The sequence below is a fragment of the Pseudodesulfovibrio pelocollis genome (assembly GCF_030282845.1).
GTDB lineage: Bacteria > Desulfobacterota > Desulfovibrionia > Desulfovibrionales > Desulfovibrionaceae > Pseudodesulfovibrio > Pseudodesulfovibrio pelocollis.
Map to the genome: position 1 here is coordinate 1 of NZ_JASTWE010000004.1, position 109930 is coordinate 109930.

Annotated in this window: 104 protein-coding genes; 49 read left to right on the forward strand and 55 right to left on the reverse strand. The window is 65.5% G+C overall.

Going from position 1 to position 109930, the window contains the following annotated elements:
* Positions 1-43 precede the first annotated feature (43 nt).
* Positions 44-1441, reverse strand: a complete 1398-nt coding sequence (rlmD, locus tag QQS14_RS02350; RefSeq protein ID WP_285905288.1) for a 23S rRNA (uracil(1939)-C(5))-methyltransferase RlmD — start codon at positions 1439-1441, stop codon at positions 44-46.
* 68 nt (positions 1442-1509) lie between these two features.
* Between rlmD and QQS14_RS02355 the strand changes: the two genes are divergently transcribed.
* Positions 1510-1815 carry a hypothetical protein gene (locus QQS14_RS02355; RefSeq protein ID WP_285905289.1) on the forward strand — a complete coding sequence of 102 codons (306 nt, stop codon included), beginning with the start codon at positions 1510-1512 and terminating at the stop codon, positions 1813-1815.
* Between the two features lie 165 nt (positions 1816-1980).
* Here QQS14_RS02355 and QQS14_RS02360 read toward each other — a convergent pair whose 3' ends face one another.
* Together QQS14_RS02360 and QQS14_RS02365 are read right to left on the reverse strand one after the other, a co-directional pair.
* The gene (locus QQS14_RS02360; protein WP_285905290.1) at positions 1981-2298 is read right to left on the reverse strand and encodes a helix-turn-helix domain-containing protein; all 318 of its coding nucleotides are present in this window, start codon (positions 2296-2298) and stop codon (positions 1981-1983) included.
* Between the two features lie 175 nt (positions 2299-2473).
* Positions 2474-3289, reverse strand: a complete 816-nt coding sequence (locus tag QQS14_RS02365; protein WP_285905291.1) for a DUF3108 domain-containing protein — start codon at positions 3287-3289, stop codon at positions 2474-2476.
* A gap of 141 nt (positions 3290-3430) precedes the next feature.
* Here QQS14_RS02365 and QQS14_RS02370 point away from each other — a divergent pair, with 141 nt between their 5' ends.
* Positions 3431-3919, forward strand: a complete 489-nt coding sequence (locus tag QQS14_RS02370) for a CBS domain-containing protein (RefSeq protein WP_285905292.1) — start codon at positions 3431-3433, stop codon at positions 3917-3919.
* A 77-nt stretch (positions 3920-3996) separates the two neighbouring features.
* On the opposite strand, the gene QQS14_RS02375 is transcribed toward QQS14_RS02370, so the two are convergent.
* Entirely contained in the window at positions 3997-5010 is a 1014-nt protein-coding gene (locus QQS14_RS02375) for an HD-GYP domain-containing protein (protein WP_285905294.1), read from the reverse strand.
* Positions 5007-6467 carry a pyruvate kinase gene (gene pyk / locus QQS14_RS02380; protein WP_285905295.1) on the reverse strand — a complete coding sequence of 487 codons (1461 nt, stop codon included), beginning with the start codon at positions 6465-6467 and terminating at the stop codon, positions 5007-5009. Before pyk ends, QQS14_RS02375 begins: the two co-directional genes overlap by 4 nt.
* A gap of 295 nt (positions 6468-6762) precedes the next feature.
* Between pyk and QQS14_RS02385 the strand changes: the two genes are divergently transcribed.
* The 18 genes from QQS14_RS02385 to QQS14_RS02470 all read left to right on the forward strand — a co-directional run bounded on the left by QQS14_RS02385 (position 6763) and on the right by QQS14_RS02470 (position 27398).
* A complete protein-coding gene (locus QQS14_RS02385; RefSeq protein ID WP_285905296.1) occupies positions 6763-7209 on the forward strand; it encodes a division/cell wall cluster transcriptional repressor MraZ in 447 nt (148 codons plus the stop codon).
* A 2-nt stretch (positions 7210-7211) separates the two neighbouring features.
* On the forward strand, positions 7212-8189 hold the full coding sequence (gene rsmH, locus QQS14_RS02390; RefSeq protein ID WP_285905297.1) for a 16S rRNA (cytosine(1402)-N(4))-methyltransferase RsmH: 978 nt from the start codon (positions 7212-7214) through the stop codon (positions 8187-8189).
* Positions 8186-8470, forward strand: a complete 285-nt coding sequence (locus QQS14_RS02395) for a hypothetical protein (protein WP_285905298.1) — start codon at positions 8186-8188, stop codon at positions 8468-8470. The genes rsmH and QQS14_RS02395 overlap by 4 nt, the downstream gene beginning before the upstream one ends.
* 49 nt (positions 8471-8519) lie before the next feature.
* Positions 8520-10478, forward strand: a complete 1959-nt coding sequence (locus tag QQS14_RS02400) for a penicillin-binding transpeptidase domain-containing protein (RefSeq protein ID WP_285905299.1) — start codon at positions 8520-8522, stop codon at positions 10476-10478.
* Positions 10453-11973 (forward strand): UDP-N-acetylmuramoyl-L-alanyl-D-glutamate--2,6-diaminopimelate ligase, encoded by a 1521-nt coding sequence (locus QQS14_RS02405; protein ID WP_285905391.1) that lies wholly within the window; start codon positions 10453-10455, stop codon positions 11971-11973. The genes QQS14_RS02400 and QQS14_RS02405 overlap by 26 nt, the downstream gene beginning before the upstream one ends.
* On the forward strand, positions 11970-13367 hold the full coding sequence (locus QQS14_RS02410; RefSeq protein WP_285905300.1) for a UDP-N-acetylmuramoyl-tripeptide--D-alanyl-D-alanine ligase: 1398 nt from the start codon (positions 11970-11972) through the stop codon (positions 13365-13367). Before QQS14_RS02405 ends, QQS14_RS02410 begins: the two co-directional genes overlap by 4 nt.
* Entirely contained in the window at positions 13364-14440 is a 1077-nt protein-coding gene (gene mraY / locus QQS14_RS02415; protein WP_285905301.1) for a phospho-N-acetylmuramoyl-pentapeptide-transferase, read from the forward strand. The genes QQS14_RS02410 and mraY overlap by 4 nt, the downstream gene beginning before the upstream one ends.
* Positions 14441-14443: 3 nt before the next feature.
* Positions 14444-15745 carry a UDP-N-acetylmuramoyl-L-alanine--D-glutamate ligase gene (gene murD / locus QQS14_RS02420; protein WP_285905302.1) on the forward strand — a complete coding sequence of 434 codons (1302 nt, stop codon included), beginning with the start codon at positions 14444-14446 and terminating at the stop codon, positions 15743-15745.
* Positions 15742-16857, forward strand: a complete 1116-nt coding sequence (gene ftsW / locus QQS14_RS02425) for a putative lipid II flippase FtsW (RefSeq protein ID WP_285905303.1) — start codon at positions 15742-15744, stop codon at positions 16855-16857. The genes murD and ftsW overlap by 4 nt, the downstream gene beginning before the upstream one ends.
* The gene (gene murG / locus QQS14_RS02430) at positions 16854-17942 is read left to right on the forward strand and encodes an undecaprenyldiphospho-muramoylpentapeptide beta-N-acetylglucosaminyltransferase (RefSeq protein WP_285905304.1); all 1089 of its coding nucleotides are present in this window, start codon (positions 16854-16856) and stop codon (positions 17940-17942) included. The genes ftsW and murG overlap by 4 nt, the downstream gene beginning before the upstream one ends.
* Before the next feature lie 29 nt (positions 17943-17971).
* On the forward strand, positions 17972-19447 hold the full coding sequence (murC, locus tag QQS14_RS02435) for a UDP-N-acetylmuramate--L-alanine ligase (RefSeq protein WP_285905305.1): 1476 nt from the start codon (positions 17972-17974) through the stop codon (positions 19445-19447).
* A gap of 4 nt (positions 19448-19451) precedes the next feature.
* Positions 19452-20333: a UDP-N-acetylmuramate dehydrogenase gene (murB, locus tag QQS14_RS02440; RefSeq protein ID WP_285905306.1), complete on the forward strand. Its 882-nt coding sequence runs from the start codon at positions 19452-19454 to the stop codon at positions 20331-20333.
* Positions 20330-21211, forward strand: a complete 882-nt coding sequence (locus QQS14_RS02445) for a cell division protein FtsQ/DivIB (RefSeq protein ID WP_285905307.1) — start codon at positions 20330-20332, stop codon at positions 21209-21211. Before murB ends, QQS14_RS02445 begins: the two co-directional genes overlap by 4 nt.
* An 81-nt stretch (positions 21212-21292) precedes the next feature.
* Positions 21293-22531: a cell division protein FtsA gene (gene ftsA / locus QQS14_RS02450; RefSeq protein ID WP_285905308.1), complete on the forward strand. Its 1239-nt coding sequence runs from the start codon at positions 21293-21295 to the stop codon at positions 22529-22531.
* Between the two features lie 56 nt (positions 22532-22587).
* Positions 22588-23835 (forward strand): cell division protein FtsZ, encoded by a 1248-nt coding sequence (gene ftsZ, locus QQS14_RS02455; RefSeq protein ID WP_285905309.1) that lies wholly within the window; start codon positions 22588-22590, stop codon positions 23833-23835.
* Positions 23836-23920: 85 nt separating this feature from the next.
* The gene (locus QQS14_RS02460; RefSeq protein WP_285905310.1) at positions 23921-25660 is read left to right on the forward strand and encodes a radical SAM protein; all 1740 of its coding nucleotides are present in this window, start codon (positions 23921-23923) and stop codon (positions 25658-25660) included.
* A gap of 73 nt (positions 25661-25733) precedes the next feature.
* The gene (locus QQS14_RS02465; protein ID WP_285905311.1) at positions 25734-26150 is read left to right on the forward strand and encodes a helix-turn-helix domain-containing protein; all 417 of its coding nucleotides are present in this window, start codon (positions 25734-25736) and stop codon (positions 26148-26150) included.
* A gap of 3 nt (positions 26151-26153) precedes the next feature.
* Entirely contained in the window at positions 26154-27398 is a 1245-nt protein-coding gene (locus QQS14_RS02470; protein WP_285905312.1) for a type II toxin-antitoxin system HipA family toxin, read from the forward strand.
* A gap of 81 nt (positions 27399-27479) precedes the next feature.
* Here the strand turns inward: QQS14_RS02470 and glyA are convergent, their stop codons facing one another.
* The 8 genes from glyA to QQS14_RS02510 form a co-directional block, all read right to left on the reverse strand.
* Positions 27480-28718, reverse strand: a complete 1239-nt coding sequence (glyA, locus tag QQS14_RS02475) for a serine hydroxymethyltransferase (RefSeq protein WP_285905313.1) — start codon at positions 28716-28718, stop codon at positions 27480-27482.
* A gap of 187 nt (positions 28719-28905) precedes the next feature.
* Complete coding sequence (gene fabF, locus QQS14_RS02480) at positions 28906-30144, reverse strand: beta-ketoacyl-ACP synthase II (RefSeq protein WP_285905314.1); 1239 nt, start codon at positions 30142-30144, stop codon at positions 28906-28908.
* A 105-nt stretch (positions 30145-30249) separates the two neighbouring features.
* Entirely contained in the window at positions 30250-30486 is a 237-nt protein-coding gene (locus QQS14_RS02485) for an acyl carrier protein (RefSeq protein WP_285905315.1), read from the reverse strand.
* 38 nt (positions 30487-30524) lie between these two features.
* Entirely contained in the window at positions 30525-31268 is a 744-nt protein-coding gene (fabG, locus tag QQS14_RS02490; protein WP_285905316.1) for a 3-oxoacyl-[acyl-carrier-protein] reductase, read from the reverse strand.
* 157 nt (positions 31269-31425) lie between these two features.
* On the reverse strand, positions 31426-32415 hold the full coding sequence (locus QQS14_RS02495) for a beta-ketoacyl-ACP synthase III (protein WP_285905317.1): 990 nt from the start codon (positions 32413-32415) through the stop codon (positions 31426-31428).
* 88 nt (positions 32416-32503) lie between these two features.
* Positions 32504-33562, reverse strand: a complete 1059-nt coding sequence (gene plsX / locus QQS14_RS02500) for a phosphate acyltransferase PlsX (RefSeq protein ID WP_285905318.1) — start codon at positions 33560-33562, stop codon at positions 32504-32506.
* Positions 33555-33734: a 50S ribosomal protein L32 gene (gene rpmF / locus QQS14_RS02505; protein WP_285905319.1), complete on the reverse strand. Its 180-nt coding sequence runs from the start codon at positions 33732-33734 to the stop codon at positions 33555-33557. Before rpmF ends, plsX begins: the two co-directional genes overlap by 8 nt.
* Before the next feature lie 80 nt (positions 33735-33814).
* Positions 33815-34336: a YceD family protein gene (locus QQS14_RS02510; RefSeq protein WP_285905320.1), complete on the reverse strand. Its 522-nt coding sequence runs from the start codon at positions 34334-34336 to the stop codon at positions 33815-33817.
* 209 nt (positions 34337-34545) lie between these two features.
* Between QQS14_RS02510 and rpmB the strand changes: the two genes are divergently transcribed.
* The 4 genes from rpmB (at position 34546) to QQS14_RS02530 (ending at position 39903) form a co-directional block, all read left to right on the forward strand.
* A complete protein-coding gene (gene rpmB, locus QQS14_RS02515; RefSeq protein ID WP_285905321.1) occupies positions 34546-34758 on the forward strand; it encodes a 50S ribosomal protein L28 in 213 nt (70 codons plus the stop codon).
* Positions 34759-35868: 1110 nt separating this feature from the next.
* Positions 35869-36093, forward strand: coding sequence for a hypothetical protein (locus QQS14_RS02520; protein WP_285905322.1), 225 nt, complete (start codon positions 35869-35871; stop codon positions 36091-36093).
* 26 nt (positions 36094-36119) lie between these two features.
* Positions 36120-39167: a formate dehydrogenase-N subunit alpha gene (gene fdnG / locus QQS14_RS02525; protein WP_285905323.1), complete on the forward strand. Its 3048-nt coding sequence runs from the start codon at positions 36120-36122 to the stop codon at positions 39165-39167.
* A 10-nt stretch (positions 39168-39177) separates the two neighbouring features.
* Positions 39178-39903: a 4Fe-4S dicluster domain-containing protein gene (locus QQS14_RS02530; protein WP_285905324.1), complete on the forward strand. Its 726-nt coding sequence runs from the start codon at positions 39178-39180 to the stop codon at positions 39901-39903.
* A 158-nt stretch (positions 39904-40061) separates the two neighbouring features.
* On the opposite strand, the gene gltX is transcribed toward QQS14_RS02530, so the two are convergent.
* The 6 genes from gltX to QQS14_RS02560 all read right to left on the reverse strand — a co-directional run bounded on the left by gltX (position 40062) and on the right by QQS14_RS02560 (position 46747).
* On the reverse strand, positions 40062-41459 hold the full coding sequence (gltX, locus tag QQS14_RS02535; RefSeq protein WP_285905325.1) for a glutamate--tRNA ligase: 1398 nt from the start codon (positions 41457-41459) through the stop codon (positions 40062-40064).
* A 78-nt stretch (positions 41460-41537) separates the two neighbouring features.
* Positions 41538-41762: a NifU family protein gene (locus QQS14_RS02540; protein WP_285905326.1), complete on the reverse strand. Its 225-nt coding sequence runs from the start codon at positions 41760-41762 to the stop codon at positions 41538-41540.
* A 210-nt stretch (positions 41763-41972) separates the two neighbouring features.
* Positions 41973-42626 carry an MBL fold metallo-hydrolase gene (locus QQS14_RS02545; RefSeq protein WP_285905327.1) on the reverse strand — a complete coding sequence of 218 codons (654 nt, stop codon included), beginning with the start codon at positions 42624-42626 and terminating at the stop codon, positions 41973-41975.
* Positions 42627-42642: 16 nt separating this feature from the next.
* Entirely contained in the window at positions 42643-44028 is a 1386-nt protein-coding gene (locus QQS14_RS02550) for a sigma-54-dependent transcriptional regulator (protein WP_285905328.1), read from the reverse strand.
* Positions 44025-45995: a two-component system sensor histidine kinase NtrB gene (locus tag QQS14_RS02555; protein ID WP_285905329.1), complete on the reverse strand. Its 1971-nt coding sequence runs from the start codon at positions 45993-45995 to the stop codon at positions 44025-44027. Before QQS14_RS02555 ends, QQS14_RS02550 begins: the two co-directional genes overlap by 4 nt.
* 251 nt (positions 45996-46246) lie before the next feature.
* Entirely contained in the window at positions 46247-46747 is a 501-nt protein-coding gene (locus tag QQS14_RS02560; protein WP_285905330.1) for a Spy/CpxP family protein refolding chaperone, read from the reverse strand.
* Positions 46748-47055: 308 nt separating this feature from the next.
* Here QQS14_RS02560 and QQS14_RS02565 point away from each other — a divergent pair, with 308 nt between their 5' ends.
* The 14 genes from QQS14_RS02565 (at position 47056) to lon (ending at position 61875) form a co-directional block, all read left to right on the forward strand.
* The gene (locus tag QQS14_RS02565) at positions 47056-47514 is read left to right on the forward strand and encodes a deoxycytidylate deaminase (RefSeq protein ID WP_285905331.1); all 459 of its coding nucleotides are present in this window, start codon (positions 47056-47058) and stop codon (positions 47512-47514) included.
* A complete protein-coding gene (gene ribD / locus QQS14_RS02570; protein WP_285905332.1) occupies positions 47486-48619 on the forward strand; it encodes a bifunctional diaminohydroxyphosphoribosylaminopyrimidine deaminase/5-amino-6-(5-phosphoribosylamino)uracil reductase RibD in 1134 nt (377 codons plus the stop codon). Before QQS14_RS02565 ends, ribD begins: the two co-directional genes overlap by 29 nt.
* A 77-nt stretch (positions 48620-48696) precedes the next feature.
* Positions 48697-49374, forward strand: coding sequence for a riboflavin synthase (locus QQS14_RS02575; protein ID WP_285905333.1), 678 nt, complete (start codon positions 48697-48699; stop codon positions 49372-49374).
* 171 nt (positions 49375-49545) lie between these two features.
* Positions 49546-50301 (forward strand): glycosyltransferase family protein, encoded by a 756-nt coding sequence (locus QQS14_RS02580; protein WP_285905335.1) that lies wholly within the window; start codon positions 49546-49548, stop codon positions 50299-50301.
* 163 nt (positions 50302-50464) lie between these two features.
* Positions 50465-51685 carry a bifunctional 3,4-dihydroxy-2-butanone-4-phosphate synthase/GTP cyclohydrolase II gene (locus tag QQS14_RS02585; RefSeq protein WP_285905336.1) on the forward strand — a complete coding sequence of 407 codons (1221 nt, stop codon included), beginning with the start codon at positions 50465-50467 and terminating at the stop codon, positions 51683-51685.
* Positions 51686-51880: 195 nt separating this feature from the next.
* On the forward strand, positions 51881-52351 hold the full coding sequence (ribH, locus tag QQS14_RS02590; protein WP_285905392.1) for a 6,7-dimethyl-8-ribityllumazine synthase: 471 nt from the start codon (positions 51881-51883) through the stop codon (positions 52349-52351).
* 3 nt (positions 52352-52354) lie between these two features.
* Positions 52355-52828 (forward strand): transcription antitermination factor NusB, encoded by a 474-nt coding sequence (gene nusB, locus QQS14_RS02595; protein ID WP_285905337.1) that lies wholly within the window; start codon positions 52355-52357, stop codon positions 52826-52828.
* 20 nt (positions 52829-52848) lie between these two features.
* Positions 52849-55350 (forward strand): leucine--tRNA ligase, encoded by a 2502-nt coding sequence (gene leuS / locus QQS14_RS02600; protein WP_285905338.1) that lies wholly within the window; start codon positions 52849-52851, stop codon positions 55348-55350.
* A gap of 161 nt (positions 55351-55511) precedes the next feature.
* Positions 55512-56576, forward strand: coding sequence for a type I restriction endonuclease (locus QQS14_RS02605; protein WP_285905339.1), 1065 nt, complete (start codon positions 55512-55514; stop codon positions 56574-56576).
* A 132-nt stretch (positions 56577-56708) separates the two neighbouring features.
* Positions 56709-57218 carry an LPS assembly lipoprotein LptE gene (lptE, locus tag QQS14_RS02610; protein ID WP_285905340.1) on the forward strand — a complete coding sequence of 170 codons (510 nt, stop codon included), beginning with the start codon at positions 56709-56711 and terminating at the stop codon, positions 57216-57218.
* 39 nt (positions 57219-57257) lie between these two features.
* Positions 57258-58250, forward strand: coding sequence for a DNA polymerase III subunit delta (locus QQS14_RS02615; protein WP_285905341.1), 993 nt, complete (start codon positions 57258-57260; stop codon positions 58248-58250).
* A 56-nt stretch (positions 58251-58306) separates the two neighbouring features.
* Entirely contained in the window at positions 58307-58990 is a 684-nt protein-coding gene (gene radC / locus QQS14_RS02620; protein WP_285905342.1) for a RadC family protein, read from the forward strand.
* Complete coding sequence (locus tag QQS14_RS02625; RefSeq protein ID WP_285905343.1) at positions 58991-59263, forward strand: acylphosphatase; 273 nt, start codon at positions 58991-58993, stop codon at positions 59261-59263.
* 95 nt (positions 59264-59358) lie between these two features.
* Entirely contained in the window at positions 59359-61875 is a 2517-nt protein-coding gene (gene lon, locus QQS14_RS02630; protein ID WP_285905344.1) for an endopeptidase La, read from the forward strand.
* A gap of 103 nt (positions 61876-61978) precedes the next feature.
* On the opposite strand, the gene QQS14_RS02635 is transcribed toward lon, so the two are convergent.
* From QQS14_RS02635 to QQS14_RS02650, 4 genes are read right to left on the reverse strand one after another with little or no spacing between them, the layout of a single operon-like run.
* The gene (locus QQS14_RS02635; RefSeq protein WP_285905345.1) at positions 61979-63010 is read right to left on the reverse strand and encodes a tetratricopeptide repeat protein; all 1032 of its coding nucleotides are present in this window, start codon (positions 63008-63010) and stop codon (positions 61979-61981) included.
* A 44-nt stretch (positions 63011-63054) separates the two neighbouring features.
* A complete protein-coding gene (locus QQS14_RS02640; RefSeq protein WP_285905346.1) occupies positions 63055-64146 on the reverse strand; it encodes a tetratricopeptide repeat protein in 1092 nt (363 codons plus the stop codon).
* A 21-nt stretch (positions 64147-64167) separates the two neighbouring features.
* Positions 64168-64782, reverse strand: coding sequence for a hypothetical protein (locus QQS14_RS02645; protein ID WP_285905347.1), 615 nt, complete (start codon positions 64780-64782; stop codon positions 64168-64170).
* Positions 64779-65762, reverse strand: coding sequence for a tetratricopeptide repeat protein (locus tag QQS14_RS02650; RefSeq protein WP_285905348.1), 984 nt, complete (start codon positions 65760-65762; stop codon positions 64779-64781). The genes QQS14_RS02645 and QQS14_RS02650 overlap by 4 nt, the downstream gene beginning before the upstream one ends.
* A gap of 315 nt (positions 65763-66077) precedes the next feature.
* Here QQS14_RS02650 and QQS14_RS02655 point away from each other — a divergent pair, with 315 nt between their 5' ends.
* From QQS14_RS02655 to QQS14_RS02665, 3 genes are all read left to right on the forward strand, one after another.
* Positions 66078-66320: an FmdB family zinc ribbon protein gene (locus QQS14_RS02655; protein ID WP_285905349.1), complete on the forward strand. Its 243-nt coding sequence runs from the start codon at positions 66078-66080 to the stop codon at positions 66318-66320.
* Between the two features lie 48 nt (positions 66321-66368).
* Positions 66369-67301: a hydroxymethylbilane synthase gene (gene hemC, locus QQS14_RS02660; RefSeq protein WP_285905350.1), complete on the forward strand. Its 933-nt coding sequence runs from the start codon at positions 66369-66371 to the stop codon at positions 67299-67301.
* A gap of 182 nt (positions 67302-67483) precedes the next feature.
* The gene (locus QQS14_RS02665; RefSeq protein ID WP_285905351.1) at positions 67484-67681 is read left to right on the forward strand and encodes a hypothetical protein; all 198 of its coding nucleotides are present in this window, start codon (positions 67484-67486) and stop codon (positions 67679-67681) included.
* 94 nt (positions 67682-67775) lie between these two features.
* Here the strand turns inward: QQS14_RS02665 and cobT are convergent, their stop codons facing one another.
* Positions 67776-68861: a nicotinate-nucleotide--dimethylbenzimidazole phosphoribosyltransferase gene (gene cobT / locus QQS14_RS02670; protein ID WP_285905393.1), complete on the reverse strand. Its 1086-nt coding sequence runs from the start codon at positions 68859-68861 to the stop codon at positions 67776-67778.
* A 176-nt stretch (positions 68862-69037) separates the two neighbouring features.
* Here cobT and QQS14_RS02675 point away from each other — a divergent pair, with 176 nt between their 5' ends.
* From QQS14_RS02675 to QQS14_RS02685, 3 genes are all read left to right on the forward strand, one after another.
* A complete protein-coding gene (locus QQS14_RS02675; protein WP_285905352.1) occupies positions 69038-69871 on the forward strand; it encodes a WcbI family polysaccharide biosynthesis putative acetyltransferase in 834 nt (277 codons plus the stop codon).
* Complete coding sequence (locus QQS14_RS02680; RefSeq protein WP_285905353.1) at positions 69861-70853, forward strand: glycosyltransferase family protein; 993 nt, start codon at positions 69861-69863, stop codon at positions 70851-70853. The genes QQS14_RS02675 and QQS14_RS02680 overlap by 11 nt, the downstream gene beginning before the upstream one ends.
* A 76-nt stretch (positions 70854-70929) precedes the next feature.
* Entirely contained in the window at positions 70930-71310 is a 381-nt protein-coding gene (locus QQS14_RS02685; protein ID WP_285905354.1) for a hypothetical protein, read from the forward strand.
* Positions 71311-71386: 76 nt separating this feature from the next.
* Here QQS14_RS02685 and QQS14_RS02690 read toward each other — a convergent pair whose 3' ends face one another.
* From QQS14_RS02690 to pyrR, 3 genes are read right to left on the reverse strand one after another with little or no spacing between them, the layout of a single operon-like run.
* Positions 71387-72004 carry a hypothetical protein gene (locus QQS14_RS02690; protein ID WP_285905355.1) on the reverse strand — a complete coding sequence of 206 codons (618 nt, stop codon included), beginning with the start codon at positions 72002-72004 and terminating at the stop codon, positions 71387-71389.
* Positions 72001-72537: a homoserine kinase gene (thrB, locus tag QQS14_RS02695; RefSeq protein ID WP_285905356.1), complete on the reverse strand. Its 537-nt coding sequence runs from the start codon at positions 72535-72537 to the stop codon at positions 72001-72003. The genes QQS14_RS02690 and thrB overlap by 4 nt, the downstream gene beginning before the upstream one ends.
* A gap of 6 nt (positions 72538-72543) precedes the next feature.
* Positions 72544-73083: a bifunctional pyr operon transcriptional regulator/uracil phosphoribosyltransferase PyrR gene (gene pyrR, locus QQS14_RS02700; RefSeq protein ID WP_285905357.1), complete on the reverse strand. Its 540-nt coding sequence runs from the start codon at positions 73081-73083 to the stop codon at positions 72544-72546.
* Positions 73084-73246: 163 nt separating this feature from the next.
* On the opposite strand from pyrR, the gene QQS14_RS02705 reads away from it, so the two are divergent.
* A complete protein-coding gene (locus QQS14_RS02705) occupies positions 73247-73570 on the forward strand; it encodes an IscA/HesB family protein (protein WP_285905358.1) in 324 nt (107 codons plus the stop codon).
* A 126-nt stretch (positions 73571-73696) separates the two neighbouring features.
* Complete coding sequence (locus QQS14_RS02710) at positions 73697-74026, forward strand: IscA/HesB family protein (protein WP_285905359.1); 330 nt, start codon at positions 73697-73699, stop codon at positions 74024-74026.
* A 177-nt stretch (positions 74027-74203) separates the two neighbouring features.
* Here the strand turns inward: QQS14_RS02710 and QQS14_RS02715 are convergent, their stop codons facing one another.
* The 15 genes from QQS14_RS02715 to QQS14_RS02785 all read right to left on the reverse strand — a co-directional run bounded on the left by QQS14_RS02715 (position 74204) and on the right by QQS14_RS02785 (position 92609).
* Entirely contained in the window at positions 74204-75442 is a 1239-nt protein-coding gene (locus tag QQS14_RS02715; protein ID WP_285905360.1) for a phenylacetate--CoA ligase family protein, read from the reverse strand.
* Positions 75443-75689: 247 nt separating this feature from the next.
* A complete protein-coding gene (locus tag QQS14_RS02720; RefSeq protein WP_285905361.1) occupies positions 75690-76505 on the reverse strand; it encodes an ABC transporter ATP-binding protein in 816 nt (271 codons plus the stop codon).
* A 66-nt stretch (positions 76506-76571) separates the two neighbouring features.
* A complete protein-coding gene (locus QQS14_RS02725) occupies positions 76572-77816 on the reverse strand; it encodes an ABC transporter substrate-binding protein (RefSeq protein ID WP_285905362.1) in 1245 nt (414 codons plus the stop codon).
* A gap of 90 nt (positions 77817-77906) precedes the next feature.
* On the reverse strand, positions 77907-78953 hold the full coding sequence (locus tag QQS14_RS02730; RefSeq protein WP_285905363.1) for a branched-chain amino acid ABC transporter permease: 1047 nt from the start codon (positions 78951-78953) through the stop codon (positions 77907-77909).
* A gap of 2 nt (positions 78954-78955) precedes the next feature.
* On the reverse strand, positions 78956-79843 hold the full coding sequence (locus QQS14_RS02735) for a branched-chain amino acid ABC transporter permease (protein ID WP_285905364.1): 888 nt from the start codon (positions 79841-79843) through the stop codon (positions 78956-78958).
* Positions 79844-81754 (reverse strand): AMP-binding protein, encoded by a 1911-nt coding sequence (locus tag QQS14_RS02740; protein WP_285905365.1) that lies wholly within the window; start codon positions 81752-81754, stop codon positions 79844-79846.
* Positions 81755-81811: 57 nt separating this feature from the next.
* Entirely contained in the window at positions 81812-82609 is a 798-nt protein-coding gene (locus tag QQS14_RS02745) for an ABC transporter ATP-binding protein (protein WP_285905366.1), read from the reverse strand.
* A gap of 114 nt (positions 82610-82723) precedes the next feature.
* Positions 82724-83380: a CBS domain-containing protein gene (locus QQS14_RS02750; protein WP_285905367.1), complete on the reverse strand. Its 657-nt coding sequence runs from the start codon at positions 83378-83380 to the stop codon at positions 82724-82726.
* A gap of 164 nt (positions 83381-83544) precedes the next feature.
* On the reverse strand, positions 83545-84588 hold the full coding sequence (locus QQS14_RS02755; RefSeq protein WP_285905368.1) for a GNAT family protein: 1044 nt from the start codon (positions 84586-84588) through the stop codon (positions 83545-83547).
* Positions 84585-85652, reverse strand: a complete 1068-nt coding sequence (locus tag QQS14_RS02760; RefSeq protein WP_285905369.1) for an SGNH/GDSL hydrolase family protein — start codon at positions 85650-85652, stop codon at positions 84585-84587. The genes QQS14_RS02755 and QQS14_RS02760 overlap by 4 nt, the downstream gene beginning before the upstream one ends.
* Positions 85653-85680: 28 nt before the next feature.
* The gene (locus QQS14_RS02765; protein ID WP_285905370.1) at positions 85681-86211 is read right to left on the reverse strand and encodes a nucleoside deaminase; all 531 of its coding nucleotides are present in this window, start codon (positions 86209-86211) and stop codon (positions 85681-85683) included.
* Positions 86212-86246: 35 nt separating this feature from the next.
* Positions 86247-87365, reverse strand: a complete 1119-nt coding sequence (locus tag QQS14_RS02770; protein ID WP_285905371.1) for a pyridoxal phosphate-dependent aminotransferase — start codon at positions 87363-87365, stop codon at positions 86247-86249.
* Positions 87358-88683 carry an ATP-binding protein gene (locus tag QQS14_RS02775; RefSeq protein WP_285905372.1) on the reverse strand — a complete coding sequence of 442 codons (1326 nt, stop codon included), beginning with the start codon at positions 88681-88683 and terminating at the stop codon, positions 87358-87360. The genes QQS14_RS02770 and QQS14_RS02775 overlap by 8 nt, the downstream gene beginning before the upstream one ends.
* Before the next feature lie 87 nt (positions 88684-88770).
* Positions 88771-90144, reverse strand: coding sequence for a sigma-54-dependent transcriptional regulator (locus QQS14_RS02780; RefSeq protein WP_285905373.1), 1374 nt, complete (start codon positions 90142-90144; stop codon positions 88771-88773).
* Positions 90144-92609, reverse strand: a complete 2466-nt coding sequence (locus QQS14_RS02785) for a c-type heme family protein (RefSeq protein WP_285905374.1) — start codon at positions 92607-92609, stop codon at positions 90144-90146. Before QQS14_RS02785 ends, QQS14_RS02780 begins: the two co-directional genes overlap by 1 nt.
* Positions 92610-92731: 122 nt before the next feature.
* Between QQS14_RS02785 and QQS14_RS02790 the strand changes: the two genes are divergently transcribed.
* Positions 92732-93082 (forward strand): hypothetical protein, encoded by a 351-nt coding sequence (locus QQS14_RS02790; RefSeq protein ID WP_285905375.1) that lies wholly within the window; start codon positions 92732-92734, stop codon positions 93080-93082.
* Between the two features lie 10 nt (positions 93083-93092).
* Here QQS14_RS02790 and QQS14_RS02795 read toward each other — a convergent pair whose 3' ends face one another.
* Positions 93093-93383: a hypothetical protein gene (locus QQS14_RS02795; protein WP_285905376.1), complete on the reverse strand. Its 291-nt coding sequence runs from the start codon at positions 93381-93383 to the stop codon at positions 93093-93095.
* Positions 93384-93513: 130 nt separating this feature from the next.
* On the reverse strand, positions 93514-95265 hold the full coding sequence (locus QQS14_RS02800; RefSeq protein WP_285905377.1) for a YeiH family protein: 1752 nt from the start codon (positions 95263-95265) through the stop codon (positions 93514-93516).
* Between the two features lie 346 nt (positions 95266-95611).
* Here QQS14_RS02800 and QQS14_RS02805 point away from each other — a divergent pair, with 346 nt between their 5' ends.
* On the forward strand, positions 95612-96145 hold the full coding sequence (locus QQS14_RS02805) for a ferritin-like domain-containing protein (RefSeq protein ID WP_285905378.1): 534 nt from the start codon (positions 95612-95614) through the stop codon (positions 96143-96145).
* A gap of 276 nt (positions 96146-96421) precedes the next feature.
* Here QQS14_RS02805 and QQS14_RS02810 read toward each other — a convergent pair whose 3' ends face one another.
* From QQS14_RS02810 to QQS14_RS02830, 5 genes are all read right to left on the reverse strand, one after another.
* Positions 96422-97765: a glutamine synthetase family protein gene (locus tag QQS14_RS02810; protein ID WP_285905379.1), complete on the reverse strand. Its 1344-nt coding sequence runs from the start codon at positions 97763-97765 to the stop codon at positions 96422-96424.
* Between the two features lie 180 nt (positions 97766-97945).
* Positions 97946-98860: a radical SAM protein gene (locus tag QQS14_RS02815; RefSeq protein ID WP_285905380.1), complete on the reverse strand. Its 915-nt coding sequence runs from the start codon at positions 98858-98860 to the stop codon at positions 97946-97948.
* 38 nt (positions 98861-98898) lie between these two features.
* Positions 98899-99321, reverse strand: a complete 423-nt coding sequence (locus tag QQS14_RS02820) for a universal stress protein (RefSeq protein WP_285905381.1) — start codon at positions 99319-99321, stop codon at positions 98899-98901.
* Complete coding sequence (locus QQS14_RS02825) at positions 99318-99938, reverse strand: sugar transferase (protein ID WP_285905382.1); 621 nt, start codon at positions 99936-99938, stop codon at positions 99318-99320. Before QQS14_RS02825 ends, QQS14_RS02820 begins: the two co-directional genes overlap by 4 nt.
* Entirely contained in the window at positions 99935-101113 is a 1179-nt protein-coding gene (locus QQS14_RS02830; RefSeq protein WP_285905383.1) for a glycosyltransferase family 4 protein, read from the reverse strand. Before QQS14_RS02830 ends, QQS14_RS02825 begins: the two co-directional genes overlap by 4 nt.
* A gap of 241 nt (positions 101114-101354) precedes the next feature.
* Here QQS14_RS02830 and ilvD point away from each other — a divergent pair, with 241 nt between their 5' ends.
* Positions 101355-103016, forward strand: a complete 1662-nt coding sequence (gene ilvD / locus QQS14_RS02835; protein WP_285905384.1) for a dihydroxy-acid dehydratase — start codon at positions 101355-101357, stop codon at positions 103014-103016.
* 59 nt (positions 103017-103075) lie between these two features.
* On the opposite strand, the gene QQS14_RS02840 is transcribed toward ilvD, so the two are convergent.
* The 6 genes from QQS14_RS02840 to QQS14_RS02865 all read right to left on the reverse strand — a co-directional run bounded on the left by QQS14_RS02840 (position 103076) and on the right by QQS14_RS02865 (position 109637).
* On the reverse strand, positions 103076-103765 hold the full coding sequence (locus QQS14_RS02840; RefSeq protein WP_285905385.1) for an HD-GYP domain-containing protein: 690 nt from the start codon (positions 103763-103765) through the stop codon (positions 103076-103078).
* 290 nt (positions 103766-104055) lie between these two features.
* Positions 104056-104730 (reverse strand): DUF47 domain-containing protein, encoded by a 675-nt coding sequence (locus QQS14_RS02845; protein ID WP_285905386.1) that lies wholly within the window; start codon positions 104728-104730, stop codon positions 104056-104058.
* 41 nt (positions 104731-104771) lie between these two features.
* Complete coding sequence (locus tag QQS14_RS02850; protein ID WP_285905387.1) at positions 104772-106010, reverse strand: inorganic phosphate transporter; 1239 nt, start codon at positions 106008-106010, stop codon at positions 104772-104774.
* A 28-nt stretch (positions 106011-106038) separates the two neighbouring features.
* Entirely contained in the window at positions 106039-107853 is a 1815-nt protein-coding gene (locus QQS14_RS02855; protein ID WP_285905388.1) for a HAMP domain-containing sensor histidine kinase, read from the reverse strand.
* Between the two features lie 273 nt (positions 107854-108126).
* A complete protein-coding gene (locus QQS14_RS02860; protein ID WP_285905389.1) occupies positions 108127-109218 on the reverse strand; it encodes a mechanosensitive ion channel family protein in 1092 nt (363 codons plus the stop codon).
* A 155-nt stretch (positions 109219-109373) separates the two neighbouring features.
* Complete coding sequence (locus tag QQS14_RS02865) at positions 109374-109637, reverse strand: RNA-binding regulator (protein ID WP_285905390.1); 264 nt, start codon at positions 109635-109637, stop codon at positions 109374-109376.
* Between the last annotated feature and the right edge of the window lie 293 nt (positions 109638-109930).

Consider the following 109930-nt stretch of genomic DNA (forward strand, 5'->3'; position numbering starts at 1 on the left):
CTTTGAAAAGGGCTTTCCCTCTCCCCTTCCCCCCGGCAGCCTGCTACGCTCGCAATTCCAGCAGGGCCACTGTCTCGATGTGGTGGGTGTGGGGGAACATGTCCACGGCCCGGGCGCGGGTGACATCGTACCTGTCGGCCAGCCGTTTGACGTCGCGTGCCAGGGTGGCGGGATCGCAGGACACGGCCACGATCCGGGGCGCGCCAAGGGTCAGCAGGGCCTGGGCCGTGTTCTCGTGCATGCCGGAGCGGGGCGGATCGACCACTACCACGTCGGGCACGGCCTCATCGCCCGAGCCGTCCATGCCCGGAATGCCCTGCTCCAGGGAACCCGCGATGAAGGTGCAGTTGGACAGGCCGTTGAGCCGGGCGCTTTCGCGCGCCTTGGTCACGGACTCCTCGCTCAGTTCAACGCCGATGACGCGGCCCGCCTCGCCAGCCAGATAGATGCCGATGGCTCCGGTGCCGCAATAGAGATCGAGCAGCACCTGGGTCTCGGACAGGGCGCAGAACTCGGCCACGGTGGCGAACAGTTCGCCCGCGCCGCCGGTGTTGGTCTGGAAAAAGGCGTTGGGCGAGAGGCGATAGCGCACCTGACGTTCGCCCCGGGCCAGCCGCTCTTCCACAAAACCGTTGCCCAGGGTCTGGACGATCTTCTCGCCACAGGCCACGGCAGTGCGCTTGACGCGGGTGGAGTGGACAAAGGAGGCCATCTCCGGGAACCGTTCGAGGAACAGCGCGGCCATGTCACCGATCAGGTTGTCCTTGCGCTCGTCCCGGGCGGTGATGAGGTGGGCCATGACCTCGCCCGCGCCGGTGTGGCGGATGACCAGATGCCGCCAGTAGCCGGTGTCGGCAGCCGGGTCGTGGGCGGGCACGCCAGAGGCGCGGCAGAACTCGCGCACCGCGGCCATGATCTCCACGTCCCAGGGGGCGCACAGGTGGCACTCGGTGATGTCGAGTACCGGACCGGGCCGGTTGGCTCCCTCGGGCGTGGGCTGGCGCAGGCCCAGATGCAGGCCGTCTGGACGCTGCTCAAAGGAAAATTCCATCTTGTTGCGATAGCCCCAGACCTCGGGCGATGCGGCGGGCGGGTCCATGACCAGTCCCTGCACTCCGCCAATGCGGGCCAGGGCAGCAGCCACCTGCGCGTTCTTCTGGGCCAGCTGCTCGGGATAGTCGAGGTGCTGGAGGGAGCAGCCGCCGCAGGTGCCGAAATGGACGCAGCGCGGCTCCACGCGATGGGACGAGGGCGTGGTCACGGCCTCGACCACCCCTTCGGCGAACCGCTTCTTGGACCGGACGATGCGGGCACAGACCGTATCGCCTGGCAGGCCGCCCGCCACGAAGACCGCCATGCCGTCCACATGGGCCACCCCCCGGCCGCCGTAGGCCAGGGATTCGATGTCGCAATTCACGAGGGAGTCTTTGGGCAGTGGCATGACGCGCTCCGGGTTGAGGTGAGAGGGTCGTTTGACACGGATCGAACCGGCTGTCTATGGTAATATGCATGATCGACAAGACCACGGCCATGGAAACCGTCATGCGCAGACTGGAAAAGCTGCCGGTGGGCCACGCCATCGACCTGCGCACCTACAAGCGCAACCGCTCAGTGGTCATCGCCCGCACCGGCCCCGACGCTTTTGACGTGGTGGAGAACGGCTTTGCCCAAGGCCGCTTCGAGGCCACGACCGGCTCCATGAAAAAGCTGCTCAAGACGCTCCTCAAGCGCGAATTCCCGCGCAGCACCAAGATCAGGCTCTACGACCTCGGCCCGGCCGAGGCGGATGTGGTCGTGGCCCGCAAAACCCTGTGAAGCAAGCCGCGCCCACCCGTCAGGCTGGTAAGGAAGCGTGTGCCGCGCAGGCCACGGGCATCATGGGTAATGTCGGGAGCGCAGCGCGGGAGGCGGCGAGGACACGCCGCAAGACAAGACCCGGCAAGGCACGCAAGGAAGGCCACCGCCACGGGGCGGGTGCCGCTATTCCCCGCTGCCGCCGTTTTTGATCTGGTTGAGAAGAGCGACCACGCGCTCGGGATCGTCGAAGACCGCCCGCCGGACCGCCTCGGACACCTTGCCGGTCATGGCCAGGAGCAACTCCGGATCGTCACCCAGCTCCTGGGCCAGGGCGATGATCCGTTTTTCGCACAGCGAGGCAGGCTCGCCCCGCTCGATCTTGCTCAGGTACGAGTGGTGGATTCCGATGCGCTTGGCCACCCGGCGGATGGAATACTCCGGATCGTGTTTGCGCTTGGATTCTCGTTTCGCTCTGATGTAATCGCCAAAAAGCTTGCTCACGCCTACCCCTGAGAGTATACTGACAGGTTTCCCACCATTCTTGCGTCTACTATACAGTAGCCAACAACCCATCGACAAGATTGAACAAGATCGGTTGGCGAACATTTCACACGCACAGCGACGGACCCCGCGCGCCAGGATGGCGGCGGCCCGTCGGGCACGATGCAATGGAGAATCAGTTGGCAGCGGCAGGGGTTGGCGGCTGATAATCGACCAATTCCAGGGTGAAATGGCCGACCACGACCTTGGAGCGGACCTTGACCGGGATGCGGCGGCTGTCGGCAGAGAACCAGACGATCAGCTCGGCCCCGGGGCTCTTGCGGAACACGCCGGAGAGGTTGCGCACATCAAGCCTGACCCTGAAGCAGGGAATGTCGCCCATGGGGGTCTTGATGGTTTCCGTGTCCTCCACATAGGCCTCGCCCACCACGCTGACCTTGCCGTCGGTCACATTGGCCCCGAAGCGCATGGTCTTGTAGAGAATCTCCTTGCGGAAGGCGAAGAGTACGGACATGGGGTCAAAGACGTATTCCGGTTGCTCCAGCTCGTGCCGCAGGTCGCCCTCAATGGAGCGGTAGGTGCGCCGGGCGGCCGGGTCGAAGACGATCTCCGCCTTCTTGCTGTACTTGCCCTCATTCTGGTCGCTGATGTAGCGCAGGGAGTGGGTCACGTCGCGATCGGTCCACGCCTCCATGACGTCGCGCACCTTGTAGAACTTGTCCACCCAGGGCACGGTGCTGGCAGTGCCGCGAAAGTAACGGGCCGGCACGCCGTCCACCTCGGTGTCGGGCATGACTTCGAGCACGGCGTTGCCCGCGTGGATGAAGGTCCAGTGGATTTCGTAGGTCAGTTTCTCGCCGGGGCCAAAGGGCAGCGGCTGCGCCTGGGCGGGCCGGGGCTGGACAAGGGCGAGGGTCAGAAGTACGGCCAGGGCGGCGGCCAGGACGAGACGGGAAGGAACCTGGGACGGGCTGGTCTTGAGTATCGGCATGGGGAATGTTTTCCCGGCTTTGCGCCCCGAGTCAAGACAAACCGGCCAAGAGACCGCCGGTTATGGACAAACCTGGCCCAAAAGGCTAGAAGTCCAGACAGACCCCATGGAAACGCCCGCCTGTGAAAGGAGAGAATGGACATGATGCTGAGAAAACGCGCCTGGGACATGATGCGCGACGAATTTCCCACCGTGCAGGAGGACGCGAGCCTGGCCGAGGCCATCCGCGTCATGCGCCTCGCCATGACCGACGCCCCGGACTGCCAGGTGGTGGTGGTTCAGAACAAGGGCGGCAAGCTCGTGGGCGCCATCAACCTGTGGAATCTCTTCAAGGCGGTCAAGCAGTCGGTGCTCAGGGACGACAATCTCAAGGCCGACGGCGAGGTGGACTGGGACCAGCAGTTCGCCAACGCCTGCCTGCTGTGCACCCAGCTGCGCCTTGACGACTACCTGATCACCAGCCCGCCCACACTGCGGCCCAACGAGCCCATCCTGCTCGTGCTCGACACCTTCATCAAGACCAAGCGCGACTGGGCCCTGGTGGTGGAAAACGACAAGGTCATGGGCGTGGTCTACGTCACCGACGTCTACCGCGAGATGACCCGCGACATGGTCCCGCTCTTCAAATAGCCAAGACGGAACAGGAAACGGAAAACGCCCCCCACATGCAGCGGGAGGCGTTTTTTTTGCGTCCGCCACGGGGAGCGTCACGCCTTCATCTTCAGGTCCACCATGAGCAGCAGTTGGAGCGCCTTGGTGATCTCCTTGTCATAGCGGGCGTCGCCAGCCAGATCGGCCGCAGCCTTGAGAAAGGGCAGGCCCGGCGAGTGGGGCCTGTCGCTGATCATGGCGCAGAAGGAATCGACCACCGCGCAGAGCCTGCCCGGAAACTCGATCTTCGAGGTCTTCATGGGATAGCCAGAGCCGTTGAGCCGCTCGTGATGCTCCATGACGCACTGCTCCACCTCGGGATACTTGAGGTTGAGCTTGCCGAGCATTTCGTAGCCCACCTTGGTGTGGGCGTTGATCTTGGTGCGCTCGTCGCCGGTCAGGGGCTTGTCCTTGGAGCGGATGAAGGCAGGCACCTTGGCCATGCCCAGATCGTGCAGGAAGAGCCCGGCCGCCAGCCTGTCAAAGGTCTTGCGCCGCGTGCTGTCGCGAAAGTTCTTTTCCTTGAGCTTGCCGAGCAGGGCCAGACCAAGAAAACCGCTGTTGACGCTATGGTTTTCCAGCGAGTGCTCCTTGTGCATGCGCCGGACCAGCGCCCGGGCCCTGCGGATGTCCTCGTAGAGGTATTCGGTGAGCACCATCAGGTCCACCCAGAGCTTGTCGAAGACCACGGGCACGGGCTGGTCGAAGAACTCCTTGAGCTTGCGCGTCAGGGCCTGGGTGAAGATGTCGGCGATCTCCTTTTCCTTGAGATTGCCGTCCACCAGCACCAGATCGAGCTGGTAGCTGATGTGCTTGACGTAGACCGGGTGATCCTCGCGCGAGACAAAGATCAGCCCGTCGTTTGTCAGGGACAGCAGTTCATCCACCTGCTCGTTGCTCAGCCGCCCGCCCACCTTGTAGTAGGGCATGATCCGGGCCACATCCTCCTTGAACAGAAAGATGTTCAGCGGTGGGCGGTACTTGTTGAAGCTGCCGAGAATGTCCGCGCTGATCTGGTAGTATTCCTCGTTCAGCCCGTCGGGGATGTCGTGCTTCTGCTTGGCGCTCATCGTTCCCCTTCTTGGTCTTTTGGGTCCCTGCCGAGCTTTTCGTAGAGCTTGACCACGTTGGTCTGGGTCATGGCCCTGCCCTTTTCCGGCTGACCCGCAGTGACGATGACGATGTCGCCTTCGTCAAAGGCTGGGCTCTGGCGCACGAAGACCTCGGCGCGCTCCTGGTGGTCGTCGATGACGTCCAGCGGTGCGGCCGGGATGACACCCCACGAGAAGTTGGTGAAATGCCTGACTATGTGGTCGCGGCTCAGGGCGTAGATGGACTGCTTGGGACGGCAGGAGGCCAGGATGCGCGCCGTGCCGCCCGAGGTGGAGTGGCAGACGATGGCCTTGGCCCCGGTCTTGCCCGCCAGCATGGCTGCGGCATAGGCCAGGAAGGTCGAGGGATTGTCCTGCTCGCCGCCCCGGTCCACCTCGGCCCGGCCCGACTCGAACATGAAGGCCTCGGTCTCGTAGGCGATCTTGCGCATGAAGCGCACCGTCTCGCCGGGATAGCGGCCAATGGCGGTCTCTTCCGAGAGCATCACGCAGTCAGCGCCGTCAAGGATGGCGTTGGCCACGTCCGTGGTCTCGGCCCGGGTGGCCATGGGCGAGTTGACCATGGAGAGCAGCATCTGGGTGGCCACGATGACCGGCTTGCCCGCCTCGTTGCATGCCTTGATGATGCGCTTCTGGGCCACGGGCAGCTCGGCCAGGTCCAACTCCAGGCCCAGGTCGCCCCGGGCCACCATGATGCCATCGGCCTCTTGCAGGATCTCGGTCAGGTTCTTGAGGGCTGCCGTGCGTTCGAGCTTGGCCACAATGGGCAGGCGGCGGTTGTACTTGACCATCTCCTGGCGCAGCCCGCGGATGTCCTCCGCCTTCTGGACAAAGCTCATGGCCACCGCGTCCACCCCAAGCTCCATGCCGATGGCCAGATCGGCCTTGTCCTTGTCGGTCAGCGCAGCCAGCGGCGTGGTCTTTCCGGGGAAGGTGATGCCCTTGCGCGGCGGGCACAAGCCCGAGTTGGTGGCGCGCAGGCGCAGCAGAAATTCCTCTTCCACCTTGACCACAGTGAAGCGGATCATGCCGTCGGACAGGGCCACGGAGTCGCCCTCCCTGACCCCGACGTAGAGGTCGGGGATGTCAAGGCAGATGAACGGGCCGTCCACCTTGGCCGCCTTGTCCGAGGTGCCGAGCATGACCTCGGTACCCTTCTCCACCTCGAAGACCGGCAGGCCGAGATCGCAGGTGCGGATCTTGGGACCTGACAGGTCCTGGAGGATGGTCAGGGTCAGCCCGGTCTCTGCCTCCAGCCGCCGGACGATACCCACCATCTGCTCGAAGAACTCGCGGCCGCCATGGGAGAAGTTGAGACGAAAAATCTTGGCCCCGGAATCCACCAGCTCCTTGACGGCCTCGTAGGAACCGGTCCCCGGCCCCAGCGTGGCAATGATCTTGATATGCCTGTCCATGACAACCCCGTGCGGGCGCCATGACGCGCCCTGTTACCAATCAAGGCGAAATGCCTTGGAATTATTTGCTTTTTCTGCTGACCGAAAGAGCGCCGCCCGATGTCGCCCACCCGTCATTTTGGCCGAAGTCTATGCGCCCGGCCCCGAAAAATCAATGATACTTGCGGTATTTTGCCTGTGTTTTTTCTCTTTGCGGTTGACTTTCTCTTTTTTTTCAAGCACCGGTGGAAAGAAGTGGAACTTAGTGTAAAACTAGGGTAAGAATGTGGGGCAAGCAACCACTCCGGGGGGAACGATGAAATTTCGAGGTCACGCACACAGAAGCCTGGACGACAAGGGTCGGCTCATCCTGCCGCCCGAGTTCCGGGACTTGATCCGCTCCGGCGTGCCGGAAGCGGTCATCGTGCTGACCATCTTCGACAAGCACGTCATTGGCATCACCCCCACCCAGTGGGCGCGGATGGAAGACGAGCTGGAGAAGGTCAAGGCCCCCAGCCGGGAGCTGCAAAACACCATCCGCATCCTCTACTCCGGCTACACCGAGACGCCGGTGGGCGCGCAGGGGCGCATCGCCATCCCCGCCCACCTGCGCAAGAGCGGCAAGCTGGACAAGGATGTGGTGGTCATGGGAGCCGGACGCAGATTCGAGATATGGCCCGCCGAGAGCTTCGAGCAACTGCTCGACGAGGACTACGACGTGTCCCGCGAGTTGGCCGAAAACAACGTCAGCCTGCCCTTCTAGCGATGGAAGGCCGCGTTGATCCCGCGTCCATCCACACGACGGTTCTTTTACATGAGGTGATCGAGTGGCTCCGGCCAGTGCCCGGAGGACGGTACCTGGACGGAACTCTTGGCATGGGCGGCCACAGCCTTGCGCTCATGGAGCGCGCCGGGGCCGGTGCCGAGCTTGCCGGACTTGATCGCGACGCGCGAGCCCTGACCCTGGCCGGGGAGCGGCTCGCAACGCTGGGCGACCGCGCCCATCTTTTCCACCTGCCGTTTTCGAGGTTTGAGGAAGCCTTGGACACACTGGGGTGGGACACGGTGGACGGGGCCGTCCTCGACCTGGGCGTCTCGTCACTCCAGCTCGATGAAGCCGAACGGGGATTCAGCTTCATCAGCGACGGGCCCCTGGACATGCGCATGGACCCGCAGAGCGGCCCCTCGGCCGCGGATCTGGTCAATACGCTCAAGCATGGTGATCTGGCGCGGATCATCAGGGCCTACGGGGAAGACCCCCTGGCTGGGAAAATCGCGTCGGCGATACTGAAGGCACGGGACAAGGGAGCGATCACCAGAACGCTCCAGCTGGCCGAGATAGTGCGGCTGGCCTATCCGCCCAAGATGCGGCACACGGCCCGCAACCATCCGGCGACCCGGACCTTTCAGGGACTGCGCATAGCAGTCAACAGGGAAACTGAGGAACTTGAACACTACCTTGAAACCATAGTCGGGCGGCTTGCGCCCGGTGCGAGGGTGGCCATCATCTCGTTTCACTCCCTGGAGGACAGGGCCGTGAAACGTGCCTTCCTGGCGGCAGCCAGGGGATGCCACTGCCCGTCGCACCAGCTGCACTGCACCTGCGACGGCGTGGCCGCGCTCAAGGTGCTCACCCGCAAGCCGCAGACGCCATCCGACGACGAGATGGCCCGAAACCCCCGCAGCCGCAGCGCCAAACTGCGCGTGGCCGAGCGGCTCGGGCCTGACGGAGAAGAGGCATGAGCACGACGGACAAAACACTTATCTGGATGATCCTCACCCTGCTGGGCGGGGCGCTCTCCCTCGGGCTCGGCGCGGTCTGGCTCAACATCGAACGCATGGATCTGGCCTACGACCTGCGCAAGATGGAGAAGAGCCTGAACCAGAAGGAGGCTCTGGCCGTGAAACTCTCGGTTGAGAGGAACAACCAGGTTTCACCCTATCAACTCAAGAGGCTCGCCGGGCATTTGGACCTGGGCGTGGCCGCGCCGGGACAGATACGGCGCATCACCGACACGCAATAGTCGGCGTCAGGCATACTACCGGCGCCTATACGGGAACACAGGGAACAGGATGGCTCAGGACGGCCAGGGGCGCAAGGATCACAGCAGGGTGAAGATAGGGCTCGTCGCGGCCCTTTTCGCGCTTGCTTTCGCCGGGCTTTGGGTCCGCGCGGGCTGGGTGCAGCTGCACCTGGGCGACGCGCTGCTGACCCAGGCCTCGCGTCAGAGCCTTGCCGCCGAGTTCGAATACGGCGAGCGCGGCCGCATCTTCGACCGCAATGGCGAGATGCTGGCCACCAGCGTTCAGGCCAACTCGGTCTACGCCAGCCCCTTCGAGATCGCCGACCTCGACGCGGCGGCCACTGCCGTTGCCAAGGCCCTGTCCCTGCCCCGCAAGGATATCCGGCAGAAGCTGGCCTCCAAGAAGCAGTTTGTCTGGATCAAGCGGCAGGTCAGCGATCGCGAGGCCGCCGCCCTGACCCGGGCCGACATCCCGGGCATCCGGCTGACCACCGAATATTCCCGCATCTACCCCAACGGCCATCTGGCCGGACAAACGCTGGGCCTCGTGGACATCGACGGCCACGGCCTCGAAGGCGTGGAGCGCCTCTATGACGCGCGCATGCAGCCGGGCAAGGCCAAGTTCGTGGTCCAACGCGACGCCAAGGGCAGCCGCCTCTATCTCGACGCCCTGGGCCGCGAGGTGAACATCAACGGCCTGGACGTGCGCCTGACGCTGGACACCCACATCCAGCACGCCGCCGAGCAGGCCCTGGCCAACGCCATCGCCCAGTACAAGGCCCGGGCCGGCATCGTCCTGGTGGTGGAGGTGGACAGCGGCGACATCCTGGCCATGGCCAACCAGCCCTTTTTCAATCCCAACGCGGTCAAGGGGTCAAACCCCGGCCAGCGCAGACTGCGCGCCGTGACCGACGTGTACGAGCCCGGCTCCACCCTCAAGCCCTTTCTCTTCGCCGCCGCCCTGGAGGAAGGTGCCATCGAGACCGACACGCTCATCAACTGCGAGAACGGCCGCTGGCGCGTGGCCAACAAGACCATCCGCGACACCCACCCCAGAGGCTGGCTGCCCGCCCATCAGGTTCTGCGCTACTCCTCCAACATCGGCTGCGCCAAGATCGGCCTGGACATGGGTGCGGACATCTACGCCAACTACCTGACCAAGCTCGGCTTCGGCGAGAAGACGGACCTCGGCCTGTCGGGCGAATCCGCCGGGCTGGTCATGCCTCCGGCCAAGTGGACCAGCGTGGATCTGGCGGCCATCAGCTTCGGCCAGGGCATCGGCGTCACCGCCGTGCAGCTGGCCAGGGCCTTTCTCTGCCTCGCCAACGAGGGTGTGACCCGCGAACTCAACCTGGTGCGGACCCCCGCGCCCAACCGCCCCAACGCGGCCGTGCGCGTCTTCAGCCCCGAGACCGCGGCCACGGTGCTCAAGATGATGCGCGACGTGGTCCACGAGGACGGCACCGGCCGCACCGCCCGCATCCCGGGCATCACCATGGCCGGCAAGACCGGCACGGCCCAGAAGGCGGCCAAGGGCGGCTACGGCGACCAGTACCTCTCGTCCTTCGTGGCCATGGTTCCGGCCGACGATCCGAAACTTCTGGTCATCACCATGATTGACGAACCGCAAACGGCCAACTACGGCTCCATGGTCGCGGCGCCGGTCTGCCGCGAGGTGACCGTACGCACCCTGGCCTACTACGGGAAAGTCTCCGAAACCCTGGAATCGGTGGTTGCCGAGAGAGTGTCCGTGGACCTGCTGGCGGACTCCCCGCTGGATCAGGCCATGGCCCTCCCGACCGAACACCCTGAGACCGACACCGTGCCCAACATCCAGGGCCTTTCGGTACGACGCGCGCTGGAACTCCTGGCCAGACGGGGCATCGTCCCGGTGCTCAAGGGCCAGGGCATGACGGTCAGGGACCAGAAACCCCGTGCCGGACAACCGTGGCCCACGGAACAACAAACGGAGGGAACGGATGATGTTTTTATTCTCTGGCTCTCATAGCGAAAAGAAGACCAAGCGAGGCGCTATGGAATTCGATGCCCTGCTCAAGGAGGCGGCCAAGGGCCTTGTGGTCCGCACCGACTCGCGCAAAATCCTGCCCGGCGAGTGCTTTGTGGCCATGCCCGGCACCTCGGTGCGAGGCATGGACTACATCCCCGGCGCGCTGGATCGCGGCGCGGCCTACATCGTGGCCCCGGCCTCGGCCCGCGACCTGGTGGCCCCGGTAGCCGAAAAGCGCGCCATGGTGGCCTACCACGAGAACCCGGCCGTGGCGCTGGGCGAACTGGCCCGCGCCCACTTCCACCTGCCCGACCGCGATCTCAAGCTGGTGGGCGTCACCGGCACCAACGGCAAAACGACCACCACCTACATCATCGAACATCTGCTGGCCGCCACCGGCCTCAAGGTGGGCGTGCTCGGCACGGTCAGCTACCGCTGGCCCGGCTTCTCCATGAACGCGCCCCTGACCACGCCCGACTGCTGGATGCTCCACGAGCTGCTCTTCAACATGAAGAAAGCGGACGTGGACGTGGCGGTCATGGAGGTCTCCTCCCACGCCCTGGACCAGTACCGCGTGGCCGGGCTCGACTTTGACGCGGGCGTGCTGACCAACGTCACCCAGGACCACCTGGACTACCACGGGGACATGGAAACGTATTTCAGGGCCAAGTCCCGGCTCTTCACCGGCTGCCTGCGCCAGGGCCGGTCAGGCATCATCAATTACAACGACCCCTATGGGCGCAGGCTGCTGGCAACCCTGGACGGCGGGGTGGGATACGGCATCGGCGACGCGTCCATCGTCACCCACGAGGTGGGCGACAAGCCCATGGTCCAGGGCCGCATCCTCTCCCTCACAGGCCAGGGCATGGAGATCGAGACCTCGTACAAGGGCAAGAGCTGGACCGTGCAGTCGCCGCTCATCGGCGCGTACAACGCCATGAACCTGCTGGCCGCCCAGGCCGTGGGCCTGCAACTGGGGCTCAACTGCAAGGACATGCGCGCCCTCAAGGACTTCGCTGGCGTGCCCGGCCGCCTGGAGCGCGTCATCAACGACCAGGGCCTGGACATCTTCGTGGACTACGCCCACACGCCCGATGCCCTGGAGAACGTCCAGCACACCCTGAAGAGCCTCGACTTCAAACGGCTGATCACCGTGTTCGGCTGCGGCGGCGACCGCGACCGGGCCAAGCGGCCGCTCATGGCCCGGGCCGTGGCCCGTTACGCCGACGTGGCCGTGCTCACCTCGGACAACCCCCGCAGCGAGCGGCCCGAGGCGATCATGGACGACGCCCGGCCCGGACTGGCCAGAGCCGCCCAGGTCATCGAGCACCCGGACCGCCAGACCGCCATCACCCTGGCCGTGGCCGAGATGGAACCCGGCGACGTGCTGCTCATCGCGGGCAAGGGGCACGAGGACTACCAGCAGATCGCCGGAACCACCATCCACTTCTCGGACAGGGAAGCGGCACTCAAGGCCATCGAGGAGACGCGATGAGGCTGACCCTGGGCGATGTCCAGCACTGCCTCACCGGGCTGACCGAGGCCTGCCGCGAGTGCGCCGTGATCAATGCGGTGCGCACCGACAGCCGCGCGGTGGAGCCTGGCGACCTCTTCATCTGCATCGAGGGCTGGAACTTCGACGGCCACGAGTTCGCGCCCCAGGCCGAGGCCCGGGGAGCCGTGGCCGTGGTCGCCTCGCGTCCGCTGGTCGGGCTCTCCATCCCGGTCATCGTGGTCCGCGACACGGTGCGTGCCCTGGGCCGGCTGGCCTCCTGCTGGCGCGACCTGTGCGGTGCCAAGCTGGTGGCCGTCACCGGCACGGCGGGCAAGACCACGGTCAAGGAAATGCTGGCCGCCGTGCTCTCCCGCAAGTTCCCCGTGGCCAGGAACTACCGCAACCTGAACAACCAGATAGGCCTGCCCCTGTCCATGCTCAAGGCCGACGACACCCAACCGGTGTGGGTCATGGAGCTTGGCATCTCGGTCAAGGGCGACATGGAGGAACTGGCCGTCATCGCCAGCCCGGACGTGGCCGTGATCACCAATGCTGGGCCCGGCCACCTGGAGGGACTGGGCGACGTGACCGGCGTGGCCAGGGCCAAGAGCAGCCTGCTCAAGTACCTGCGTCAGGACGGCACGGCCGTGATCAGCCAGGACTACCCCGAGCTGTGGGAGGCCGCCGCCGCGCTGGTGTCCGCCCCTGCGGGCTTTTCCACCCGGGACGAATCCGCCCCCTACTACGCCGTGGCCCTGGGCACGGACGACGATGGCCGGGGCCGCTTCCGGCTGCGCACCCCGGACGGCGACGGCGAGTTCACCGCCCCCTTCTGCGGCGAGCACTATGCCGAGAACGTGGCCTGCGTGGCCGCAGCCGCCAAGGCCCTGGGCCTGTCGCGCGACGACGTGGTGGCGGGTGTCCAGACCGTGGAGCCGGACTGCCAGAGATTTTGCTGCCGCACGAGCGGAAGCGCCCTGGTCATCGACGACACTTACAACGCCAACCCCCTGTCCATGGGCCGGTCCATCCGCACCGCAGCGACCATGACCAAGGGCCGCCCCCTGGTCCTGGTGCTGGGCGACATGCGCGAACTGGGCGGGCAGGCACAGGAGCGTCACGAGGAGCTTGGCCGCCTCATCAGGGAGGTCGCGCCCCTGGCCGTGTTCTACAAGGGCGGGCACCTGGACGACGTGGCCCGTGGTCTTGAAGACGGTGCTCCCCTGACCTCCATCGAGGAACCGGAAGCGTTCATGGCCGCGTGGCGGGCCCTGGAAGCCCCGGACGCCGTGGTGCTGGTCAAGGGATCGCGGTCGCTGAAAATGGAAGCCTTTGCCGCCGCCCTGTGCCGGGAGCTTCAGGACGGACCCGCAACAAAGGGAGGTGCCCGGTGATCTACAATCTTCTCGTCCCGCTCAGCAGCGATGTCGGCGTGTTCAACGTCTTCCGCTACATCACCTTCCGCTCGGTGTGGGCGCTGCTGACCGCGCTGATCATCTCCATCATCTTCGGCCCGGCCATGATCCGCTGGCTCCAGCGCATCAAGTGCGGCCAGTACATCCGCGAGGACGGCCCCAAGCATCAGGCCAAGCAGGGCACCCCGACCATGGGCGGGATCATGATCCTCTTCGCGGTCTGCGTCTCCACCCTGCTCTGGGCCGACCTGACCAACGTCTACGTCTGGCTGACGCTGCTGGTTTTCGCGGGCTTCGGCGCGGTGGGCTTTGCCGACGACTATCTCAAGGTGGTCAAGCGGCGCAACGAGGGGCTTTCGGCCAAGGCCAAGTTCGTGCTCCAGTGCGCGGTGGCGGCCGCTGCCATCGCCCTGCTCATCCAGGAGCCCGCCTACTCCACCCAGCTGGCCGTGCCCTTCTTCAAGAATTTCAACCCGGACCTCGGCTGGTTCTACCTGCCCTTCGCCCTGGTGGTCATGGTCGGGGCGAGCAACGCAGTCAACCTCACCGACGGCCTGGACGGCCTTGCCATAGGCCCCATGGTGGTGGCCATGGCCTGCTTCGCCATCTTCATCTATGTCTCCGGCCACGCCCAGATGGCCGAATACCTGGCCGTTCCCAAAGTGGTCGGCATCGGCGAGGTCACGGTCTTCTGCGGGGCCGTGGTGGGCGCGGGCCTCGGCTTCCTCTGGTTCAACGCCCATCCGGCCCAGGTCTTCATGGGCGATGTGGGCTCCCTGTCGCTGGGCGGGGCGCTGGGCTTCGTGGCCGTGCTGGCCAAGCAGGAGCTGCTGCTGGCCATCGTGGGCGGCGTGTTCGTCTTCGAGACCCTCTCGGTCATCCTCCAGGTGGGCTACTTCAAGCTCTCCGGTGGCAAGCGCATCTTCAAGATGGCCCCCCTGCACCATCATTTCGAGCTCAAGGGCATCCCGGAATCCAAGATCATCGTCCGGTTCTGGATTCTCTCCATACTCATGGCGCTCATGGCGCTCTCGACTCTCAAGCTGAGGTAGGCAGTGAACCGCATCGTCAGACAATTCATCGAGCAGCGCACCCTGGCGGGCAAGCTGGGCGTGGTGGTGGGCACAGGCCGCTCCGGTCTGGCCGCCGCGCGGCTGCTCGACAAGCTGGGATGCAAGGTGCGCGTGGCCGACAGCGATGAAACCGTGACCGCCGAGCGCCTCGGCCCCCTGGCCGGACGCGTGGAACTGATCACCGGCCCGCACAAGCCCGAACACTTCCGCGACGCGGACATGATCGTGCTCTCGCCGGGCGTGCCCGTGAAGCGGCTGGCCAGCGCCCTCGAGGGCGTCCCGGCCCGCACCATCGTGGCCGAACTGGAGTTGGCCTCCTGGTTCATCGAAGCCCCGGTGCTGGCCGTGACAGGCACCAACGGCAAGACCACGACCACCACCCTGATCAGCGAGATTTTCCGGCACGCGGGTGTCAGCGCCTTCACCGGCGGCAACATCGGCACGCCTTTGTGCGAGTACCTGCTCGACATGGAGCAGGCCGAGGTCATCGTGCTTGAGGTGTCGAGCTTCCAGCTCCAGAACTGCCACCTGTTCAAGCCCCGCGTGGCCCTCTTCCTCAACTTCGCGGCCAACCACCTCGACTACCACGAGGACATGGACGAATACCTGGACGCCAAGCTGCATCTCTTTGCCCGCATGACCGGCGACGACACCGCCCTGCTGCATGAATCCCTGCGCCCGGCCATAGGCGACAAAGGGTTCACCAACGCGCGCGTGGAATGGTTCGGCCCCACGGACCGGTTCGAGGCCCCGCACCTGCCCGGCGAGCACAACCGCTCCAATGTGGAGGGCGCGTGGCAGGCCGTGCGCCGCTTCGGCGTGACCGAGGCCCAGGCGGCCGAGGCCATCCGCGAGTTCCACCCCCTGGCCCACCGCATCGAGCGCGTGGCCGAGGTGGGCGGCGTGCTCTACGTGGACGACTCCAAGGCCACCACCCTGGACGCGGTCCTGGCGGCCGTGCGCAGCTGCAACACGCCGGTGCGCCTGCTCATGGGCGGGGTGTGGAAGGGTGGCGACGTGGCCGCCTTTGCCCGCGAGATCAGTGACTCGGTCATCCACATCGGCCTGTTCGGCGGCAGCCGCGAGGTGTTCGAGCCGGAACTCTCCAAGACCTTTCCCGTGACCTGGGATCAGACCCTGGAACAGGCCGTGCGACGGCAGGCGGCCATGGCCCGGCCCGGCGAGACCGTGCTGCTCTCCCCGGCCACGTCGAGCTTCGACCAGTACACGGGCTACGGCGCGCGCGGCGACGACTTCAAGCGCGTGGTGAGGGAGCTGTCATGAGCGGCACACTCAACGCCAAATCGACCGCGGGCCGCCCGGACCCCTGGCTGGTCACGGCCACCCTGTTCCTGGGCGGCTTCGGCCTGATCATGGTCCTCTCGTCGAGCGGCATCATGGCCGAGCGCGTGTACGGCGACACCTACTTCTTCTTCAAGCGCCAGCTACTCTACACCGGCGTGGGCCTGGTGGCCATGGCGGTGTGCATGCAGATGCCGCGCCGCCTGCTCTACGGCATGACCTATGTCTGGATCATGGCCGCCCTGGCTCTGCTCGCCCTGTGCCTGACTCCGGTCGGGTTCAGCGTCAACGGTGCCAGCCGCTGGATCAGGCTCGGCCCGGCCCACATCCAGCCGCTGGAGTTCGCCAAGGTCGCCCTGGTCCTGTATCTGGCCTACTTCTTCGCCCGCAAGCAGGAGCTGGTGCGCACCTTCTCAGTGGGCTTCCTGCCCCCCTTCATCGTCACCGGGGTCCTCTGCGTCCTGCTCCTGCTCCAGCCGGACTTCGGCGGGGCCGTGGTCCTGGCCGGACTCCTTTTCTTCATGTGCCTCGTGGGCGGCACCCGGTTCAGCTATCTCTTCCTCTCGCTCCTCTTCGCCGCAGGAGCGGGATGGCTGCTCATCTCGTCCTCGCCGTACCGCTTCAAGCGCTGGACCGCCTTCCTCGACCCCTTTGCCTCGGCCCAGAACGAGGGCTATCAGCTGGTCCAGTCCCTGTACGCCTTCGGCTCGGGGCGCATCTTCGGCACCGGGCTTGGCGCGGGCAAGCAGAAGCTCTTCTTCCTGCCCGAGGCGCACAACGACTTCATCATGGCCGTGGTGGGCGAGGAACTGGGCTTTGTGGGCATGTCGCTGTTCTTCATCGCCATCGGCTTCTTCCTGTGGCGGGCGCTTCGGATCTGCATCAAGCTCGAAGACCTCCAGGACCGGTTCACGGCCTTTGGCGTCACCTGCGTCCTGGCGCTGGGCATGCTCCTCAACCTGGCCGTGGTCCTGGGCACGGTACCGCCCAAGGGCGTGGCCATGCCCTTCATCAGCTACGGCGGCTCGTCCCTGACCGCGTCCTTCATCTGCGCGGGCATCCTGCTCAACCTCTCCCGGAGGGTGCCTTCATGACCCTTGAGCGGGTGCTCATCGCCACCGGCGGCACCGGGGGACACATCTTCCCGGCCCTGGCCGTGGCCGACGAACTGGCCGCCCGCAATCCGGGCGCGGCCATCCTCTTCGCGGGCGGCGCAGGCCCCGAGGGCGCCATGGCCCGTGACCACGGCCTCGACTTCCTGGAGCTTCCGGCCCGGGGCATCATGGGGCGCGGCCTGTCCGGGCTGCTGGGCGGGCTGTCCTGGCTCGGCCGAAGCCTGCCCATGGCCCTGCGCGAAGTCCGGCGCTTCCGGCCCGACGCGGCCATCGGCTTCGGCGGATATGCGGGATTCTGCCCGGTGCTGGCCGCCGCCCTCCTCGGCGTGCCCACGGCCGTGCATGAGCAGAACTCGGTGCCCGGCATCACCAACAAGGTCCTGGGCAAGATGGTCAAACGGATTTTCCTGAGCTTTCCCGACACCCGGGGCGTCTTCCCGGCCGGGAAAACGGCCCTCACGGGCAACCCGGTGCGCGCGGCCATCGTCGCGGCGGGCGATGTTCGCATGGCAGATGCCAGCCGCACGCCCGGCAAGGGGGTGCTCGTGCTGGGCGGCAGCCAGGGGGCGCGGCCCGTGAACGACGCGGTCATCGCCGCCCTGCCCCTGCTCATGGACCAGGGCGTGGCCCTGACCCATCAGGCGGGCCGGGCCGACGCCGAGCGGGTGCGCGCGGCCTATGCGTCGGCCGGGGCCGATCCGGCCCAGGTGCGCGATTTCATCGACGACATGGCGGGCGAGTATGCGCGCGCCGATCTGGCCCTGTGCCGGGCGGGCGCGACCACGGTGTTCGAGGTGGCGGCGGCCGGGGTTCCGGCCCTGTTCGTGCCCTTTCCCCAGGCCACCCACGACCACCAGACCATGAACGCGCGCGCCATGGCCGACATGGGCGCGGCCCGGCTGCTCCCCCAGGCCGGGCTGACCGGCGCGGCCCTGGCAGAGGCCATCCAGGCCCTGCTTGGCGACGCGCAGCAACTGAAGACAATGGAGCGCGCGGCCCGGGCCTTTGCCCGGCCGGACGCGGCATCGGAAATAGCCAAGGGCCTGGAGGCCCTGGCGGCCTAGCCCCCCGGGCAAGGCACAGGAGAAACGCCATGGCGGCAGCACAGGGACCATATCTGACCGTGGGCGGCGAAGCCTGCCCGGCAATGCGGGCGCGGGTCAACAACATCCACATGGTGGGCATCGGCGGGTCGGGCATGAACGGCATCGCCGAGGTGCTCATCAACATGGGCTTTTCGGTCACGGGCTCGGACCTGAGCGCCTCAGCCGCGGTGCGCCGCCTGGAAAAGCTCGGGGCCACCGTGTACATCGGCCACGGGGCGGCCAACGTGGGCGAGTCCGACGTGCTCATCAAGTCCACGGCCATCCCGGACAAGAACCCGGAACTGGTGGCGGCCCGCGAGCGCGGCATCCCCATCATCCCCCGCGCCGAAATGCTGGCCGAGCTGATGCGGCTGCGCACCGGCGTGGCCATCGCGGGCACCCACGGCAAGACCACCACCACCTCGCTTCTGGCCACCATCTTCACCGAGGCCGGGCTCGACCCCACGGTGATCATCGGCGGCAAGCTCAACACCTACGGGGCCAACGCCCGCCTGGGCGAGGGCGACTACCTCATCGCCGAGGCCGACGAGTCCGACGGCTCCTTTCTCCTGCTCTCGCCCATCATCAGCGTGGTCACCAACGTGGACAAGGACCACATGGACTTCTATGCCGACCAGGACGCCATTGACGACGCCTTCACCCGGTTCATGAACGCCATCCCCTTCTACGGCATGAACGTGGTCTGCGGCGACGACGAGGGCGTGCAGCGCCTCCTGCCCGCCATCAAGCGCCCCTGCCTGACCTACGGCCTGGGGCCGAAGAACCGGCTGCGCGGCGAGATCATCTCCTCGCACCTGCGCAGCCTCTTCCGGGTCTTTCTCGACGGCGAGCCCTGGGGCGAGGTGACCGTGGCCCAGCCCGGCATCCACAATGTGCAAAACGCCCTGGCCTGCATCGGCGTAGCCTTGGAAGCAGGGCTGGACAAAGAAGACATCGTCAACGGACTGGCCAACTTCGGCGGCGTGGGCCGCCGCTTCGAGCGCAAGGGCGAGCGCAAGGGCGTGCTGGTGGTGGACGACTACGGCCACCATCCGGCCGAGGTCCTGGCCAACCTGCGCACGGCAAAGGCCTGCTATCCCGACCGGCGGCTGGTGGTGGCCTTCCAGCCCCACCGCTTCACCCGGACCGAGGCCCTGTTCGGCGAATTCTGCAAGGCCTTCACCGATGCCGACCTGCTCCTGCTCACCGAGATCTATCCGGCCAGCGAATCGCCCATTCCGGGCGTCAACGGCCTGTCCCTGGCCCAGGGCATCCGGCAGGTGAGCGATACCAAGGTCCAGTTCTTCCCGGATTTCGAATCCCTGGAGAATCGGCTCAAGGACACCCTGCGGCCCGGCGACCTGTTCATGACCCAGGGCGCGGGCTCCATCTGGCGCGTGGGCGAAAACTGGCTCAATCAGGCAGACGAGCCGGAATCCCCGGCCACAACCGAGAGACCCGACCCCCTGGCGGAAGAGGCGTGAGCGCATGGCACTGCAACTGATCCCCGACCCGTCGCTGGCCGAGCGCACGACCCTTCGCCTGGGCGGCCATGCCGAGGTGGAGGCAGTGGTGCGCGACGCGGCAGACCTCGACGAGCTGGGGACATTCCTGACCCGCCAGACCCTGCGGCCCTTTGTCATCGGCCGGGGCAGCAACCTGCTGGCCCGCGACGGCCGGTGCGACCTCGCCCTGATCCGCGTGGCAGACACGCCCGGTCCGGTGCGCGTGGAGCGCACGGGCGAAAGGCTCACGGTGCGCTGTGGCGCGGCCCTGGGCCTGCCCGGCCTGCTCGGCTGGGCGCAGCGGGCCGGGATGACCGGCCTGGAAGGGCTCACCGGCATCCCCGGCACCGTGGGCGGGGCCGTGGCCATGAACGCGGGCTCCTACGGGGTGGAGTTCGGCCAGCGGGTGAGCCGGGTGCGGCTGTGGTCACCCGCGGGCGGCCTGACCTGGGTGGACGCGGACAGGTGCGTGTTCAGCTACCGCCATTTCTCGGCACCCGATCTCCCGGCCGGACGGCTGGTCTGGGAGGTGGAGCTGCTGCTCGACGAATCAAGCCCCAGCGCCGTGCGCAGGGCCATGCGCGAGGTCTATGACAAGAAGCGCGCCACTCAGCCGGTCACGGCCCGCAGCGCCGGTTGCGTCTTCAAGAACCCGGAGGGCGACAGCGCCGGGCGGCTCCTTGACCGGGCAGGCATGAAGGGCATGCGGCGCGGCCACATGGCCTTCTCGGACATGCACGCAAATTTTCTGATCAACCTGGGCGGCGGCACCAGCGCCCAGGCCCTGGAACTGATCGAACTGGGCCGCGAGGCGGTCAAGACCCGCTTCGGCGTCACTCTCGAAATGGAGGTCATCGTCCTATGAGCACCCTGACCATGAACAACCAGGGCCGTCTCGGCCTGGGCGGCAAACGCGGCAACTCGCTGCACAGGCGCAAGCCGAGCACGAGCCGGTCCCTGTCCCACAGCGGATTTTCCGGCTCCGTCTTTGCGGGCGCTGGCCGGATGGTGGTGCGGCTGGTCATGACCATGCTCGTCCTCTCGCTGGTGGCGGTGCTGGGCGTGGGCCTGCTCTACGGCTACCGGGTGCTCACCTCGCATCCCTATTTCGCCCTGGACGAAATCCACGTCACGGGCAACACCCGCGTCTCGCGCGGGGACATCCTCAAGGCGGCAGGCGTCGGCCTTGGTCTGAACAGCTTCGAGATGAAGGTTGACCTCGTGGAACGCAAAATCTCGGACAACCCGTGGGTCAAATCAGCCACGGTCCGGCGCGAGTTTCCCAACAGGCTGCGCATCGCGGTGGTGGAGAAGGTGCCCGCCTTCTGGCTGCGCCAGGGCGACGCCATGTACTTCGCCGATGCCGCAGGCCGAGTCATCGCGCCCATGCACCCGGGCGAGTTCGCCTCGCTGCCCGTGCTCAATGTGGCCGAGGGCGTGGACGACGGCGGGCCGGTGCTGGCCGGGCTGCTCCGGAAAATGGAGCAGCGCCAGACGCCGTTCACCCAGAGCCAGGTGGCCTGGGTGCGGCTGACCAGCGCCCACGACCTCGAAATCCACCTGGACGCTCAGGAGGGCGGGCTGACCCTGCGACTGTCCATGGATCGCTGGGAGGTCCAGCTTGACAGGCTCAAGGTGGTCTGGCGCGACCTGATGCGCCGGGGCGAGTTCGCGGACGCGGCCATCATCGCGGCCAGCGGCGACAAGGTATGGATAAAGAAGCGTCCCACCCAGGGCGCGTAGGAAATCATACGGCGACAACCGAATCAATTGCGGCGGGGAGCCGGGGCAGCGGCCCCGGGGAAGCTGCGGAGGAGACAGATCATGGCCAGAAATGAGCTTATTGTGGGCCTGGACGTGGGCACCACGAAAATATGTACCGTGGTGGGCGAGGCCACCGAAAACGGCGTGGACATCATCGGCATCGGCACGTCCCCGTCCACCGGCCTGCGCCGGGGCGTGGTGGTCAACATCGAGAAGACCGTCCAATGCATCAAGAAATCCCTCGAAGACGCCGAGCTGATGGCCGGATGCGACATCCGTACCGTGTACGCGGGCATCGCGGGCAGCCACATCCAGGGCTTCAACTCCCACGGCGTCATCGCGGTCAAGGGCGGCGAGGTCACCCAGCGCGACGTGGACCGCGTCATCGAGGCGGCCAAGGCCATCGCCATCCCCATGGACCGCGAGGTGCTGCACACCCTGCCCCAGGAATTCATCGTGGACGACCAGCGCGGCATAGCCGATCCGCTGGGCATGGCCGGGGTGCGCCTCGAGGTCAAGGTCCACATCGTCACCGGCGCCGTGACCTCGGCCCAGAACATCATCCGCTCCTGCAACCGCTCCGGCCTCGACGTCTCCAACATCGTGCTTGAATCACTGGCGTCGAGCAAGGCCGTGCTCTCGCCCGAGGAGCGCGAAATCGGCGTGGCCCTGGTGGACCTGGGCGGCGGGACCACGGACATCGCCATCTTCTCCAAGGACTCCATCAAGCACACCTCGGTGCTGGCCCTTGGCGGGCACAACCTGACCAACGACATAGCCTACGGCCTGCGCACGCCCATGATGAGCGCCGAGAAGATCAAGATGCAATACGGCTGCGCCATGGCCGACCTGGTCACCAGCGACGAGATCATCGAGGTGCCCAGCGTGGGCGGACGCGAGTCGCGCCGCATGAGCAAGCGGGTGCTGGCCGAGATATGCGAGCCGCGCTGCGAGGAGATTTTGGCCCTGGTGGACCAGGAGCTGATCAAATCAGGATTCAAGAACATGATCGCGGCGGGTGTGGTCCTCACGGGCGGCACCTGCCTGATCGACGGCATTCAGGAACTGGCCGAGCAGATATTCGATCTGCCAGTGCGCATCGGCGTGCCCGGCGAGGGCATCGGGGGACTGACAGAGGAAGTCAGGAGCCCGAAATACGCCACCGCCGTGGGCCTGCTGCTCCACGGGGCCGAGGAGCAGGGCCTGCACAACAAGGTGCGCCCCTTCAAGATTCGCGATGATTCCGGTTTCGACCGCATCCTCTCGCGCATGAAGAAGTGGTTCACCGACATCGCCTAGACATGAGGAATGACAGGGAACATCTAACAGGGAAGAGGATTTGAGGAGGAAGACACATGCAATACTTCGAGATCGAACACGAGAGCAACGCCAAGATCAAGGTCGTGGGTTGCGGCGGCGGCGGAGGCAACGCGGTCAACAACATGATCCTGTCCGCGCTCAAGGGCGTCAAATTCATCGTGGCCAACACCGACAGCCAGGACATCCAGAAATCCCTGGCCGAGCACAAGATCCAGATCGGCGAGAAGCTGACCAAGGGCCTTGGCGCGGGCGCAAACCCGGAGATCGGGCGCAGCGCGGCCATGGAGTCCGTGGACCAGATCCGCGCCGCCCTTGAGGGCTCGGACATGGTCTTCATCACCGCGGGCATGGGCGGCGGCACGGGCACCGGCTCCGCCCCCGTGGTGGCCGAGGTGGCCCGGGAGCTGGGCGCGCTGACCGTCGGCGTGGTCACCAAGCCCTTCTACTTCGAGGGCAAGCGCCGCCTGGAGCAGGCCGAGGCAGGCACCCGCGCCCTGGCCGACGTGGTGGACTCCATCATCACCATCCCCAACGACCGGTTGCTTCAGCTGGCCGCCAAGAAGGCGTCCTTCTCCGACATGCTCAAGAAGGCGGACGAGGTGCTCTACTACGCGGTCAAGGGCATCGCCGACCTGATCACGGTCCACGGTCTGATCAACCTCGACTTCGCGGACGTCAAGGCCGCCATGTCGCAGTCGGGCATGGCGCTGATGGGTACCGGCATCGCCAGGGGCGAAGGCAGAGCCAAGGAAGCGGCCATGAAGGCCATCACCAGCCCGCTGCTCGAAGACGTGTCCATCGAAGGTGCCAAGGGCGTGCTCATCAACATCACCTGCGGCCCGGACATGCTCATCGACGAGGTCTCTGAGGCGGCCGACATCATTTACAAAGAGGCCCACGACGACGCCGAGATATTCTTCGGCACCGTCTTTGACCCGGATGCGGGCGACGAGATGCGCATCACGGTCATCGCCACCGGCATCCAGGCCGCCATGGAAGAGCCCGAGCCCGCCATGAGCAAGGCCGAACAGCAGAAGCTGCTGCTCCTCGGACCCCGGGGCACGGACAAGGCCCCGGCGCGCCGCCCCGGCCACCAGAAGGTCATCGCCCAGGACCGGAACATCCCCGCCTACCTGCGCAAGGCCGGGGGCGACATGACCACCCCCGAAATCACCCAGACCCGCCGCAGCCAGCGCGCCGTGGCCGGGCCGGGCGAAGAGGAGTTCATCTTCGAAGAGGACAATTACGACGTGCCCGCCTTCATCCGCAAGAACGTGGACTAGGACCGGACGCATCAGACGAGAATACTGGTGATCCTCAGCGGCTCATGCGTCCGTCGATGTCGGCGGGCCGAGCGGTGTGCGCCCCATGCGGAGCGCCCGGCCCGGCCACGTCGGCCCTGGCGACGGTGCGCCGCCGAATGATCACAAGCGCGAAGCGGGGGCCATCATAGACACGCGAGTCCTGTATCACGGCACGTCCGAGCCATCGGCTCCGGACCTCGGCGGGCGGCTGCCCGTGGCCATCGCCATCCCTGGGGGCGAGGCTGCGGCCATCTCCACGCTGGGCTGGCAGGCCGTCTACAGGATGCTCGCCGAAGAGCCCGGACTTGCCGTCGAACGTGTCTTCCCGGACAAGCTCGGCCTCACCGAGGGCCACGAACCCGCAACGCGCGAATCACGAAGCCCACTATCCTCATTCCCTGTGATAGCCTGGAGCGTCATATTCGAGGAGGACTTCCTCAACCTCCCTCGAATGCTCCGGGCAGCGGGCGTTCCGCCACTGTCGGCGGAACGCCCGTTCCTTCCCCTGGTCATGGCCGGGGGACCGCCCGCCTTTCTCAACCCCGCGCCCATCGCGCCATTTGTCGATCTCTTCTGGGTGGGCGAGGCCGACGACCACTTCATCCCCTTTTTCCTCAAGCTGCGCCGCCTCTTCTTTGACGGCGCGGACAAGGCCGCCATCCTCGACGCCATCAAGGACGACCCTGCCATCTATGTGCCGGGCCGCACCAAAACCCCGGTCCGACGCGTGGTCACGGGCCGCTCGGGCGCGCCCCTGCCCGATCCCGCATTCTCCTGCTTCATCAGCGGCCAGGCCGCCTTTCGCGATACGCTGCTCCTGGAGGTCAACCGGGGGTGCCCCTACGGCTGCAGGTTCTGCGCCGCCGGGTTCATCTACCGCCCGCCCCGCCATGCCGATCTCGACGAGCTCAAGCGCATCGTCACCCTGACCGACCCGCCCAAGGTGGGGCTGGTGGGCACGGCCCTGACCGACTGGCCCGACCTGCTCCCTTTCCTCAAATGGCTGCACGGGCAGAAGAAAAAATTCGCCCTCTCGTCCATGCGCGCAGACGGAATCACCGAGGAGCTGCTCGTCTACCTGCGCGAGCGTGGCATCCGCACCGTGACCCTGGCCCTGGAAGGTGCCAGCGAGCGGCTGCGGCACATGATGAGCAAGAAGCTCAAGCCCGAGGATTTCCTCAATGCCGTCCGCTTGTGCGCCCGCTACGGGGTCAACCACCTCAAGCTCTACCTCATCGCGGGCTGGCCCGGCGAGACAGACGCGGACTACGACGAACTGCGCGAGTTCCTGGCCGGGATCATCCGCATCCGCGCCGAGGAGCCGGGAGGCCGCAAGAAGCAGTTCATGCGCATCACCATCGGCGTCAGCTCCCTGGTGCCCAAGCCCTTCACCCCGTTCCAGTGGGCGCCCATGGCCTCAGAGGGTGCCCTTGAGGCGCGCATGAAGCAGCTCACCGCCATGGTCAAGCCCTACAAGGGCGTGACCCTGCATCACGACGCCCCCTTTCAGGCCCGGCTGCAGGGATTGCTCGCCCGAGGCGGCGAGGAAATGGCCGAGTTCATCCTCCTGGCCGCTGACCACGGCGGCTGGAAAAAAGCCCTCAAGCTCTGGCCCGGCGACCAGTCCGCCATCATCGACCGCGAACGCGGCGAGCACGAGCCCTTCCCCTGGGAGGTCATTGATGTCGGCGTCACCCGCGAGCATTTGTGGAAGGAATGGCAACGCGCCAAGGAGGCGGTTGTCTCGGCAGGGTGCCCGCCCAAGGGGTGTGAGAAGTGCGTCGGGTGCGGGATGACGGAGTAGCCGTGTTTTACCGTACGGGAAGGCGGCTTGACTTTTTTCTCAAAGGCCGTATTTTCCCGTACGGGAGGTCGCCATGACGACACGATCACCAAATGCCTCTCAACCCGACACTGAGCCGACCGAGGCCGAACTCCAGGCAAAGGCGGCAGCGATAACAGGAAAACGGGCCCAAAAGGCTGACGATCCTGGAAAAACACTCCTCGCTTTGGGGGGGATCGCCCTTGGCGGGTGGGTCCTTAAATCCCTGCTCTCCACTCCGGGCAAACGATTCAGGGCCGATGCCGCCGGAACGGCCAAGGCCATCGGCGAGGCCATCAGACTGCGGCGGCTCGACCTGGGGATGACCCAGCAAGAACTGGCTACCCGCAGCGGCACGCGTGAGCGTTTCATCTCCGAGGTGGAACGAGGCAAGGAAACCGCCGAAGTCGGCAAGGTGCTTGATCTGCTGGACGCGCTGGACCTTGAGGCGCGCATCATCCCGAGGAGCTAGCCCATGAGCGAGCGCCTGTGCGTTTGGCTCGACAGCAACCATGTCGGCACCCTGACCCGCAAGGGGCGGACCGCGCTCTCCTTCGCCTATGACGCTGGCTGGATGTGCTCCGGGTTCCCGCTTTCCCTCAGCCTGCCTTTTCAGGAACACCCCTTTGACGATAGCCGCTCAAGGGCGTTCTTCGACAACCTGCTCCCGGAGCAGGCAGTGCGCGACAAGGTGTCCAAACGGCTCCATGTGTCACAAAAGAACGTGTTCGGCCTGCTGGCGGCCCTTGGCGGCGAGTGCGCGGGCGCATTGACGATTCTTCACGAAGGCGAAATCCCGGCTGCCAGGCCCGTATACGAGGAAATCAGCAGGGACCGGCTCGGCGAAATCATCTCGCTGCTGCCCCAGCGTCCGCTGCTGGCCGGGGAGGAAGGGCTGCGCCTGTCCCTGGCCGGGGCGCAGACCAAGCTGCCCATCGCCCGCCTGGGCAGCACCTATCTGCTGCCCACCCAGGGCGCGCCCAGCACGCATATTCTCAAGCCGCCCATCGACGACCTGCCTGGAAGCGTCGAAAACGAGGCATTTTGCATGGCCCTCGCCAAGCTCGTGGACCTCGATGCTCCAAAAGCCGAGATCACCGAGACATACCCGCGCGGCTATCTGGTCGAGCGGTACGACAGGGTTGTTCACCCGGACGGTATCAGGCGGATTCACCAGGAGGATTTCTGCCAAGCCATGGGGTTGCCCGCCGAGTTGAAATACCAGAACGAGGGCGGGCCGGGCACCAGGGAGTGTTTCGATCTGCTGGAACATTCCGCCACCCCGGTTGGGGACCGGACTCAGCTTTTCCGCCTCGTGGTCTTCAACCACCTGATCGGCAACACCGACGCCCACGCCAAGAACCTCTCACTGCTCTACGACGCGCCACCCCGGCCGCGGCTTGCGCCATTCTACGACCTCCTGTGCGTCGGCATGTTCGAGGCACAGGGCCTGGGGCAGAAGAACGCCATGAAGATCGGCGGGCAGTACGACCCGAAATTCATCATGAAACGCCACTGGCTCCGCCTCGCGGACGAGGCCGGGCTTGGCCACCCCGATGCCCTGACGATGATCACCGCCCTGGCGAAAACCCTGAGCACTGGCGCGGGATATGTTGCCGAGGCCTTCCGGGAACGATACGGGAAATCCCGCGCCGTCCCCCGCATCGTCGAGTTCATCCAGGAACGATGCCGGTTGACTCTGGAGAGGCTCGCACAATAGATGGGGGAATGGAGAGTGGGAGAAAAGAGAAGAGAGCGACCCTCAGGCCGCTCCCTTCATTCGAATCAATTCAGTCTCGATCTACCAAGCGTAGAGCGGGAACTCGCGGGCGAACTCCTCGACCTCTTCGCTGATCTCTTTCAGAATCTTGTCATCCCCGATATTCTCCAGCGCGGCGGTGATGGCCTCTGCCACCACGATCATGTCTTCCTCGATCATGCCACGGGTGGTCAATGCGGGAGTGCCCAGCCGGATGCCGGAGGTCTGGAACGGCGACTTGGTCTCGAACGGGATGGTGTTCTTGTTGACGGTAATGCCCGCCTTGTCCAGGGCGATCTGCGCGTCCTTGCCGGTGTAGTCCCTGTCGGACAGGTCGATGAGCATGAGGTGGTTGTCCGTGCCGCCGGACACCAGCTTGTAGCCCGCCTCCTGCATGCTGGCGGCCAGCACCTTGGCGTTCTTGACCACCTGCTGCTGATACTCGGTGAAGCCGGGCGACAGCGCCTCGCCAAAGGACACGGCCTTGGCCGCGATGACATGCATGAGCGGACCGCCCTGAATGCCGGGGAAGATATTGGAGTTGAGCTCCTGCTCCAGCTCCTCGCCGCCCAGGATCATGCCGCCGCGCGGGCCGCGCAGGGTCTTGTGGGTGGTGGTGGTGGTGTAGTGGGCGTGCTCGATGCAGGACGGGTGCTCGCCCGCGGCGATGAGGCCCGCGATGTGGGCCATGTCGACCATCAGCTTGGCGCCCACCTCGTCGGCGATGGCGCGGAAGCGGGCGAAATCGATGATGCGCGGGTAGGCCGAGGCCCCGGCGATAATCATCGTGGGCCGGTGTTCCTTGGCCAGGGCTTCCACCTGATCGTAGTCTATGGTCTGGGTCTCGCGGGAGACGCCGTAGTGCACCATGTTGAAGAGCTTGCCCGAGAAGTTGACCGGGCTGCCGTGGGTCAGGTGGCCGCCGTGGGAGAGGTCCATGCCGAGCACGGTATCGCCGGGCTTGCAGACCGCGAAGTAGACGGCCATGTTGGCCTGGGAGCCGGAGTGCGGCTGGACGTTGGCATAGCCAGCGCCGAACAGCTCGCAGGCGCGCTCGCGGGCCATGTCCTCGACCATGTCCACGAACTCGCAGCCGCCGTACCAGCGCTTGCCGGGGTAGCCCTCGGCGTACTTGTGGGTCAAGACGCTGCCCTGGGCCTGACGCACGGCCGTGGACACGAAATTTTCGCTGGCGATGAGCTCAAGCTTGCTGACCTGACGGTCGACCTCGTTGGCAATGGCCGCTGCGATCTCTGGGTCTTGTACGAACAACTCTTCCATGGTGTGAACCTCGTTTTGGGTGTGAATGCGAATGGCTTTCCCACCGCCTCATGCGGTGCGGCCGGTTTCTGGCGGCAGCCGTGCGCGGGGACATTCATCCCCGGGGCCACCGCGCCCGCCGTCCCATGCGGGGGTGGAGATCCGCGTTATATATCAAAAAAGGGAGGCCGTTCAGCCTCCCTTGTCGTTATCCCGTGAAGCGCTTGAACAGGACACAGGCGTTGGTGCCGCCGAAGCCGAAGGAGTTGCTCAGGGCGTACTCGGCCTGCTTTTGTCGCGGGCCGTCGGCACAGACGTCGAGGTCGCATTCGGGGTCTGGCGTGTCGCGGTTGATGGTGCCGGGGATGATGCCCTCGGCCAGGGTCTTGACCGCGAAGACAGCCTCCACGCCACCGGCCGCGCCGAGCAGGTGGCCCATCTGGGACTTGTTGGCGCAGATGGCGATGTTGTAGGCGTGGTCGCCGAAGACCTTCTTGATGGCCCGGGTCTCGCAGAGGTCATTGAGCTTGGTGGAGGTGCCGTGGGCGTTGATGTGGTCGATGGCCGACGGGTCCACCTTGGCCTCGCGGATGGCGGCGGCCATGGCCAGGGCCATGCCTGAGCCGTCCTCGGGCGGGGCGGTCATGTGGTAGGCATCGCCGGACGCGCCAAATCCGACCACCTCGGCCAGGATGGTGGCCCCGCGCGCCTGGGCGTGCTCCAGGGATTCGAGGAGCAGCAGGCCCGCGCCCTCGCCCATGATGAAGCCGGTGCGGTCCGCGTCGAACGGGCGCGACGCCTTCTCGGGCTCGTCGTTGCGCACCGAGAGCGCCTTCATGGCGTTGAACCCGGCCACGCCGAGCTCCGAGATGGTGGATTCCGCGCCGCCGCAGATCATGACGTCTGCCCGGCCAATGGCGATGTCGGTATAGGCCGCGCCGATGGCGTGGGTGCCCGAGGCGCAGGCCGTGGTGGTGCAGATGTTCGGCCCCATGGCCCCGGCCTCGATGGACACCTGCCCGGCGGCCATGTTGGCGATGAGGATGGGGATGAAGAAGGGCGAGATGCGGCTTGGTCCCTTTTCCAGCAGCTTGCTGTGCATCTCCTCGATGCTGTGCAGGCCGCCAAGGCCGACGCCGATGATGGTTCCGGCCCGGTCCTTCTCGGATTCGGGGATGGACCACCCGGCGTCGCGAAAGAGCATCTTGCAGGCGCAGACCGCGAACTGGGTGAAGGTTTCCATGCGCCGGGCTTCCTTCTTGTTGATGTAGATGGTGGGGTCGAAATCCTTGACTTCGCCAGCGATCTTCGTGTCGTACTCGGCGGTGTCGAATTTCGTGATCAGCCCCACGCCGGACTTGCCAGCCAGAAGATTCTGCCAACTGGTCTCAACGTCGTTGCCAAGCGGGGAAACGGCCGCGACGCTGGTGACGACAACCCTTTTCATAATGGATATCCGTGCTGTCTGCGTTTCAAAAAAGATAAGAGGAGCGCCTTACACCAATGTGTGCATAAGACGCTCTCGTGATTCGTCGCGTTTGGTCCGGGCCGGTTAGCCCACGGCCTTTTCAATGTGGGCGATGGCGTCCTGGACCTTGATGATCTTCTGCGCCTGCTCGTCGTCGATCTCCAGGTCGAATTCCTCTTCCATGGCCATGATCAGTTCGGTCAGGTCCAGGGAATCCGCGCCCAGATCCTCGACAAAGGCGGCGCCATCGACAACTTCATCGGCGCTCACGCCAAGCTGCTCCACAATGATCTCTTTGACTTTTGCGGCTACGTCGGACATGGTTTCCTCCAATACGATTGTTTTTTGTTTTATTTCAATTACATATACATGCCGCCGTTGACCCCGAGCACCTGACCGGTGATGTACCCGGCACCTGGCCCGGCGAGGAAGGAGACGGCGGCGGCGATGTCCTCGGACTGCCCGAGGGTATTGAGCGGAATCTGCGCGAGCATGGACTGGACCACGGCCTCGGGCAGTTGGTCGGTCATATCGGTCTGGATGAACCCCGGGGCCACGGCGTTGACCGTGATGCTGCGTCCGGCCAGTTCGCGGGCGGCGGACTTGGTCAGGCCGATGAGCCCGGCCTTGGCCGCACAGTAGTTGGCCTGGCCCGCGTTGCCCATCTGGCCCACGATGCTGGTGATGTTGATGATGCGGCCGAAGCGCTGCTTGCCCATGATCTTGGAGGCTTCCTTGAGAAAGGCGAAGCAGCCGGTGAGGTTGATGCGCAGGACCGTGTCCCAGTCCTCGTCCTTCATGCGCATCATCAGGCCGTCGCGGGTGATGCCCGCGTTGTTGACCAGCACCTCAAGGGTGGCCTTGCCCTTGATCTCGTCCCTGAAGAACCCGGCAATGGCGTCGCGGTCGCCGGAATCGAGCCGGAAGGCCCGGGCCTTTCCGCCGTCCGCCTCGATGGCGGCCACGACCTTGTCCGCCTCCTCGGGGCGGCTGACATAGGTCAGAAAAACCTCGAATCCGTCGCTGGCCAGCCGCTCGGCCACCTTGCGGCCGATACCGCGTGAACCGCCGGTAACCAGGGCGACTCTGGGAAGATCACTCATCGACATACCTCATGGTTGGCTCGTTGGTCAGCCCCCAATATACCAATCCCGACCGGACTGCAAACACTTGGGGGCGCAGGGTCCGGGGTATGCCACGACGCTTCCGCGCGGGCATGACCGGCAGATGACGATCACGCAACCGGCCGGTGACGCCTGCCTAGAACTGGACAAGCATGGCGCCCCAGGTGAAGCCGCCGCCAAAGGTGGGCACAAGCACCCGGTGGCCCGGCTTGATCACGCCCAGGTCCAGCGCCTCGGACAGGGCCACGGGCACCGAGGCGGCCGAGGTGTTGCCGTACCTGTCCACATTGGAGAAGACGCGCTCAAGGGGAATCCCGAGCTTGCGGCCCACGGCATCGATGATGCGCCAGTTGGCCTGATGGGGGATGAGCACATCCACATCGGCGCTGGTCATGCCGTGCCGGGTCAGCAGCGTCTCGCTGATGCTGGTCATATGGCGCACGGCGTGCTTGAACACCTCGCGCCCCTGGAACTCGACGAAATATTCCTCGCCCACGGACTGGCCCAGCTTGTAGGAGATGGCCGAGCCGCCGCCGCGCACGGTGAGCAGGTCGCCCAGGGCTCCGTCCGCGCCGAGCATGATGTCCACCACCCTCGGGGTCTCGTCCGCATCGCCGCTGGTGAGTACGGCCGCGCCAGCCGCATCGCCGAAGAGGACGCAGGTGGCTCGGTCCTCCCAGTTGACCCGGCTGGTGACCACCTCGGCGGCCACCACCAGCACCCTGGCCGAGGGATTCAGGGCCACATAGCCCCGCGCCGTCTCCATGGCGTAGAGAAACCCGGAGCAGGCGGCCTGCACGTCGAGGCACATCTGGCCCACGATGCCCAGCTTCTCCTGGAGCACGCAGGCGGCCGAGGGAATGGCGTAGTCCGGGGTGAAGGTGGCGAAGACGATGTGGGTCAACTCCGAGGGCTCCAGGCCCGCCGAGGCCAGCGCCTTGCGCGCAGCCACAAGGCCCAGGTCCGAGGAGGTTTCACCCTCGGCCACGATATGGCGCTGCTTGATGCCGGTGCGGGTGGTGATCCACTCGTCTGTGGTATCGACGATCTTTTCGAGGTCCGCGTTGGTCAGCACGCGCTCGGGCGCGTAGTGGCCGAAACCCCGGATGATGAAATTGGTGTGCATAGGTGGGTGGTGTAAGCGTTTGGTCTCCCCGGGTCAAGCGGCGCGACCCGGAGCCCTCGCCCCGGCCGCAGCCCGTCCGGGGTTTGCGTCAGGCCGCGTCCTTGGAAGTCTTCTCGAATTTCCCGGCCAGCCCGCTGTGGGCGGCCAGCCCCTCGGCCAGGTGTTCGTGCATCTTGTTGCGCACGCTGGTGGCGGCCATCCTGATGGCGTTGACAATGGCCAGCTCGTTGGACTTGCCGTGGCAGACCACCACAATGCCCTTGAGGCCGAGCAGCGGCGCGCCGCCGTACTCGGCGTAGTCGACCATCTTCTTGAACCGCCCGAAGGCGCGGATGGAAAGCAGGGTGCCCAGCCTGGAGAGCCAGCTCGACTTGAGCTGCTTCCTGAGGATGTTGCTCATGGACTTGGCCAGCCCCTCGGACAGCTTGAGGGCCACGTTGCCCACAAAGCCGTCGCAGACCACCACGTCCACATCGCCGGTGAAGATGTCGCGTCCCTCCACATTGCCGATGAAGCGCAGGTCGGACTGGCGCATCAGCTCGAAGGTGTCGCGCACGATGGCGTTGCCCTTGCCCTCCTCCTCGCCGATGGAGAGCAGCCCCACGGCCGGGTTGGCCACGCCGAGCACGCACCGGGAGAGCACGTCGGCCATCAGGCCGAACTGGAGCAGGTGCAGGGGCTTGGAGTCCACGTTGGCGCCCACGTCGATGAGCACCACCGGATTCTTCTCGGTGGGCATGATGCCCGCCAGGGCCGGGCGCATGACGCCCTTGATGCGGCCGAGCACGAACATGCCGCAGGCCACGGTGGCCCCGGAGTTGCCCGCGCTGACCACGCCGTCGGCCCCGCCCTCGGTCACGCAGCGGCAGGCCACCTGGATGGACGAGTCCTTCTTGCGCCGCAGCGCGTCCGAAGGCTTGTCATCCATCTCGACGACCTGCGATGCGGGCATGACGGTGATGTCCAGCCCGGCGGTGTTGAGCCCGGAAAGCTCGCTCTCGATGCGCGCCGCGTCGCCCACCAGGACGATGGCGATGCCGTCTCGCGCGGCCTCGACCGCAGCGGGCACGACAACCTGGGGGCCGAAATCGCCCCCCATGGCATCCACGGCGATGCGCGGAGCGATATTCGTCCCGGTGCTAGGCATCGTCGCCGCTGACGACCTGACGACCCTTGTAGTTGCCGCACACGGAACAGGCGCGGTGAGGAAGGTTGGGCTCGCCGCACTCGCAGTAGACGACGTTGGGAACGGCCACGTGATCGTGGGACCGGCGCATGCCCTTGCGGGAGCGGGAAGTCCGTTTCTTGGGAACTGCCATGATGTATACCTCGCTAAAAACTGGTTGTGGTCGTATTAGTGCAGGGCGTCCCGGCTGGCAAGGGCCAATTGCCCGGGTCGCTACTTTATCTTCAAGGAACGGAAGACCGCAAGACGTTCGTCGCCCTCGTCGTCGGCGCAGGCGCAGGCCTCGGCGTTGCGGTCCGCCCCGCAGCCGGGGCACACGCCCCGGCACGACTCGTCGCACAGGGGCTTGACCGGCAGGGCCAGAGCGAACTCCTCCCACAGCAGCGCGCCCATGTCGAGCTGCAATTCCCCGCCATGCTCGCGCACCCGGGGTTCCTCGCCCTCGCCGCCCTCCTCGCCGGGCAACTCCTCGAAGAGGTCGTAGCCGGTGTCGATGGCAAACTCGAAGTCGGCAGCACAACGGTCGCAGGGCAGGAAGACCGAGCCCTTGAGGGTCCCGCGCACCAGCGCTCCCCCAGCCTGGGGCTGGATCGTGTACACGGCCACGAGGTCGCGCCCGGGCTTCACGCGCAGGGAATACGTCTCGCACCCCTCACGCCAAAGCGTCTGGTCGTCGAAGACAAAATCCCTGCCGTGGGCGGGAATGTCGCTGATGGTAATCCAGTGTTCCTGCATTGTGTCCTCCGCCCGATGGCCGGAGATTCCGGCGCGGGCAACCGATGCTTCGTATATGGGAACTTTTTCCCTTGTCAAGAAAAAACCCCTTGCCATTTGGTCTTCAACTGGGTAAAGAATCTCTCCCGCTGCACGGAGGGTTCAGGCTCGGCGGCGGCGGTGAAGCAAAATTTTTCCAACGATTCATGCAGAGTACCCAGGAGGTCGCCATGTCCCAGGTTTGCGATATATGCGGTAAGGGCCCCCAGACCGGCCACAACGTCAGCCACTCCCACATCAAGACCAAGCGCCGCTTCATGCCCAACTTGCAGAAGGTGCGTCATCAGCTTGAGTCCGGCCAGGTGGTCAGCGTCAAGGCCTGCACCCGCTGCATCCGCAGCGGCGCCATCATCAAGCCCGTGGTCAAGAAGGCCGAAGCCTAACCCAAAAGCCACACAAATGCACCCAGCGCTGCCGCCGATTCCTCGGCGGCAGCTTTTTTGCGTTTCAGCACCCTGCCAAGACACAGCCTTGTGCAAAACTACGCAACCCGACCCGGCAACATGCTGCACTTTTGCACAATTCGCACCCAGGCAGAAAACACAATTCGCTGTTTTTGTTGGGTTAAAAACTTGGCACGCCTCCTGCTAACTTGAGAACAACAGGGCGAAACCGTTGTGACCGATGATTCCGAAGCAGCAAGGGATAAACCGGCACAAGCCCGGAATACGATTTTCTCTACAGCGTAGCAGCGCGACACCTCCCCCTTGTGAAGAGCCCCCTGCCGTCTCAGTCCCGGCAGGGGGCTCGCCGCTTGGGGGTCGGGCCGCCGCCCGCGTCTCAAGGTCCTCCCGACCAATCGCCCCCCTCGACTTGTGACATCGCCACCTCCAGACAATCATTGTGCCAAAACGAGCACAGTCGTGCAAAACCGTGTTACTGATGCGATTATTTGCATTCCTTTGGCAGGAGCCTATCGTGCAATCGAGTCAAAGGAGTGCGGACCACGATGCAATACGCGACAAACAGACGGGGAACGGCCGCCGGGGCCGGACCCGCCACCCCGATCCGGGCTGGTGGACCGTCTTGCCTCGCGTTGCGTCCCGGGCTGATCGTTGCCCGCCCACCTCTCCATCAAACACTCCTGTCGAGCCTGCCCTCCCCCCGGGCCACGAACCACGACAACCTGAGAAGCCAGTTCCTCGGGCCGCGCATCGCGGCCTGGCGACTCTGACTGACGCGCCATGGGAATCAGGTCTGGTCCCCTTCATACCCCGCCCCGCAGAGCAGCCACACGGCCCGTCAAGCCACGGCCCTCGCTCCGGGAGAGGACACCACACCCGGCAAAGCCTAGGCTTGCGCCCTTGCGTCCGGCCCGCTGGCCGGACCTTTCCCTGAATACGATCCCGACCCTTTTCCTGTCTGCCCCTGCACCAGCCCCGCGCCACGCGCGTGGCTGTCGGCCAGGGGCGGCTTTCATGCGCCCTTTTTCCAGACAACCCAGGATACGTCCCGCCCATGCGGGATGCTCAATACCGTCAGAGGAGGTGTGAGTGTTTTTGTCAACCGGCACAACAGACGCGTCATCTTTGCACACGGCCGCGCCGCCCCCGTTTTCCGGACTGGGGCACGCGCTGGAGGCAGCGGAGGTCATCGCCCTGGCCATGCGTCCCCACTGGGATGTCCATGACCAACCCGAGGCGATACCCATCCCGCCGCCCAAGGCGCACGGCTACGGCCTGCTGCTCGCCCTGAGCCGCGAGATCCGCGGAAGATGACACAACCGACAACCCGAGGAGTTCCAATGAAGATCAACAGGAGACGATTTCTCAAACTGACGGCCGCCACTGCGGTGGCCACGGCCTTTGGCGGGCTGGGCTTCGTGCCCGACGCCCAGGCGCTCGACAGGGTGGCCATGCTCGGCCCCAAGTGGAGCAGGCAGACCACCAGCATCTGCCCATACTGCGGCGTGGGCTGCGGCCTGATCGTCAACACCGACCTGAAGACCAGGCGGGCCATCAACACCGAGGGCGACCCCGACCACCCCATCAACGAAGGCTCCACCTGCGCCAAGGGCGCGTCCATCTGGCAACTGGCCGAGAATGACGAGCGCCCCCCGCGGCCCAGGTACCGCGCCCCCTACTCCACCGAATGGAAGGAGGTGTCCTGGGAATGGGCGCTGGGCGAGATCGCCAAGCGGGTCAAGAAAACGCGCGACGCCACCTTTACCTTGAAGAACGCCAAGGGGCAGGTGGTCAACCGGTGCAACGGCATCGCCTCGGTGGGCTCCGCAGCCATCGACAACGAGGAGTGCTGGGCCTATCAGTCCATCCTGCGCTCCCTCGGGCTGGTCTATGTCGAGCATCAGGCCCGCATCTGCCACAGCTCCACAGTGCCCGCCCTGGCCGAGAGCTTCGGCAGAGGGGCCATGACCAACCACTGGAACGACATCGCCAACAGCGACTGTGTCCTGGTCATGGGCAGCAACGCGGCCGAAAACCACCCCATCTCCTTCAAATGGGTGACCCGGGCCATGCACAAGGGGGCCAAGCTCATCAACCTCGACCCGCGCTTCACCCGCACCTCGTCCAGGGCGGACCTCCATTGCCATATCCGCGCGGGCACGGACATCGCCATCCTCGGCGGGCTCATCAAGTACATTCTGGACAACGACCTGATCCAGAAAGACTACGTGCTGACCCACACCAACGGTTCGACCCTGGTGGGCGAGAAGTTCGGCTTCAACGACGGCCTGTTCACCGGATACACCAAAAACGGCGACGACCAGGACTACGCCGGTTCCTACGACAAGTCCCAGTGGGCCTTCGACAAGGACTCGGATGGACTGCCGAAGAAAGACCCCTCCCTCAAGCACCCCCGATGCGTCATCAATCTGCTCAAGAAGCACTACGAGCGCTACGACATCGACACCGTTTCCTCGGTGTCCGGCGCAGACAAGCAGAAGCTGCTTGAATTCTACAGGCTCTACTCGGCCACCGGCAAGCCGGACAAGGCCGGGACCATCCTCTACGCCATGGGCTGGACCCAGCACACCGTGGGCGTGCAGTACATCCGCACCATGGCCATGGTCCAGCTGCTCCTTGGCAACATCGGCGTGGCCGGTGGCGGCGTCAACGCCATGCGCGGCGAATCCAACGTCCAGGGTTCCACGGACCACGCCCTGCTGTGGCACCTGCTGCCCGGCTACCTGGCTACCCCCAACGCGGGCCTTGCCGACTACAAGACCTACATCGACGCCAAGACCACGCCGCACCTTGAGGGAGCCAAGGACCCCATGAGCGCGGCCTGGTGGCAGAACACCCCCAAATACATGGCGAGCCTGCTCAAGGCCATGTACCCCAACGCCACGGCGGAGCAGGCCTACGCATGGCTGCCCAAGGCCGAGGACGGCAAGACCTATACCTGGCTCCAGCTCTTTGACGCCATGTCCAAGAGCGAGTTCAAGGGGTTCTTCGCCTGGGGCATGAACCCTGCCTGCGGCGGAGCCAATGCGGGCAAGAACAGGAAGGCCATGGCCAACCTCGACTGGATGGTCAACGTCAACATCTTCGACAACGAGACCGGCTCATTCTGGCGCGGTCCCGGCCAGGACCCCAAGAAGATCAAGACCGAGGTCTTCTTCCTGCCCTGCGCCGTGTCCATCGAGAAGGAAGGCTCCATCATCAACTCGGGCCGCTGGATGCAGTGGCGCTACGAGGGGCCGGTTCCTCGCGGCGAGTCCAAGTCCGACGGCCACATCATGACCGAGCTGTACGACGCCATCCGCTCCCTCTACGCCAAGGAGAGCGGCGCATTCCCCGAGCCCATCAAGAACCTGTCCGTGGACATGTGGAAGGGCGGCCACGGCTTTGACGCACACAAGGTGGCCAAGCTGATCAACGGCCACTTTACCCGCGACGTGACCATCGACGGCAAGACCTACAAGAAGGGAACCCAGGTGCCGAGCTTTGCCCTGCTCCAGGACGACGGCTCCACGGCCTCGGGTAACTGGCTCTATTGCAACTCCTACACCGAGAGCGGCAACATGGCCGCCCGCCGGAGCAAGGAGCAGACCCCGGAGCAGGCGAACATCGGCCTGTTCCCCAACTGGGCCTGGTGCTGGCCCGTGAACCGGCGCGTCCTCTATAACCGCGCCTCCTGCGACAACACCGGCAAGCCGTATGCCCCGCAAAAGGCCGTCGTCCGCTGGGACGGCGGCAAGTGGATCGGCGACGTGCCCGACGGCGGTTGGGCGCCCGGCACCAAGTACGCCTTCATCATGCAGGCGGCTGGCCTTGGCCAACTCTATGGCCCGGGCCGCCAGGACGGCCCCTTCCCTGAGCACTACGAACCCATGGAGACGCCCTTCAAGGCCCACAGCTTCTCCAAGCAACTGAACAACCCCGCTGTCCTGCGCTTTGCCCGCGAGGCCCTGGCCGTGGCCGATCCAAACTACCCCCTGGTGGCCACCACCTTCCGCGTCACCGAGCATTGGCAGACCGGCCACATGACCCGGCACACGCCGTGGCTGCTTGAGGCCATGCCCCAGATCTTCGTGGAGATGAGCGAGGAACTGGCCAGGGAAAGGGGCATCGAAAACGGCGAAAAGGTGATGGTCGAGAGCATCCGGGGCAGCGTCTGGGCCGTGGCCATGGTCACCAAGCGCCTGCGCCCGCTCACGGTCATGGGCAGGACAACCCACCAGATCGGCCTGCCCTGGCACTTCGGCTGGCAGATGCCCCACGACGGCAGCGGCGGCGATTCGGCCAACCTGCTGACCCCGTCGGTGGGCGATCCCAACACCGGCATCCCGGAAACCAAGGTCTTCGTGGCCAACGTCCGCAAGCTGTAAGGAGAACGCTATGAGTGGTAAGACCTTCTTTGTCGATCTGACCCTGTGCACGGCGTGCCGGGGATGCCAGGTCGCCTGCAAGCAATGGAAAAAACTCCCGGCCGAGAAGACGGTCAACTGGGGCTCCTACCAGAACCCCAGGGACCTCTCGTCCAAGACAATACGGCTGGTCCGTTTCTCCGAGGTGGAGGCGGGCGGCATGCTGCGCTGGCTGTTCTTCCCGGAACAGTGTCGGCACTGCATTGATCCGCCGTGCGCCGACGTCAATGCGAATCCGGCCTCCATCATCCACGACGAGGCCACCGGAGCGGTGGTCTACACGGACCAGACAGCCAAGGAAAAAGACGACTCCCTGCGCATGGGCTGCCCCTACGACATCCCGCGCACGGACCCGGAGACCGGGGTGGTGGTCAAGTGCGACATGTGCATCGACCGCGTCAGGGCGGGCATGCTCCCGGCCTGTGTCCAGTCCTGCCCCACCGGCACCATGAACTTCGGCGACAGGGACGACATGCTCGAACTGGCCGAGAAGCGGCTGGCCGAAGTCAGAAAGCAGTATCCTACGGCCATGCTCATCGATCCTGATATGGTCCGGGTGATCTATCTGGCGGCCTTCCCGCCCGAGAGCTACTACGAATACATGGAGGCCGACGCCTCGGGCGTGAAGCCCGGGCCGCTGACCAGGAAACAGTTCCTGGCCAAGCTCGGCTCGCCCTTCAAGCGCATGACCTCGTAACGCACCGTCCTGGCCGTGCCCGCCCGCGCGGAACACGGACCTATACCCTGCGGCCCGGGAGCGATCCCGGGCCGCCCTCCTTTGCCAGCCCGACGAGAAAACGCCCCTGCCGGAGAGATTCCGGCAGGGGCGATCCGATGTCTTTGCGGGTGGACGGACTAGAGGGCCAGGGCGCGTTCCAGGCGGGCCAGGGTCTGTTCGCGGCCCAGCACGGCCATGGTCTCGAAGAGGCCCGGAGACTGGGTCGTGCCCATGATGGCCACGCGAATGGGCTGGGCGATCTCCTTGAACTTGATGCCGCGTTCCTCGATGAACGCCTTGTGCATGGCCTCAAGGGAAGCCTCGCTGAATTCGGGCAGCGCCTGCATGCGCCGGGCAACGGCTTCGAGCAGGGGCTTGGTCTCGTCGGTGAGGAATTTCCTCACGGCCGCCTCGTCGTAGTGAAGGAAGCTGGCGTCCATGATGAAGGGCCGGGCCTGCTCAAGCATGTCCACCACGGACTTGGCCCGGGGCTGAAGCAGGGGTGCGATCTTGGCGAAGGTGGCCCGGTCCACTTTGGCGGCTTCCTCGGCCCCCACCTCGCGGGCCAGGAAATCGCAGAGCAGCCCGGCCAGCCGGTCAGGGTCGGCCTTTTGCATGTACTGGCCATTGACCCACTCGAACTTGGTCAGGTCAAAGACCGAGGGCGACGAGCCGAGATTGTCGGGATTGAAGAGGGCCTGCATCTCGTCCATGGTGAAGAGTTCCTGGTCGCCGTGGGACCAGCCCAGCCGGGCCAGGTAGTTGCACACGGCCTCGGGCAGGTAGCCCATCTTCTCGTATTCCATGACCGAGAGCGCGCCGTGGCGCTTGGAGAGCTTTTTCTTGTCCGGGCCGAGGATCATGGGCACATGGCCGAACTCGGGCACGTCCCAGCCCATGGCCTGATAGATGAGGATCTGGCGCGGGGTGTTGTTGACGTGGTCGTCGCCGCGCAGGACCGTGGTCACGCCCATGTCGTGGTCGTCCACCACCACGGCCAGGTTGTAGGTGGGCGTGCCGTCGCTGCGGCGCAGGATCATGTCGTCCATCTCGGCGTTCTCCACCACGATGGGTCCCTTGACCATGTCCCTGAAGGCCGTGGCTCCCTCAAGCGGCGCCTTGAGCCGGACCGCGCCCGAGGTCAGCCCGCGCTCGCGGCAGGTGGTGTCATACTTGGGCTTGCGGCCCTCGGCCATGGCCCTTTCGCGCATGGCGTCCACGTCTTCCTTGGAGCATTGACAGTAATAGGCGTGGCCCGAGGCGATCATCTGGTCGATGACCTCGTTGTGGCGGTCGGCCCTCTCGGACTGGTGGACGATCTCGCCGTCATGGTCCAGGCCGAGCCACTTCATGGAGTCGATGATGGCCCGGGTGGCCTCGTCTGTGGAGCGCTCGCGGTCGGTGTCCTCGATGCGCAGGCGGAACTCGCCGCCGCGGGAGCGGGCGATGAGCCAGGAAAAGAGCGCGGTGCGCGCGCCGCCGATATGCAGAAATCCCGTGGGGCTCGGGGCGAACCGGGATACGATCTTGCCCATGGGCATGGTCTCCTTGCAGGTGAACTCGTTTCAACAGGGCGCCCGGACAAGGGGCGCGGCCCAACGGCCAATCAAAGGCTAATCGACGGCCTCGACGGCCTTGACCTCTTTGATTTCCTTGAGAATGATCCGCTCGATGCCGTTTCGCAGCGTCATCTGGGACATGGGGCACCCCTTGCAGGCTCCGGTCATGCGCACCTGGACGATGCCGCCCTCCGTGATGTCCACCAGCTCCACGTCGCCGCCGTCAGCCTGGAGCGCGGGCCGGACCTTGTCGAGCACCTTCATGACTTTCTCGCGCATGGCGTTCCCTCCGTATGGGTTTATCAAGTTGTTGAAAAAGTCATTTTCTCAGGCTGTTCAAAAATGTTCGAGGGCAAGGCGCGAAAAAAGTTCAAGACCGAAGCGTACTTCCAGTACGTGAGGATTTGAACTTTTTGAAGCAACGCAGCTATCGGGCATTTTTCAACAGCCTGTTATGGGTGGCACAAGTACGGGGTTCAGCCCCCCCTGTCAATTGACCGGGCCGCCGCGCCCGGACTGGAAGATGAAGTGGGGGTTGTTTTCCTTTTCGTGGATCACGGTGGTCATGGGGCCGTGGCCCGGGTAGACGCGGGTGTCGTCGGGCAGGATGAAGATGCGCGAGCGGATGGAGCCGATGAGTTCCGGCCCGCTGCCGCGCGGCAGGTCGGTGCGGCCCACGGCGATCATGAAGAGCAGGTCGCCCACAAAGACGGACCCGGCGGCCGGAAAGAAGAAGGACAGGCTGCCCGGGGTGTGGCCCGGGGTATCGAGGACCACCATGGGCTGGCCGAGCACGGTGCGCCGCCCGGGCCCCAGCGGCTCGCAGGGGAAGTCCAGGAACTTTGCCAACTCGCGCACCCCGCCCGCCTCAAGGGAGATGTCCTTGAGGAAATCGTCGTGGGGGCTGGCGAAGACGGGCGCGCCAAACCGCCGGTGCAGTTCCCCGGCCCCGCCCGCGTGGTCGATGTGGAAATGGGTCAGGTACACCCCGCGCAGGGCCAGCTCCTGTGCCTCGATGCGCGCCACAAGCCGCGCGGGGTCCACGCCCGCGTCGATGACCACGGCCTCGCCGCCTGCCGAGAGCAGGTAGCAGTTGGTCTCGTCCGGGCCGAGTATGAAGGTCTCGACGGTCAGTGTGCTCACGCTTCCTGCCTTGGGATCAGCGGCGGGTCAGGCCGAATTTCTTGAGCTTGTATTGCAGGGTGCGGCGGCTGATGCCCAGGGCGTCGGCCGTGCGCTCGCGGTGGTTGCCGTTCTCCTCCAGGGCGCGCAAAATGGCGAGTTTTTCCGCCTCCTCCAGCGAGGCGGGGGAGGTCATGGCGTGGCCGTAGACAGGGGCCATGTCCACCACGGCCTCGCGCGCGCCAGCCACCTGGGGTGGCAGCAGATCCGGCCCCAGCGCGTCGGAGCGCGACAGGATCAGGGCGCGCTCCAGCACGTTCTCCAGCTCGCGCACGTTGCCGGGCCAGTCGTAGCCGGACAGGGCGTCGAGAAAGGCCGGGGTCACGGTGCGGATGATCTTGTTGTTCTTGTTGCCCAGCTTGCGCATGAGGAAGCTGACAAGGAGCGGCAGGTCCTCCTTGCGCTCGCACAGGGGCGGGATGCGGATCTCGAGGACCGCAAGCCGGTAGTAGAGGTCTTCGCGGAAGCGCCCGGCCTCCACCTCGCGCTTGAGGTCGCGGTTGGTGGCCGCGATGATCCGGGTGTCCACCTTGACGGTCTTGACCGAGCCCAGCGGCTCGATGGTCTTCTCCTGGAGCACGCGCAGCAGCTTGGCCTGGAGCGCGCCCGGCATCTCGCCGATCTCGTCGAGAAACAGCGTGCCGCCATCGGCCAGTTGGAAGCGGCCGGGCTTGTCCTTGACCGCGCCGGTAAAGGCGCCCTTTTCGTAGCCGAACAGCTCGCTCTCCAGCAGATCGTCGGGCAGGGCCGCGCAGTTGACCTTGATCAGGGGGCGCGAGGCGCGGTTGCTGGCCCGGTGCAGCCCCTCGGCCACCAACTCCTTGCCCGTGCCGGACTGGCCCAGGATGAGCACCGTGGCCTCGCTCGGCCCGGCCTGGGCGATGAGGTCGCGCACCCGCTCGACGCCGGGGCTGGCCCCGATGAACTTGAGGTCGCCGCCCACCTCGGCCTTGAGGCGCACGTTCTCCCGCACCAGCTTGTGGTACTCGAAGGCCTTGCCCAGGACCACGGTCAGCTCCTCGTTGTCCGCAGGCTTGGTCAGGTAGTCGAAGGCCCCGCGCTTCATGGCGTCCACGGCGCTGCCCACGCTGCCAAAGGCGGTCAGCAGGACCACGGGCATTCCCTGACGGCGCATCTGCAACTCCTTGAGCAGTTGCATGCCGTCCATGCCGGGCATCTTCATGTCCACCAGGGCCACATCGGGCAGGGTGCCGGATTCGGTGGCCTCGGCCAGCACGGTCAGGGCACGCTCGCCCGAGGAGGCGTCGAGCACGGTCCAGCCGTCGTCCTCAAGCACGGCCCGGACCATGAGCCGGTGTCCCGGCTCGTCGTCCACCACGAGTACCACGCGTTCTTCGGTCATGTATCCTCCCGACGGCCCGCCCCGGTCTGCCCGGGCACGAGGCCGTCATGTCCTTGTGATGCCGGGCCGTCGGCCCGGCCGGGCTCGGAATCGGACTCGCCATGGGGTTCGCCATGGGGCTCGCCGTCGGGCGGTCCGTCGGGGAAAAAGAGACGCACTGTCACGCCCAGGCCCGGCTGGGATTCCATCTCGGCCCGGCCCCGGTGGGCGCGCATGATGTTCTGGACGATGGCCAGCCCCAGGCCCGTGCCGGTCTTCTTGCCGGTGACAAAGGGCTTGAACACGTCGCCGGCAATGTCCGGGTCCATGCCCGGGCCGTCGTCAGCCACCAGGACGCACACCCCGCCCTCGACCCGCTCGCTGGTCAACCGGATGAGGCCGGGCCTGTCGCAGTCCTCGCAGTTGTCGATGGCGTCCAGGCTGTTGCTGATGAGATTGAGCAGCACCTGCCGCAGCGCGTCCTGATCGGCATAGACTACGGGCTGGGCAAAGTCGAACTCCGGCTCGACCCGCTTGCTCTTGAAGTCGAAACGCATGAGCTGGCGCAGGGACTCGCCCACGGCGATCAGGTCCGTTTCCTCGGGGTCGAGCCGCCGGGGCCGGGCCAGATAGAGCAGGTCAGTGACCACGCGATTGAGGCGGTCGGCCTCCTGGACCATGGTGGCCGCGTACTGATCCAGCGGGGGCTGGCCCTTGAGCTTGGTCGCGAAGAGCTGGGCAAAGCCGCGCAGGGAGCTCAAGGGATTGCGCACCTCGTGGGCCACGCCCGCAGCCAGGGAGCCGATGGCGGCCAGCCGCTTGGCCTCGTTCAGGTCCTCCTCCAGGGAGCGGACCTGGGTGCGGTCGCGGATGAGCACCAGCCGCTGGCCCAGCTCGGGCGCAGCGTCCTCGTCCAGGCCCTGGAAGGGAAGGGAAAGGATCTCCAGGCGACGGCCCTGGTAGTCGAACTGCTCCCAGTTGTAGGACGCGGACCCGGCCTTGCCGCCCGGCTCGCGGGCAAAGGGGAAGTCGGCCCAGTCCACGCCGAGGATCTCGGGCGCGCCATCCTCCCCGGCCGGGGCGAGCAGCCGCTTGGCCGAGTGGTTGGCGGCCATGATCTCGCCGGTCTCGGACAGGGTGACCAGCCCATCGGGCATGTTGTCGAGGAGTTTGCTCTGGAAGCGCTCCATGCGCACCAGCTTGCGCCCCTCGTCGCGCCGTCTCAGGTAGGCGAAGGCCAGGGACCACAGCCCCACCGCCGCCAGGAAGACATAGCCCGTCTGATAGGTGGCGGCTCTGCGATACTGGCGGAACTGGGCCAGATGCTTCTCGGCGTTGAGGCCCACCAGCAGGTAAACCGGGGCCACGTCGATGTCGAGGGGACCGTCAAGGCCCAGATCACGGCCCGTGCCCGGTCCCATCATGCCCTGCTCCATCATGCCTGGGGCCATGCCGCGCCCGCCGCTGCGGCCGGAGTCGCGCATTGGCACAGGCTCGCCCCGGCTGAGCAGGGCCGAGTCTGCCCGGACCCTGATGCCGGAGATGAGCACGGCCCGCTTGTTCATCTCGGCCATGGCGTGGAAGGCCCGGCCGGGCTCCAGGTCGCGGGTGACCATGTCGGGCAGGGAGATGATGGGGCTGCCCGTCTCCCTGTCGGAAGAGGCCAGGGGCATGCCGTCTGCGTCGCACAGGGCGATGAAGACGATGTCATCGGATTTGGAAAGCTCGGTGAACAGATCCTCGGCCATGGAGGGAAAGATGGGGGCCACTTGGGGATTGACGCGCAGGGAGCGGACGATGCGCGAGAGGTTGTTGTCCACCCCGCGCAGGATGGAGCCACCGGTCATGATGATGTGGCCCTCGACGATCTCGCGCTGATGCGCGATGGATCGCCACGTCAGATACAGGCTGCCCAGGCCCAGCACGATGAGGGCCAGGACCAGGGCCACCAGAGGGCCTTTCTCTTTGCCTGTGGTATTGATTTCCATGAACGCGCCTGTGTCCCCTTGGTGCCGCGACCGGGATGTCGCGGGGCGGAATCGGGCGGGGGGAGCCGTCCGGCCCGATCACGGATGTACCATTATTCCGCGCCGGAAGAAACCGCAAGCCGCCTGCGCAGGGCATCCCTGAAGGCGGCACGCCGGGCTCATGCCCCGACACACGGGAAACGGAGCGGCATTCCCGATGAATGACCGCCCCGCCCGTCCTGTTTTCCGCGGTGTTCGGAAATGTCTGTGCCTTAGGAGCGGCGCGGCTCACCGCAGGGGCCGCAGCCCTTGCCGTAGCCCTTGCCGAAGGCGGGGCAGCCGTCAGGCCCGAAGCCCGGACCGAAACCACGGCCCTTGCGGCCAAAGGGCGCCTCGATGCCGGTCTCCTTGGTCAACTCGTCGTTCATGTCGGCGCGCAGCTCGCCCATCTTCTCGCGCAGGGAGCGCAGTTCGGCCACCAGGGCACCGAGCTTCTTCTCGTCGGCCTTGCCGCCGTTGATCATGGCCTGCATGGTGGCGTGCTTGGTCCACAGGGAGTCGCGGAGCTGCTCCATCTGCGGGCGGTACTTGTCAAAGATGGCCTCCACGGCCGCCTGCTTCTCCGGGGTGAGCTGGGCGTAGGGATTCTGACCGCTGAAGCCGGGGCCGCCGCAGCCGCCGCGACCATAGCCTGGACCGGCCACGGCCCAGGACGCCAGGGCCAGGACAAGGATCGCCGCCAGGGCGGTGGTGGTGATGTTTCTCTTGGTCATGATGATTCCTCCAAAGAGATGGGGTGTGTTTATCGGGGGAAGCCGGGGTCGGCCTGCCTGCCCCTCATGTAGCACACCGCATGCCAATGACGTTTGTTGTTGTATTTCAAACTGATAAAAACTGTCTCCCCAGGTCAACCACGCCAATAGTGCACCATACTGCACATTCGGCACACTAAAACTTGCACACATCGGCGCCGCCTTCAAGCCCTGGGCGGTCCGTCGGACACATGATCATTTCCTTTCCGCAGGAGACATGATAGGGGGAGCTTGCCTCGCCTGACCAAGCAGCGAGCCGTGGAGGAACCATGCCCGAGAGACTGCCCTGGCCCGAATATTTCATGCGCATCGCCCATCTGGTGGCCCAGCGGTCCACCTGCACCCGCCGCGCCGTGGGGGCCATCGCCGTGCGCGGCAAGCGCATCCTGGCCACCGGCTACAACGGCGTGCCCACCAACATCGCCCATTGCGAAGAGGTGGGCTGCCTGCGCGACAAGCTGAACATCCCCTCGGGCGAGCGCCATGAGCTGTGCCGGGGCCTGCACGCCGAGCAGAACGTCATCATCCAGGCCGCCACCCACCACCTGGACCTGACCGGCTGCGACATCTACTGCACCACCAAGCCCTGCATCCTGTGCACCAAGATGCTCATCAACTGCGAGGTGAAGACCATCTACTTCGCCCAGAGCTATCCCGACGAGCTTTCCGAGCAGATGCTCGACGAAGCCGGAGTCAAGCATGTGTTCATGGAAGGCGACTTCAGCTAACGCCGCCTTCATGGCCCGGGCCGCGGAACTGGCCCGGCTGGGGCGCGGGGCCGCGGCCCCCAACCCCTGCGTGGGCGCGGTGCTGGTGCGCGACGAGCGCATCGTGGCCGAGGGCTGGCACATGCGCTACGGCGGCCTGCACGCCGAGCGCGAATGCCTGGTGGACGCCCGCAGCAGGGGAATCGACCCGCGCGGGGCCGACATGTACGTCACCCTGGAGCCCTGCAACCACCACGGCAAGACCCCGCCCTGCACCCAGGCCCTCATCGACGCGGGCGTGGCCCGGGTCGTGGTCGGCACCCGCGACCCCAATCCTGTGGCCGCCGGGGGCGTCGAGCGCCTCGCGGCCGCAGGTATCGAGATCGAGGTGGGCGTGCTCGAAGAGTTGTGCCGCGACCTCATCGCCGATTTCCTGGTCTGGCAGACCACCCACTCCACCTTCAACATCATCAAGATGGCCGCCACCCTGGACGGCAAGATCGCCTCGCGCCAGCGCAGGCCCGAGCCCGTGTCCTGCCCGGAATCCTTTGCCCGGGTTCACGAACTGCGCGCCCGGGTGGACGCGGTCATCGTGGGCGGGACCACCTTCCGGGCCGACGACCCGAGCCTGACCTGCCGCGCCCCGGACCTGCCCGAGGATTTTGTTCAGCCATACGGCGTGGTCATCACCTCGCGCCTGCCAGTCCATCCGGACGACCATGTCCTGACCCGGACCCGGCCGGAACGGGCCATCTTCATGACCACCAGGGAGAGCGCCCATGGAGCCGAGGCGGACAGGCTGCGCGGCCGGGGCACCAGTGTCTGGCCCCTGCCCGGCCCGCCGGGCGGGTTCAACCTCGCGGTGGGATTCGAGCGGCTGCGCTTCGACCTGGGCTGCCACACCACCCTGTGCGAGGGCGGCGGGCGGCTGGCCCTGCAATGCATCGACCAGGGGCTGGCCGACGAGATCGTCCACTTCGTGGCCCCGCGCATCCTGGGCGACGACTGCGCGCCCTCGGCCTACGGCGGACGCGGCGAGGTCTCCATGCAAGAGGCCACCAACTTCCGCATCATCGACGCGCGCCCCTCGGGCGACGATGTCATGCTCACCCTGCGGCCCAGGTAGACAGGCGGGCCGACGATTTACACTGCCCCGCCCGCCTGTTATAATGGCAGACGACAACGCATCAAGCAGGAGACGCCATGTTTACGGGACTGATCATGGGCATGGGCCGCGTGGAGGCGGCAGACGCGCGCGGCGCTGAGACCCGGCTGCGCATCCGCGCCCTCTTTCCCCTCGCCGACATCGAGGCGGGCGAATCCATCGCGGTCAACGGCACCTGCCTGACCGTGGAGACCTTTGGCGACGGCTGGTTCACGGCCTACGCCAGCCGCGAAACCCTGTCCGTCACCAGCCTGGGCGGTCTCAAGGTGGGGTCAAAGGCCAACCTGGAGCGGGCCATGGCCATGGGCGACCGCTTCGGCGGGCACATCGTGTCCGGCCATGTGGACTGCCTGGCCGAGGTGGCAGGGGTGCGCCCGGCCGGGGAGTCGCGCATCTTCCGGCTGACCTTCCCTGCCGACCAGGGGCGCTATGTCATCCCCAAGGGATCGGTGGCCCTGGACGGCATCAGCCTGACGGTCAACGACTGCGGCCCAGACTGGCTTGAGGTCAACATCATCCCCGAAACCCAGAAGGCCACCACCATCGCCGAGTGGACCCCGGGCCGGCGCGTGAACATGGAAACCGACATCATCGGCAAGTATGTGGAGCGCATGGTCGCCCCCTGGACCCACTCGCGGACCGACAGCCCGACCGGTGCGTCGGACAGCGGAAAATCCGCCATCACCATGGAATACCTGCGCCAGCACGGCTTCTGAGCACCGCGCCGCCAACCCCCTGCCGCCTTTTCCCTTTTTTCTCCCCCTGACCCTAAAGCCCGTGGAGCCGCGAGCCGATACGGCTAGATGAAAGGCCGTATATCCGGCCATTCGACAATTCAGGGCCCCACGGCCCATCAGCCCCGCATGGACGCGGGAAGGGAGCGGGACATGGCCAGGGACGGCGACATCCTCTTTTCGATCATCACGCCCACAGCGGGCAACCGGCCCAGGGCGCTGCGCAAGGCCGTGGAATCAGTGGAACGGGCCGCCCGCTTCGCCGGACTGGAAACGGGACAGGTGGAAATGCTTATCGGCTTTGACGGAGTCCGGGGCGAATGCCCGGCCTCGGCCTATGCCGTGCACGGGTTCAACCTGCCCGCCGACCGCAACGGCGGCAACGGCATCCGCGCCCTGCTCACCAACCTGGCCCAGGGCGACAAGCTCATCTACCTCGACGACGACAACGTCCTCAAGCCCCTGGCCCTGCGCCTGTACATGAAACACTTCAACACCGAGCTGATCATCGGCCGCATCGACACCCAGCTGACCCTTGACGCGCCACAGCTGCCCCGGCCAGGAGGCGACGTGGTCCGTCCGGGCAACGTGGACCCCCTGTGCGTCTGCGTCTCGCGCAGGCTGGTCACGGCCCGCTGCGGCGGCTGGCGCTATCGCGACCGCCACGACGCGGACTTCATGAACATCCTGGACTGGCACGTCAACGCCCACAGCGAGACCGTGGTCGAGGATGTGGTGGGCATGTTCGACGCCGGGCGCAGCCTCGACGCCTCGGCCCTGTCGCCCCGACAGGCCGCCCTGCTCGACAGGCTGGCCGGGGCGCGGGATTGTCCGGCAAGCCTGCCCGACACCCTCTGCCGCCTGACCGGGAATCAGCCTCGCCCCGCCACCAGCGCCACCCGGGCCTGACGGCCCGGGGCGGCCCCCCGGCTCCCACCGCATCGGCAAACCGCCTCATAGCCCTGATTTTTCATTAGAAATTTTCCCCTTCCCCAGCGGTGTCATTTGCGGTAAGTAGTGTGGTTCCGCGAGGCCGGGCGCGCCGGAAAATGAACAACGAGGTACTGTGAACATGGCACTGTGCAAGCTTGAAGAAGCCATCGAGGATATCCGCCAGGGCAAGATGGTCATCATGGTGGACGACGAGGACCGCGAGAACGAGGGCGATCTCGTCTGCGCGGCCGAAGCGGTCACCCCTGAGATCATCAATTTCATGGCCACCCACGGCCGCGGGCTCATCTGCCTGCCCCTGAGCAACGAGATGGCCGACAATCTCGGCCTGGAGCTGATGGCCAAGAAGAACGAGTCCGGTTTCGGCACCAACTTCACGGTCTCCATCGAGGCCCGCGAGGGCGTGACCACCGGCATCTCGGCCAAGGACCGCGCCACCACCGTGCTGGCCGCCGTGGCCGACGGGGCCGACGAGCACTCCATCGTCACGCCGGGGCACATCTTCCCCCTGCGGGCCAAGGACGGCGGCGTGCTGGTGCGCGCCGGGCAGACCGAGGGCGGCACGGACATCGCCCGGCTGGCCGGGTTCAAACCCGCTGCGGTCATCTGCGAGATCATGAACGAGGACGGGTCCATGGCCCGCATGCCCGAGCTTGAGATCTACGCCAAGAAGCACGGGCTCAAGATCTGCTCGGTGGCCGACCTCATCGCCTACCGCATGAAGTTCGGCGGCTTCTCGGTGACCAAGGTGGCCGAGGCCAACCTGCCCACCCGCTGGGGCGACTTCAAGAGCGCGGCCTTCTACTCCGAGACCGATGGCAAGACGCACATCGCCATCTACAAGGGCGACATCACCCCGGACGACCCGACCCTGGTGCGCGTCCACTCCGAATGCCTGACCGGCGACGTGTTCGGCTCCATGCGCTGCGACTGCGGCCCCCAGCTCCAGGACGCCATGTGCATGATCAACAACGCGGGCAAGGGCGTACTCGTCTACATGCGCCAGGAAGGCCGCGGCATCGGCCTTGGCAACAAGATCAGGGCCTACCACCTCCAGGACCAGGGGTATGACACCGTGGAGGCCAACGTGAAGCTCGGCTTCCCGCCGGACCTGCGCGAATACGGCACCGGGGCGCAGATCCTGCGCGCGCTGGGCGTCTCCAACATGCGGCTGATGACCAACAATCCCAAGAAGATGGTCGGCCTGGAAGGCTACGGACTCAAGGTGGTCGAGCGCGTGCCCATCGAGGTGGGCGCCTGCGAGATGAACAGGAGCTACCTCAAGACCAAGCGCGACAAGCTGCACCACATGCTCCACGTTGACGAAGACGACAAAGCGTAACTATAGTAGGGCTGACCATATTTCATCTTAACTGACCGTTGAAATGAGTCATAATATGGAGGCTGTTCAAAAATGGTGAGATGCTAGGCGCGAAAAAAGTTCAAGGCCGAAGCGTACTCCATGTACGCGAGGGTTTGAACTTTTGAAGCAACGACGCAGATCGCCGTTTTTCAACAGTCTCACACGGGAGATTCCATCATGCCCCTGAAGACCATCGAAGGACAGCTCAACGCCCAGGGCCTCAAGGTGGCCATCGTGGCCGCGCGCTTCAACGACTTCATCGTGGACCGGCTCATCTCCGGCGCGGTCGATTATCTGGTGCGCCACGGCGGCAGCGAGGAAAACCTGACCCTGGTGCGGCTGCCCGGCGCCTTTGAGCTGCCCCTGGCCGCCCAGAAACTGGCCCGCTCCGGCAACTACCACGGCGTGGTGGTGCTCGGCGCGGTCATCCGCGGGGCCACCCCCCACTTCGACTACGTCTGCAACGAGTGCGCCAAGGGCGTGGCCCAGGCCAGCATGGAGACCGGCGTGCCCATGGGCTTTGGCCTGCTCACCTGCGATTCGCTGGATCAGGCCATCGAGCGGGCCGGGAGCAAGGCGGGCAACAAGGGTGTCGAGGCCGCCTCGGCCATGCTCGAGACCATCCGGGTCCTGGAACAGCTCTAGCCCATGCACGGCAAGAAAAAGGGCAACAGGCCCGGCGTGCGCAGGGTCGGACGGACCCTGGCCTTTCAGGTGCTTTACGGCGTCCACTTCGACGACCCAAAGAACCCGGTGGACATCACGACCGCCTTTGACCGCAACCCCATGGTCGAGGAGCAGGAGTCCGATACCGCGCGCGAGTTCGCGCGCAGCCTCGTCATGGGCGTGGAGGCCAACCGCGCCCGCATCGACGCGGTCATCGGCGAGCACTCCCAGCACTGGAAGTTCGACCGCATCGCGGTCATCGAGCTGTCCATCCTGCGCCTCTCCCTCTACGAGATGCTGTTCACCGACATCCCGGTCAAGGCCGCCATCAACGAGGCCATCGAACTCTCCAAGCTCTTCGGCGACGAGAAATCGCGCGGGTTCGTCAACGGCATCCTCGACGGCGCGGCCCGCAGCGAGATGAAGGGACCGGCCCAAGACACGGGCAAAGAATAATTCCACAAGGAAAGACGATCATGGCCTTAGGCAAATACGATCCCCAGGCGATCGAGCGCAAGTGGCAGCGCATCTGGCAGGAATCCGGCTGTTTCGAGGTGGAGGTCGATCCGGCCAGGCCCAAGTACTATGTGCTTGAGATGTTCCCCTACCCCTCGGGCAAGATCCACATGGGCCACGTGCGCAACTACTCCATCGGCGATGTGGTGGCCCGGTTCAAGTCCATGCAGGGCTTCAACGTGCTCCACCCCATGGGCTGGGACGCCTTCGGCCTGCCCGCCGAAAACGCGGCCATCAAGAACAACACCCACCCCGCCACATGGACCTATCGGAACATCGCCGAAATGCGCGAGCAGCTCCAGCGGCTCGGCTACTCCTACGACTGGCGGCGCGAGATCGCGTCCTGCCGCCCGGAATACTACAAGTGGGAGCAGAAATTCTTCCTGAAATTTCTCGAAAAGGGGCTGGCCTACCGCAGGCACTCGCCCCAGAACTGGTGCCCGGACTGCAACACCGTGCTCGCCAACGAGCAGGTGGAGGATGGACGCTGCTGGCGGTGCGACTCCGAGGTGGAGCAGAAGGACATGGAGCAGTGGTTCCTGCGCATTACCGACTACGCGGACGAACTGCTGGCCGACCTGGACAGCCTCGAAGGCGGCTGGCCCGAGCGCGTGCTGACCATGCAGCGCAACTGGATCGGCCGCAGCTACGGCGCGGAGCTGACCTTCCGGGTCAAGGACACGGACCAGACCATCCCGGTCTTCACCACCCGGCCCGACACCCTGTTCGGGGCCACCTTCATGTCCCTGGCCGCCGAGCATCCCCTGGTGGACGTCCTGACCGCCGACGCCCCAAACAAGGGCGAAATCGACGCCTTTGTGGCCAGCATCCGCAACATGGACCGCATCAAGCGCGGCGCGGACGACCTGGAGAAGGAAGGCATCTTCACCGGCAAATACTGCGTCAACCCGGTCACCGGCGCGCTCATGCCCATCTATGTGGCCAATTTCGTGCTCATGGGCTACGGCACGGGCGCGGTCATGGCTGTCCCGGCCCACGACCAGCGCGATTTCGAGTTCGCCCGCAAGTACGGCCTGCCCCTCAAGGCGGTCATCAACCCGGCCGGTCTGCACGCCCGTGGCGAGGTGCTGGCCGAGGCGGACCTGACCGAGGCCTACACCGACCCCGGCTTCCTGGTGAACTCCGGCGAGTTCGACGGCATGGACAACGAATCGGCCAAAAAGGCCATCGTCGAGCACCTGGACGCCTCCGGCCTGGGCAAGATGGCCGTCAACTACCGGCTGCGCGATTGGAATGTCTCGCGCCAGCGGTTCTGGGGCGCGCCCATCCCGGTCATCTACTGCGACGCCTGCGGCGTGGTGCCCGTGCCCGAGGACCAGCTGCCCATCCTCCTGCCCGAGGACGCCCAGGTCAGGAGCGACGGCAAGTCGCCCCTGCCGGACATGGAGTCATTCGTCAACTGCGACTGTCCGACATGTGGCAAGCCCGCCCGGCGCGAGACCGATACCTTTGACACCTTTTTCGAGTCCTCCTGGTACTACCTGCGGTACTGCGACCCGCGCAACGAGGACACCCCCTTCAGCCAGGAGGCCACCGGCTACTGGATGAACGTGGACCAGTACATCGGCGGCATCGAGCACGCCATCCTGCACCTGCTCTATTCCCGCTTCTTCACCAAGGCCCTGCGCGACTTCGGCTTCGTCCAGGCCAGCGAGCCCTTCGCCAACCTGCTCACCCAGGGCATGGTGCTCAAGGATGGCGGCAAGATGTCGAAATCCAAGGGCAATGTAGTGGACCCCAACTCCATGATCGAGCGCTACGGCGCTGACGCCACCCGGCTGTTCATCCTCTTTGCCTCGCCCCCGATCAAGGAACTGGAGTGGTCGGACCAGGGCATCGAGGGCGCGTTCCGCTTCCTGAGCCGTCTGTGGCGGCTGGTGGAGGAGCTTGAGGACCGGCTCGACGCCGCCACCCCCACCTCCCACGCTGCGCCGCAGTCCGACGCCGCCCGTCAGCTGCGCTTCAAGGAGCACGACACCGTGCGCCGCGTCACCCGCGACATCGAGAACGAGTTCCAGTTCAACACGGCCATCGCCGCAGTCATGGAGCTGGTCAACGAGATGTATGCCCTCAAGGACGAACTGGCCGACAGCGAACCGGCCGCGCTTTCCTCGGCCATTGCCACGGCCGTGACCCTGCTCTCGCCCGTGGCCCCGCACCTGTGCGAGGAGCTGTGGCGCATCATGGGCCACGCCGAGCCCCTGGCCACCCGCCCCTGGCCGACCTTTGACGAGGCCGCCCTGATCAAGGACCAGGTGACCATGGTGGTCCAGGTCAACGGCAAGGTACGCGGCAAGTTCGAGGCCCCGAGCGACGCCCCGGCCGCCGAGGTGGAAAAGATCGCCCTCGAACTCGAAAACGTGGCCAAATTCCTCGAAAGCGCCACGGTGCGCAAGGTCATCGTCATCCCCAACAAGCTCGTCAACATCGTGGCCAACTAGGCCGCGCCACTCCTATCAGGTAGCAAGGCCGGGCGGATCGTGAGATCCGCCCGGCTGTTTTTTGCCTTGTGGTGAAGAATGTCCCATAAATTGGCATAAGGAGTTGCAACCGATGACACTGTAGTATAACAGGTTTTCAATAACCAGCAAAGAGGTGACATATGGATTTCGCCGAACGCCTCCACTCCTTGGCCGCCCGCATCCAAGAGCATTCGCATATGCTTTCCAATGAAGAGATGACCAAAAATGCCTTGGTGCTCCCCTTTCTACAGACCTTGGGTTACGACCCTTTCAATCCTCAAGAGGTTTTCCCCGAATACACTGCGGACATTGGCGTGAAGAAGGGGGAAAAGGTGGATTTCGCCGTCATGAAAAATGGCGACCCCATCATGCTGATTGAGTGCAAGTCGTGCAAATCGGATTTAAAAAAGGTCAACCCAACGCAATTATTGCGTTATTATCAAGTCACCCCCACTGCCAGAATCGGCATTCTCACCAACGGAGTCCAATACCAGTTTTTCACGGACCTCGACCGTGCCAACATTATGGACGACAAGCCCTACATGGTTTTTGACTTCAGTTCCCCCGAAGAGAGCTTGGTTACTGAACTTAAAAAACTGACAAAGTCCCAGTTTGACGTAGAAAAAACTCTCTCGGCCGCGAGCGAGCTCAAGTACACACGGGCCATAAAGCGTCTTTTCGCCGAGGAAATGCAGTCACCTTCTGATGAATTTGTTCGCATTTTCGCGTGCAAGGTTTACTCTGGGAAACTTATGCCCGCTGTGCGTCAAAAGTTTGCAGAACTGGTCAAGAAAGCCATTGGCATATACATCAACGATGTAATCAATGATCGTTTGAAGCATGCCATGATCACACAACCCGACGAGGACATCGAAGAAGTCGCTAACGTCGATGCACCAGATGAAAAATCGGAAATCATCACCACCGAGGATGAACTTGAGGCCTTTTACATCGTGAAGTCAATCTTGCGCGAAGTTGTTTCGCCTGACCGCGTGGTAATGCGGGACACAAAAAGCTATTGTGGAGTGCTACTGGATGACAACAACAGAAAACCCCTCTGCCGATTTCATTTCAACACATCGCAGTACTACCTTGGCCTGGTTGCCAATTCCGATAAAGATATGGAAAAATTTCCCATTAATGACCTCAACGATATATACACCTATGCGGATCGTCTGAAATCAACCCCTTCCTTCTACGAATAGGCGACGAACGAACCCGGAAGCCTTATCCGATGATGGTCAAAGATTCGAGCCTCCTCCTGCCCCGCAAGTGGACTCTTGCGCCGTTTCCCAGTAGTATCCGTCGTCATGACATCGAACCGCCGGGAGACTGCCATGCCCTTTGTCCGTACCTTGGCCCCGCTGCTGCTCGCGGCCGCCCTGCTCATGCTCGCCGCCTGCGGCTATTCCGTGGGCGGGGCCGGGGATCGCTCCGTGCTCGGGCCGGAGTTCCGCACCCTGGCCATCTCCGGGGTGGACAACCCCACCACCCTGCCCTGGCTTGAGCCGCGCATCCGCTCGCTGCTGCGCGACGAGCTGACCCGACGCGGGGCCATCACCTGGACCGACTCGCGAAACCGGGCCGACGCCCTCATCCACGTCACCATCCACAAATACTTCCGGCCCACGGCCGTTGAGGGAGCCAGGGACCAGACCCTGCGCTCCAGCGCCATCTTCCAGTTCTCGGTCGATATCACCTCGGCCACGGACAGCAGCGTGGTCTGGCGTTCCGGGCAGATATCCCAGGCGTGGCCTTTCTTCTCGGGCCAGGAGGACGAGGCCGACGCCGAAGTCACCAGCCTGGGCATCCGCAGGCTGGCCGATCTCATGGAACAGAACTACTAGCCCGGCCGCTGCGTGGCCGACACGCGCCAAAAACACACCATGAACCGCACCAGATACCTCATCCTCGTCTGCCCTGACCCGCAGCTGATCAAGACCCATATCGATCAGCGGCTGGCCGCGTCCGGCCGGGAGGGATGGGAGATCAAGCCGTTCTGGGGCGATGACGACGATCCGCTGCCCGCCGCCTTCTGGACCGACCTGACCATCAAGAGCCTTTTTCCCCAGCCCAAGGCGCTGGTGATCCGCCGCGCCCACGCCCTCAGGGCCGAGCATTGGGACAAGCTCGACGCCGGGGTCAGGGGGGTGTCGGGCGACATCCTTCCCATCTTCTGCCTGGAGGGCGAGTGGAAGGGCAAGAAGCCGTCGATTCCGGCCACCCTGTCGCGCCGGGCCATCTACAAGAAGGCCAGGGACGAGGGGTGGGTGTGGGAATCGGCCGGGCTGGACGCTTCGTCCCTTGGCGCGTTCGTCAAGGCATGGGCCAAGGAGCGCGGCATCACCTTCGAGCCCGGCGCGGACCGCGCCCTGATCGCGGCCCTGCCCCCGGACGCCGTGGCCGCGCGCCTGGAGCTGGACAAGCTCGACCTGGCCGCTGGCGATACGCGCACCGTGCGCCGCGAGCATGTGGAGCTGGTGGCCCCGGCGGGCGAGATGGAATTCTTCGAGCTGATGGACGCCCTGGGCAGGCCCGGCGCCGAGGTCGCTGTCTGGCGGCGGGTGCTGGGCGACCACCTCAAGAAATCCCAGGACCGGATGCTTTTCAACCTCATCGGCTATCTGGCCGGGCAGGCGCGCATGTACTGGATGCTCCAGGCAGGCGAGGAGGACAAGGTCAAGGCCCACCCCTACGTCAAGAAGCTCAAGACCCAGGTGGCCCGACGCCTCGGCCCCCGGGGCGTGGCCCGGATGATCGACCTGGCCCTGGAATCGGAGATGAGCGTCAAGACCGGCGCGCGCCATCACGAAGAGGTTCTCGACGTGCTGGTGGCCGGGCTCATCGACCTGTTCCAGCCGGGCCGGGCGACCCGATAAATCCCGCCGCGTTATAATCCGATTGAAATAATACCCCGACGCTTGACACGGAAGCTATGAAAGAGAAGGACAAACCGCACTATCTCGGCCACCGCCAGCGGCTCAGGGAAAAACTCCTGCGCGACGGGCGCTCCCTGGCCGACTACGAACTGCTGGAGCTGGCCCTGGCCGGAGTCCTTCCGCGCCGGGACACCAAGCCCCTGGCAAAGCTGATGATCGAGCGGTTCGGCTCCCTCAAGGACGCACTCATGGCCCGTCCCGACCAGCTGAAAGCGGTCAGCGGCATCGGCCCGGCGGCCGTGGCCCACTGGGGGCTGCTCCAGGAGCTGTTCGCCCGCATGGGCGAGGCCCGGGCGCGCAGCGGTGCGCCCCTGTCCGATGCGGCGGACGTGGCCCGCGCGGCCATGGCCCGCATCGGCTCCAAGGGGGTGGAGGAATTCTGGGTGGCGTTTCTTGACACCAAGAACCGGGTCATCGCCTGGGAGCAGGTGAGCAAGGGCACAGTGGACGCCACCCCGGTTTTTCCCCGAGAGATCATGGCCACGGCCCTGCGGCTGGAAGCGGCGGCGCTGATCCTGGCCCACAACCATCCCGGCGGCGACCCCGCCCCGTCCATGGAGGACCTGGCCCTGACCCAGCGCATCCGCGAGACGGCCCGGGGGCTGGATATCCGGGTGCTGGACCATGTCATCGTCACGGACCACGACTACTACAGCTTCAACGAGCACGGAAGATTGTAGATGAAAGAGGCGCGCTGCATCATACACGGCAAGGTCCAGGGGGTCTGGTTCCGGGCCTGGACGGCAGACATGGCCCGGGAGCTGGGCATCACCGGCTGGGTGCGCAACCTGCCCGACGGCGGGGTGGAGGCCCTGGCCCAGGGCGAAAAGGCCATCCTTGAACGGTTCATCGAGCGGCTGCACGACGGCCCGCCCCTGGCCCGGGTGACGCAGGTGGATATTGACTGGCGCGAGCCGGGCGATAGCTGGGACCGTTTTTCGGTCACGGGCTGAAGCCGATTTTTGCACGAAAAACATCCTTGCCAAGCCGTTTTGACGACTTATCTGGGGTAACACACGCACATTTCATCAGCCGAAAGGATACCGTCTTGAGCAGGAAAAAAAACAAATCGCCGGTCAAGCCCACGCGCATCCGGCGCATCACCCCCGATACGGATAGAAAATCCCCGGAACCCGGCAGGCCAGGAAAGAACTCCGAGGAGCTGCCGGACATCATCGAGGCGCTGACCGCCTCGGCCTCTGGCGGCAGCCCCCTGGCCGAAGGGGACGGCATGCCCGGCCCCGGTCCCGGCGACCTCCCCAAGTTGCTGCCAGTCCTCGCCGTGCGCGACATCGTGGTCTTCAACTACATGATCCTGCCCCTCTTCGTGGGCCGCGACAAATCCGTCAAAGCCGTGGACGCGGCCCTGTCCGGCGACCGCTACATCCTCATCCTGACCCAGAAGGACGAGACCGTGGACGACCCGGGCCCGGACGAGTTATACGCCACCGGCACCGTGGGCATGATCATGCGCATGCTCAAGATGCCGGACGGCCGCCTCAAGGTGCTGGTGCAGGGGCTGGCCCGGGCCAAGGTCAAGCGGTTCACGACCAACGATACCTACCTCGAGGCCGAGCTTGAGCCGCTCATGGAACCCGAGGTGGGCACCCTGACCAGCGAGCAGGAGGCGCTGATCCGCTCCTCGCGCGAACAGAGCGAGCGCATCCTCTCCCTGCGCGGCATCTCGTCCCAGGACATCATGAGCGTGCTCAACAACGTCAACGAGCCGGGCAGGCTGGCCGACCTCATCGCCAGCAATCTGCGCATGAAGGTCGAGGCCGCCCAGCGCATCCTCGAATGCCACGATCCCATCATCCGCCTTGAGCTGGTCAACAGCCAGCTGCTCAAAGAGGTGGAAGTGGCCAGCATGCAGAACAAGATTCAGACCATGGCCAAGGAAGGCATGGACAAGGCCCAGCGCGACTTCTACCTGCGCGAACAGCTCAAGGCCATCAAGCGCGAGCTTGGCGACGACGGCGACGAGAGCGAGGAGATGGAGGAGCTCAAGCAGGGGCTGACCAAGTCCGGCATGCCCAAGGAGGTCATGAAGGAGTGCTTCAAGCAGTTGCGGCGGCTTGAATCCATGCACTCCGAATCGAGCGAGGCCACGGTCATCCGCACCTACCTCGACTGGATGATCGAACTGCCCTGGAAGAAGCTCTCCCGCGACCGGCTGGACATCAAGCTGGCCGAACGGATTCTCAACGAGGACCACTACGACCTCGAGAAGGTCAAGGAGCGCATCCTCGAATACCTGAGCGTGCGCAAGCTCAACTCGAAGATGAAGGGGCCGATCCTCTGCTTTTCCGGCCCTCCTGGCGTGGGCAAGACCTCGCTGGGGCGCTCCATCGCCCGCAGCCTGGGCCGCAAGTTCCACCGCATGTCCCTTGGCGGCATGCGCGACGAGGCCGAGATACGCGGCCACCGGCGCACCTATATCGGGGCCATGCCCGGCCGCATCATCCAGGCCATCAAGCAGTGCGGCACCCGCAACCCGGTGATCATGCTCGACGAGATCGACAAGCTCGGCTCGGACTTCCGGGGCGACCCCTCGTCCGCCCTGCTTGAGGTGCTCGACCCGGAGCAGAACTTCTCCTTCACCGATCACTACCTCAACGTGCCCTTTGACCTGTCCAAGGTCATGTTCATCTGCACGGCCAACATGCTCGACTCCATCCCCGGCCCCCTGCGCGACCGCATGGAGGTCATCCGCATCCCCGGCTACACCGAGCAGGAAAAGACCGCCATCACCCGGCGCTACATCATCCCCCGGCAGATCAGCGAAAACGGCCTCAAAAAGAGCGAGCTGACCATCAGCGACAAGCTGGTGACCAAGGTGGTGCGCGAGTACACCCGCGAGGCGGGCCTGCGCAACGTGGAGCGCGAGATAGGCACCCTGTGCCGCAAGATGGCGCGCAAGAAGGCCGAGGGCGAGAAGGGACCCTTCAAGATCACTACCCAGAACCTCTACACCCTGCTCGGCCCGCCCCACTTCCTGGAAGACGAGAAGGAGACCACCCTGCCTCCGGGCGTGGCCGTGGGCCTGGCCTGGACCCCGGTGGGCGGCGAGATTCTGCACATCGAGGTGACCACCATGCCCGGCAAGGGCCAGCTCATCCTCACCGGCAAGCTGGGCGACGTGATGAAGGAATCGGCCCAGGCCGCCCTGTCCATCGCCCGGGCCCGGGCCGACGAATACGGCATCGACCCCAAGTTCAACGAGAAGCTGGACATCCACGTCCATGTCCCGGCCGGAGCCACGCCCAAGGATGGCCCGTCGGCAGGCGTCACCCTGGTCACGGCCCTTATCTCGGCCCTGACCAACACCCCGGTCAGCCCGGATATCGCCATGACCGGCGAGATCAGCCTGCGCGGCCGCGTTTTGCCCGTGGGCGGCATCAAGGAGAAGATCCTGGCCGCAGTCTCGCGCGGCATGAAGAAGGTCCTCATCCCGGCCCAGAACAAAAAGGATCTGGCAGACATACCCGACGAGCTGCGGCGGCGCATCACCATCAAGACCATCGAAAAGGTCGAGGATATCTGGCCCCTGGTCAGGGCCAGGTAGCGGGAACCGAGCCGCCGAATCGACACGCCAGGGGGCGCGCCGGATGTCCGGCGCGCCCCTTTGTTTCGTGAACACGGGCGGCCCGGCCCGGGCCATGGCCGGTTCAGATGTCGAACTTCAGGTCGTCCCGGGGTGCGCCGCTGCCGGTCCTTACCCGCCCTGTCTCCGGGGAATCGGTCTGGTCGGGACGGGTATCGGCAAGGGGCTGGTCGGCCGGGGCGGGCAGCGCCTCGCGGGTCTGGCCGGGCGGGATGGCCTGCTGCCCCCGGGCGGGCGCGCGGTCGCGCATGAAGGCCACCAGCCGGGCCGCCACGTCGTCGGGCACGGGCGGCTTGTTGTGCTGCTCGCGCAGGGTGTCGTTGTTGGCCAGCTCCACCAGCAGCTCGCCGAGCTGCCGGGCGGCCGTCAGCCGGGGATTGAGCGAGCAGCTTTTTCCCAGCGCCTCCACGCACTCGGCCCAGCGGCCGCGCTCGTAGTTGACCCGGGCCAGGTTGTAGAAAAGGTGCTCGTCGTCCTCCACGAACTCCAGCGCCTTGGCGTAGTAGTCGGCGGCCTCGTCATGAAGCCCGGCCTTGCGCAGGGCGATGCCGAATTCGTTGAACAGGTGCTGGTCCTTTCCTGAAAAGGCGGACCTGATCTTGAGCAGTTCGCGCATCATGTCGCGCGCCTTGTCCAGCTCGTGCAGGGAGAGGGCGATGAGCCCGAGGTTGAACAGGGCGCGCACATTGCCCTCGTCTATGCCCAGGGCACGGCAGAAGCTGTCCTGCGCGCTGTAGAGCTTGCCCTGCTCCCGCTGCTCGGTGCCCTGCTCCAGGTATTCCTGCAACAGCTCCATGGCCGGAACCGTGTTGCCCTCGAAGAACTCCACCTCGGGAATGTACCCCTCGATCAGCTCGCGAAGCGGGATGACCCGCTCCTCGCCCGTGGGCACATGGTGGGAGTTGATCCGGCGCAGGGAAAAGCGATCCTCGGCCAGTTGTTCAACATACCAGAAGATTCGGCTCAAGTGCTTGCGCGTGGTCGTTCCCGTGCCCACGCGAATCTCATCGCCCGAGGAAAAAACGCATCGGACGCTGCCGCCGTTTCCAGCCAGGGCCAGATGGACGGAGGTGCCGGATTCATCCAAAGAGTTCATCGTGCTCCGTTTCCATGCCGCTGTGGCGCCATGGGGTTTCGTGGTCACTTCCGCTTGCCGTTTCTGCCCCTGGCCGAGGGTGGAACAAGGCCGGTGCGCGCGCGGCCACGCTCGATCTTCTGCTCCATTTCCTGTTCCGCCACCTCTCCCGCATCCAGATCCGGTCCACGCCCCCAGTCGCGCTCCAACTCGCGCTCCAGATCAAGGACCAGGACCTCTTCGTCCAGGGGCAGGACACCGGCCTCTGCGGCCAGCACGTTCCTGGCCCGGCTGGCCACCTCGGGCGGCACCGGGGGCTTGCCGTAGCGCGCCAGCAGCCGCTCGTCCTCGGCCAACCCCACAATGACCCGGAACAGCTCGCGGGCCACCCGCAGCCCGGGGTTGAGCCGGTTGGACATGATCAGCGCCTCAAGGCATCCGTTCCAGTCCCCCCGCTCATAGCGGGTGCGCGCCAGATTATAGAACAGATTTTCGTCATTCTTGACGAAATCAAGGGCGCGCCGGTAATAGGCCGTGGCCTCGTCATACAACCCGGACTTGCGCAGTCCGATGCCGAATTCGTTGAACAGGTGCTGGTTCTTGCCGTCAAAGGCCGCCTTGACATCCACCAGCTCGAAGAGGACCGCCCTGGCGCGCGTGTGTTCGCGACGGTTCAGAAAGATGAGGCCAAGGCCGAACAGGGCGCGCACGTTGCGCTCCTCGATGCCCCTGGCCCGGCTGTAGCCCAGCTCCGCGCTGTAGAGGCGTCCGTGGGCGCGGTCCCGGTCGGCCCTGTCCAGGGTCTCTTCAAGGGCCTCCATGGCCGGGAGCACCACGTCCTCGTAGTAGGCGAGCCGGGGGGTGAACTCGTTGAGCAGCCGCCGCAGCGAAATGGTCTCCGGATTGCCAGCCGGGACATGCTTGGAATTGATCCGGCGTGCCTCGAACTCGTCGTCCTCAACCTGCTCCACGTACCAGTAGATAGTGCTCTCGTGGCGCTGCGAGGTGGAACCCTGGCCGAGCATGACAATGGCCGTGGAGGAAAAAACGCACCGGATGGCCCCGTCTCCGGGCAGGAAATCCCAGCCGGAGACAGTCTTCTTCCTTACGACGCCAGCCGTATCAGCCAGGCCGAATCCCTGTGGTGCGTCGGTCATGATTTTCCACTGTGCGCCTTGTCATCCGGCAATGTGAAAAACGTGCTCAAGGGGGGTGAACTCCTGGCCACCACCCAGGAGTCTGCGTTTGCCTCGGGAGCCCCGCCAAAGCACGTCGAGGACCAGATCGAAGGCGTGTCGCCTCGCCAGCAGCGGAGCCAGATTGTCATAGACCAGAGCCACCTCGGCCTGGTCCTGGAATTCCGCGTCATCCCAGCGGAAATTCATTGCTCCCTCGCGTCTGGCCCAGAAAACGGCGAGCATGTCTTTGAGCTTGTAGTCTTCCATCAGTTCCTGCGGGTGTAAAGTCCTATTTTTTGCCGCCACCATGGAAAGCGGCATATGCTCCCCGCCGTGGAACACCTCAAGGCCGAAGCGGTTGTCGTGCATGGCCAGCCCCTGGGCGCGGTAGACCTCGCGGACGGGATGCCCCAGGGTGTGGGCCACCTCGGCCATCTTGCTCCGGGCGTCCCGGCCCAGGGCCATGTCTCGGACAATGGCGTTCCATTTGGCCGGGCCATAGGCCTTGACCGCGGCCTTGACCGCCTCGCGGCTCAGATGCAGGGCGCTCACGCTGTAAAACGTGCCGAACAGGACCACCTCAAGCCGCTTGCCCGAGCCGAGCCCGCCGGTCACGAATCCTGCTCCAGGTCACGCATGAGGGCCGTGGCGGCCAGCCGCGAATCCGTCCCGTCGGGAGCCAGGTCCATGGTCATTGCCGGGTCGGCCGCCGTGGCACCCACCAGCCCGGCCGCACGGCGGGCCACACTCCCGGGCACCGGGGGCTTGCCGTAGCGGTCGCGCAGGGTGTCGCTGCCCGCCAGGGCCACGGCCACCCGGCACAGGTTCAGGGCGTGGCCGTGATCAGGCTTGAGGGAAAGGGCCCGGGCCGAGAACTCGATGCTGTGCTCCCAGTCGTTCTTCTCGTAGAAGGCGCGGGCCAGATTGTAGTGCAGGTTCTCGTCCGCCTCGGTCAGCTCCACGGCCCGCGAGTAATACTGCACGGCCTCGTCGAAGAGCCCGGCCTTGCGCAGCAGGATGCCGAACTCGTTGAAAAGGTGCTTGTGTTCTTCGGAAAAGGCCGCCTGCATTTCCAGCAATTGCTCGAACACGGCGCGCGAGTTGCGTCTGTCGCTGCGGCCCAGGTAGACAAGGCCCAGGCCGAAGATGGCGCGCACGTTGGTTTCATCCACATCCAGCGCCTTGGCGTACTCCATCTCGGCCGAGAGGGGCTCGCCGTTTTCGCGATGCCTGTCCGCCTTGGCGATGGTCCGGATCAGGGCGCGCATGGCCGGTTCCACATGGGCGTTGTGGATCTCGACCTCTGGGGTGTAGTCAGCCAGCAGTTCCTCCTGCCCGATGATCTTTTCCTCGCCCACGGGCACGAACTGGGGATTGATCTTGCGCACCCCGAACTCGTCCGCCCCGTGCTGGTTGACGTACCACAAAAGTTTGCTGCGCTGTTTTTTGGCCGTGGTGCCGGTGCCCACCTTGATCTCGGTCACGGTGGAGAAGACGCAGCGCAGCGGCTCGTCCGGGTTGTCGAGCCCGGAGCAGCCCCGCCCGGCTCGCGCGCCGCGGGTGTCCGCGCCGGTATGTATTCGCGCATCCGCCATGATCGTCCCGTCGCACTCTGTGGCTGAAAGGGTGTATTCGTTGGAACAATTGAACGCCCCCCCAAGGAAAGGCTTTCTGTCTCCGCCAAGTGGAGCCTAGCGCAAAGGGTCGTTGCAGGCAATGCGAACCCGGCGACAAAACTGTTGCGTTTGTTTCCGGCAGAATGCTGGACATGGGCGGCGCAGGCATTATCTGGTATGCACGGCCGAGGCGGCCCGGCGTTGCCAGCCGGGCCCTTTTCAGCTATGCAAACCTTCCCTTGGGACGATCCCTCCGGGCCCACCGGACAGGAAAACCAGACATTGGAGCATGCCATGCCCATTTTCGAATATCTCTGCGACGACTGCGGCACCGAGTTCGAGGAACTCGTCTTCGACAGGGAGGAGTGCCCGCCCTGTCCCAAATGCGCCTCGGCCAGGACCAGCAAGCTCATGAGCGCGGTGCGCTCACGAACTGGCGGGGCCACTGCCGACGCGGGCGGCGACACCCCGGCTCCGGCCGCCGCATCGAGCGGCTGCGCCGGCTGCTCCGGCGGAAACTGCTCAAGCTGCCACTAGAAGCCCGACACGGGCGCTTCACCACACGCAAAAAAGGCTCAATTTCGCATGAAACAACTGACCATCGCCACCCGGGGCAGCGCCCTGGCCCTCTGGCAGGCCAACCACATCAAGGCGCTGCTTGAGGCCGAGCACCCCGGTCTGACCGTGGACCTGCTCAAGATCAAGACCAAGGGCGACAAGATTCTCGACGTGCCGCTGGCCAAGGTGGGCGGCAAGGGACTCTTCGTCAAGGAGATCGAGGAAGCCCTGCTGGACGGCCGCGCCCAGCTGGCCGTCCACTCCATGAAGGACGTCCCCACCGAGCTGCCCGACGGGCTTGAGATCGGCATCATCCCCGAGCGCGAGGCGGCCACGGATTCGCTGCTCTCGGTCCGGTACGACGGGCTGGCCGGGCTGCCCCAGGGTGCACTGGTGGGCACGTCGAGCCTGCGCCGCCAGTCGCAGCTGGCCACCCTGCGGCCGGACCTGCGCATCGAATCCCTGCGCGGCAACCTCGACACCCGGGTAGGCAAGCTCCTGGACGGCCAGTTCGACGCCATCGTGGTGGCCACGGCCGGTCTCAACCGGCTGGGCCTCTCCGCACCCAGGCATGAGATCCTTGGCCCTCCCGACTTCCTGCCCGCCGTGGCCCAGGGAGCCCTGGGCATCGAGTACCGCACCGCCGACACCGAGGTGGCGGCCATGCTCGCCTTCCTGAACCACGCACCCACCCGCAAGCAAGTGCTGGCCGAGCGCGGCTTCCTCACCGGCCTGGACGGCGGCTGCCAGGTGCCCATCGCGGCCTGGTCGCAGCTTGAGGGCGACCGCGTCCACCTGACCGGCTTCGTGGCCGACGTGGACGGCTCGCGCCCCATCCGCATGACCGCCGAGGGGAGCGCGGACCGGGCCTGGGACGTGGGCATGGAGCTGGCTGACAAGGTGCTGGCCGCAGGCGGCAAGGCGATCCTCGACGAAGTCTACGCCCGCGAGAGCAATTAACGCCTTCGACACACAACGGACACCACGGGACGCACATTCGAAACATGAAAAAAGCACATGCAATCAGGCTGGTTGGGACCAAATCGTCCACCATCAGGACGAATTTCCTAAAGTTCCATGGATATGGGCCGATAAGAACTGCAAGAGTTCTTTTCACCCCCCCATGCAAGGAGGTTCGAATCATGGATATCGGTGGACTCGGAGTGCAAGGTGGAAGTTTCGCGGATCAGGTCAAGGACATCCGCAAGGTGAAACTGCAACGGCAGGTCCTGGAGAACCCGGAGTTGGCCCGCGAGCTGGTCAAGATGGAAGCCACGGGCACCTACAACGCCAAGGGCGACGTCATTCAGGCGGTCTCCAGTGACCTCGGTGAAGCATGATCAGGCCGCATCCTGCGGCACACTAAAGGGATAGGCCGGGCGACAAGTCGCCCGGCCTATCCCTTTTGCGGGCCCGGGAAAATCCAGGCCGAGCCTACTCCCGCGACCCGCTCACGCCCGCATCGACAAAGGTCGCCATCTTGGTGTACATGTCCGCCGCGCTGCGGACCAGATACATGGCGCAGGCTGCGCCCGTCCCCTCGCCCAGGCGAAAACCCAGATCAAGCAGCGGCGAAAGCCCGAGGGCGCTGACCACGGCCGCGTGGCCCGGCTCGGCCGAAGCGTGGCTGATGACGCAGTAGTCGGCCACGGCCGGGCAGAGCTTCCAGGCCGCCACATAGGCGGCGGTGGAGATGAAGCCGTCCACGCAGACCAACTGCCGATTCCTGCCCCCCCCAAGGACCAGCCCGGCCAGGGTGGCGATCTCAAGCCCGCCCAGGGCGGCCAGCACGGCCAGCGGATCGCCGGACTCCACTGCCTGCCGGTTGACCCCCAGGCCGCGCCGGATCACGTCGGCCTTGCGGGCCATGCCCTCGGCGTCGAGGCCGGTGCCCGGCCCGGTGATGGCCACGGGATCGAGGCCGAGATAGGCGCAGTAAAGGGCCGTGGAGGGCGTGGTGTTGGAGATGCCCATGTCGCCGGTGCCCAGCACGCGGACGCCATCGGCCAGGGCGCGGTCGGCCAGGGACACGCCGAGCATGAGCGCGCGGAGGCACTGCTCGCGGGTCATGGCCGGGCCCTTGGCCAGATTGGCCGTGCCGGGCGCGATCTTGGCCTGGATCAGGCCGGGGTGGTCGTCGTAGCCGCCGCCGCAGGAGCCCGCGTCCACCACATAGAGCTGCGCCCCGGCCGTGGCGGCCAGCACGTTGATGCCCGCGCCGCCGCGCAGGAAATTGAGCACCATCTGACGGGTGACCTCCTGGGGAAACAGGCTCACGCCCTCCTCGTTGACGCCGTGGTCACCGGCCACGGTGTAGATGCGCATGGGGTCGGCGCAAGGGGGCTGACCGCCCTGGATCAGGAACAGTTGCAGGGCCAGTTCCTCAAGGCGGCCCAGGCTGCCCCGGGGCTTGGTCAGGTTGTCGATGTGGGCCTGGCCGGACGCGGCCAGGGCACGGTCCACCGGGCAGACGGCGGCCAGCACCGCCTGAAGGTCTCCGGGCAGGATTTTCTCGGGCATAGTCTCGGGGGACATGGCTTCCTCGCAGGAAAGGGAGTTTCGATGGTCCGGGTGGGATACACCCTGGCTGCGTCCCTGTAAACCGCCAACACGCCGCCCCTTGTCTGGCCCGGGGATTCCGTGCTATCGGTTGGACACGGCCTTTTTCCGGAAAAATCAAACAGTTCCAGGGCGTCATGACCAAAGAGCTTTGCATCGTCCACGCCAACTGCCAGGGTGAGCCCCTCATGGAGCGGCTCATGACCAGCCCCGGATTCGCGGCCCGCTACCACTGCGAACTGTACACCAACTACATCCGCCAGCCCATCCCGCGCGAGAGGCTGGCCCGCTGCGACCTCTTTCTCTACCAGTATCTCGGCCCGAAGTGGAACGATCTGGCCTCGGCCGCCCTGCTCGCGGCCCTGCCCGCCTCGGCCCGGAGCCTGTGCGTGCCCAACATGTTCTTCCTGGGCTACTGGCCCCTGTGGAGCGGGCAACCCGGGTTCGACTACCGCTGCGCCCACCTGGACGAGTTCATCGCCCTCGGCCTGCAACCCGAGGAGACCTTGATGCCCTTCCTGCACTCGGACCCGGCCACCCGCTACGACCTGCCCGGCCTGATCGCCCGCAGCATCGCCCATGAGCGGGAAAAGGAGAGCCACACCCCGGTCAAGTACCTGGATATGATCCTTGAGCGCTCGAACCGCGTCCGGCTCTTCAACACCATCAACCACCCGGGCCGGGAACTGATGGACCACGCGGCCCGGGGCGTGCTGAAAAATCTTGGTCTGGACGCGCCCGACGAGGCGGCCCTGGCCCGGCTCGACGCCCCGTTTTCGGAGTTCGAGCTGCCCATCAACCCCAAGGTGGCCCGGTTCTTCGGCTGGGACTTTGCCACGACCGACACCCAATATCATATCTACGGCAAGCGGATGACCTTCGCCGGGTTCGCGGCCAACTACGTCATGGCCGCCCAGGTCGGGGTGAGCGACTTCATCGGCTTTCTCCAGGGGGACCAGAGTGTCATCTGACGCCATCGCCTGGCTGGGCGGCGACTATTTTCGCGACCAGTTGGCCGCCCTGGGCCACAGGGTGGTCCACATCCCCATGGCGGCCACGGAGATCCTCGACTGGGACACGCTGGTGTCCCGGGCCGGGTGCCAGCCAGCGGCCGTGATCTACGCCGATTGCAGCCTGCCGCCGCCCCTGGTGGGCATGGAGCGCTTCCCCTGCCCCACGGTCTTCTACGCCGTGGATTCGCACATCCACAGCTGGTATCCCATGTACGCCCAGGGGTTCGACCTGGTGGCCGTGAGCCTGCGCGACCACCTGCCGCGCTTCCGCCAGCGCCCTGGCGAGGGGCGGGTCTTCTGGCTCCCGCCCTTCCCCCTGGGCGGCGAGCGCCCCCCGGCCCGGCCGCCGGTCAAGGAATGGGACCTGCTCTTTGCGGGCAAGGTGGACCCGGAGCTGACCCCGGGCCGCCACGCCCTGCTGCGCGAGGTCAGGGCTCGCTTTCCCGGCCTTGCCGTGCGCCAGGGCCGGTTCGGCGACCTCTTCCCCCGCGCCCGCGTGGTCCTGAACATCGCGGAGGCGGGCGACCTCAATTTCCGGGTCTTCGAGGCCATGGCCTGCGGCGCGTGCCTGCTCACGCCCGAGGTGGGCCACGGCCAGTCCCGGCTCTTCACCGAGGGAGTGCACATGGCCACCTACCCGCCGGACGACCCGGACCAGCTGGTGGCGCGCGCCTGCGCCCTGCTTGATGACGCGCCCGCGCGCGAGGCCATGGGCCGGGCCGCCAGCGACGAGATCGACGCCCGCCACCGGCCCCACCACCGCGCCCACACCCTGGCCGAAGCCCTGAACGCCCTGCCCCGGGACGCCGTGGCCCAGCGGCTGGCCCGGGCCAGGGCCATCCACGCCAAATACCTGCGGCTGGTCTATCTGCACTGGGCCGAGGCCAGCGACGACCCCGTCCGGCGCGCCCGCTTCCTGGCCGCCGGAACCGGCTCCTGAACCCGCCCGCGCCCTGCCCCTTCAGAAAATCGGCTCCCTGGCCGATAGGATGTGTGGACTCCACGGAGGGCAGGCCATGCACATCGACACCCACCACCTCATGCCGGACGGCTACACGCCCGAAACCCTGACGCCTGACGTCATACCGACGGCCGCGGACGCTCCAGGGCCTGAAGCCGCGCCCTCCCGGTCCGTTGGCGACCTGGCCATCTTCTCGCCCGAGGCGATCCAGGCCTTTCGCGAGAGCGCCATCGAGCCCATCAAGAACGGCACCTTTTCCCTGCGCCAGATCGAAAGCCGCATCCAGACGGTGCGCGCCGAAATCGTCCAGGTCTGGAACTCGGCCCTGCCCGAGGACGAAAAAATGCGCATCATCAGCTCGCGCGAAAACGAGATCGCCCTGCTTCAGGCCGGTCAATTCACTTTTGCCAAGGCCGGGTTCTCAAGGACCGCCTGAGCCCTCCGAACACCCCTCACGCGCAAAGGCCGCCCGGATAGCTCCGGGCGGCCTTTGCGCTACGTGGCACATTCGACTACTTGAGCCGCGGCGGCCCGAGCACGATCATTTCGGCGATGGTGTGGTCCACCTTGGGCAGTCGGCGCAGGTTGGAGCCCACGAACTGCATCTCCAGGGCCACCAGATCCTTGTAGAGCGGGGTGCGGTCCACCACCGGAACCTCCCTGCCTTCGGCCCTGAGGGTCTCGGTCAGCCCCTGGCAGCGCTGGCAGCCGGGAAAGGACACCCGGCGGCCGTCGGGCCGGACCAGCTCGTTGGGCACGCCGTGCATGCGGCAGATCATCAGGCGGTGGTCGTACAGCCCGCACAGCCCCTGGGCCTCGTCCTCCAGGTTGAGGGGGCACATGGCGCGGGGGTGCTGCCCCTGGCTCAGGGCGTCGCGGGCCTGCTCCACATAGTCGTGGGCGCGCAGGCGGATGGCCTCCAGCCGGTCGGGCGGCAGGGCGGCCAGCCCCTCCCAGAGATAGGCCCACTCCACATAGGTGTGGTGCTGGAAAAAGGTCAGGCAACAGTTGTCCGGGCAGTCGGCGCAGGTCAGGTCGATGGCCTCGGCGCTTTGCGCGTAGCGGTCCACCATGGCGTCGTAGATGGCGGCCAGCTTGCGGAACGCGCCCTTGGGAGTCAGTTTTTTCATGCGAAATCTATGTGTTGGAGGATACAGTCCACGCACGCCTCGGGCGCGTCGCAGTCCGTGCGGACCACGATGTCGGCCACGGCGCGATACATCGGCTGGCGGCGGGCAAAGAGGTCGCGCAGGGTCTCGCCCGGGGCGATGGCCAGCCCCCGGTCGCGGCCGTCGCCCACCCGGTCGAGAAAGGTGTGCTCGTCAATGTCCAGCATCACCACCGGGCCAAGCTCCCTGAGCCGGGCCATGGCCGCCTCGCTGTAGATGACGCTGCCGCCGGTGGAGATGATGGTCCTGGTCAGAGAGAGCTGGCTGACCAGATGGCCCTCGATGTGCAGGAACTGCGCAAGGCCGAAATGGTCCATGATCCCTTGCAGGGGCAGGCCGTAGTAGGCCTCCAGGTGGCGGTCCGTATCAAGCTGGCCCCAACCCAGCCGCTCGGCCAGCGCCCGGCCCAGGGTGGACTTGCCCGCCCCGGCCATGCCAACCAGGGTGATGCAGGGCTTGAGAACCGCATCGCGCTCTATGACCGAAAATCCCATGGGCGATCAGCTCCGCACGAGGCAGACGCGGTCCTCATCGTCACGCTCGGACACCAGGACGTTGACATGCTCATGGTCCATGGTGTCGAGCTTCTTGCCCACATAATCGGCCTGGATGGGCAGCTCGCGATGGCCCCTATCCACCAGCACCAGCAGCTCCACCCGCCTGGGGCGACCATAATCGAGAATGGCCTCCAGCGCCGCCCGGATGGTGCGACCCGAGTAGAGCACATCGTCCACCAGGATGATGGACGCGCCCTCGATGTCGAAACCTATCTCAGAACAGTTGATGGTGGGCGCGAGTTCCAGGTTGGTGGTCCAGTCGTCGCGGTACAGGTTGATGTCGAGCTTGCCCAGGGGGACCTTGCGCCCCAGGCGCTCGTCAAGGCGCACCTTGATGCGCTCTGCCAGGTCTGCGCCGCGCCGCTGGATGCCGATGATGGCCAGCCGCTCGTCGTCGCCCCGGCGCTCGAAGACCTCAAGGGCGAGCCGCTCGATGGTTCTCGCCATCTCGCGCGCGTTGAGGATGGTTCCGCATTCTTTCATCTGGTCTGCCTCGCTTGCCCGCAGGGGCGGTTGCACCGTCTGGAATTATCCCATCGCACCCGGGGGGTCAACAACCGGGCCGGTCCTGCCTCCCTTTTTGCGTTTGACAAAGCGCATCTTTGATCTTACCTCTTCTTTTCGCACCATCGAACAGGAGGCAACAATGCTTGATGTGACAGACGCCGCAAAGAAGCAGCTTGATGGCTACTTCAGCGACAAGACCCCCTCTCCCATCCGCGTGTATCTCGCGGCTGGAGGCTGAGCAGGCCCTCGCCTGACTCTGGCTCTGGATGAGCCTAACGAAAAAGACGAAGTATTCGAGACGGCCGGATTCACCTTCCTCGTCGAGAAGGGCCTCAAGGCCCAGGTTGGCGCAGTCAAGATCGACATGACCTACTACGGTTTCGTCGTGGAATCCGAGAACCCCGTTGGCGGCGGCGGAAGCTGTAGCACCAGCGGATGCAGCAGCGGCTCCTGCTCCTGCTAGGTTAACCGGCCGACTGTTTTCGATGCGGCGTCTCCTCGCGAGGCGCCGCTTTTTTTCACCCTGCCACTGGACAAGCAATGATTACTAATTACCCTCTGGCTTGCAACCCATAACCCAGGAGACCCAATGATCACCATCACCGAATCCGCCCGTCAGGAACTGGCCAAATACTTCACGGACAAGACCATCGAGCCCATCCGCGTGCATCTGGCCGACGGCGGCTGCTCCGGCCCGCGCCTCTCGCTGGCCCTGGACGAGCTGCGCGACGGCGACACCACCGTCGAGCAGGGCGACTTCACCTTCCTCATTCAGGCCGAACTGGCCGAGGCCACCGGTGCCGTCACCATCGACATGACCGAGTACGGCTTCCAGATCGCCTCGGAAAACCTCGTGGGCGCAGGCGGCTGCGGCTGCTCCTCCTCCAGCGGCTGCTCGTCCGGAAGCTGCGGCTGCTAGAGCCGATCCGAACCCACCCGAAAGACACACGGCCGACAGGGAAATATCCCTGTCGGCCGTGTGTTTTTCTTGCCTTCAACTGACCATCGAGATTTCGCAGGGCGATCAAATCAAAAGGGGCGGTGCTCCTGGCACCGCCCCATCCGATGAGGACCGCAATCCCGGAACAAGCCGGGTTCAACCGAAAGTCCTTTCGTCCACCAGCCTCGGCGCGTCTGCCGGAATCGTACCCGGCGCGACCAACTCGACCTGGGGCTTCAGCTTCATGATGGCCTGGAAATCCGCGGCAAAGGCCGCCATATCGATTTCCACCGCTGCTTCCAGTAGCACGACAAGGGCGTCTCGTCCACCCGGATTCTTCACCCTGATCTGCCACGCGCACACATCCGGGTACCGGGCGCAGACCGCCCCGGCCTGATTCGGATAGATGAACTGCCCCTTGACCTTGGCCGTGTCGTCGGCCCTCCCCTTCCAGCCCGTCAGCTTGCGCGCCGTGCGGCCGCACGCACACTCGGAAAGGTCGATGGACGACAAATCGCCCGTGGCCAGCCGCACCAGCGGATAGTCCGTGAAGAACGGCGTGACCACCACCTCGCCCACCTCGCCCTCACCCACGGGCTCGCCCGTGACCGGGTCGCATATCTCCACATGCCGGGAGTTGGACAGGTGCATGCCGCCAAGCTCCATGCACTCGTAAGCGATGCAGCCCACATCCGCCGTGCCATACCCCTGGCGCACCGTGATGCCGAACATATCCTCCACCTCGCGGCGCAGGGTCTCGGGCAGCGGCTCGGCCGCCACATACGCCTTCTTGAGCCGGAAATCCCGCCCCAGGTCATAGCCCATGGCCATCGCCTTGTCGCCGATGACCTTGAGATAGCTGGCCATGCCCACAAAGGCGGTCACCGGCAGCCGGGTCATGAACTCGATCTGCTTCTCGGTATTGCCCGGCCCGGCCGGAATCACCCCGCACCCGATGGCCCGCAGCGGCTGCTCCAGCATCAGCCCGGCAGGGGTCATGTGATAGGAAAAGGTCATCTGCGCCAGATCGCCAGGCCGGAACCCGGCCGCAAAAAACCCCTCGGCCCACGCCCAGTAGTCCGGGTCCGTACCCTCGGGATCGAAGATCGGCCCCGGCGACTGATAGATGCGCCCCAGCTGCCCCGGCTCGCAACCCAGAAACCACTCCAGCCCATGCTCGGCCTGCAACCCGATGATCTCACGCTTCCTGAGCACCGGAATCCGGGCGAAATCATCAAAGTCCTTGAAATCCTTGGCGCACGCCCCAAGACGCTCCAGCCGCGCCCGGAACTCGCCCGACGACCGCTCGGCCTCAAGCAGCACCTCGCGCACCGCCTTCCACTTGCGCTTCATCCGCTTCTCGCGCGGTTCGGTCTCATACTCGTGGTAATACATTGAAGTTTGCCTCCGGCGGCCAGAGAACCTTTTGGAAAAGGTTCTCTGGACTCTCCAAAACTTTTTGTCGCTCCGCCTGCGGCGGAGAGGGCGTAGATCCTCAGCAGTCACTATCAGCTTACGACAACTCCGGAAAAAGCTCTACCACGACCGACTCTTTTTCATCCATGCACAAAACGTCCTTTTCCCCTGCCCCACCCCACAAAACGTTTAGGGGAAAGGAGGGGTTGGGGGTCCGGGGGAGGCATCACCCGAGCCAACGTTTCCTGCGGCGGTAGTGTTTGACATCGCGGTAGCTGCGTCGGTCTCCGGCGTGGCCCATGCCGAGGTAGAATTCCTGGACGTCCGGGTTGTTGAGGAGTTCCGAGGCGTTGCCGTCCATGACCACCCGGCCGTTTTCCATGATGTAGCCGCGCGTGGCCACGGAGAGGGCGGCCCGGGCGTTTTGCTCCACCAGCAGGACGCTCACGCCTTCCTCGGCGTTGATGCGTTTGATGATGTCGAAGATTTCCTCCACCAGCAGCGGGGCGAGGCCCAGTGACGGCTCGTCGAGCAGGAGCAGTTGCGGCCGGGCCATGATGGCGCGGCCGATGGCGCACATCTGCTGCTCGCCGCCGGACATGTAGCCCGCCAGTTGTCTGCGCCGTTCCTTGAGCCTGGGGAAATAGGCGTAGACCTTTTCCAGGCCCCCGGGGATTTCGGAGCGCGGCCGGGTGAAGGCACCGCAGCGCAGGTTCTCCTCCACGGTCAGGTCCTCGAAGATGCGGCGGCCCTCCATGACCTGGAAGATGCCCTTGCGCACGATCTTTTCGGGGATCAGGTGCTGGATGGGCTCGTCCTGGTAGATGACCGAGCCGTCCGTGACCTCGCCATGCTCGCTCTCAAGCAGGCCCGAGATGGCCTTGAGGGTGGTGGACTTGCCCGCGCCGTTTGCCCCGAGCAGGGCCGTGATCTCGCCGCGCGGACAGGCCAGGGAGAGCCCCTTGAGCACCAGCACCACGTCGTTGTAGACCACTTCGAGGTTCTCGACCTTCAATATCTCGTTCACTGTGCCTCCGGCCATTGGATTTGCCTCCGGCGACCGGGGGGAAACTTTTCCAAAAGTTTCCCCCCGGATTTCCATTCAACCTTAATGCCCCAGCCAGTCAGCGCGGCGGTCGAGGATTTCCTCGGCCACGAAGGTGAGCTGGCCGTCCTTGATGGTGTAGAGGAGCACGGCCATGTTGGGGCGGTGGTCATCCGGGAAGTAGGAGATGAACGGCGCCAGGCCCATGGGGTCGTAGTCGCGCAGGGTTTCGGCGGCGTCCTTGATGGTCTCGCCGGTGACCGGGCCATTGGCTGCGGCGCGCTTCATGGCCTCGGCCATGGTCAGGATGGAGACGAAGCCCCGGACGTAGTGGGTCATCTGCGGCTTGCCGCCGGTGATCTGCTCGATGATCTTCATGCCCGGCACATCCTTGCCGTAAACGGCGGCGGCCTGGTTGGAGAAGGAGCCGTCGGCGTCCGCCCCGGCCAGGGCCGGAAGGGTTTCGTCCGTGCCCCAGATGTTGGTGAAGAACACGCTGTTCATGCCGATGTTCTTGGCGGATTTGAGGATGACCGAGGTGGACGGCGTGGTTCCGCCGACCCAGCAGAAGTCCGGGGCCTTGTTCTTGAGGGGCAGCAGTTCGGTGGTGGCATCGATGGCGTTAAGCGCCACGTTGGTCTCGCCCACGATCTCGTAGCCGAGTTCTGCGGCGTAGGCCTTGCCAGCCGAGATGGGAGCCACGCCGTAAGGGTGGTCGGGATAGATGAAGGCCACCTTGGGGGCGCGCTCCTCGGTCCACTGGGAGCGGAAGTACTTGAGGGCGGCGCGCAACTGGGTCGAGTAATCGGCGGAGGTGAAGAAGTTGTAGGGGGCGGTCCTCGGATCGGTCAGGTGGGCCGAGCAGGAGCCCGAGAAGTTGGGGATCATGTCCTTGGCCAGGGTGCGGACCAGGGCCTCGGTCACTGCCGAACCGAATCCCTGGATGCAGACCACCTTGTCGGTGTTGACCATCTTCTTGTAGAGCGAGAGGCCTTGCTGGACGTTGTAGGCGGTGTCCTGGAGGTCAAAGGCGATGGGCCGCCCGTTGATGCCGCCGTTGTCGTTGATGTACTTGACGGCACCCCTGAGGCCATCGGCATAGGGCACGCCCACGGACGAGGTGGGGCCGGAGAGGTCGATGAGCCCGCCCACCTTGATTGGCGTGGTGTCGGGGGAGGTGTCGGCCGTGGCCTGGGGGCCGGTGGTTTCGGTTTGCGCCGGTTTGTCGCCTTCGCCTCCGCAGCCCATGAGCATCAGCCCGGCGAGGAGCGTGGTGCATGCTGCGGTTATGATTGTGCTTACCCTCATGTCGTAAACTCCTAAGGGATTTGAGGTTTGTCGCGCCGTGCCCCATCCAGGGCCGGTCGCGGACGCTATGTTCACCCGCACGCAGCGGGATTAGTGGGCGAACGGGTAGAGTTTCCAGTACGCCTTGACCAGCCGCCAGCGGTTGACCAGCCCCTCGGGCTCGAAGATCAGGAACAGGATGAGCACAAGGCCGAAGACGCCCTCGCGCAGGGCCACCAAGGATTGGGCAATGCCGGGGAAGACCGCGCTCAGGCTGTTGGCCACCGCGTTGAGGGCCTCGGGCATCAGGACCACGAACACCGCCCCGAAGACCGAGCCCAGTACGCTCCCCATCCCGCCGATGATGATCATGGCCAGATAGGAGATGGACAACCCGATGTTGAACTGCTCGGCCGAGATGTAGCCGGTGTAGTGCGCCCACAGGCCGCCGGACACGCCCGCAAGGAACGAGCTGACGCCAAAGGCCACGAGCTTGAACCAGAAGAGGTTGACCCCCACGATCTCGGCCGAGAGGTAGTAGTCGCGGATGGAGACAAAGGCGCGGCCGTAGCGGGAGCGCATGATGTTGGCGACCATGAGCAGCGCGGCCGCGGCAAAGAAGAGGAGCAGATAGTACATCCTGGCCTCGGTGTCGAAGACAAAGCCGAGGATGACGGGCGGGTCGAGGAGCAGGCCGCTGGAGCCGCCGGTGAGGGCCCCGCCGTGCAGGAAGACGAATTCGAGGACCAACTGGGCGGCCAAGGTGGCGATGGCCAGGTAGATACCCTTGAGCCGCAGCGAGGGGACGCCAAAGACCATGCCGACCATGGCCGTGATCAGCCCGGCCGTGAGGATGGCCAGGGGAAAGGGCACGCCGTTGAGGGTGCACTGCCCTGCGGCATAGGCCCCGACGCCGATGAAGGCGCCGTGGCCCAGCGATATCTGGCCGCACACGCCGGTGAGCAGGTTGAGGGCCACCGCGCCGATGACCGCGATGAACACGAGGTTCATGACCGAGGTCTCGTGAATGTTCAGGGCCAGGGGGGCCGCCAGCAGGGCGAGCATGAACAGGCCCACCATGAGCTTCTGGAACCCGCTCTGGAATATCTGGGCCTCGCCGCGATAGGAGGTGAAGAAGAGTCCGCATTTGCCCTGCATGGCTAGACCCTCTCTATTTCCTTGGTTCCGAACAGGCCGTAGGGCTTGATCATCAGGATGACCACCAGGATGATGAAGGCCGCCACCTCGCGGAAGCCGCCAAGGCCGAAGAACTGGCGGGCCACGCCATCGCAGAGGTTTTCGAGCACGCCGATGATCAGGCCGCCCAGGGCCGCACCAAGCAGCGAGTCGAGCCCGCCGAGGATGACCGCCGGGAAGACCTTGAGGCCGAGGTGGCCGAGGTGGGAGTTGATGCCGTTGATGTTGCCCAGGATCACGCCGCCCACGGCCGAGACCACGCAGGCGATGCACCAGCTCATGGCGAAGATGTTCTTGATGCCGATGCCCATGGACTGGGCGGCCTGCTGGTCAAAGGCCGTGGCCCGCATGGCAATGCCGGTGCGCGAATACTTGAAGAAGGCGGAGAACACGGCAAAGAGCACGGCCGACAGGGCGAATGCGGCCAGATAGACCGGGGCCACGGGCAGCCCGGCGATGACCACCGGCTCGGTGGGCAGCACCGGCGGATAGACGCGGATCTGGGTGCCCCAGAAGAGTTGCACCAGCGACTTGAGCACCGAGCTCATGCCCACGGTGACCATGATCACCGAGATGTGCTCCTCGCCGATGAGGGGGCGCAGCACCACGCGCTCGATGGCCAGCCCGAGCAGCACCGAGAAGACCAGGGTAAGCAGGAACGCCCACAGAAACGGGATGCTGAACTGGACCGTGAGGGCGAAGCAGATGTACGCCCCGGCCATGACCAGCTCGCCCTGGGCGAAGTTGACCACCTTGGTGGCCTTGTAGATGACCACGAACCCCAGCGCCACCAGCGAGTAGATGCCGCCGACCACGAGTCCGTTGATGACCAGTTGCAGATAGTATTCCACTTACGCCTCCATGTCCTCGATGCGGATGGTGCCGCACATTTCGCGCACCCGGCCGTCCTGATAGGTTATCTCTGTTTGCAGGTTCAGGGCGCAGGTGTCGGTGTAGAGCGCCTCGATGAGCTGCCCGTAGCGCTCGCCGATGGTGGACCGGCGCACCTTGCGGGTGCGGGTCAGTTCGCCGTCGTCCGCGTCCAGTTCCTTGTAGAGCAGGCAGAAGCGGCGGAGGCGCGTCTCCGGGGGCAGCATCTCGTTGGTCCGGGCCACCTCCTCGCGGATCAGGGTATAGACCTCGTCCTTGGCAGCGAGGTCCTGATAGGTGGTGTAGGTGATCATCCGGCCCTCGGCCCAGTGGCCGACGATGTCCATGTCGATGCACAGGATGGCGGTGATGAAGTCGCGCCCGTTGCCCAGCACCACGGCCTCGCGCAGGTAGGGCGAGAACTTGACCTTGTTCTCCAGGAACTGGGGGGAGAAGCGCGTGCCGTCGTTGAGGAGCATGACGTCCTTGAGCCGGTCGATGACCACCAGCCGCCCGGCGTCGTCGAAGTATCCGGCGTCGCCGGAAAGCAGCCAGCCGTCGCGCACGGTCTCGCGGGTGGCCTCCTCGTTGCGGTAGTAACCGATGAACACCGCAGGACTGCGCGAGATGATCTCGCCGGTCTCGGTAATACGCACCTCGGTCTCGGGGATGGGCGCGCCCACGGAGGTGAAGTCCACCTGCCCGTCCTGGTGGATGCAGGAGATGCCCGCGATCTCGGTCTGGCCGTAGATCTGCTTGAGCTTGACGCCCAGGGCGTGGAAGAAGCGGAAGGTATCCGGCCCCAATGCGGCCCCGCCCGTGGTGGCGCTGCGCATGCGCGAGAATCCCAGCCGGTCGCGCAGGGCGCGGAACAGCCCCTGGTCGGCGATGAAATACTTGAGCTTGAGCCACGGGCCGGGCTCGCGCCCCTCGAACAGGGCATCGGCGTACTCGTAGCCGATGGGCAGAAGCCGGTTGTAGAGCCAGCGCTTCAGCGGCGTGGTCTCCATGATGTCGCCGCGCACCTTGGCCGCCACGGACTCCCACACGCGCGGCGGAGAGAAGACAAGATGCGGCCCGATCTCGCGCGAGTCGGCCCGGGCCGTGTCCGGCTCCTCTGGGAAGTTGACGCAGAAGCCGAACATCAGCGCCGAGGCCACGGCCATCATCTGCTCGCCCATCCAGGCCAGGGGCAGGAAGGAGACGAACTCGTCCGTGGGGTGCTTGGGGTCCACCCGGCCGAGGTTGTGGGCCATGGAGAGCAGGTTGGCGTGGGAGAGCATGGCCAGCTTGGGCCGCCCGGTGGTGCCCGAGGTGGTGGCGATGAGGGCGGGGTCCGTGTCGCGGGTGGCCTTGCTCCAGAGGGTGTAGCGCTCCTCGGTGTCCTTGTGCTTCTCGCGCCCCAGGCGGCGCACGGCCTCAAAATCGATCAGTCCGGGGACCGTCTCTTCGTAGGCGGCCAGGCCTCGGGTGTCGTGGTACACGATGTGCTCAAGGCGGGGCAGGTTGTGGCGGAAGGAGAGGATCTTGTCCACCTGCTCCTGGTCCTCGGCCACCACGAGGCGGCACTCGGTCAGGGCAAAGACGTACTCGATCTCGTCGGCCGGGGAATCCTGATACAGCCCCAGCGCCATGCCGCCCAGTCCCTGGATGGCCAGCTCGGCCCATATCCACTCGGGCCGGTTGTCGCCGATGAGGATGACGATGTCGTCCCGGCCAAGGCCCAGGGCGTCGAGCCCGCAGGCGAACTCCGCGGTGATGCGCAGATTCTCGCGCCAGGAGACGGCCTGCCAGACGCCCCATTCCTTTTCGCGCAGGGCGGGCCTGTCCGGGCGCTCCCCGGCCTGACGCACCAGCAGCCTGGGCAGCGTGGTCTTGTATGGCTTTGTCATGAACTATCCGTGTATGATTGAGTCTTGGCCCCCGAGAGGGGGGACCGGCCTTCCCGTCTATCTCCCGCTGAAGGTCGCCTGCTCGGTCCCCAGGTAGGCGGCGATCACGTTCTTGTCGGCCTGCACCTCGTCCGGCGTTCCCTCGGCCAGCTTGCTCCCGAAGTCGAGGACGATCACCTTGTCGGAGATGTCCATGACCACGCCCATGTCGTGTTCCACGAGCAGGACAGTGGCACCCCACTCCTCGGCGATGTCGAGGATGTACCGGGCCATGTCCTCGGTCTCTTCGAGGTTCATGCCGGCCATGGGTTCGTCGAGCAATATGAGCTTGGGTTCGGCGGCGAGGGCGCGCCCGAGTTCCACCCGTTTCTGCACCCCGTAGGGAAGGCGTCCCGCGTGCTGGTGCCGGTAGGGGGAGAGATTGAGAAAGTCGATCACGTCCTCGACGCGGCGGCGGTGCCTGTCCTCCTGCCTCGCGGCGCGGCCCCAGTAGACGATGGAGGCGAGCAGCCCGTACTCCATCCGGCTGTGGCGGCCGACCATGAGGTTGTCCAGCACGGAGAGTCCCTTGAACAGGGCGATGTTCTGGAAGGTGCGGGAGAGTCCCAGCTCGGTGCGCTTGTGCGCGGGCAGGGACAGCAGGTTTTCGCCGTCGAGCGAAATCGTGCACGGGCCGGAGACGCCCCCGTCGGGGGTGTAGCGGCCGCTGATACAGTTGAGCATGGAGGTTTTCCCGGCACCGTTGGGACCGATCAGGGACGCGATGGTTCCCTGCTCGACGGTGAAGGAGACTCCCATGAGGGCGGCGATGCCCTTGAAGGTCAGGGTCACGTCGCGAACGTCAAGGTAGGCCATAATCCTGCAATTATGGTATGAGGCGTACCCGGTGGGCACTACGGTCATGCGGCGGGGCGGCGAATACCGTCTAACTCCGACCAGCCTGCATGGGTGGTGATTGCGGGTAAACCCTTAGGTCCATTCTCCCCGGAAATCCTCGGGGGCGACCAGTTTGTAGCCCCGCTCCCGCAGCGCTGCGGCCACTGCGGAGGGGTCTTCGGTATCTATTCGGACGACCACGATCCTGCGTCCGTTATAAAAGAAAGTTCCGGTGGAGATGATGGATATCTTCATGTTGGCGATGACCCCGGCGACCTCGTAGAGCACGCCGGAGCGGTCCTCCACCTCAAGGGTCAGGCGGCTGCCGCCCTCGCGGTATCCCATCTCCTCGGCCAGCACGTCGAGCATGACGTTGCGGTTGATGTACCCGATCAGTTCGCCCTCGGCGTCCACCACGGCCAGTCCGGCCAGGTTCATCTCGAACATCATGTCCGCCGCGCCCTCGATTTCTGTTTCCGGGCTAACGGTCTTGATGTCCGTGCGGTAGATCTTCTCCACCGTGAGTTTGCTCATCAGGTAGTTGAGCTCATGCTTCTCAAGGGATGTCATCAGGCTCGGCATGGCCGCGGAGATGTCCTCCTTGCGGACGTAGCCGACCAGCCTGCCCGCGTCGTTGACCACCAGGAGCATCCACAGGGTGCTGTTGTCCAGCAGCTTCTGGGCGTCCTTGACCAGGGTCTGGGGGGTGACCTTCACGAAGTCGCGCAGCATCTTCAGTCCGACGTACATGACACTCTCCTTGGCAGCATGGGCCCCGGCGGAAACCCCCGGGGCATCGGGTTCGCGTTGTCCCGCCACACGAGCGGGACAAAGACGCGAGTCCGTCCAGTACCGGTGCTTACAACCCGATTCCGGCGGTCAAGTCAAGCGGAATCCGGTTGATTGTGAAACAATTATCCAATGTCCTGCCGCCCCGAAGGAGCCACTGTCTCACGGTCGGCGCGCACGAAGTCGCCCATGGCTTGGGCCTGCTCGCCGTCCAGGATGATGGCCTCCCAGTCCGGCTCCTGCGGAGTCTTCTGCATGATCAGTCCGTCCGGGCCGAACCAGTGGGGCAGCAGCCCGCCAAAGAAATACCCTCGTCCGCGCAGCAGGGCCACGGCCTCATCCACGGCCGCATCACCCAGGTTGAGATAGACCTGCACGGTGCCAGCCCTGTCCTCGGCCCCGGCCGCCACGGCCTCGAAATCCGCCCCGGCCCGGGGCACGGTCAGCCGGGACAGCCCGGCCTCGGGCAGGAGGAACTCGGTCCACTCGGTTTCCCCGGCCAGGGGCTGCCGCGCGAGCTGGTCGCGCACAAGGCCGAACCGCTCCCACAGCTCGCGGATGATCGCGGCATAGGGCGCGGGAACGCACAGGTCGCAAGGTTGCGATCCGTGCACAGCGAACATGTACAAAAGCGAGACGTTGCGCGACACCCCGCCTTCGGCCTTGTATGTCTTGGCGGGCATGCACTCCACTGCGAGCCCGGCGCAGGCCAGGCCGTGATCGAAGGCAAGCCGTTGCGAAGCCGGATGATTGCACACGGCCTCGCCGAAAATGACGGGCAGCCCGAGTTCACGGGGCAACATCCCTATGCACCGGCGAGCGATGGCCGCGCCCACACGACCCTCGCGATACTGCCTGAGCACCATGAGCTGCCCCGCCTCGTACACGTCCGGGTTGGGCGCGTGGCGAAAGAGCCCGGCCAGCCCCACCACCTCGCCGCGCGGGGTGCGGGCCACGATGGTGTACTGGTCGTCCGTGGCGTTGCGCCGGACCACCTCGTCCGGGTCGTAGACATGCTTGACGGGAAAGGCGTCGCCGTACACCTCAAGATAGGCGAGACTGACACCCAGGGCATCCTCGGGCCGGAACAGTCCCACCTCCACCTCCTGGTCCGGCTCGATCTCGCGCCGCGCCGCGCGTAGCCTGGCTATCAGCGCTTCCTGGCTCACGCGGCTTCTCCTTCCAGCAGATCGGTTTTTCGCAATTCCTCGAACATGGCCTGGGCCAGCGCCTCGTGCCCCTCGGCCGTGAGGTGGACAAGATCGAGATACAGGTGAAAACGACGCGGATGGCTCCACAGATGCGGCCCGGTGCGCAGGACCGGCAGGCCGCGCGGCCCGGCCACGGCATCCACGGCGTATTCCAGGGCCTGGAACTGGCCCGCGCTCCATTCGCCCACGAAATTGCGCCAATTGGCCTGGATGGCGGACAGCCCGCCCTCGTCCCCGTCCGGGGACCGTGGCGAGTAGACCGGGGCAAAGTCGAGCATGGCCACCCGCGCCCCGCGCGACCCGGAGTACTCCACCATGCGGTCGAGATTTTCCTTCATGTACGCCCTAAGCCGGTCCGCCTGAAAGCCCGGCCTGGTCGCGAACCGCCCGCCCCGCGCGCCAAGGCCCATGCGGCGGCGCAGCAGCGTGCCCAGGCAGCTGCGGTCCATGAGCCGGATGTACCACGGCGCGCGCCGCTCCAGCTTGTGGATGAAGGCCATGGGCCAGGGCATGCCCGGCTCCCAGTCCGCACCATTGACCCGGGCGATGCTCGCGTCGTTGAGATTGGGCCGGATGACGAGGATGTCGCCCTTCGCCAGGGGCAGCCCCCAGACGGCCTCGGCGGCCTGTCGGCCGTTGTACCCGATGATGGAGGCGTTCATCACCTGATAGTCTGCCCCGGCCTCGTCCAGCCTTTTTTGCAGCGCCTTGAACCAGATGCGCGCCTCGTCCGGCAGCTTGGCCCCGAACAGCTCGGACTCGCCCACGAACCAGATGCGCCGCCTGCCGGGCTGCGGCTCGGGGCCGCGCTGACCCAGGCTGTTGATGTGCACCTGGGCCGAGGCATAGCCGGGCGCAAGCCGCCAGAACAGCGGCGGGCCGCACTCCTCGATGAATTCGCGGTAGGGATACTCGCCGATGCGCCTGGGTCGAAACCCCAGGCCGTGAATCTTCAAATAGCGTTTCCGGGCCTTGATCTCGGCCAGGGCGAGGAGCAGGACGGCGAGCAGCAGGTACAACACGGTAATCCCTTGATGACGGTTGGCGGCTTCAGCCCCGGCAGGCCGGGCAGCGCCTGAACGATTCGTCCACGATGCGCAACCCCTCGTCCTCGAAGTACGGCCCCTGCACGATCATGGGCGTGCTCATGTGCCGGACGCACTCGCGGCTGGCGATGGTAGTCCTGGGCCATGTGGAGAAAATCTCGTGGGCCGAGTACAGCCGCTCGGCGCTCAGGCCATAGACCAGCCGCCCTATCCCGGCCTTGAACATGGTGAACAGGCACATGGCGCACGGCTCCATGCTCGAATACAGGGTGGCCCCGGCCCGGAACGCGGGGTCGTCGTAATAGGCGTGGCAGAAGCGCGAGGCCAGCACGGCCTCGGCATGCCGGGTGTGATCCCGCATGGCAAGGGTTTCGGCCATCTGGGTCATGACGGCCACGCCGTCCGGCCCGGCCACCACGGCCCCGAACGGCCCCTCGCCCGAAAGGGCGGAGGCGCGGGCCGCGTCCATGGCGGCCCGGAGATTCCGCTCGTCCACGGGCGAAAGCGGCCCGGACGTATCGTGCGTGTGGGTCATGTCCTGCCTCCTTGGTGTGATCGTGCCCGCGCGGGTCACGCGGTTTCGTCCAGCACCTGGCCAAAGGCCCGGCAAAAATCCTCCATCACCGGCCGCTGCACCAGACTGACGCGAATCCAGTTGGGGAACCGGAAGCCGGTCATGGTCCGAACCATGACCCCCTTGCGCATCAGCTTGCGGTACATGAGCGTGTCGGGCATGGGCACCCGGACCATGAGATAGTTGCCCTCGTTGGCAATATATTCGAGCCCCATGGAGTCGAACATGGGGCACAGCAGCTCGCGGGCCTCCCGCACCATGGCCCGGGTGGCCGCGATGAAGGGGGCGTCGTTCTCAAGCGCGGCCTGGGCGCAGCGCTGGGCCAGGGTGTTGACCGAGTAGACCACATGGGTGCGCCGGACCATGTCCACCACCTCGACCGAGCCGCACAGGTAGCCCACACGCAGGGCGGCCAGGGCGTACATCTTGGAGAAGGTCCGAAAGACGATGACATTGGGGTGGCGCTCCACGAGCGACATGCCGTCCGGGTAGTCGTCCCTGTCCACGTACTCGCAGTACGCCTCGTCGATGACCACCACGGCCCGACCGGCCACCTCGTCGAGGAAGGCGTCCATGGTCGCCTTGTCCCAGTAGGTGCCGGTGGGATTGTTGGGATTGCAGACAAAGAGAACCTTGGTCCGCTCGTCCATGGCGTCGAGCATGCCCCGGGGGTCAAAGGCCATGTCCTTGAGCGGAATCAGACGGGCCTTGATGCCCGAGAACTCGGCCACCCACTCGTAGACCGCGAAAGTCCTGTCTGCGGTGACGATGTTGTCGCCCTCCTCGCAGAAGGCCTTGATCACGCTGGCGATGACCTCGCACGAGCCGTTGCCCACCAGGAACCGCTCCGCGTCCTTGTCAAAACGCCCGGCCAGACTGTGGCGCAGATCGAAGCAGTCGCCGTTGGGATAGACCGGCACGGCCCCGGGCGGGAAGGAGTCCACCACCTCGCGCACCGTGGGCGCCGGGCCAAGGGCGTTTTCGTTGTTGTTGAGGCGGTGAAGATGGTCCACGCCATAGAGGCGCATCAGCTCGCTGTCCGGATTGCTCGGCCGGTAGGCCTCGAAGGCCCGAACATGGGGCGGGACCAGCCGCCTGAGGTCGAAATCAGCCATGGAGGAACACCACCACGTCGGCCATGCCCGCGTCCGGCAGCACCAGCCGGGGCGAGAATCCGTTGTCGGCCAGGGAACCGGCCAGGGTCGCCTGCCAGCCATGGGCGAGGTCGAGCCGGAAGAGGATGCTGCGATAGCCGTCCCGGGTCAGGGCGCGCACGTGGTCGGCCACCGCCCTGTCCGCATCCCGGCCCACCACCATGGGGGCCAGGGTGGCGATGCCCAGCTCGGGCCGCAGCCGGGCCGAGAACACGCTGCGTTCGGGCAGGTTCGCGCCCGCGTGATCGGCCTCGCGGATATCGCGCATGAGCACCAGCCGGTCGTAGGCCGCCTCCAGGAAAGAACGCATGGAGGGGTGAGCCCACACCGCGCGGCCCGAATCCTCGCGCAGGTGGCGGAAGCGGATGTCCAGTTCGACGCCCTCAGGCCCGTCGCCCAGACCGCTGTCGCCCCGGGGACCGGGCCGCCCCAGGGGGAGCCGCCCGAGAAGTTCGTAGTTCTCCGCAGTCAGATCGTCGGTGCCCAGCTCGCTGAACAGGCTCACGGCCTTGGTCCGGGCCACTGTGGCGAGCATCCTGGCCTCCAGGAACCCGGCCGTGCCCCCACCTCTGACAAAGACATACGGCCCGCAAAAGCCCACGCTGCGCTCCGAGGGCGAACGCCAGACCATGAGCCCGGCCAACGTCCCCGCGCTGTCCACAGCCACGACCGCGTTCATGTCGCCCCGGGCCACCATGTCGGCGGCCTTGCCCGGTGTGAAGAAGGTCTCGTTGACGAGGTGGGCGGGATAGTGGTCCACGGCCAGGGCGCAGGCCTCGCGGATCAGAGCGGGCTCGGGGTCGTCCACCATGACGACCTCGCCCCGGGCGTCCACCACCCGAACCGGGCGCGGATTCGCGGCCTCGTAGGCGTGGTCCTGGCGCAGTTCCAGGTGGACCACCCGGCCGTCGAGCCTGATCTCGAAGCCGTCGGACATGCGCGCGGCCAGGAGCAGCCCAAGGCGGTCCATGGACTTGCCCGGGCCGATGTCCTCGCGGGCAGCGAGGTTCATGGCCCACAGGTCGGACGGGTCGGCCACAAAGGAAAAGTCGGCGCGCACGCACCAGCCGCCAGGGGTCAGGGTCAGGTCCACGGCGACCCCGCCCGAGGTCTCGGCCAGATGGGAGAGCAGCTCCTCGGCCGCCATGGTCAGCCGAAGCGCCTTGCCCCGGTCGAGCCCAAAGGCGGCCGCGCCCTGCTCCACCACCCCCTGGACCAGGGGAATGAACCGGGCCTCGGCGGCCAGCTTGAGCGAAACGGATTGATCACGGTCCTGCATGAACCCCCCTAGTTTGATCCTCCCCGGGTGTTACACGCCCCAGCCCGTCAATTCAAGGGGGCGCACGGAGGCCAACCGCGCACGCGGTCAGGCGTTGCGGAACTCGTCGGGGTCTATGCCGAAGCGGGCGAGCATGTTCTGCACCGCCACCCGGGAGAGGCCCGAGAACCGGGCTGCCCGGGTGATGTTGCCCCCGCTCTGGCGCAGGGCCTCGCGCACGTAGTTGGCCGTGAACCCATCGATCATCTGGGCCTTGGCCTCCTTGAATGGCGGCAGATCGCCCCCGGCCCCGCCTGCGGCCATATACGGCGCGACAGCGTCCCCGACCGGGCCGAACACGGCCAGCTTGCGCATGGCGTTTTGCAGCTCGCGAATATTGCCGGGCCAGTCCTGCGCGGCGAGACGACCCAGGGTGGCCGGGTCCAGATCTTTGTCGGGCAGGCCCAGCTCGCTGCACGCCTTGAGCAGAAAATAGCGCGCCAGGAGCGCGATGTCGCCCTGGCGCTCGCGCAGGGGGGGCAGGGTCAGGGAAAGGACGTTGATGCGGTGATACAGGTCGCTGCGGAAGGAGCCCTCGGCGATGCGCGCCTGGAGGTCCTGGTTGGTGGAGGCGATGACCCGGACATCCACCACCCGCAACCGGTCCGAACCCACGGGCCGCACCTCGCCCTCCTGGAGCACGCGCAGCAGCTTGGCCTGGGTTTCCAGCGGGATGTCGCCGATCTCGTCGAGCAGGATGGTGCCGGTGTGGGCCTTGACGAAGAGCCCTTCGCGGTCCTTGTCCGCGCCGCTGAAGGCGCCCTTGACATGACCGAACAGTTCGCTTTCGAGCAGATTTTCCGGAATGGCCGTGCAGTTGACGGTGACAAGGGGCTTGTCGACGCGCGCGCTCAGGTCTCGGACCATGCCCGCCACCACCTCCTTGCCCGTGCCCGATTCGCCGAGGATGAGCACGGTGTAGTCGGTGGCGGCCACGGCGGCCAGGGACCGCTTGAGCCGCTCCATGGCCGGGCTGTCGCCGATGAGCCGGTCCTTGTGCCGCTCCAGCCGGGTCCTCAGCCGCCGGTTCTCGCGCAGCAGGTGGCTGCGCTCCAGCCCCTTGGCCACCACGCGAAAGAGCGCGTCCGGCTCGATGGGCTTGGTCACGAAATCGTAGGCCCCGGCCTTGAGGGCGTCCACCGCGGTCTCGATGGAGCCGTGGGCCGTGAGCATGACCACGGACAGGGCCGGGGATTCGGCCATGGCCTTGCGGATCAGATCGAGCCCGCTCATGCCGGGCATCTGGAGATCGGTGACCATCAGGTCCACCGGGCTGCGGCCGAGCCGGGCCAGGGCCTGATCGCCGGACATGGCCAGATGCACCCGGACATTGGGGAAGTGGCCCTCGATGAGCCGCTTGAGCCCCCTGGCAAAGTCCGCCTGATCGTCCACCACCAGTATCTCGGGGGTTGGAGTGTCCATCACGCCTCCTCGGGGGGGTGCGGCGCGGCCGGAAAGCGCAAGGTGAACACGGCCCCGGCCGGGTGGCCGTCGTGGCTGTCCGCGCCGTCTTCCGGCAGATTTTCGGCCACGATGGAGCCGCCCAGGTCGCTCATGAAGCCGAAGACCACGGCCAGCCCCAGGCCCGATCCCTTGTTGACCTCCTTGGTGGTATAGAAGGGGTCGAAGATGAAGGGCTGGTGATCGGGGGCAATGCCCGGACCGTTGTCCGAGACCCTGAGCACCACATGGGCCTTGACGGAATCGTGACCAAGGGTGATGCGCACCCGGCCTCCACTCTCCGGCACCACGTCCAGGGCGTTGAGCAGCAGGTTGGCCATGATGTGCTCCACGGCCTGGGGCTCGGCGTTGACCGGCGGCACCGGGCCGTCCACGACCACCTCTATGCGCGCCCCCTGCTTCTCGGCCTGGATGCGGAAGACATCGACCACCGAGCGGACCACCGGGACCATGTCCACGGCCTTGTCCGTGGCCACCTTGGGCCGGGCGAAGTTGAGCAGGTTCCGAAGCACGCTCTGGGCCTGGCGGGTGTGCTTGAGGATGACCTCCACGTCGTCGGCGGCCTGCCCCTCGGGCACGCTGGTGCGCAGCAGTTCGCCGTAGCAGAGGATGACGCCCAGAGGGTTGTTGATCTCATGGGCCAGCCCCGAGGCGAGCTTGCCCACGGTGGCCATCTTCTCGGCCTGATTCATCTGGGCCAGCAGCCGCTTTTGCCGCGTGGTCTCATGGACGTAGACCACGGCCCGGCCGCTCTCGTCCGGCCCGTTGGCATGGACCGGGTAGATGCTCAGGGAAAAGCTGCGGCCGCCGGGCAGCGCCACCTCGCGCGAAAGGACCTGATCCATGCCGATGGAGCGGGAAATGTCGCAGTCCCCAGCCTGCCCGCCCATGCCGCACAAGAGGCCGATGATGTTGCCGTCTTTGGCCGCGCCGCCGGAGAGATCGCGCGAGAGGTCGCGCGCGGCCTCGTTGACCACGATGGGCGAGCCGGAGCTGTCGGCCAGCAGGAGCGGCTCGGTGATGCCCTCGAACACGGCCTGGAGGTTGACGTTGTGGCGCACGATGCTGTCCAGGGCCGCGAAGTTCTCGGCCGCGATGCCCAGCTGGCGGCCGATGGCGATGAGCACGGCCCGGTCCTGGGCGCAGAAGGAGCGCCCGGGCTTGTGGTAGAGGCAGAGCAGCCCCTCGGCGCTGCCCGGCGAGGATTCCTCGGGGATGAAGGCGCGGCCCGGCTCGATGAGGGGACGCGACTCCGAGAGCAGCGAGACCCAGTCGTCCGGCAGGGCCGGTGGTTCGTCGGACTCGGGCCAGGAGTAGTGGCGGTTCGAGGACAGGGCGCACAGATGGACCACGCGCTCAAGGTCGAAGCGCTCGGCGATGAGGGGCAGGGACGCCCGCCACAACTCGCGGCGCGACTGGCTGCGGCTCGACCCGGCCAGGAGCCGGGCGAACATCTCCACATCCGCCTGCCGGGCCTGGGCCAGCCGGGCCAGCTCGCGGGTACGCTCCTCGACCATGGTTTCGAGGTTGGTGGCGTAGTTTTGCAACTTCTGGCGCGTCTCGTAGAGATAGTCGCTCAGGCGCTCGATGCCTGCGGCCATCTCGTCGATCTCGTCGCCCTGCTCCACCTCGCGGAACAGGGCCAGGCTCGTGTCGTCGCGGAAATTGCGGCGAAAGCTGGTGGTCAGGGTGCGCACGCTGTTGGCCACGATGCGCTTGAAGATGATGTTGGTGGCCACGAAATAGAAGAGCGCGGCCAGGGCGAAGACAATGGCATAGGTGGTGATGGCCCCGTGGATGCGGGCCACGGACGCGGTCACCGGCAGTCCGACGAAATCCACCCCGCCCACGGTGTCGGCCTCGTGCTCGAAGCCCCGGTCGCCGTAGCGCTCCACCAGTTCCACCGGGGCGTCGCCGATGCTCCCGTGGCAGCGCAGGCACTCATCCTTGAAGACCACGGGCCGGGCCATGACAAAGTGGCGCACGCCGTCGATGTTCTCGTAGCCGTGCCAGATCTGGGCTGCCCTGTCCTTGCTGAACCGGGCCACCAGCTCGCGCTCAAGCTCGTTGGCCTCGAATTCCTCGTTACGCGCGCCGATGGCCACGCGGCGGTAGACGTGACGCGTGGGGCCGTCGGATATGCGGCCCATGATCCGCCGCGAGATGTAGGAGGTGGACATGGCCTCGATGATGAAAGTGTCCGGCAACTTCTCGAACATGGTGGGGCGCAGGTCTGTGATCACATAGCTCTGGATGGAGTCCACCTGGGCCAGGACCATGGTCGCCTTGGCGTGGACCTCGTTTTCGAGCAGCCTGCCCATGTAGTGGGAGAACACGGCGTAGAGAATCGCGCCGATGACCAGAGAGGTCAGAATCAGCCCGATGAGGAATTTGCCTTGCAGGGAATGGGGTCTGGGAAAATGCATCTGATCGCCTCGGCGCTCTGTAGAACCCGAACCCGGGCGGCGTCAAGCCCGACTTGACGCCGCCGCTTCCAAAAACGTAAGCTCAATGCAAGAGGTGGGAAATTTTCCGCCGGGGAGCGCCAATGTCAGACATCGCCCTTGCGCTGCTGGTGTCCGGTATGGTCGGGGTCGCCACCGCCGATGCCTTTGTCCAGTCCTGGACCGGCCTGCTGCGTGCGGCGGCCGCCATTGTCCTGCGCCGTCGCGGCCACATCGACTGGCGGGTCTTCCTGTCCCGGCTGAGGTCCGCCCTGCCCATGGCCGCGCTCTCCGCCCTGGTCATGGTCCTTTTTTTCGCGCTCTACGCGCGCGCCGGACTGGGCCAGACCGAGGGCGAGCAGTTGGCCTTCTTCCTCGGGGTCGTGCCCCGGACCATCTTCTTCCTGGTTGGAGCCTCCCGGCTCATCGACACCATGTTCGACCCGGCCGAGTAAGCCCGCCGGGCTACTCCGGCCTTGGCCCGTGGGGCTGGTATTCGATGGTGCTGCGGGCGTTGTGGTCGGCATGGCCCACGATCTCCACGCTGGTGTAGTAATACGCCCCGGTCTCTATGCCCGTCTCGTTGACAAAGGCGGCCAGGCTCCCGAGGGCGGGCACGCTGGCGGCCAGCCTCGGACCGGCCACGAACATGAATCCCCAGACCAGCGCCGCAATCAGGGCCAGGGCCGCCAGCCTGCGGCCAAGGCTCTGGTCCGCCATCAGGCCGTCTCCGGCCGTCTTCGTTGCCGTGGTCATTGCGCTCCTCCCTGCCTGTAACCGGTTCCCCCCCCCATCGCCTCCCCGGGGGGCGAGGAGGCGGAGGGGGCGGCCGGGAGAGTCCGAAGACTCTCCCGGCCTGTGGAGTGGGGTCAGTAGGTACTATCGATTAGATGCTGGCCGTGATGTCCGGGAACACTAGGTAGAACATGATGTAGGCCATCACCAGCGTCAGGCACAGGTTGAAGCCCTGGCCGCATGCGTACAGGATCAGCGGCTTGCCGCCCTTGAAGTAGTGGCGCAGCTCACGGAAGTTGGTGGCCAGGCCGATGGCGGCGAAGGACAGGCAGAAGAACCAGTCGCGCAGCGGGCTTGAGAAGCCGCGCAGCACACCCTGGTCAACCATGGTGAAGCCGACATCGGAACCCAGGGTGCTGTAGATCATGGAGAAGACCACCGACGCGGTCAGGAAGCCCAGCACGAACTTGGGGAAGCGGTGCCATATCTCCATGGCGCTGACGCTCTGGCCCTCGACGCACTCGACCTTGGTGCACCAGTACACGGCGACGCCAAAGGCGGTCACGCCGATGAGCACGTTCTGGATCATCTTGATGGTGGCGGCGACATAGAGCGCCTTCTCCGAGAGGAACGCGCCAGCCGCAGCCACTGCGCCGGTGGCGTCGATGGTGCCGCCCATCCAGGCGCCGCCCAGAATGTAGGGCATGCCGGTGGCCTTGATGATGATGGGCATGACCACCATCATGACGGCGGTGAAGACCAGGGACAGACCGATGGCCAGGGTCAGCTCCTCCTTCTTGGCCTTGCAGGCCGCGGCCGTGGCAATGGCCGCCGAGGTGCCGCACACGGACATGTCGGCCGAGATGACCATGTTCAGGGTCTTGGATTCGATCTTGAGCACCTTCTGGCCGAAGATGAAGGTGGTGATGAGAACCACGGGGGTGACCACCCAGGCCACGAAGATGCCGGGGATGCCGATGGCCACGATCTTGTTGAAGAGCACCTCGGCGCCCAGCAGGACCAGGCCGGCCTTGATGAAGAACTCGACCTGCAGGGCCTTCTTGGCCCAGTTGGGCGTGCCCACGGTATTGGAGATGATCATGCCCAGGGCGATGGCCCAGGCCGCATCACCAATGCCGTAGTAGGCCATGGTCTTCTGTCCGGCCAGCACATAGGCGATGAGCGCGATGGAGAAGACGAAGCTGAAGCCCTTGAGGAACTTGGCGCCCGTGCCGTCGATGAACTGCATGCCCACGGCAAAGACCACGCCGAAGACCACCAGGAGCATGATCAGACCGGGGATCAGGTTGTAGGGCTTGTTCCCGGTCTTGCTCTTGGCCGAGGACGCCTTGGTCCGCAGCTTGAGCCACTCCTCGATCTCGGCCGAGGTCTTGGCGTTGAGGGCCGCGTCCTTGAATCCGGCCTGGGCTGCTGCCGCCTGGGCGGCCAGGGCCGTGGTCTTGGCCTGGGCAGCGGCTGCCGCAGCTGCCTCGTAGGCGGGCATGGCCGCCGCGTTCATGGCGTCCGCCTCCTCCTTGGAGAGCATCAGGGAGTCAAGCGGATTGGTGGACCACTTCTTGGGCTTGGCCAGCAGGCCCGAGATGGTCTTGGCCATGGAGCCGTCCCTGGCCTTGATCCGCTCCTTGTCTGTCTGGGCCTCGTACCAGGCCACGGTCTTGAAGGGCGCCCTGGCCGCCTCGGCCTCCATGATGGCGTTGGCCTCGGCGAACTTCTCCCGCATACCGGCGGGCTCATTATTGAAATAGAATATGGAGCCGATTATCAGGATCAGGAAACCCAACCAGATGGCCCAGTAATCTTCTTTTTTCCAGAGATCGGACCACGAGCTGGTGGCCCTGTCCACCACCACATCGTCCCTTTCTTGCGCAACATTCTCTGCCATAGCCGTTCTCCTCGCAGTGATTTATTTTTCGCCGAAGGCCGCCTGCCCGCGGGCACGGACCGCCGCCGACGGGCCGCCTTGAGCAAGTGTCGGGCCATTGTCTTCGAAGGTTGCAACGACTTGAAATACTGATATTTTTGTGATCAGCCCTCCGCCGAACTGCAAAGCGGACTTTGCACAAGGGCCCTGGCTGCCGCCATGCGGACTTTGCGCTCCGGCCAAGTGGCGACCGGGGTTTCGCCACCCAAACGCCACGAGCAAGACGTTGCGTCTGTCGGCCCAACCATGGTATCGGTGTGCTGGGACACCCCACCCACCACCATCAAAAAAACCAAGGACGGGAATCATGACCAAGGACAAGGAAGCCAGACGCAAAAAGGTGATCGAGGTGCTGAACAAGGCCAGGGCCATGGAGCTGACCGCCATCTCGCAGTACATGAACCAGCACTACGGCCTGGACTCCATGGACTACGGCGAGCTTGCCAAGAACCTCAAGCTCATCGCCATCGACGAGATGCGCCACGCCGAGATGCTGGCCGAGCGCGTCAAGGAGCTGGGCGGCGAGCCCGTGAGCGAGGCGGACGCCAAGACGGTCCGCAATCAGGCGGTCCAGGACATCTTCGGCTTCTCCGCCGACCTGGAGGATGTGACCATCGACGTGTACAACCAGTTCCTGCTGACCTGCAGGGAGAACGGCGACAGCGTCAGCGTCAAGCTCTTCGAGACCCTCATCGACGAGGAGCAGGAGCACTTCAACTACTTTGACGGCGTGAACGACCACATCGCCAACCTGGGCGACAACTTCCTGGCGCGCATCGCGGGAACACCCGCGTCCACGGGCCTGCAGCCCCAGGGCTTCACCGTGGCCAAGGGCGCGTAGCATGCTGTTGAAAAACGGCGATCTGCTGTCGTTAAGTGACTGTAGGCGAATCTTCGAGCCGTACAGAAAACTTATTCAAAAAGCTCAAATCCTCGCGTACAGGAAGTACGCTTCGGCCTTGAACTTTTTTCGCGCCTTGCATCTCACCATTTTTGAACAGCCTGCATGTTTGGACTTTTCCAAGGGCGCGTAGCCGCCCTGGCCTGACCACACGGCAAGACAAAAGGCCCTTCGCGCGCGAAGGGCCTTTTCTCATGCGATGACGGCGGGCCGGGATCAGAGGATGGGCAGATACTTGTTCAGTTCGTACTCGGTGACCTGGGTGCGGTATTCGTCCCATTCGGCCAGCTTGTTCTCCACCAGGGCGGTGTGCAGATGCTCGCCCAGGACCTCCTTCATGAAGGCGGACTTGCGCAGGGCCGTGGCCGCCTCGTACAGGGAGCCGGGCAGGGCCTTGATCCTGTTGCGCTTGAGGGCACGGTCGTTCATGGCGAAGATGTCCTCCTCCACCGGATCGGGCAGCACGTAGTTCTCCTCGATGCCCTTGAGGCCGGAGGCGAGCTGCACGGCAAAGCAGAGATAGGGGTTGGCCGCCGGGTCCGGGCAGCGAAGCTCCATGCGGGTGGCCCCCTCCTTGCCCGGCTTGTACATGGGCACGCGGACCAGGGCCGAGCGGTTGCGCCTGGCCCAGGCGATGTAGACCGGGGCCTCGTAGCCGGGCACCAGCCGCTTGTAGGAGTTGACCCACTGGTTGGTCACGGCCACGAACTCGGGCGCGTGCCTGAGGATGCCCGCGATGTAGGATTTGCCCTCTGCGGAGAGATTGTACTCGTCGCTGGCGTCGTAGAAGACGTTGCGCCCGTTCTTGAACAGGGACTGGTGGACATGCATGCCCGAGCCGTTTTCGCCGAAGATGGGCTTGGGCATGAAGGTGGCGTAGCAGCCGTGCTTGCGCGCCGTCTCCTTGACCACCACCCGGTAGGTCATGGCCGTGTCCGCCATGATCATGCCGTCCTGATAGCGCAGGTCTATCTCATGCTGGGACGGGGCCACCTCGTGGTGGGAATATTCCACCTGGATGCCCATGGCCCCGAGGGCGAAGATGATGTCGCGGCGGATGTTGTTGCCAAGGTCCAGCGGCGGGGCGTCGAAGTAGCCGCCCGAGTCGAGCACCTGGGTGCCCTTGTCGTCGGCGAAGAGGAAGAATTCAAGCTCCGGGCCGACGTAGAAGGTGTAGCCCTTCTCGGCCGCCATGCCCATTATCCGTTTGAGCACATGGCGCGAATCAGCGGCAAAGGGCGAGCCGTCGGGGTTGACCACGTCGCAGAACATGCGCGCCACCGGACGCTCGGCGGGCCGCCATGAGCATATTTGGAAGGTGGTCGGATCAGGCATGGCCACCATGTCGGACTCGTCGATGCGGCAGAAGCCGAGGATGGACGAGCCGTCGAATCCCATGCCCTCCTCGAACGACGCCTCAAGCTCGCTTGGCGTAATCTGGAAGCTCTTCAGCGTGCCCAGGATGTCCACGAACCAGTACTGGATGAAGCTGACGTCGTAGTCCTTGACCGCCTTCATCACGTCGTCCGCGTTCTTGCAGTTGAATACCGGGATGCTCATGCGATTCCTCCATCTGTGTTTCGGCTGTGGTTTCCGGCTGCTGGTTTCCGACAATGTGCCGGGGGTGCCGCTTCGGGCCGTGGCCGGGAGTCGGCCCGGGAGTCTTCGGCAAATGAGGGAAGCGGCTCCATGGGTCCGTGTTACCCGCTTACCGTGGCCGTGATCAACACAAATGTCCGGCTATTTGATGACGCCCTGGCCGTCCAGGCGGGTGAGCCCCTGTTTCCGGGCCTCGGCCAGGGCGGCCGCAAACTCGGCCCGCGTGATCAGACGGTCCAGGGGCGGCAGGTAACGCGCCCCGCCGCAGGGGTGGTACTGCTCCATGAGATTGACCCAGGTTTGGCGTGACAGCCCGGCCAGGAACTCCATCCACTGCCCGGAGCCGGACAGGCCGCCCGGCAGCACCAGATGGCGCACCAGCAGGCCGCGCACGGCAAGGCCGTCCTCCACCACCAGATCGCCCACCTGGCGGTGCATGGCGGCCACGGCCCGGCGGGCGTGCTCCGGGTAGTCCCGCGCGCCCAGCAGCCGCTGCGCCTCGCCCGGGTCCCAGACCTTGACGTCGGGCATGTAGATGTCCACCACCCCGTCGAGCAGGGCCAGGGTTTCGGGCAGGTCGTAGCCGCCGGAATTCCAGACCAGGGGCAGCGACAGCCCGTGCTCCACGGCCACGGCCAGACCCTCCAGAATCTGCGCCACCACGTGCGTCGGGGTCACGACATTGATGTTGTGGCAGCCCCGGCGTTGCAGATCGAGCATGACCCCGGCCAGTTCCTCGGGCGTGGCTTCGATGCCCGCGCTGCCGTGGCGGCTGATGTCGTGGTTCTGGCAGAAGACGCAGCCAAGGGAGCACCCGGCGAAAAACACCGTGCCCGAGCCGCCCCTGCCCACCAGCACGGCCTCCTCGCCGAAATGGGGATTGAAGCTGGCCACCACGGCCCGGCGGCCCGCGCCGCAGGCCCCGGTTTCACCGGCCAGCCTGTCCGCCCCGCAGCGGCGGGGACACAGGCCGCACCCGGCCAGCCGGGCCACGGCCTTCCGGGTACGGCGGGCAAGCTCGCCCGTAGCGTGGAGGCGCAGATAGGACGGTTCCATGCGTGTCCCGCAATGACGGGCCGGTCGCCCGGGCGGGCCTACTTGACCACCAGCACTGGGCAGGCGGTGACGTTGAGCACCTTGTGAGTGACCGAGCCGAGGATGAGCCCTTCGAGGTTGGACTTGCCCTTGGACCCCATGACCACGAGGTCGCACTTCTCCACCTCGGCCACGTTGGCGATGGTATCGGCCACAGGACCGCCGATGACCAGATCGATGTAGTCGATCTTGGCGTTGTCCAGCTTGCCGCGATAGTGGGCCATGACCACCTCGGCGCTTTTGGTCAGGTATTCCAGCAGCTCGTTGGCGTTGGGCTGGCCCAGGCCTGTGGGCACGGTCTTGCGCACATGCAGGAGCACGACGGACGCATTGAAGCGCTCGGCCATGTCCATGGCCATGTCCGCGGCCGCGTCCGAAAAGCGCGAGCCGTCCACGGGCAGCAGGATGCGGGTGATGTTCACGGGTGTCCCTCCTTGTCATTGGGGTTGTCGGCGTTGCCCATGAATTCCTCGGTGGTGGCGTGGCCGGGCTGGCAGACGCCATCCGCCTTGAAGACCGAGCCAAGAGTCATCCAGAGGATTTTCAGGTCCAGGGCCAGTGAACGGTTGTCCACATACCACAAATCATACTCGAATTTTTCGTCCCAGGAAATGGCGTTTCGTCCGTTGACCTGCGCCCAGCCGGTGATGCCGGGCCGCACCTCGTGGCGACGCGCCTGCCGGGCCGAGTAGCGGTCGAGATAGGCCATGAGCAGCGGCCTGGGGCCGACCAGGGACATGTCGCCGCGCAGCACGTTGATCAGTTCGGGCAGTTCGTCCAGCGAGGTGGCGCGCAGGAAGCGGCCAAAGCGGGTCAGCCGGTCGCAGTCCGGCAGGGGCTTGCCGTCCGGCCCCGTGGCGTGGCGCATGGTGCGGAACTTGATAATGGTGAAGGGCTTGCCGTGCAGACCGGGCCGGGTCTGGCGGAAAAACACCGGGGAGCCGAGGCTGACGCGCACGGCCAGGGCCAGCGCCGCCAGCACCGGCCAGAGAAAAAGCAGGGCCACGCCCGCCATCATCAGGTCGAAGAGCCGCTTCATGCTTCTGACCCGTGTTCTGGCCCGGTTTCGGCGACCGCGTTGTCGGGCAGCAGCCCCATGAAGCTCAGGATGGCGTCGTTGACCCGGTTGACGTCGAAGCGCGCCTCGGCCATGGCCCGGCTGGCCGCTCCCATGGCCGGAGCCAGGGCGGGATCGAGGATGAACCGCTCCATGGTCTCGGCCAGGGCATCCGCGTCCCGGGGCGGCACGAGGAATCCGTTTCGGCCCGGTTCCACGGTCTCGCGGCAGCCCGGGGCGTCTGTGGTGACTATGGCCCGGCCCATGCTCATGGCTTCGAGGATGGAGCGGGGCACGCCCTCGCGGTAGTGGCTGGGCAACACATACACCCCGGCCCCGGCCAGGAGCGGGCGCACGTCCTCCACCGGGTCCAGCACCTCCAGGGCTCCGTCGCGCCGCCAGCGGGCGATCTCGTCCGGGGTCACGGCGTCGCCGCCGCTCTCAAGTGGCCCGGCCAGCCGGAACACGGCCCCGGGATGGCGCGCCTTGAGCCTTGCCGCCGCCTCGGCGAACAGGGCCACGCCCTTGGACCTGAGCAGCCGGGAGAGGCACAGGAACACCGGCCCCTGCGGCAGCGGGGCCACGGCGTAGTGGTCCAGGTCCACGCCCGAGCCGTTCACCACCGCGGTGGCCACCCGGTCGGCGATGACACCGAGCTTGCGGAAGAATGTTTCGTCGTCGGGATTCTGGAAGATAACCCCGTCGCAGGCGTTGATGCCGGAGCGATACATGCCCTTGGCCACGTTGAAGAGGATGCGCCGCTTGAGCCCGGCCGGTTCCTCGGTGAAGGCGTAGCCCAGGCCGGTGATCATGGCGTAGACGCGCTTCTTCTCCCCCACCCAGACCATGCGCGCGGCCAGGGAGCCGTAGACAGCGGGCTTGAAGGTGTAGGAGAGAACGATATCCGGCCGGATGCGGTGCAGTGTCTGCTTGATGTAGAGCAGCGCGCCGATGTCGGCCAGGGGATTGAGGCCGCGCCGGGAAAGGGGAATGCGGTGATAGTCCACGCCCATGCCCTCAAGCTGCCCCCCCACGTCCGGCACATGGGCCGGGGCCAGCCCGTGGACCTCGTGGCCCAGGGACACCATCCGGGCCAGCAACGGCCCACGAAAATTGACCAGCGACGGCGCGTACCCGCCGATGACGGCTATCCTCATTGCTCTCCCCGTGTTCAGACCCGGCCAGGCCCGATGGCGACCGGTCGTCACTCCCTATCAAATGCGGGCGTCTTTGGAAACAGCCCCCATGCAGGCGGGTTGCGCCAGAGGACTCAACTCTGCACTTGACAATGCCCTCCCGTCCCAGCTCATCCTTCCCCATCCCCATTATAAGTTGACAGCCGCGCCCATTGGCGGTGAAGTAACCATCCGCATTTCGACCAACGAAGGAGTCATCCCCATGCGCAGCAAGATCATGACCGGCGGGCTGGAAAAGGCCCCGCACCGTTCGCTTCTCCACGCCAGCGGCCTGACCAGGGAGGAGCTGGCCCGCCCCCTCATCGGCGTGTGCAACAGCGCCAACGAGATCATCCCCGGCCATGTCCACCTCCACACCATCGCCAAGGCCGTCAAGGACGGCGTGCGCATGGCGGGCGGAACCCCCCTGGAATTTCCGGCCATCGGCGTGTGCGATGGGCTGGCCATGAACCACGAGGGCATGCGCATGTCCCTGCCCAGCCGCGAGATCATCGCCGACTCGGTGGAGATCATGGCCACGGCCCATCCCTTCGACGCGCTTGTCTGCATCACCAACTGCGACAAGATCGTGCCCGGCATGCTCATGGCCATCCTGCGCCTGAACATCCCGGCGGTCATCGTCTCGGGCGGCCCCATGCTGGCCGGTCGCAGGAAGAGCGCAGACCTGATCACGGTCTTCGAGGGCGTGGGCCGGGTCAAGACAGGGACCATGGACGAGAGCGAACTGGCCGCCCTTGAGGAATCCGCCTGCCCCACCTGCGGCTCGTGCGCGGGCATGTTCACGGCCAACTCCATGAACTGTCTTTCCGAGTCCATCGGGCTGGCCCTGCCGGGCAACGGCACCATCCCGGCCGTGATGTCGGCCCGGGTGCGGCTGGCCAAGCGCAGCGGCATGCAGGTCATGGAGATGCTTGAGCGCAACATCCGCCCGCGCGACATCGTCACCGCGAAATCCGTGCACAACGCCGTGACCATGGACATGGCCCTGGGCTGCTCCACCAACACCACCCTGCACCTGCCCGCCCTCTTTGCCGAGGCCGGGCTCGACCTGAGCCTGGAAATGTTCAACGAGATCAGCAAGAAGACGCCCAACCTGTGCAAGCTCTCCCCGGCCGGTCCCCACTACATGGAGGATCTCGACGAGGCGGGCGGCATCCCCGGCGTCATGAGCGAGCTGGTCAAGCGCGGCCTGCTCAACCTCGACGTGATGACCGTCACCGGCAAGACCCTGGGCGAAAACCTCAAGGCCCTCGACGCCAAGGTCACCAACCACGACATCGTCCGGCCCATCGACACGCCCTATTCCGAGGAAGGCGGCATCGCCATCCTCTACGGCAACATCGCGCCCGAGGGGTGCTGCGTGAAGCAGTCGGCCGTGGCCCCGGAGATGATGGTCAACACCGGCACGGCCAGGGTGTTCCACTCCGAGGAGGAGAGCGTACAGGCCATTCTCGGCGGCAAGATCAAGCCCGGCGATGTGGTGGTGGTGCTCTACGAAGGACCCAAGGGCGGGCCGGGCATGCGCGAGATGCTCACGCCCACCTCGGCCATCTCGGGCATGGGCCTTGGCGGGTCCGTGGCCCTGATCACCGACGGCCGCTTCTCGGGCGGCACGCGCGGCGCGGCCATCGGCCATGTCTCGCCCGAGGCTGCTGCGGGCGGCCCGGTGGGATTGATTCGCAACGGCGACAAAATCGCCATCGACATTCCTGCCCGGTCCATCACCCTGCTGGTGGACGACGCCGAGCTTGAAGCACGGCGCAAGACCTTCACGCCCGTGGTCAAGGAAATATCCTCCCCATTCCTGCGCCGCTACGCAAGGCTCGTCACCTCCGCCTCCCGGGGCGCGGTCTTCGAGCGCTGATCCGCCCCGCAGATCATGTCAGAACCGGCCGGAGCCATCGCCCCGGCCGGTTTTTTCCGTCATGCGGCCAGCGATCCCCCGGCGCGGCCGCCCACCAGGGGCTCGAGCCTCGGGGCTGCGACCCGGAACGCCTCCACCACGCGCGGATCGAACTGGCCGCCCGAGCAGCGGATGATCTCGTCGTGGGCCCAGCCAAAGGTGCGCGACCTGCGGTAGGGGCGGTCCTGGAGCATGGCCGACAACGAGTCGGCCAGGGCGATGATGCGTGCCCCAAGCGGGATGGCCACTCCCTTGAGACCATAGGGATAGCCTGCGCCGTCAAAGCGCTCGTGGTGGTGCAGGACCATGTCCACCACGCCGAGATTGTTCAGGGCGAGCACCGGACGCAGGATGTCGGCCCCGGCCTGGGGATGCCTGCGGATGGCCTGCCACTCGCTTGGCGTCAGGGTGCCGCGCTTGCCGAGCACCGCATCGGGCACGCCGATCTTGCCGATGTCGTGCAGATGCGCGGCCACATGGATGATCCCGGCCTGAGCCACGGACAGGCCCAGCCCCAGGGCCAACTCCTGGGACACGCGCGCCACCTCGTCGGAATGCCGCCGGGTGGTCTGGTCCTTGGCGTCGATGGCAAACCCCAGGGACTCGGCGAACTGATGCAGGACGGTGGTCACGAAATGGGCCGAGCAGCCGCAATCCGGGTCCACCCCCTTTTTGCCGATGCCACCGCCATGCGCAGCGGGTTCACGCATGCACACCTCCTGAAACAGCCTGGAACGCTTCTCTCTTCTCACTGGGCATGGCACTCCTCCTCGGCCCTTGCGGCCGACTCGGACTATATTGATTATGAAAATCAATTTCAAGATGTTTCTGTACAATTCCGGGCCATGCCCACACTGCCGCGATGCGCCAATAGAAACAGCCGCGCTGCGAGACGCCGGGTTGGAGCGGGCCGAGGCGCTCAATTAAATGGGCCGAAAACAAGAAAACGCCCCGCCCGGCTGGTGCGGGCGGGGCGGCAGGGCGCGGGGTTTCGGCCGGACTATCGGGCGATCATGGCCCGCAGGAAATCGGCGCAGTTTTCGGTGTTGTGCGCCATGTCGTCCAGGCAGACAATGAAGTGCAGGAGCTGGTAGATGTCCTTGAACTCGATGTCCTTGGCGTAGACGGCCTTTTGCAGATTGGTCTTGAGGGTTCGGACATTCTCGCGCTCGCGGCGGACCTTGCAGTAGTAGTTCTTGGTGCCTTCGCGGTCCAGAGACTCGCCATGAACCAGGGCGATGGTGGCCTCCAGCGCCGGGCCGAGCAGGATGGTGGTCCGCTCCACCGCGTCGAGCAGATAGATGAGGTCCTTCTGGATGTCCTCGGGGATGTCCACCTTGCGCATGGCCAGCCAGTGCAGGGCCTCCTGGGCGGCGTCGAGGATGTTGTCCTGGCTCTTGGTATAGCTCAGGAACAGGGGCTTCTCCACGGGCATGAACAGGCCCCGGGGCAGATGGTTGCGGATGTTGCGCTTGATGACGTCGGCGTGGTTCTCGATCTCGTCGATGGTCCGGGTGAGCTCCTCGAACTCGCGGCACATTCCGCCGCCCACATAGCATTCAAGCGACTCGTCGATGGTGGCGATGCACTCGGCGATCTTGTTGTAGTGTTCGACCAGTCCTTCCATGGGGTCTCTCTTGGCGAGCAGACCGAAAAACGGCAATCTGATGGACATATTTCTACCCTCGTGAAAGATTGTTCAAAAATTCGTGTGACCTAGCTGTAGCACAACCATTTGAGCAGCACAAAGAAAATGATACTGGTCAGGGCGGCGATGGGCACTGTGGCCACCCAGTAGGACACGATGCGCAGCAGCACCCGGAAATCAACGGCCTTGAACCCGCGCGCCAGCCCCACGCCGACCACGCCGCCCACAGCCGCGTGGGTGGTGGAGACCGGCAGGCCGAGGTTGGAGGCCACCAGCACGGTGGAGGCCGCGCCAAAGTCCACGGCAAAGCCGCGGGTGTTGGTCAGGGTGGTGATCTTCTGCCCCACGGTGGCCATGACCTTGTGCCCGAGGATGCTGATGCCGAGCGCAATACCCACCCCGCCGAGCACGAGCATGGATGTGGGGATGTCCGCCTGGGAAAACAGCGCCTGCTCCTTGGCAATCAGGTAGATGACCGCGACCGGGCCGATGGCGTTGGCCACGTCGTTGGCCCCCTGGGCCAGGGCCACGTAACAGGACGTGCCCACCTGCATCCGGCGGAAGACCCGCTCCACGCCCTCGGCCCCCTCCTCCTCATCCATGACCATCTTGCCCACCAGCTTCCTGGACACGCCCCATGTCAGCAGGGACAGCCCCGCGGCCAGGGCCAGGGCCGTCAGCCAGTGCAGCTCAAGGGACTTGCCCGCCGGGGTCTTGTAGAGGAAGGAGAGCGCGATGAGGGAGACGGTGAAGGCGGCCCAGATGGGTGCCCATCGCTTGGCCTGCTGGATGAATTGCTTTTTGTAGAGGATGTATTTTCGGATGTGGGAGAAGACGCAGTAGGCGATGGTGGCGGCGAAGAAGGGGGAAATGACCCAGGAAAGGACAATGCCGCCCAGCTTGAGCCAGTTGACCACGTCCGGCCCGCCCACCACCAGCCCGAACCCCATTATCGCGCCGACGATGGAATGGGTTGATGAGACTGGCAGTGATGTGAGCGTGGCTATGAGCATCCATGTGGCGGCCGCGAGCAGGGCGGCGAACATGCCGATCATCATCAGCTTCGGGTCCGAGATGGCCGAGGCGTTGATGATGCCCTTGCTCACCGTGGCCGTGACGTGGGAGCCCATGAACACCGCACCGACGAAGTTGAGGATGCTGGCGATGAACACTGCCTGACGCACGGTGATGGCGCGCGCTCCCACGGCCGAGGCCATGGAGTTGGCCACGTCGTTGGCCCCCAGGTTGAAGGCCATGAGAAAGCCCGCGCCCAGCGACAGGTAGAAGAAGAGATCGTAAATATCCATTGTTTGGCCCCTCTTGCGAGGGTGTTGGTTAGACGTTGACCGGCCGCTCGGGGACCGGTTTGTTCAGACGGAAGCAGAACCGGGCGCCCCGGGTGTCTTCTCCGTAGCCGTCATGCCAGATTTCGCCCTCGAAGTTTCGCACGATGCGGCGGCAGATGGCCAGCCCCAGGCCGGAGCTGCCCGCGCCGTCGATGGTGTTCTCGTCCACCCGGTAGAATCGCTCGAAGACCTTGAAGCTGTGCTCGCGCGAGATGCCCGGCCCCTGGTCCTCGACGCAGAAAACTATGGATTCGCCGTCGTCCTCGGCGCTTACGGTGATCACTCCGCCCTCGGGGCTGTACTTGACCGCGTTGTTGAGCAGATTGTGAAAGACATGCAGCAGCCCGTCGGACTCGGCCATGACGAGCATCTCGTCCTCTGGCGTGCGGCTTTTCAGCGTGATGGAGCGCTCGGCAGCCCAGGGGGTGACATCTCCCACAGCCCGGCCCATGCACTCGCGCCCGGAGACCGGCGACAGGGCAAGGGTCTCGCCCAGCTGCTCGGACCGGGCCAGGGCGAGCATGCTGGAGATGACCTTGTCCATGTGGTCGGCGTTCTTGAGGATGATTTCGAGGAATTGGCGGCCGCCCTCGGGCGTGGCGGGCGGATTGTCGAGGAGGGTTTCGGAGTAGCCCTTGATGGAGGTCAGGGGCGTTCGCAACTGGTGCGAGGCGTTGGCCACGAAATCCTTAAGGCTCTTCTCGCTTCGCTTCATCTCGGTGATGTCGTAGAAGACCAGGATGACCTTGCGCACTCCCTTGTAGTCGAAGAAGGGCACCCCGCTGACCTCCACGGTGCGCGAATCCATCAGGTCCATCTGGACAGTGGCCTCGTTCACCCCCGCGTCCGGCCCCTGCTCGGCCAGCAGCCTGTCGGCCAGATCCTGTATCTCGAAGCGGCGCGTGACCTCGATGGGCGTGCGGCCCACGGTGCTGGCGGGCAGGTTGAACATCTCGTCCAGCGCGCCGTTGAAGGACTCGATGCGCCCCTGGGTGTTGATGGTCATGACACCCTCGCGCATGCCGTCGAACACGGCCTGGAGCTGGCCCCTCTGGTCCTCGATGATGCGCACGTTGCGCTCGATGGACTGGGCCATGGCATTGACCGACTGGGCCAGGGGCTTGAACTCGCCGCCGGGCAGGGCGCGCAGCCGCTTGGCGTAGTCGCCCTCGCCGATAGCCCTGGCCAGCTCGGAAAAGGCCGTGATGTCGCGGCTCATGTTGCGCGACATGAGCGCGCTCAGGACCCCGGCGCAGATCAGGGTGATGAAGAATATCCAGGAGAAGTTCTCGCGTAGCGAGGCCAGCCGCGCATTGACAGTGGAGATGGGCACGGCCAGCCGCAGCACCCCCGGCGGCATGCCCGGCACGGCCTCGGCCCGGACCGCCACGTAGAGCATGTCCTTGTGCACGGTGCCGGAGTAGCGCACATCGGTCCCGCGCTCGCCCTCCATGGCCGCCGCCACCTCGGGCCGGGCGCTGTGGTCCTCCACCGTCCCCAGCTCGGCGTAGGGCACGTCCGAATCGGCCGCCACCCTGCCGTCCACGATGTAGGTGAGCCGCACTCCCAGCCTGAGCCCAAGGGCCTCCACCAGCGCGGCGAACTCCCGCTCGGACCCGAAGGGCGGGTGGTTCTCCACCAGCCACTTGAGGGCGTCGAGTTCGTTGAGGGAACGGCGCTCCGTCTCCCGCACCAGTTCGTTGCCCACGATGCTGGTGGTGTAGAAGAAGACCACGGCCAGGACCACGAGCAGCAGCGCCCAGGTCCACAGCAGGATGCGCATTTGGAAGGAATGAAGCTTCATTCACCTTGCTCCGGTTTTGTCGTTTGGCAGGGGCATGCGAGCTTGAACGGGCACCGCCACACGACGCCCGCGCTCTGTAACACAATCGTCACCGAAATGTAATGTCTTATCGCGTTACAGTTCTGTGACAACGCATTTCACCAACCATACCGGAGCATTGTCGCAATCACGTGACGCCAGCGGCCAAATTCTGTCACACTTGGCGACCGGCCCTCGCGAGCTGTTTTGCACACGGCCGCCTCAACAGGAAACAGACGTGACGCTCCGGCCCTTTCAGGCCGGGGCGTCCTCGCCATCAGGGCCGCGCCCGGACCGGGCGTCTCCCTCCTCCAGCACCACCCGGTGTCTGGGCAGACACCCGGGATGGTTGGCCTGGAGAAAGGCGACAAGCCCCTCGCGGACCAGACAGCGCAAGTCCCACGCCCGGGAGGCGTCCGAGGCGCTGACCAGGGCGCGAACAGTCATGGTCTGCGGCCCGGCCTCGGTCACCTGGAGCAGGCAGGTCTTGCCGTTCCACAGCTCCCCTGCCCCCTGACACAGCCGGAGCAGTTCGTCGCGCAGCGGGGCCAGGGGCGTGGCGTAGTCCACATGCAGGAAGACCGGGCCGAGGATCTCGGCGCTCTTGCGCGTCCAGTTCTGAAACGGCGTTTCGAGGAAATAGGTGATGGGCACCACCAGCCGCCGCATATCCCATATCCTGACCACCACGTAGGTGAAGGTGACCTCCTCGATGCGACCCCACTCGCCCTCCACGATGACCACGTCGTCGAGGTTGATGGGGTGCGTGAGCGCGATCTGGATACCCGCGATGATGGAGCCGAAGGTCTTCTGGGCCGACAGGCCGAGCACGATGGAGAGCACGCCCGCCGATGCCAGCAGCGTGCCGCCGAGCAAGCGGAAGCGCTCGAACTGCATGAGCACCCCGGCCAGGGCCCCGAACCAGATGAGGACCACCACGATGCGCTGGAGCACCTTGACCTTGGTGTGCACCTGGCGCGCACCCAGATTGTCGGCCACGGACACGTCGTATTTCCAGTCCACCAGCACGGTGAGCGCCCGGCAGACAAGGGTCATGGCCCAGGCAGCGAGCATCACCCACGCCCCGCCGAGCAGCGACAGGGCCAGAGAGGCGGCCCCAGGCTCCAGCCCGCCCGTCGGAATCAGGGCCGAGGCCACGGCCAGGGCGGCCACGGCCAGGACAAGGGGCGCGACCCTGGGCGTCATCTCGGTGGCCAGCATGGTCCAGAGGCGGTCGCTGCCGCCCCGCTTGGCCTTGAGCCAGCGCATGGCCGCGACGCACCCGGCCAGCACGGCGGCCGCAGCCACCGCCCGAAGCGCCCAACCCAGAATATTCAGCGGTTCCATGGTTCCCTCCAGGGGTTTGCAGCCTGAAGCATACCAGACATGCCCGCCCTGTCCAGTTTGGTCTGGCAATCGGCCCGGGCCAAAAAACACGAAACGCCCGCCTCCCTTGTGGGGAAGCGGGCGCCGTATATCAGGACGGATCCTTAACTACGGAATTACCAGCGGGGACGTTCTTCGCGAGCCTTGGCTTCGTTGACCTTGATGTTGCGGCCGCCGAAGTCCTTGCCATCCAGAGCGGCAATGGCTTCGCGAGCGCCGGCATCGTCCATTTCAACGAAACCGAAGCCGCGGGGACGACCGGTTTCACGATCCTCGATGAGGTTGACGGAAATCACTTCGCCGTAGGCTTCGAAAGCGGAGCGGACGTCGTCTTCAGTGGAGGACCAGGACAGATTGCCGACATACAGTTTTTTGGACATTCGATTTTTTCTCCTGAGAAAGTGGTGTTGCAGTGGCGCACATGCGCCTATATCAATAAAGGCAGCGTACAAGATGCGCACGCTGCCTCCCGATATTCCTGTTCGTTTTCAACCAGCCCGGGCCACAGGGGGCCACGCCTCCGCGGGCGTTGCTGGCGTTTGAGGCCCACCTATTCTCCATCTGCCGACGAAAGTCAACACATATTTTCACTCTCCCGATAAAAAAAACCCGAACCAGGATGCCTGGCCTTGAAGAAACACGCCCATCACCCTGTCTGGAAAGGATAAAAATA

Bases quoted from the DNA above. Each gene is read 5' to 3' on its own strand.
- QQS14_RS02460 (WP_285905310.1), top strand. From the start codon at position 23,921: ATGCGGAGCGCCCGGCCCGGCCACGTCGGCCCTGGCGACGGTGCGCCG.
- fabG (WP_285905316.1), bottom strand. From the start codon at position 31,268: ATGAGTGATCTTCCCAGAGTCGCCCTGGTTACCGGCGGTTCACGCGGT.
- QQS14_RS02650 (WP_285905348.1), bottom strand. From the start codon at position 65,762: ATGGCGGATGCGCGAATACATACCGGCGCGGACACCCGCGGCGCGCGA.
- ilvD (WP_285905384.1), top strand. From the start codon at position 101,355: ATGCGCAGCAAGATCATGACCGGCGGGCTGGAAAAGGCCCCGCACCGT.
- ribD (WP_285905332.1), top strand. From the start codon at position 47,486: ATGTGTTCATGGAAGGCGACTTCAGCTAACGCCGCCTTCATGGCCCGG.
- QQS14_RS02585 (WP_285905336.1), top strand. From the start codon at position 50,465: ATGGCACTGTGCAAGCTTGAAGAAGCCATCGAGGATATCCGCCAGGGC.
- QQS14_RS02370 (WP_285905292.1), top strand. From the start codon at position 3,431: ATGATGCTGAGAAAACGCGCCTGGGACATGATGCGCGACGAATTTCCC.
- QQS14_RS02795 (WP_285905376.1), bottom strand. From the start codon at position 93,383: ATGACCACGGCAACGAAGACGGCCGGAGACGGCCTGATGGCGGACCAG.
- nusB (WP_285905337.1), top strand. From the start codon at position 52,355: ATGCACGGCAAGAAAAAGGGCAACAGGCCCGGCGTGCGCAGGGTCGGA.
- leuS (WP_285905338.1), top strand. From the start codon at position 52,849: ATGGCCTTAGGCAAATACGATCCCCAGGCGATCGAGCGCAAGTGGCAG.
- QQS14_RS02850 (WP_285905387.1), bottom strand. From the start codon at position 106,010: ATGGATATTTACGATCTCTTCTTCTACCTGTCGCTGGGCGCGGGCTTT.
- QQS14_RS02860 (WP_285905389.1), bottom strand. From the start codon at position 109,218: ATGGAACCGCTGAATATTCTGGGTTGGGCGCTTCGGGCGGTGGCTGCG.
- radC (WP_285905342.1), top strand. From the start codon at position 58,307: ATGAAAGAGAAGGACAAACCGCACTATCTCGGCCACCGCCAGCGGCTC.
- QQS14_RS02375 (WP_285905294.1), bottom strand. From the start codon at position 5,010: ATGAGCGCCAAGCAGAAGCACGACATCCCCGACGGGCTGAACGAGGAA.
- QQS14_RS02540 (WP_285905326.1), bottom strand. From the start codon at position 41,762: ATGCGCGAGAAAGTCATGAAGGTGCTCGACAAGGTCCGGCCCGCGCTC.
- QQS14_RS02555 (WP_285905329.1), bottom strand. From the start codon at position 45,995: ATGGAAATCAATACCACAGGCAAAGAGAAAGGCCCTCTGGTGGCCCTG.
- rsmH (WP_285905297.1), top strand. From the start codon at position 7,212: ATGGAAGGCCGCGTTGATCCCGCGTCCATCCACACGACGGTTCTTTTA.
- rpmB (WP_285905321.1), top strand. From the start codon at position 34,546: ATGTCCCAGGTTTGCGATATATGCGGTAAGGGCCCCCAGACCGGCCAC.
- gltX (WP_285905325.1), bottom strand. From the start codon at position 41,459: ATGGGCAAGATCGTATCCCGGTTCGCCCCGAGCCCCACGGGATTTCTG.
- QQS14_RS02550 (WP_285905328.1), bottom strand. From the start codon at position 44,028: ATGACCGAAGAACGCGTGGTACTCGTGGTGGACGACGAGCCGGGACAC.
- QQS14_RS02665 (WP_285905351.1), top strand. From the start codon at position 67,484: ATGGATATCGGTGGACTCGGAGTGCAAGGTGGAAGTTTCGCGGATCAG.
- lptE (WP_285905340.1), top strand. From the start codon at position 56,709: ATGCCCTTTGTCCGTACCTTGGCCCCGCTGCTGCTCGCGGCCGCCCTG.
- rpmF (WP_285905319.1), bottom strand. From the start codon at position 33,734: ATGGCAGTTCCCAAGAAACGGACTTCCCGCTCCCGCAAGGGCATGCGC.
- QQS14_RS02715 (WP_285905360.1), bottom strand. From the start codon at position 75,442: ATGTATTACCACGAGTATGAGACCGAACCGCGCGAGAAGCGGATGAAG.
- QQS14_RS02355 (WP_285905289.1), top strand. From the start codon at position 1,510: ATGATCGACAAGACCACGGCCATGGAAACCGTCATGCGCAGACTGGAA.
- rlmD (WP_285905288.1), bottom strand. From the start codon at position 1,441: ATGCCACTGCCCAAAGACTCCCTCGTGAATTGCGACATCGAATCCCTG.
- QQS14_RS02625 (WP_285905343.1), top strand. From the start codon at position 58,991: ATGAAAGAGGCGCGCTGCATCATACACGGCAAGGTCCAGGGGGTCTGG.
- QQS14_RS02770 (WP_285905371.1), bottom strand. From the start codon at position 87,365: ATGGCTGATTTCGACCTCAGGCGGCTGGTCCCGCCCCATGTTCGGGCC.
- QQS14_RS02605 (WP_285905339.1), top strand. From the start codon at position 55,512: ATGGATTTCGCCGAACGCCTCCACTCCTTGGCCGCCCGCATCCAAGAG.
- ftsZ (WP_285905309.1), top strand. From the start codon at position 22,588: ATGCAATACTTCGAGATCGAACACGAGAGCAACGCCAAGATCAAGGTC.
- QQS14_RS02855 (WP_285905388.1), bottom strand. From the start codon at position 107,853: ATGAAGCTTCATTCCTTCCAAATGCGCATCCTGCTGTGGACCTGGGCG.
- QQS14_RS02865 (WP_285905390.1), bottom strand. From the start codon at position 109,637: ATGTCCAAAAAACTGTATGTCGGCAATCTGTCCTGGTCCTCCACTGAA.
- QQS14_RS02745 (WP_285905366.1), bottom strand. From the start codon at position 82,609: ATGGCCTACCTTGACGTTCGCGACGTGACCCTGACCTTCAAGGGCATC.
- QQS14_RS02655 (WP_285905349.1), top strand. From the start codon at position 66,078: ATGCCCATTTTCGAATATCTCTGCGACGACTGCGGCACCGAGTTCGAG.
- cobT (WP_285905393.1), bottom strand. From the start codon at position 68,861: ATGCCCGAGAAAATCCTGCCCGGAGACCTTCAGGCGGTGCTGGCCGCC.
- QQS14_RS02530 (WP_285905324.1), top strand. From the start codon at position 39,178: ATGAGTGGTAAGACCTTCTTTGTCGATCTGACCCTGTGCACGGCGTGC.
- QQS14_RS02840 (WP_285905385.1), bottom strand. From the start codon at position 103,765: ATGCGTGAACCCGCTGCGCATGGCGGTGGCATCGGCAAAAAGGGGGTG.
- QQS14_RS02685 (WP_285905354.1), top strand. From the start codon at position 70,930: ATGCACATCGACACCCACCACCTCATGCCGGACGGCTACACGCCCGAA.
- QQS14_RS02845 (WP_285905386.1), bottom strand. From the start codon at position 104,730: ATGTCCATCAGATTGCCGTTTTTCGGTCTGCTCGCCAAGAGAGACCCC.
- QQS14_RS02825 (WP_285905382.1), bottom strand. From the start codon at position 99,938: ATGAAGCGGCTCTTCGACCTGATGATGGCGGGCGTGGCCCTGCTTTTT.
- pyrR (WP_285905357.1), bottom strand. From the start codon at position 73,083: ATGAAAGAATGCGGAACCATCCTCAACGCGCGCGAGATGGCGAGAACC.
- QQS14_RS02750 (WP_285905367.1), bottom strand. From the start codon at position 83,380: ATGTACGTCGGACTGAAGATGCTGCGCGACTTCGTGAAGGTCACCCCC.
- ftsW (WP_285905303.1), top strand. From the start codon at position 15,742: ATGAGCGGCACACTCAACGCCAAATCGACCGCGGGCCGCCCGGACCCC.
- QQS14_RS02785 (WP_285905374.1), bottom strand. From the start codon at position 92,609: ATGCATTTTCCCAGACCCCATTCCCTGCAAGGCAAATTCCTCATCGGG.
- QQS14_RS02690 (WP_285905355.1), bottom strand. From the start codon at position 72,004: ATGAAAAAACTGACTCCCAAGGGCGCGTTCCGCAAGCTGGCCGCCATC.
- QQS14_RS02815 (WP_285905380.1), bottom strand. From the start codon at position 98,860: ATGGAACCGTCCTATCTGCGCCTCCACGCTACGGGCGAGCTTGCCCGC.
- pyk (WP_285905295.1), bottom strand. From the start codon at position 6,467: ATGGACAGGCATATCAAGATCATTGCCACGCTGGGGCCGGGGACCGGT.
- QQS14_RS02765 (WP_285905370.1), bottom strand. From the start codon at position 86,211: ATGACCCACACGCACGATACGTCCGGGCCGCTTTCGCCCGTGGACGAG.
- QQS14_RS02740 (WP_285905365.1), bottom strand. From the start codon at position 81,754: ATGACAAAGCCATACAAGACCACGCTGCCCAGGCTGCTGGTGCGTCAG.
- plsX (WP_285905318.1), bottom strand. From the start codon at position 33,562: ATGCCTAGCACCGGGACGAATATCGCTCCGCGCATCGCCGTGGATGCC.
- QQS14_RS02640 (WP_285905346.1), bottom strand. From the start codon at position 64,146: ATGACCGACGCACCACAGGGATTCGGCCTGGCTGATACGGCTGGCGTC.
- QQS14_RS02635 (WP_285905345.1), bottom strand. From the start codon at position 63,010: ATGAACTCTTTGGATGAATCCGGCACCTCCGTCCATCTGGCCCTGGCT.
- hemC (WP_285905350.1), top strand. From the start codon at position 66,369: ATGAAACAACTGACCATCGCCACCCGGGGCAGCGCCCTGGCCCTCTGG.
- fabF (WP_285905314.1), bottom strand. From the start codon at position 30,144: ATGAAAAGGGTTGTCGTCACCAGCGTCGCGGCCGTTTCCCCGCTTGGC.
- QQS14_RS02470 (WP_285905312.1), top strand. From the start codon at position 26,154: ATGAGCGAGCGCCTGTGCGTTTGGCTCGACAGCAACCATGTCGGCACC.
- QQS14_RS02805 (WP_285905378.1), top strand. From the start codon at position 95,612: ATGACCAAGGACAAGGAAGCCAGACGCAAAAAGGTGATCGAGGTGCTG.
- QQS14_RS02710 (WP_285905359.1), top strand. From the start codon at position 73,697: ATGATCACCATCACCGAATCCGCCCGTCAGGAACTGGCCAAATACTTC.
- QQS14_RS02560 (WP_285905330.1), bottom strand. From the start codon at position 46,747: ATGACCAAGAGAAACATCACCACCACCGCCCTGGCGGCGATCCTTGTC.
- QQS14_RS02580 (WP_285905335.1), top strand. From the start codon at position 49,546: ATGGCCAGGGACGGCGACATCCTCTTTTCGATCATCACGCCCACAGCG.
- QQS14_RS02510 (WP_285905320.1), bottom strand. From the start codon at position 34,336: ATGCAGGAACACTGGATTACCATCAGCGACATTCCCGCCCACGGCAGG.
- QQS14_RS02445 (WP_285905307.1), top strand. From the start codon at position 20,330: ATGAGCACCCTGACCATGAACAACCAGGGCCGTCTCGGCCTGGGCGGC.
- murB (WP_285905306.1), top strand. From the start codon at position 19,452: ATGGCACTGCAACTGATCCCCGACCCGTCGCTGGCCGAGCGCACGACC.
- thrB (WP_285905356.1), bottom strand. From the start codon at position 72,537: ATGGGATTTTCGGTCATAGAGCGCGATGCGGTTCTCAAGCCCTGCATC.
- QQS14_RS02575 (WP_285905333.1), top strand. From the start codon at position 48,697: ATGTTTACGGGACTGATCATGGGCATGGGCCGCGTGGAGGCGGCAGAC.
- glyA (WP_285905313.1), bottom strand. From the start codon at position 28,718: ATGGAAGAGTTGTTCGTACAAGACCCAGAGATCGCAGCGGCCATTGCC.
- QQS14_RS02410 (WP_285905300.1), top strand. From the start codon at position 11,970: ATGAGGCTGACCCTGGGCGATGTCCAGCACTGCCTCACCGGGCTGACC.
- QQS14_RS02730 (WP_285905363.1), bottom strand. From the start codon at position 78,953: ATGCAGGGCAAATGCGGACTCTTCTTCACCTCCTATCGCGGCGAGGCC.
- QQS14_RS02465 (WP_285905311.1), top strand. From the start codon at position 25,734: ATGACGACACGATCACCAAATGCCTCTCAACCCGACACTGAGCCGACC.
- QQS14_RS02780 (WP_285905373.1), bottom strand. From the start codon at position 90,144: ATGGACACTCCAACCCCCGAGATACTGGTGGTGGACGATCAGGCGGAC.
- murG (WP_285905304.1), top strand. From the start codon at position 16,854: ATGACCCTTGAGCGGGTGCTCATCGCCACCGGCGGCACCGGGGGACAC.
- QQS14_RS02405 (WP_285905391.1), top strand. From the start codon at position 10,453: ATGTTTTTATTCTCTGGCTCTCATAGCGAAAAGAAGACCAAGCGAGGC.
- QQS14_RS02800 (WP_285905377.1), bottom strand. From the start codon at position 95,265: ATGGCAGAGAATGTTGCGCAAGAAAGGGACGATGTGGTGGTGGACAGG.
- QQS14_RS02395 (WP_285905298.1), top strand. From the start codon at position 8,186: ATGAGCACGACGGACAAAACACTTATCTGGATGATCCTCACCCTGCTG.
- QQS14_RS02365 (WP_285905291.1), bottom strand. From the start codon at position 3,289: ATGCCGATACTCAAGACCAGCCCGTCCCAGGTTCCTTCCCGTCTCGTC.
- QQS14_RS02385 (WP_285905296.1), top strand. From the start codon at position 6,763: ATGAAATTTCGAGGTCACGCACACAGAAGCCTGGACGACAAGGGTCGG.
- QQS14_RS02485 (WP_285905315.1), bottom strand. From the start codon at position 30,486: ATGTCCGACGTAGCCGCAAAAGTCAAAGAGATCATTGTGGAGCAGCTT.
- QQS14_RS02495 (WP_285905317.1), bottom strand. From the start codon at position 32,415: ATGCACACCAATTTCATCATCCGGGGTTTCGGCCACTACGCGCCCGAG.
- QQS14_RS02810 (WP_285905379.1), bottom strand. From the start codon at position 97,765: ATGAGCATCCCGGTATTCAACTGCAAGAACGCGGACGACGTGATGAAG.
- murC (WP_285905305.1), top strand. From the start codon at position 17,972: ATGGCGGCAGCACAGGGACCATATCTGACCGTGGGCGGCGAAGCCTGC.
- QQS14_RS02725 (WP_285905362.1), bottom strand. From the start codon at position 77,816: ATGAGGGTAAGCACAATCATAACCGCAGCATGCACCACGCTCCTCGCC.
- ftsA (WP_285905308.1), top strand. From the start codon at position 21,293: ATGGCCAGAAATGAGCTTATTGTGGGCCTGGACGTGGGCACCACGAAA.
- QQS14_RS02675 (WP_285905352.1), top strand. From the start codon at position 69,038: ATGACCAAAGAGCTTTGCATCGTCCACGCCAACTGCCAGGGTGAGCCC.
- QQS14_RS02790 (WP_285905375.1), top strand. From the start codon at position 92,732: ATGTCAGACATCGCCCTTGCGCTGCTGGTGTCCGGTATGGTCGGGGTC.
- QQS14_RS02830 (WP_285905383.1), bottom strand. From the start codon at position 101,113: ATGAGGATAGCCGTCATCGGCGGGTACGCGCCGTCGCTGGTCAATTTT.
- QQS14_RS02615 (WP_285905341.1), top strand. From the start codon at position 57,258: ATGAACCGCACCAGATACCTCATCCTCGTCTGCCCTGACCCGCAGCTG.
- QQS14_RS02400 (WP_285905299.1), top strand. From the start codon at position 8,520: ATGGCTCAGGACGGCCAGGGGCGCAAGGATCACAGCAGGGTGAAGATA.
- QQS14_RS02775 (WP_285905372.1), bottom strand. From the start codon at position 88,683: ATGCAGGACCGTGATCAATCCGTTTCGCTCAAGCTGGCCGCCGAGGCC.
- QQS14_RS02720 (WP_285905361.1), bottom strand. From the start codon at position 76,505: ATGGCCGGAGGCACAGTGAACGAGATATTGAAGGTCGAGAACCTCGAA.
- fdnG (WP_285905323.1), top strand. From the start codon at position 36,120: ATGAAGATCAACAGGAGACGATTTCTCAAACTGACGGCCGCCACTGCG.
- QQS14_RS02565 (WP_285905331.1), top strand. From the start codon at position 47,056: ATGCCCGAGAGACTGCCCTGGCCCGAATATTTCATGCGCATCGCCCAT.